At 65.5% G+C, this 115,343-nt stretch carries 88 protein-coding genes and 3 pseudogenes (1 of these 91 running past the window's edge); 46 read left to right on the forward strand and 45 right to left on the reverse strand.

What is annotated here, in order from left to right:
• Positions 1-1,756: 1,756 nt before the first annotated feature.
• Together PV766_RS18055 and PV766_RS18060 are read left to right on the forward strand one after the other, a co-directional pair.
• Positions 1,757-2,392, forward strand: coding sequence for a hypothetical protein (locus PV766_RS18055; RefSeq protein ID WP_129977975.1), 636 nt, complete (start codon positions 1,757-1,759; stop codon positions 2,390-2,392).
• Positions 2,393-4,519: 2,127 nt separating this feature from the next.
• Entirely contained in the window at positions 4,520-4,708 is a 189-nt protein-coding gene (locus PV766_RS18060) for a hypothetical protein (RefSeq protein WP_421097554.1), read from the forward strand.
• A 1,161-nt stretch (positions 4,709-5,869) separates the two neighbouring features.
• On the opposite strand, the gene PV766_RS18065 is transcribed toward PV766_RS18060, so the two are convergent.
• The 4 genes from PV766_RS18065 to PV766_RS18080 are packed head-to-tail and all read right to left on the reverse strand — an operon-like array spanning position 5,870 to position 11,286.
• Complete coding sequence (locus PV766_RS18065) at positions 5,870-7,168, reverse strand: MFS transporter (RefSeq protein WP_421097555.1); 1,299 nt, start codon at positions 7,166-7,168, stop codon at positions 5,870-5,872.
• A 31-nt stretch (positions 7,169-7,199) separates the two neighbouring features.
• Positions 7,200-8,408, reverse strand: coding sequence for a CaiB/BaiF CoA transferase family protein (locus PV766_RS18070; protein WP_421097556.1), 1,209 nt, complete (start codon positions 8,406-8,408; stop codon positions 7,200-7,202).
• A gap of 11 nt (positions 8,409-8,419) precedes the next feature.
• Positions 8,420-9,880: a dihydroorotase gene (locus tag PV766_RS18075; protein WP_421097557.1), complete on the reverse strand. Its 1,461-nt coding sequence runs from the start codon at positions 9,878-9,880 to the stop codon at positions 8,420-8,422.
• Positions 9,881-9,918: 38 nt separating this feature from the next.
• Entirely contained in the window at positions 9,919-11,286 is a 1,368-nt protein-coding gene (locus PV766_RS18080) for an FAD-dependent oxidoreductase (RefSeq protein ID WP_129977972.1), read from the reverse strand.
• Between the two features lie 264 nt (positions 11,287-11,550).
• Between PV766_RS18080 and PV766_RS18085 the strand changes: the two genes are divergently transcribed.
• From PV766_RS18085 to PV766_RS18100, 4 genes are read left to right on the forward strand one after another with little or no spacing between them, the layout of a single operon-like run.
• Positions 11,551-12,345, forward strand: coding sequence for an IclR family transcriptional regulator (locus PV766_RS18085; protein ID WP_016933241.1), 795 nt, complete (start codon positions 11,551-11,553; stop codon positions 12,343-12,345).
• Positions 12,342-13,184 (forward strand): HpcH/HpaI aldolase/citrate lyase family protein, encoded by an 843-nt coding sequence (locus PV766_RS18090; protein ID WP_421097558.1) that lies wholly within the window; start codon positions 12,342-12,344, stop codon positions 13,182-13,184. Before PV766_RS18085 ends, PV766_RS18090 begins: the two co-directional genes overlap by 4 nt.
• Positions 13,181-14,017 carry a cyclase family protein gene (locus PV766_RS18095; protein WP_421097559.1) on the forward strand — a complete coding sequence of 279 codons (837 nt, stop codon included), beginning with the start codon at positions 13,181-13,183 and terminating at the stop codon, positions 14,015-14,017. The genes PV766_RS18090 and PV766_RS18095 overlap by 4 nt, the downstream gene beginning before the upstream one ends.
• Positions 14,014-15,444 (forward strand): MmgE/PrpD family protein, encoded by a 1,431-nt coding sequence (locus PV766_RS18100; protein ID WP_064063712.1) that lies wholly within the window; start codon positions 14,014-14,016, stop codon positions 15,442-15,444. The genes PV766_RS18095 and PV766_RS18100 overlap by 4 nt, the downstream gene beginning before the upstream one ends.
• A 58-nt stretch (positions 15,445-15,502) precedes the next feature.
• On the opposite strand, the gene PV766_RS18105 is transcribed toward PV766_RS18100, so the two are convergent.
• The 3 genes from PV766_RS18105 to PV766_RS18115 all read right to left on the reverse strand — a co-directional run bounded on the left by PV766_RS18105 (position 15,503) and on the right by PV766_RS18115 (position 20,797).
• Positions 15,503-16,702, reverse strand: coding sequence for an amidase (locus PV766_RS18105; protein ID WP_421097560.1), 1,200 nt, complete (start codon positions 16,700-16,702; stop codon positions 15,503-15,505).
• Positions 16,703-16,901: 199 nt separating this feature from the next.
• Positions 16,902-18,719: a hydantoinase B/oxoprolinase family protein gene (locus PV766_RS18110; RefSeq protein ID WP_084421665.1), complete on the reverse strand. Its 1,818-nt coding sequence runs from the start codon at positions 18,717-18,719 to the stop codon at positions 16,902-16,904.
• Positions 18,716-20,797: a hydantoinase/oxoprolinase family protein gene (locus tag PV766_RS18115; RefSeq protein WP_016932723.1), complete on the reverse strand. Its 2,082-nt coding sequence runs from the start codon at positions 20,795-20,797 to the stop codon at positions 18,716-18,718. Before PV766_RS18115 ends, PV766_RS18110 begins: the two co-directional genes overlap by 4 nt.
• A 324-nt stretch (positions 20,798-21,121) precedes the next feature.
• Here PV766_RS18115 and PV766_RS18120 point away from each other — a divergent pair, with 324 nt between their 5' ends.
• The 14 genes from PV766_RS18120 (at position 21,122) to PV766_RS18185 (ending at position 34,707) form a co-directional block, all read left to right on the forward strand.
• Entirely contained in the window at positions 21,122-21,856 is a 735-nt protein-coding gene (locus PV766_RS18120; RefSeq protein WP_016932722.1) for a FadR/GntR family transcriptional regulator, read from the forward strand.
• 137 nt (positions 21,857-21,993) lie between these two features.
• The gene (locus PV766_RS18125) at positions 21,994-22,551 is read left to right on the forward strand and encodes a MaoC family dehydratase (RefSeq protein ID WP_129977968.1); all 558 of its coding nucleotides are present in this window, start codon (positions 21,994-21,996) and stop codon (positions 22,549-22,551) included.
• Entirely contained in the window at positions 22,548-23,762 is a 1,215-nt protein-coding gene (locus PV766_RS18130; protein ID WP_421097561.1) for a CaiB/BaiF CoA transferase family protein, read from the forward strand. The genes PV766_RS18125 and PV766_RS18130 overlap by 4 nt, the downstream gene beginning before the upstream one ends.
• Positions 23,759-25,135, forward strand: coding sequence for an MmgE/PrpD family protein (locus PV766_RS18135; protein WP_421097562.1), 1,377 nt, complete (start codon positions 23,759-23,761; stop codon positions 25,133-25,135). The genes PV766_RS18130 and PV766_RS18135 overlap by 4 nt, the downstream gene beginning before the upstream one ends.
• A 32-nt stretch (positions 25,136-25,167) precedes the next feature.
• Positions 25,168-26,331 (forward strand): acyl-CoA dehydrogenase family protein, encoded by a 1,164-nt coding sequence (locus PV766_RS18140; RefSeq protein ID WP_024100312.1) that lies wholly within the window; start codon positions 25,168-25,170, stop codon positions 26,329-26,331.
• Positions 26,328-27,155, forward strand: coding sequence for an HpcH/HpaI aldolase/citrate lyase family protein (locus tag PV766_RS18145; RefSeq protein WP_064063707.1), 828 nt, complete (start codon positions 26,328-26,330; stop codon positions 27,153-27,155). Before PV766_RS18140 ends, PV766_RS18145 begins: the two co-directional genes overlap by 4 nt.
• A gap of 87 nt (positions 27,156-27,242) precedes the next feature.
• Positions 27,243-27,380 carry a hypothetical protein gene (locus PV766_RS18150; RefSeq protein WP_024100310.1) on the forward strand — a complete coding sequence of 46 codons (138 nt, stop codon included), beginning with the start codon at positions 27,243-27,245 and terminating at the stop codon, positions 27,378-27,380.
• A 117-nt stretch (positions 27,381-27,497) separates the two neighbouring features.
• Positions 27,498-28,526 carry a PDDEXK nuclease domain-containing protein gene (locus PV766_RS18155; protein WP_421097563.1) on the forward strand — a complete coding sequence of 343 codons (1,029 nt, stop codon included), beginning with the start codon at positions 27,498-27,500 and terminating at the stop codon, positions 28,524-28,526.
• 240 nt (positions 28,527-28,766) lie between these two features.
• Positions 28,767-28,973, forward strand: coding sequence for a hypothetical protein (locus PV766_RS18160; RefSeq protein WP_024100308.1), 207 nt, complete (start codon positions 28,767-28,769; stop codon positions 28,971-28,973).
• A 70-nt stretch (positions 28,974-29,043) separates the two neighbouring features.
• The gene (locus PV766_RS18165) at positions 29,044-29,343 is read left to right on the forward strand and encodes an SHOCT domain-containing protein (RefSeq protein WP_421097564.1); all 300 of its coding nucleotides are present in this window, start codon (positions 29,044-29,046) and stop codon (positions 29,341-29,343) included.
• On the forward strand, positions 29,336-30,850 hold the full coding sequence (locus tag PV766_RS18170) for a multicopper oxidase family protein (protein ID WP_421097565.1): 1,515 nt from the start codon (positions 29,336-29,338) through the stop codon (positions 30,848-30,850). The genes PV766_RS18165 and PV766_RS18170 overlap by 8 nt, the downstream gene beginning before the upstream one ends.
• Positions 30,851-30,926: 76 nt before the next feature.
• Complete coding sequence (locus tag PV766_RS18175; RefSeq protein ID WP_421097566.1) at positions 30,927-31,580, forward strand: DUF305 domain-containing protein; 654 nt, start codon at positions 30,927-30,929, stop codon at positions 31,578-31,580.
• Between the two features lie 48 nt (positions 31,581-31,628).
• The gene (locus PV766_RS18180) at positions 31,629-33,818 is read left to right on the forward strand and encodes a heavy metal translocating P-type ATPase (protein ID WP_421097567.1); all 2,190 of its coding nucleotides are present in this window, start codon (positions 31,629-31,631) and stop codon (positions 33,816-33,818) included.
• A gap of 43 nt (positions 33,819-33,861) precedes the next feature.
• On the forward strand, positions 33,862-34,707 hold the full coding sequence (locus tag PV766_RS18185) for a F510_1955 family glycosylhydrolase (protein WP_421097568.1): 846 nt from the start codon (positions 33,862-33,864) through the stop codon (positions 34,705-34,707).
• Between the two features lie 294 nt (positions 34,708-35,001).
• Here the strand turns inward: PV766_RS18185 and PV766_RS18190 are convergent, their stop codons facing one another.
• The 7 genes and pseudogenes from PV766_RS18190 to PV766_RS18220 form a co-directional block, all read right to left on the reverse strand.
• Complete coding sequence (locus PV766_RS18190) at positions 35,002-36,501, reverse strand: flavin-containing monooxygenase (protein ID WP_064063700.1); 1,500 nt, start codon at positions 36,499-36,501, stop codon at positions 35,002-35,004.
• Between the two features lie 271 nt (positions 36,502-36,772).
• Positions 36,773-37,459, reverse strand: a complete 687-nt coding sequence (locus PV766_RS18195; protein ID WP_041804383.1) for a GntR family transcriptional regulator — start codon at positions 37,457-37,459, stop codon at positions 36,773-36,775.
• A 243-nt stretch (positions 37,460-37,702) separates the two neighbouring features.
• Entirely contained in the window at positions 37,703-39,031 is a 1,329-nt protein-coding gene (locus tag PV766_RS18200; protein ID WP_421097622.1) for an MFS transporter, read from the reverse strand.
• A gap of 399 nt (positions 39,032-39,430) precedes the next feature.
• Positions 39,431-39,577: pseudogene (locus tag PV766_RS18205) on the reverse strand (3-oxoacyl-ACP reductase); the annotation flags it as partial.
• A gap of 524 nt (positions 39,578-40,101) precedes the next feature.
• Positions 40,102-41,214: an NDMA-dependent alcohol dehydrogenase gene (locus PV766_RS18210; protein ID WP_016934781.1), complete on the reverse strand. Its 1,113-nt coding sequence runs from the start codon at positions 41,212-41,214 to the stop codon at positions 40,102-40,104.
• Between the two features lie 35 nt (positions 41,215-41,249).
• Positions 41,250-42,749: an aldehyde dehydrogenase family protein gene (locus PV766_RS18215; RefSeq protein ID WP_106201874.1), complete on the reverse strand. Its 1,500-nt coding sequence runs from the start codon at positions 42,747-42,749 to the stop codon at positions 41,250-41,252.
• A 97-nt stretch (positions 42,750-42,846) separates the two neighbouring features.
• Complete coding sequence (locus tag PV766_RS18220) at positions 42,847-44,484, reverse strand: sigma-54-dependent Fis family transcriptional regulator (RefSeq protein ID WP_129977948.1); 1,638 nt, start codon at positions 44,482-44,484, stop codon at positions 42,847-42,849.
• A 765-nt stretch (positions 44,485-45,249) separates the two neighbouring features.
• Between PV766_RS18220 and PV766_RS18225 the strand changes: the two genes are divergently transcribed.
• On the forward strand, positions 45,250-45,822 hold the full coding sequence (locus PV766_RS18225) for a peroxidase-related enzyme (protein WP_064063696.1): 573 nt from the start codon (positions 45,250-45,252) through the stop codon (positions 45,820-45,822).
• A 522-nt stretch (positions 45,823-46,344) separates the two neighbouring features.
• On the opposite strand, the gene PV766_RS18230 is transcribed toward PV766_RS18225, so the two are convergent.
• The 7 genes from PV766_RS18230 to PV766_RS18260 all read right to left on the reverse strand — a co-directional run bounded on the left by PV766_RS18230 (position 46,345) and on the right by PV766_RS18260 (position 57,655).
• Positions 46,345-47,025, reverse strand: coding sequence for a response regulator (locus PV766_RS18230; RefSeq protein WP_016934561.1), 681 nt, complete (start codon positions 47,023-47,025; stop codon positions 46,345-46,347).
• Positions 47,022-49,553 carry a DUF4118 domain-containing protein gene (locus PV766_RS18235; RefSeq protein WP_421097569.1) on the reverse strand — a complete coding sequence of 844 codons (2,532 nt, stop codon included), beginning with the start codon at positions 49,551-49,553 and terminating at the stop codon, positions 47,022-47,024. Before PV766_RS18235 ends, PV766_RS18230 begins: the two co-directional genes overlap by 4 nt.
• Before the next feature lie 7 nt (positions 49,554-49,560).
• Positions 49,561-50,220 carry a potassium-transporting ATPase subunit C gene (locus PV766_RS18240; protein ID WP_421097570.1) on the reverse strand — a complete coding sequence of 220 codons (660 nt, stop codon included), beginning with the start codon at positions 50,218-50,220 and terminating at the stop codon, positions 49,561-49,563.
• A 5-nt stretch (positions 50,221-50,225) separates the two neighbouring features.
• The gene (kdpB, locus tag PV766_RS18245) at positions 50,226-52,322 is read right to left on the reverse strand and encodes a potassium-transporting ATPase subunit KdpB (RefSeq protein WP_421097571.1); all 2,097 of its coding nucleotides are present in this window, start codon (positions 52,320-52,322) and stop codon (positions 50,226-50,228) included.
• Positions 52,319-54,019, reverse strand: a complete 1,701-nt coding sequence (gene kdpA, locus PV766_RS18250; RefSeq protein WP_064063694.1) for a potassium-transporting ATPase subunit KdpA — start codon at positions 54,017-54,019, stop codon at positions 52,319-52,321. The genes kdpB and kdpA overlap by 4 nt, the downstream gene beginning before the upstream one ends.
• Positions 54,020-54,026: 7 nt before the next feature.
• Positions 54,027-54,125: a K(+)-transporting ATPase subunit F gene (gene kdpF / locus PV766_RS18255; RefSeq protein ID WP_016934111.1), complete on the reverse strand. Its 99-nt coding sequence runs from the start codon at positions 54,123-54,125 to the stop codon at positions 54,027-54,029.
• Positions 54,126-54,523: 398 nt separating this feature from the next.
• A complete protein-coding gene (locus PV766_RS18260) occupies positions 54,524-57,655 on the reverse strand; it encodes a bifunctional cytochrome P450/NADPH--P450 reductase (protein WP_242496837.1) in 3,132 nt (1,043 codons plus the stop codon).
• A gap of 79 nt (positions 57,656-57,734) precedes the next feature.
• Here PV766_RS18260 and PV766_RS18265 point away from each other — a divergent pair, with 79 nt between their 5' ends.
• Complete coding sequence (locus PV766_RS18265; protein WP_016933505.1) at positions 57,735-58,295, forward strand: TetR/AcrR family transcriptional regulator; 561 nt, start codon at positions 57,735-57,737, stop codon at positions 58,293-58,295.
• 408 nt (positions 58,296-58,703) lie between these two features.
• Entirely contained in the window at positions 58,704-59,603 is a 900-nt protein-coding gene (locus PV766_RS18270; RefSeq protein ID WP_064063692.1) for an alpha/beta fold hydrolase, read from the forward strand.
• A 45-nt stretch (positions 59,604-59,648) separates the two neighbouring features.
• On the opposite strand, the gene PV766_RS18275 is transcribed toward PV766_RS18270, so the two are convergent.
• The 4 genes from PV766_RS18275 to PV766_RS18290 form a co-directional block, all read right to left on the reverse strand.
• A complete protein-coding gene (locus PV766_RS18275) occupies positions 59,649-60,746 on the reverse strand; it encodes an ABC transporter ATP-binding protein (protein WP_064063691.1) in 1,098 nt (365 codons plus the stop codon).
• Positions 60,743-62,245, reverse strand: coding sequence for an ABC transporter permease (locus PV766_RS18280; RefSeq protein ID WP_421097623.1), 1,503 nt, complete (start codon positions 62,243-62,245; stop codon positions 60,743-60,745). Before PV766_RS18280 ends, PV766_RS18275 begins: the two co-directional genes overlap by 4 nt.
• Positions 62,246-62,328: 83 nt before the next feature.
• Entirely contained in the window at positions 62,329-63,369 is a 1,041-nt protein-coding gene (locus tag PV766_RS18285) for an iron ABC transporter substrate-binding protein (RefSeq protein ID WP_064063689.1), read from the reverse strand.
• Positions 63,370-63,529: 160 nt separating this feature from the next.
• Positions 63,530-66,148 carry an AMP-binding protein gene (locus PV766_RS18290; RefSeq protein ID WP_421097572.1) on the reverse strand — a complete coding sequence of 873 codons (2,619 nt, stop codon included), beginning with the start codon at positions 66,146-66,148 and terminating at the stop codon, positions 63,530-63,532.
• A gap of 338 nt (positions 66,149-66,486) precedes the next feature.
• Here PV766_RS18290 and PV766_RS18295 point away from each other — a divergent pair, with 338 nt between their 5' ends.
• On the forward strand, positions 66,487-67,392 hold the full coding sequence (locus PV766_RS18295) for a formylglycine-generating enzyme family protein (RefSeq protein ID WP_421097624.1): 906 nt from the start codon (positions 66,487-66,489) through the stop codon (positions 67,390-67,392).
• Between the two features lie 73 nt (positions 67,393-67,465).
• On the opposite strand, the gene tauD is transcribed toward PV766_RS18295, so the two are convergent.
• The gene (gene tauD, locus PV766_RS18300; RefSeq protein ID WP_371053974.1) at positions 67,466-68,317 is read right to left on the reverse strand and encodes a taurine dioxygenase; all 852 of its coding nucleotides are present in this window, start codon (positions 68,315-68,317) and stop codon (positions 67,466-67,468) included.
• Positions 68,318-68,351: 34 nt separating this feature from the next.
• Positions 68,352-69,062 carry a TetR/AcrR family transcriptional regulator gene (locus PV766_RS18305; RefSeq protein ID WP_421097573.1) on the reverse strand — a complete coding sequence of 237 codons (711 nt, stop codon included), beginning with the start codon at positions 69,060-69,062 and terminating at the stop codon, positions 68,352-68,354.
• Positions 69,063-69,373: 311 nt separating this feature from the next.
• On the opposite strand from PV766_RS18305, the gene PV766_RS18310 reads away from it, so the two are divergent.
• Positions 69,374-70,870, forward strand: coding sequence for an MFS transporter (locus PV766_RS18310; RefSeq protein WP_064063685.1), 1,497 nt, complete (start codon positions 69,374-69,376; stop codon positions 70,868-70,870).
• A 54-nt stretch (positions 70,871-70,924) separates the two neighbouring features.
• On the forward strand, positions 70,925-73,267 hold the full coding sequence (locus PV766_RS18315) for an arylsulfatase (RefSeq protein WP_421097574.1): 2,343 nt from the start codon (positions 70,925-70,927) through the stop codon (positions 73,265-73,267).
• Between the two features lie 133 nt (positions 73,268-73,400).
• On the opposite strand, the gene PV766_RS18320 is transcribed toward PV766_RS18315, so the two are convergent.
• The 3 genes from PV766_RS18320 to PV766_RS18330 form a co-directional block, all read right to left on the reverse strand.
• On the reverse strand, positions 73,401-74,894 hold the full coding sequence (locus tag PV766_RS18320) for an amino acid permease (protein ID WP_421097625.1): 1,494 nt from the start codon (positions 74,892-74,894) through the stop codon (positions 73,401-73,403).
• Positions 74,895-75,224: 330 nt separating this feature from the next.
• Positions 75,225-77,186, reverse strand: coding sequence for a hydantoinase B/oxoprolinase family protein (locus tag PV766_RS18325; RefSeq protein WP_064063682.1), 1,962 nt, complete (start codon positions 77,184-77,186; stop codon positions 75,225-75,227).
• Entirely contained in the window at positions 77,183-79,246 is a 2,064-nt protein-coding gene (locus PV766_RS18330; protein WP_421097575.1) for a hydantoinase/oxoprolinase family protein, read from the reverse strand. Before PV766_RS18330 ends, PV766_RS18325 begins: the two co-directional genes overlap by 4 nt.
• A gap of 109 nt (positions 79,247-79,355) precedes the next feature.
• Between PV766_RS18330 and PV766_RS18335 the strand changes: the two genes are divergently transcribed.
• Positions 79,356-80,915, forward strand: coding sequence for a PucR family transcriptional regulator (locus tag PV766_RS18335; RefSeq protein WP_421097576.1), 1,560 nt, complete (start codon positions 79,356-79,358; stop codon positions 80,913-80,915).
• A gap of 26 nt (positions 80,916-80,941) precedes the next feature.
• Positions 80,942-82,492 (forward strand): PucR family transcriptional regulator, encoded by a 1,551-nt coding sequence (locus tag PV766_RS18340; RefSeq protein ID WP_421097577.1) that lies wholly within the window; start codon positions 80,942-80,944, stop codon positions 82,490-82,492.
• 103 nt (positions 82,493-82,595) lie between these two features.
• Here PV766_RS18340 and PV766_RS18345 read toward each other — a convergent pair whose 3' ends face one another.
• The 3 genes from PV766_RS18345 to gabT form a co-directional block, all read right to left on the reverse strand.
• Positions 82,596-83,711, reverse strand: a complete 1,116-nt coding sequence (locus PV766_RS18345) for a CaiB/BaiF CoA transferase family protein (RefSeq protein ID WP_421097578.1) — start codon at positions 83,709-83,711, stop codon at positions 82,596-82,598.
• Positions 83,708-85,174 carry an aldehyde dehydrogenase family protein gene (locus PV766_RS18350; protein ID WP_421097579.1) on the reverse strand — a complete coding sequence of 489 codons (1,467 nt, stop codon included), beginning with the start codon at positions 85,172-85,174 and terminating at the stop codon, positions 83,708-83,710. The genes PV766_RS18345 and PV766_RS18350 overlap by 4 nt, the downstream gene beginning before the upstream one ends.
• 112 nt (positions 85,175-85,286) lie before the next feature.
• A complete protein-coding gene (gene gabT / locus PV766_RS18355; protein ID WP_064063677.1) occupies positions 85,287-86,645 on the reverse strand; it encodes a 4-aminobutyrate--2-oxoglutarate transaminase in 1,359 nt (452 codons plus the stop codon).
• A 176-nt stretch (positions 86,646-86,821) separates the two neighbouring features.
• Here gabT and PV766_RS18360 point away from each other — a divergent pair, with 176 nt between their 5' ends.
• On the forward strand, positions 86,822-89,959 hold the full coding sequence (locus PV766_RS18360) for an NAD-glutamate dehydrogenase domain-containing protein (protein ID WP_421097580.1): 3,138 nt from the start codon (positions 86,822-86,824) through the stop codon (positions 89,957-89,959).
• Positions 89,960-90,066: 107 nt separating this feature from the next.
• Here the strand turns inward: PV766_RS18360 and PV766_RS18365 are convergent, their stop codons facing one another.
• The 6 genes from PV766_RS18365 to PV766_RS18390 all read right to left on the reverse strand — a co-directional run bounded on the left by PV766_RS18365 (position 90,067) and on the right by PV766_RS18390 (position 94,985).
• Positions 90,067-90,879 carry a mycofactocin-coupled SDR family oxidoreductase gene (locus tag PV766_RS18365; RefSeq protein ID WP_421097581.1) on the reverse strand — a complete coding sequence of 271 codons (813 nt, stop codon included), beginning with the start codon at positions 90,877-90,879 and terminating at the stop codon, positions 90,067-90,069.
• 192 nt (positions 90,880-91,071) lie between these two features.
• On the reverse strand, positions 91,072-91,383 hold the full coding sequence (locus PV766_RS18370) for a DUF202 domain-containing protein (protein WP_064063674.1): 312 nt from the start codon (positions 91,381-91,383) through the stop codon (positions 91,072-91,074).
• Positions 91,380-91,769 (reverse strand): YidH family protein, encoded by a 390-nt coding sequence (locus PV766_RS18375; protein WP_421097582.1) that lies wholly within the window; start codon positions 91,767-91,769, stop codon positions 91,380-91,382. The genes PV766_RS18370 and PV766_RS18375 overlap by 4 nt, the downstream gene beginning before the upstream one ends.
• A gap of 775 nt (positions 91,770-92,544) precedes the next feature.
• A complete protein-coding gene (locus tag PV766_RS18380; protein WP_421097583.1) occupies positions 92,545-92,823 on the reverse strand; it encodes an Atu4866 domain-containing protein in 279 nt (92 codons plus the stop codon).
• A complete protein-coding gene (locus PV766_RS18385; RefSeq protein ID WP_421097584.1) occupies positions 92,820-94,223 on the reverse strand; it encodes an amidohydrolase family protein in 1,404 nt (467 codons plus the stop codon). The genes PV766_RS18380 and PV766_RS18385 overlap by 4 nt, the downstream gene beginning before the upstream one ends.
• A gap of 27 nt (positions 94,224-94,250) precedes the next feature.
• Positions 94,251-94,985, reverse strand: coding sequence for an Atu4866 domain-containing protein (locus PV766_RS18390; RefSeq protein WP_421097585.1), 735 nt, complete (start codon positions 94,983-94,985; stop codon positions 94,251-94,253).
• Between the two features lie 411 nt (positions 94,986-95,396).
• On the opposite strand from PV766_RS18390, the gene PV766_RS18395 reads away from it, so the two are divergent.
• The 7 genes and pseudogenes from PV766_RS18395 (at position 95,397) to PV766_RS18425 (ending at position 103,496) form a co-directional block, all read left to right on the forward strand.
• Complete coding sequence (locus tag PV766_RS18395) at positions 95,397-96,227, forward strand: helix-turn-helix transcriptional regulator (RefSeq protein ID WP_421097586.1); 831 nt, start codon at positions 95,397-95,399, stop codon at positions 96,225-96,227.
• A 243-nt stretch (positions 96,228-96,470) separates the two neighbouring features.
• The gene (locus tag PV766_RS18400; RefSeq protein ID WP_421097587.1) at positions 96,471-96,857 is read left to right on the forward strand and encodes a hypothetical protein; all 387 of its coding nucleotides are present in this window, start codon (positions 96,471-96,473) and stop codon (positions 96,855-96,857) included.
• A gap of 752 nt (positions 96,858-97,609) precedes the next feature.
• Positions 97,610-100,339, forward strand: a complete 2,730-nt coding sequence (locus tag PV766_RS18405) for a helix-turn-helix transcriptional regulator (protein ID WP_421097588.1) — start codon at positions 97,610-97,612, stop codon at positions 100,337-100,339.
• 159 nt (positions 100,340-100,498) lie between these two features.
• A pseudogene (locus PV766_RS18410) lies at positions 100,499-100,581 on the forward strand (alpha/beta hydrolase); the annotation flags it as partial.
• 287 nt (positions 100,582-100,868) lie between these two features.
• Positions 100,869-101,561: an SDR family NAD(P)-dependent oxidoreductase gene (locus PV766_RS18415; protein ID WP_064063786.1), complete on the forward strand. Its 693-nt coding sequence runs from the start codon at positions 100,869-100,871 to the stop codon at positions 101,559-101,561.
• Entirely contained in the window at positions 101,561-102,745 is a 1,185-nt protein-coding gene (locus tag PV766_RS18420; RefSeq protein WP_421097589.1) for a low temperature requirement protein A, read from the forward strand. Before PV766_RS18415 ends, PV766_RS18420 begins: the two co-directional genes overlap by 1 nt.
• A 127-nt stretch (positions 102,746-102,872) precedes the next feature.
• Positions 102,873-103,496 carry a hypothetical protein gene (locus PV766_RS18425; RefSeq protein WP_421097590.1) on the forward strand — a complete coding sequence of 208 codons (624 nt, stop codon included), beginning with the start codon at positions 102,873-102,875 and terminating at the stop codon, positions 103,494-103,496.
• 272 nt (positions 103,497-103,768) lie between these two features.
• Here the strand turns inward: PV766_RS18425 and PV766_RS18430 are convergent, their stop codons facing one another.
• Positions 103,769-104,374: a helix-turn-helix domain-containing protein gene (locus PV766_RS18430; protein ID WP_129977921.1), complete on the reverse strand. Its 606-nt coding sequence runs from the start codon at positions 104,372-104,374 to the stop codon at positions 103,769-103,771.
• Positions 104,375-104,502: 128 nt separating this feature from the next.
• On the opposite strand from PV766_RS18430, the gene PV766_RS18435 reads away from it, so the two are divergent.
• The 4 genes from PV766_RS18435 (at position 104,503) to PV766_RS18450 (ending at position 107,201) form a co-directional block, all read left to right on the forward strand.
• Positions 104,503-105,291: an aldolase gene (locus PV766_RS18435; protein ID WP_064063662.1), complete on the forward strand. Its 789-nt coding sequence runs from the start codon at positions 104,503-104,505 to the stop codon at positions 105,289-105,291.
• Positions 105,292-105,337: 46 nt separating this feature from the next.
• Positions 105,338-106,252 (forward strand): dihydrodipicolinate synthase family protein, encoded by a 915-nt coding sequence (locus PV766_RS18440; protein ID WP_421097591.1) that lies wholly within the window; start codon positions 105,338-105,340, stop codon positions 106,250-106,252.
• A gap of 33 nt (positions 106,253-106,285) precedes the next feature.
• Positions 106,286-106,513: a hypothetical protein gene (locus PV766_RS18445; protein ID WP_421097592.1), complete on the forward strand. Its 228-nt coding sequence runs from the start codon at positions 106,286-106,288 to the stop codon at positions 106,511-106,513.
• A gap of 331 nt (positions 106,514-106,844) precedes the next feature.
• Complete coding sequence (locus PV766_RS18450) at positions 106,845-107,201, forward strand: hypothetical protein (protein WP_421097593.1); 357 nt, start codon at positions 106,845-106,847, stop codon at positions 107,199-107,201.
• A 1,232-nt stretch (positions 107,202-108,433) separates the two neighbouring features.
• Here PV766_RS18450 and PV766_RS18455 read toward each other — a convergent pair.
• Entirely contained in the window at positions 108,434-109,162 is a 729-nt protein-coding gene (locus PV766_RS18455) for a cold-shock protein (RefSeq protein ID WP_421097594.1), read from the reverse strand.
• Positions 109,163-109,571: 409 nt separating this feature from the next.
• On the opposite strand from PV766_RS18455, the gene PV766_RS18460 reads away from it, so the two are divergent.
• The gene (locus PV766_RS18460) at positions 109,572-110,135 is read left to right on the forward strand and encodes a hypothetical protein (RefSeq protein WP_064063784.1); all 564 of its coding nucleotides are present in this window, start codon (positions 109,572-109,574) and stop codon (positions 110,133-110,135) included.
• 65 nt (positions 110,136-110,200) lie between these two features.
• Complete coding sequence (locus PV766_RS18465) at positions 110,201-110,461, forward strand: hypothetical protein (protein WP_245207816.1); 261 nt, start codon at positions 110,201-110,203, stop codon at positions 110,459-110,461.
• A 243-nt stretch (positions 110,462-110,704) separates the two neighbouring features.
• On the opposite strand, the gene PV766_RS18470 is transcribed toward PV766_RS18465, so the two are convergent.
• The 3 genes and pseudogenes from PV766_RS18470 to PV766_RS18480 form a co-directional block, all read right to left on the reverse strand.
• On the reverse strand, positions 110,705-111,208 hold the full coding sequence (locus PV766_RS18470; RefSeq protein WP_421097595.1) for a hypothetical protein: 504 nt from the start codon (positions 111,206-111,208) through the stop codon (positions 110,705-110,707).
• A 103-nt stretch (positions 111,209-111,311) separates the two neighbouring features.
• Positions 111,312-111,520, reverse strand: a pseudogene (locus PV766_RS18475) (IS5/IS1182 family transposase); the annotation flags it as partial.
• 49 nt (positions 111,521-111,569) lie between these two features.
• The gene (locus PV766_RS18480; protein WP_064063658.1) at positions 111,570-112,142 is read right to left on the reverse strand and encodes a hypothetical protein; all 573 of its coding nucleotides are present in this window, start codon (positions 112,140-112,142) and stop codon (positions 111,570-111,572) included.
• 122 nt (positions 112,143-112,264) lie between these two features.
• Between PV766_RS18480 and PV766_RS18485 the strand changes: the two genes are divergently transcribed.
• Positions 112,265-112,822 (forward strand): hypothetical protein, encoded by a 558-nt coding sequence (locus tag PV766_RS18485; RefSeq protein ID WP_421097596.1) that lies wholly within the window; start codon positions 112,265-112,267, stop codon positions 112,820-112,822.
• Between the two features lie 343 nt (positions 112,823-113,165).
• On the opposite strand, the gene PV766_RS18490 is transcribed toward PV766_RS18485, so the two are convergent.
• Positions 113,166-114,269 carry a hypothetical protein gene (locus PV766_RS18490; protein ID WP_421097597.1) on the reverse strand — a complete coding sequence of 368 codons (1,104 nt, stop codon included), beginning with the start codon at positions 114,267-114,269 and terminating at the stop codon, positions 113,166-113,168.
• A 350-nt stretch (positions 114,270-114,619) separates the two neighbouring features.
• On the opposite strand from PV766_RS18490, the gene PV766_RS18495 reads away from it, so the two are divergent.
• From PV766_RS18495 to PV766_RS18505, 3 genes are all read left to right on the forward strand, one after another.
• The gene (locus PV766_RS18495) at positions 114,620-114,763 is read left to right on the forward strand and encodes a hypothetical protein (RefSeq protein ID WP_165369287.1); all 144 of its coding nucleotides are present in this window, start codon (positions 114,620-114,622) and stop codon (positions 114,761-114,763) included.
• Between the two features lie 221 nt (positions 114,764-114,984).
• Positions 114,985-115,167 carry a hypothetical protein gene (locus PV766_RS18500; protein ID WP_064063656.1) on the forward strand — a complete coding sequence of 61 codons (183 nt, stop codon included), beginning with the start codon at positions 114,985-114,987 and terminating at the stop codon, positions 115,165-115,167.
• A protein-coding gene (locus PV766_RS18505) for an amidase (protein WP_421097598.1) crosses the window boundary here: on the forward strand, positions 115,157-115,343 show its beginning. Its footprint extends 1,226 nt past the window's final position; 187 of the gene's 1,413 nt are visible here — the first part of the coding sequence; it begins with the start codon at positions 115,157-115,159; its stop codon lies off the right edge, out of view. Before PV766_RS18500 ends, PV766_RS18505 begins: the two co-directional genes overlap by 11 nt.

Raw genomic sequence — 115,343 nt, forward strand, 5'->3', positions numbered from 1 at the left:
TGGCTCGGTTTACCGCGGTAAACCGAGCCACCGTCTGCGCCTGCTGAGAACCCCTCCGGACCCCCGACCATACGCCGGCAATAACGAGAAGGATCCGTCGACGGTTTACCGCGGTAAACCGTCGACGGGCAGAACGCTCTATAGACACAACCGTTCATGGACGACTCCGAACCCACCACGTGCTCGATACGCAGCCCCCGGCGTGTGTCTGTGCCTCAACGCTCTTCCCGGTCACTGAGTGCAGTATCTCCGCCCACGATGCCCTCTCTTTGCGAGGACAGTCTTTCGCTGGAGCGAATGCGTGTCCGGACGGAGTGTTCTCATGTTCAGTTCGAGTGAGACCCCCCGCCCGGGGTCCGACGCGCGGTTTACCGCGGTAAACCGCAGCCGGTGCACGACAGGATGAGGCGCCGATCCAACCTTCTCGGACCGTCCCGTCGAGGTGTACTCCGGTTGCTGAGACGGTGGGATCCCTGACCGGATTGATCGGTTTACCGCGGTAAACCAGCGGTCGCGAGGAAGCCCGAGACCGGTGCTTCTTATCGACAGGGCCACTACCGTGCAGCGACCGGCGGCTCGAGCAACTCCATCGTGTCGCGGTTTACCGCGGTAAACCGATGGATACGCGCAGGCCGGGGGAGCCTCGGCCGAGGGCCGACCTACGGTGCGTGGGTTTCGATTGTTCGCGGCTCAGTGGCCGAAGCGGACCAGTGGACACTGTCCTACGCTGGTTTACCGCGGTAAACCAGCGGTCGCGAGGAAGCCCGAGACCGGTGCTTCTTATCGACAGGGCCACTCCGTGCAGCGACCGGCGGCTCGAGCAACTCCATCGTGTCGCGGTTTACCGCGGTAAACCAGCGAGAGACGATGTGGCGAGATTCGGTGCCGCAGTAGGGCAATGTTGAGGGCCCTGTAGTTCATGTGGTTTACCGCGGTAAACCGTCTCTGTGGACACAGCCTGCGCTGCGTGACGCGAGCGCCTACCGACTCCCAATTCTGCTGGCCGTGTCACCATATGACTTTGTGAGGCCGACTACGATCCGGAGACCTTCGACCGTTTCCCCTGCAGCAGCTCACGAATTTGTGTCATGGCGCTCTGCCGTGTCCCCGCGGAAGCGGTCTGGGCATTTCGGTGAGCGAGCACACGGGCAGTTGCGCGGCGTTCGGCGTCGCGGAGATGTTTCGCGGCCTCCGCACGTTCGGTGGGGGAGGGGAGCGACCAGTCGATAGCGGCAAGTCGCCAGCGGAGGTATCGAACCGGATGCTTCAAGGAACCCCGAGACGGCCAGATCCATCCACGTCGTCGAGTGTCCTCGTTGAGCGCAGTCGCAATATCGCGGCCACTCCACCGCTCCGTATCGACGTAATGGTCCCTGAGTGCGTCGCAGACGGATCCGATATGCCCCGCGGCCTCCAGGCAAGGGGTTGCGGCCACTAGCGCTGCAGCGGCCTTCTGAAGGCCGATCGGGCGCGGCTGCGACCGTCCCTTCGGAGAATTCCTGTTCCTGCGCGCGCTCGCGCGCGTTGTCTTGTACTTCTTAACAGAAGTACAAGAACCAAAAGAAAGAGCAACAGATTGGGGGCCACCATCGCTTGTCTGGGGATAACGCGGCGGTGACGATGCGTCGGTGCTGGAGAGCGCTGCGCGGCAGGAGCGTGCCGAAGACTCCGGCCGGCCGGCATCGCAGGGGCTCCGAACGGCCGCCCTGGGGGAGATGAGCGACCAGACGCTGGTGCCCTTGACTTGTCTACGACCGTGGTGAGCCTCAGCGGCCCACTGCTCGAGCGTGCGGAGAAATCGTCCTCGGATCATCTCTCGGGCCAGGCCGAGGTCGGACAGGACTCGTCGCGCACGTTTGAGGACAGTAACGGACACGCCCGCGCGGTCTGCAAGCACGTCGCGGGAGGCCGTCACGCGGCGGCCCGTGCGAAGGTCCGCAAAGGACGCCATCGTTACCGCGACGGCAAAGACCCGCTCGGGATCGGCGTGATGGCGTCGGCAGACATTTCTGCCTTTCTCTTCGTTGAGCAATTCGCGGACCTGCCGTTGCCATTGCATACGTCCCGACCAAATGGGGGTTTTGGACTGCATCGACGGTGGCACGGGAATGGACCATGTGTGGCCACGTTGGTCGCTTTCCTGATTCATTTTCTCGACGCGCTGGATATTCTCTTCAGCGCGGGATATCACGGCAGAGAATTCGATATCTTCGGCATCGAAGCGGGGGGAAGCAATCGATATTTCTTCGGGACGACGAGGTTCCTCACCGGAAGTCGTCGAAAAGGTTGTTTGCTGTTCAGGGCATGGGGTACCCTGAGACGTACCAGGCATGGTAAGTCCCTTCGGGGAGCTGGGGATCTCGGCAAGGAAATCCCTGGTCAGAGCGCATGACGGAGACGAAGCGGCAACTTCGGATCCATAAGGGCACCTAGCGGCGAAGGTGAAAACTAACGCCGTTAGGTGTTCTGAGTCCCGATCGATCTCGGCAAAGTTCGACCCAATGACGAGCCCCCCAAGGGGGTTTCGTCATGTGCTGCGCGAGCGTCATGTAGTTGTTTGCGATCGGTAAGGTTCGATCTCCTTCGGTCCGGTTATATTGCTGGCAGTAATTTCATCACATGATCTCTCTTCTGTCGCGTACCGGCTCGAATTTATTTTCGCGGTTCCGGACGGGGAGGATGCGGAGAGGAAACCGGCCCCGGGACTTAACGGCGAATCATGCCTTCGGCACCGGCGTTTCAGGTTTCTCGGTGAAATCGGGGGAGAAAGAGCATGGTCCGGTTATCTGCCGCACTCGGCGTGCCGTAGGGCCTCTCGGCAGAAGGCCTGCGCGTCCCGATGCTCGAAGACGGACTTCCCGGGCGGTCGGAACGGTTCACCGCGGCCGGGTACCGACCGGCGCCGAGACGGGGCGGATCACACCATCGGGCCGGTTCTCGGCGCGCCTGATCCGGATGCCGACCCCGACGAGGACAGAAACCGGCTCGGAGCATCCGACTGCATAGGACATTGTCGAGCGGAACGGACCGGAGGGCACGCCCTTCTGCGCGACAGAGGTACGCCCGCCCGGTCGCGTGGATCCTCCGCCGGTGTGTCCTGCCTCGTCCGCGGTGATCGGCGTACTCCGCGCATGCAGCACCGTTACACGTCCCGTGGGTGAGACGTTCGACGGTGATGCTCGAAAGGAGCCCACGCGGACCCCTGGCCGGGTGATCTCGAGGAGGGACTCTTCGTCGCTCCGACGACCGGTCGCGGAGGAAGTGTCCGCGACGGCGGATGACGCGACAGCTGGGGTAGGCAGGGCTGGGGTAGGCAGGGCACCGCCTACGGACGATGGTCGGGGCTCGGCTGCCGACGTGCGAACGCAAACTCCGCCACCACGTCGTTCCACCGTCCGAGGCGAGGGTGCCGGTCGTTGCGAGCGACTATCCCTCGGACGCCCGCGACAGTGGTCACCGGATGCAAGCGACCGGATTCCAGGATCGCAGGAACCTCGACGTTTCCGACCGGGACGCTCGGCCGACACAGCTGCAGGTGTCGACACTCCGGCTTCGACCGGTGCTCGACTCTCCCCGCTATCGGGCAGCGCACGATAGCGGAAAATTCCCGGGCACTCGTGCCGAGGACGAGGGGCAGGTGGGGGAGTGGTCGCCCCCTGGACGCACTGGAGTGACGGCAAGTCGCCCGAGGACGAGGGGGTAGTAGACGAGGATGACTGGGGGTGACGGCTACAGGTCTGTTCCGGCCGGTTCGGGATGCGCTGGTGTTCCGGGTTCTGCCCGGTCGAGGATCGGGTCGCGTCGTCGAACGGTTCGTCGGGATGCGGTCCTGCCTGTCGGCTCTCGCCTGCCGCCGTCGGCAGGATCGGGCGGAGACAGGGCGCCGCTCCTGGGGTGCGGGTGTCGTGGATCCTGCGGTGCTGCGCATATCGGTCGGTTCGGAGAGAAACAAGCAGGTGGAAGAGATCAGCTGGGGCGTTGTCTCGTCCCGACAGGGACCCAGCGCATGTGAGGGTTCAGGGATGCGCAGCGGTCGACGAGTCCGCTCGCATGTACTTGCGAGCGAAAATCGGCGAAGAAAGTAGAGCGTGGTGACGAGCGAAGCAACCACGGAGGCCGGTACCCACGAGGCGACCTCGACTTCGAAAACGCCCTGCGGGAGGTCACCGGCACGGATATCGGCCGCGATCAACTCGTGCAGATCCTGAAGGGGCTCCATACGGTGAACCCTGCGGGCCCGCACCGACCGAACACGACGCCCGCCTGCTCACCGAGTCCGGGTTCACGGCAGGCCCACCGAGGCCACGGCTACACGCGTCGACCGAGACATCCGTAGGGCCGGCCTCGTCGCCGGCTCTCTGTCCATCGCCGAGGCGACGGTCCGCCTCGCCGTAACGCCCGCTCGCATCAGGCAACGTATCGCGAACGGTCGCCTGCGGGCATTCGATTCCGGCCGTAACCGCCTGTTGCCCCGGCTCGATTCACCGCCGGTGGGACCGTGCCGCACATCGACGGAGTCATGCCCCACCTCCCGAGGGGCCTGCATCCGCTGACGGTGCAGGCACTGCTGACGCAGCCGCAACCCTCGTCGGTGGTCGACGGCCGGCCGGTGTCGATCGTCGCGTGGTTGACCGGCACCGCCGGTAGGTCGGACGACGTCGAGCATGTCGTCGACGTGCTCATCGCCACCGAATGGGAAGTGGCATAGATGCGGCGATGCTCCCGCTACCGCGCTCATCCCGTACCTTCGTCGGGCAGGACTGTCACCGAAGGAAGTGCTCGAAGGGCAGCCGAACGAGACCGTGTGGCGCGTGCACCGCACCACCGGCCCCATGTACTCGCGTGGAATGCCCTGCGTGAATTCGGACCGATTCTGCGATCGGACCAGCAGCCGCTTCCGCGGGCCGAACATTCCGGTTATGGCGTCGGGTACGGCGCTTCGAGCCCCGGAGGGGCGCCGGCGGAGGCATTTCGGTCGGCACGGGACCGATCGCCACCGCGGTGGCCCGTATCCGACCGGCGTTCGCTTCACCCGCGTCCTGCGGTTGCCCGACGTGTCCGGCATCGGGGGAGGGGTCTGGGCCACCCGGGTGGGCGGCGGCAACCATGCTCTCGATTCGGCGCCGCACCGACTGTCCCAGCAGTGGGCACGCACCATCCATCGCGCCCACACCGATCCCGCAACGTCCTGTGCTGTCGCTACCTCTGTCGCATCCAGGCTTGGCGGATGCCAGCGATACCGCAGCGCACGAACTCGGTTATGTCATCCCGTGATCGGGTGTCGGGCACCGCTTGTCGCTCGTAGAGTGAGCCTCGTGTCCCGGCGGTCGGTTCGGACAGGCGGGAGCATCGTGCCAGGACGCTTCACGAACCGGATAGGTCATGGTCCTCGTCGCTGTCGCGTCCACTCGGCGAGCACGCCGTCCAGTGGAGGTGGATCGGCCGAGTGTCGCTCCCGTTCCTGTATGCGGCGAGCTTCAGGAGGGCAGCGCCCACTTCGGGATGGAACACGTCCTGGCGTTCCGGATGCTGTCCGGAACGCCAGGATTCGGAGGGATCAACTTCGATCCGAACTACGGCCTGGGGACCGTGAATCGTACGGATGGAAAAGATGTAGCGAGCCGTCCGTCGCTGCAGTGGCCTTCCGGGCAGGGCCTCGACCATGTTCCGGGCACGAATGTTCGGTGCCGTGAGAGGCGGGGACCCTGATCGGCATTTTCGCGGGGAGCATCCGCGCGGCGAACCGGGACAAATGAAAACTGTTGCGAGAAGGACAGAGCCGGCCTTTCGGTATCGGACAGAATCCTCACCGGTCGGCGTGCGGAGCGAGTTCGATTGCCTCGCGGTCGGGCATAGCGCAGCCTGCCGTTCAGGCACGCCTCAGTTGTGCAGGGTCGTCGAACTCGCTTGTTGCAGCGTGCGGCCGCTGCGGTTCCTTCGTGAAGAACAGCATGGCCACTGCGCCGACCAGGCACAACGCCGTCATGACGAGGAATCCGCCGTCGTAGGTGCCCGTGCGACTGACGCTGAAGCCCATGACGGACGGGGCGACGATACCGGACAGTGCGAAACAGGCATCGGCGAAGCCGGCGGCGGTCCCGGGCTGGCTGGGGGCGGCATCGATCGACGCGACCCACCAGATGCCGCCGGTGACGAAGCCGAAGCCGACGCCCGCCGAGATGCAGATCAATGCGACGGTGAGGTTGCCGCGGAAGAACAGGATCGGTGCGATCGACGCGCCCGCCAGAAGGAGTGCGACACCGATGATGATGAACCGCGAGCGGATGCTCTGCGTGCGCTTGTACACGCGGTCGACCAGGATTCCGCCGAGCAGCGCACCCAGCACACCGGCTGCCCACGGCGCCACCGAGAACGCGCCGACCTCCTTGATGGACAGGTCGAATTCGTGCTCGAGGTACTGCGGAAGCCAGTACATGAAGGCCCAGAACATGAAGCCCCACGAGAAGTAGCCGAGGCCGACGAGCCAGAGGTTCCGGTTGCGGAGGACCTCGCCCCAGTCGGTGCTCGACTCGTGACCGGTCTCCTCACCGTCCAACTGGCCGGCACGGATGTAGTCCAGCTCTTCCTTCGACACGAACTTCGCCTCGGTCGGCGAGTTCTTCAGTGTCGGATAGGCGATCGCGACCCACACGACCCCGACTATCGCCAGAATCCAGAACATCGCCTTCCAGCCGGTGAGGGCGATCAGCTGGGTGAGGATCGGCCCCCCGACAAGCAGGCTGCCGGAGACCGCCACACCGCCGATCAGCGCGAGCGCCTTGCCTCGCTCCTGTGCCGGTAGCCAGCGGCTGACGAGTCGCGTGGCTGCGGGGAAGCACGGCGCTTCACCGGCTCCGAGGAGGATGCGTAGCAGGATCAGGCCGATGAACCCGCCGGCGAACGGGGTCAGTGCTGTGGCGGCGGCCCAGATGAACATGCCCACGATGAGCACGCGTCGGGAACCGTAGCGGTCGACCAGCGGTCCCGACAGGAGCGCGAAGAGCATGTAGCCGATCGAGAATGCGGAACTGATCACGCCGTACTCGCCGGGAGTGATCCCGAACTCGGATCGCAGGTCGGATGCTGCGAACGAGATGGCACTGCGATCGATGTAGTTGACGATTACCAGGCCCAGAATGATGGCGATGGTCCACCAACGCGATTTCATAGCGAACTCCTCGGATGACGCAGTCGCAGGGTCAGATGACGCCGCGGGCCCGCAATTCGTCGATGTGCTCGGGAGTGCACCCGAGGTGGGAGAGGACCCTGTCGGTATCGGCACCGGCAGGGCGCCCGGCGTGGCGGATCGCACCGGGGGAGCGGCCCATGCGCCACATGACGTTCTGCATGCGTACGGGGCCGAGTTCGTCGTCGTCGACAGTGGTGACCATGTCGGTCGCGACGACTTGGGGGTCGGTCAGCAGGTCGCTGGGTCGGTAGACCGGTGCCACTGCGGCGCCGGCATCCTCGAAAGCCTCGACGACCTCGTCGCGGGTACGGTCGGCGATCCATCCACCGACGTACTCGTCGAGCAGGTCCGCGTGCTCCGCGCGGGTCCGGCCGGTGGCGAACCAGTGCTCGTCGATGACCTCGGGGTGCCCCACCAGACGTAGTACGCGTTCTGCGATCGTCTGGGCGCTCGTGGACACGGCGACCCAATGGTCGTCCTTGGTGCGATAGAGATTCCGGGGGGCGTTGTTCTGCGACCGATTGCCGGTGCGCTGTTGGTCGATGCCCAGTTGATCGGCATAGATCACACCGGGCCCGACCGCGGTCATGATCGGTGTGAGGAGATCGAGGTCGATCTCTTGTCCGGTGCCACCGTTGCGCTCACGTTCGAACAGCGCCATCGAGACTGCGGACGACCCGGCGATACCGGCAATGGAGTCGGCGAGGCCGAATGCAGGCAGTGTGGGAGGTCCGTCGGGGTGGCCGGTGAGATGGGCGAAGCCGCTCATCGATTCCACCAGTGTGCCGAACGCGGGACGCGTCGCATACGGTCCCTGTTGCCCGAAACCGGTGACCCGCAACATGATCAGTGCGGGATTCCGCTCGGTGAGTTCGGCATAGGACAGTCCCCAACGTTCGAACGTGCCGGGCCGGAAGTTCTCCACCACCACATCGGCGTCGGTGGCGAGATCACGGAAGATCTCCTGACCGTCCGGGGTGCTCAGGTTCAGGGTGACGGTCTGCTTGTTGCGGCCGACCATCTTCCACCAGAGCGGGACGCCGTTCTTGTCCAGGCCGTGCCCACGCATGCCGTCCGGCTTGGCCGGATGTTCGATCTTGATGACCTCGGCGCCGAAGTCGCCCAGAATCTGGGCGGCGAGCGGCCCGGCAAGGATGGTGGAGGCGTCGAGGACCTTGATCCCACGCAGGGGTCCGGCAGGAGTCTTGTCGTCGGTCAACTGGTGTCTCCTCAGTACGGACGGGCGAGGTAGCGGCCGGCAGGCGTGCCGGTGACGACTCCGTCGGTCAGAACCCGGTTACCGCGCACGAAGGTGTCGGTCACAGCAGCGGACAGTTCGAATCCCTCGAAAGGCGTGTACTCCTGGGTGGATTCGGAATCCGCTGCATGCACCGTCCAGGTACGGTCGGGATCGACGATCGCGATGTCGGCGTCGGCGCCCTCGGCGAGTCGTCCCTTGCCGGGCAGACCGTAACGGTCGGCCGGGTTGGACGAGAGCAGCTGTGCGATACGGCGCAGCGACAGGCCGCGCTTGCGGCCTTCGCTGATCAGGCCCGGCAGGAGGTATTCCGTGCCGCCGAAACCGGATTTGGCGGCGAACACGTCGTCGCGATCTTCGCCGAATTTCACCTCGTCCTTGCAGCAGGCGTGGTCGGAGACCACCCAGTCGATGTTCCCGGCGAGCAGGTGTTCCCACAGGGCCTCGACATCCTCACGCGGACGGATGGGCGGGTTGACCTTGGCGCCCAATCCGTTGGCGTTGTCGATGTCGGTGAGCAGGTGCCCGATGGTGACCTCGCGGCGGAAGTTCACGTGCGGGAAGGCGTCGGCCATCTTCATGGCCGCCTTCATCGCCTTCGCCGAACTCAGGTGCAGCAGATTGATGTTCGGCAGGCCGGTCTCGTCGGCGAGGAAGGACGCGATCGTCACGGCCAGACCCTCGGAGTGCTGAGGACGGGAAGCGCTGTAGGCGGCGAGGCCGGTGAGTGTGCCTTCCTGTTCCACCAGCTTGGTGTAGGCACTCATGATCTCGGCGGTTTCGCAGTGCAGAGACAGCGAGATGTGCGGGGCGAGTTCGGGGAACTGCTCGCGGGCTTTCTGGACTCCGCGCATGACGAACTCGAAGTGCGCGATGTCGTAGCGTTCGTCCTCGGGAATCATCAGGAAGTCGCTCTGCGATGTGGAGCGCCCGTGCAGACCGTGGCTGCCGTAGAACATGAAGATCTTGAAGGACGTGACGCCCTGGTCCGACGCGAGCGCGGGGATCTCGCCGATGTGCTGCTTGGACATCGGGGCGAGATGGAATGCGTAATCGACGTAGCTGCGACCGGCGGAAGCGTCGAGGACCTCGGGGAAGAAGTCGGCGTAGGCGCCACCCTTGTTCAGGTAGTACTGGCCGGTGCGCATGTACGTCAGGGCGGTGGTGACGCCGCCTTGAGCGCTCGCGCGGGATTCGGTGTGGGTGTCCTCGGACAGCGGGTTGTAGATGCCCCAGTGCTGGTGGGCATCGACGACGCCGGGAAACACCAACTTGTTCGTGGCGTCCACGATTTCGGCGTCGTCGGCCCGGAGGTCGGAGCCGATGGCGGCGATCGTGCCGTCGACGACGAGGACGTCGGCGATCTCGCCTTCCGCGGACGCGGTGTCCTCGGTGCGTACGACGGTGCCGTTCTTGATCAGGTAGGTGGTCATGTCTTCTCCTGGCGAGTATCTGGACAGGTGATGCGTCTTCACGCGGCCACGGTGCTGCTCACGTGTTCGGCGGCGAGAAATGCCAGACCGAGTGCGGTGATCAGGCCGTTGCCGGCGAGGTAGCCGCCGGCTCCGTGGCCGGAGATTCCGACGGCTGCGCCGCCGGATGCGTACAGGCCGGGAATCGGGACTCCGCGAGCGAGTACGCGGGCGTGTTCGTCGACGACGAGTCCACCCTGGGTATGGAACAGTGCCGGTGTGACGGCGATCGCGATGTACGGCGCGGTCAGGGGATGCCGGATGTCGGTGCGGCCTTGCCGATCGGGCTCGAATCCGGTCGCGGCGCGGTGGGCGGCGGTGAGCTCGTCCTCCAGCGCCGGCAGGGGAACACCGATGGTCTCGGCGAGGTCGGTGGCCGTGGCGGCTCGCACGAGCGATCCGCTCTCGGCGACCGTGCGGAAATCGTCGAACACCGAGCACAGTTCTTCGATGTGCTCGTCGATGATGATCCAGCCGGCAGATCCGGGCCGGGCGGCAAGCAGAGTTGCGAATTCCGAGTAACCGGTGGTCTCGGGGGCGAATCGCCGGCCGGTGCTGTCGACGACGATACCGCCGTGGACGACGGTCGCCCAGCCGACGAGCGTCTGGCTGCGAGACGAGAGGGCAGCATGGCCCTGGTAGGCGTCGAGGAAACCCGTGTCGGCTCCGAGTCGCCCACCGATGCGGAGCGCGTCACCGCGGCTGAACCGGCCGCCGTGGTAGTGGGCATCCGCGATCTCGGGCATGTGGGTCCGGACCAGGTCGCGGTCGGCGCCGAAGCCGTTCGTCGCCAGAAGGACGGATCCGGTCGTGAGCTGCTCGGTGTTTCCGTCGGGGGTAGCGATCTCGACCCCGGTTACGCGGCCGTCGATGGTGAGGACCTCGCGGAGACTCATCGGGGCGATCAGCTCGATCCGGGGATGTGCCTGGGCGCGTTGCACCAGGTGACGCAGCAGGTGGGAGCCGTGGCGGCCGGGAATGCTGTGGCAGCGGTCGGCGGTGTGTCCCGGGTATCGGAAGTCGGTGACCAGTTCGAGGTCGAGTCCTTGACTGTCGGCCAACCAGGTGACCAGCGTGCCGCTGGCATCGGTCAGCGCCCGAGCCACCCGCTGGTCTGCCGTCCCTGCGGTTTTGCGGGTGATGTCGTCGAGGAAACGACGGGGACTGTCTCGGATGCCTGCTGCGCGCTGCCAGCGCGTGCCGGCAGCAGGGATCATCGCCGTGCACATCGAGGTGTTGTTGCCGCGCTGGAAGTGCTCGTCGGCGTCGATCACCAGAACGTTCACGCCCGATTCCGCGGCGCGCAGGGCCGCGACGAGTCCGCCGCCCGCGCCGGCAACGACGAGGTCGAATTCCGGATCGGTCACACCGCCTCCTCATATTGTTCCGCTCAGAGAAACGCAAGAAAGTGATCTCCTGCACTATGCGCCCCCTCGAAACAATGCGCAAGTGCCAATTGTGGGAATCATCCCTGATGAACGGGCAGTCACCCCGATGAGTGGGTCTGGACAATTGTTTCGCCAGGCGGTACAAAGTGTTCATGGCCTTGAACGGTCGTATCGCTCCTGCAGCATGTCCAGCAGACCTGTCAACGTGTTCACCACCTGAACCGACCGGGGAACGGAGCCATAATGGAGTCCTCAACTGGCGGCACCACCTCTGCCGCACGAGCCGCAGAAGTGCTGCTCGAGTTCGGTCGCCGATCGAGCGCGCTCGGCGTATCGGAGATCGCCCGCTCCACCGGGATCTCCAAAGCGGTCACGCACCGCATCCTCACGACCTTCGTCGAATGCGGACTGCTGCTCTACGAACCCTCGACCCGCCGTTACCTGCTCGGCCCCGCCGCCGCCACACTCGGCGCTCGTGCACTGGACGTTTCCCCCCTCCGCCGCGCCGCCCGTAGCGCCTTGGAAGACCTCCAACGCGCTACCGGCGAGACCGCGACGGTGACCGGCCGGTTGCCGGGCGGACGCGTCTACCTCGACCAGGTCGAAAGCACCCAGGAAATCAAGATGACCGTCGAACTCGGACGCCGCTTCGAGCTGTACAGCGGGTCGTCGGGTCGCATCATCCTCGCGTACCTGTCGGAGTCCGAGCAGGAGGATGTGCTGTCCCGGCAATTGACGCGCCTGACCGCGAAGACCGTCATCGATCCGGTCGCGTTACGTGCAGTGCTGCACGAGGCGCGTGAACGCGGCGTGTGCCGCTCGACCGGTGAGCGGCAGGAAGGCGCGGCGTCGATCGCCGCACCCGTCTTCGGAGCCGACGGCACGGTGGTCGGCTCCCTGTCGGTCTGTGGACCGAGCTACCGCATGACCGACGAAGCGTTCGACCGATACGAGGACGCACTCGTCGAAGCGGCGCAGAGGGTTTCCCGCGCGCTCGGGTACCGGCAAGTCCACGCTCCGGTGGGAGAGCCCGTATGACACCCCGCAGTTGGCTGTACGTCCCGGGACATCGCGCAGACCGCATCGACAAGGCGCTCGGTAGTGCCGCCGACGCCGTCGTCATCGACCTCGAGGACGCAGTACCGGTCGAGGCGAAGAAACACGCGCTCGCCAATGCGGTGGCCGCCGTGCGCGATGCACCTGCTGATCGCATTGTCTGGTTGCGGCTCAACGCCATCGGATCGCACTGGCTGGACGAGGAGATCGCCGAGTTGTCGCGCGCCGATCGGGCGCCGGCCGGTGTTCGCCTGCCCAAGGCCGACGACCCGGACGCGGTGGCGGCGACGGCGGACCGGCTCGGTTGTCCGGTACATGCGATCGTCGAATCCGCTGCGGGCCTGCTCGCCGCCCCGCAGATCGCGCGATCCCATACCCGGGTGACCGGAATCGCGCTCGGTGAAGCCGATCTCGCAGCCGACCTTCGTGCCGGACACGAGGGACTCGCCTGGGCGCGTGGTTGGATCGTCGCAGCGGCCCGCGCCGCCGGCCTGGCATCGCCCGTTCAAAGTGTCTGGACCGCGGTAGGAGATCTCGAAGGGCTGGCGGAATCGTCCCGAACCGGCCGTGTCCAAGGTTTCTTCGGACGTTCCGTCATCCATCCGAATCAGATCGACATTGTCAACGAGGCCTACACGCCCTCCGCCGATGAGCGGGAGTGGGCGCAGCGAATCGTCGACGACGCGTCCGCGTCGTCGGCAGCGGGGGAGTCCGCGGTTCTCGACGAGAACGGCAGATTCATCGATCCGGCGGTCGTTGCGAACGCTCGCGTCGTTCTCGACCGAGCTCAGGCCATCACAGCACGAGGAGTCACATCATGACCGAACACACCATCGCCGGTCCCGACGCACTGCTGAATGCGGTCGTCGATACCGACGTCGACATCGTCGAGCTCGGGCACCCCCACACGACCGGTATGCCCTGCTCACCGAACCATCCCGGATTCCGGATGACGCTGATCCGTCGGCACGGCGACATGGTCCGGCCCGACGGTGGATCGGCATCCAACGAGATCATCGTGACCGGCGGACACGTCGGCACCCATGTCGACGCGCTCTCCCACGTCAGCCACGAAGGAAAGCTGCACGGGGGTATCGACGCCGAGGAAGCACAGCGTGGTGGGAAGTTCTCGCAGCTGGGCGCCGAATCCATCCCCTTCATGCTTCGTCGCGGACTGCTGCTGGACGTGGCCCGGGTCCGCGGTGTCGATTCGCTCGAAGCAGGGCAGGCGGTCACCGAACAGGACCTGCGCGATGCGGCCGACGCCGCGGAGGTGACGCCGCGACGCGGTGATGTCGTGTTGATCCGTACCGGGTGGGCCCGGCACTTCGACGATCCGCAGCGTTATCTCGGCCAGCAGGACGGCGTCCCCGGTGCCGATGTGGGTGCGGGGCGGTGGCTCGCGGCCGGCGGCATCGCAGCCGCAGGTTCCGACACGACCGCCTTCGAACACATCCCCCCGGGGAAGGGACACAGCGTTCTTCCGGTTCATCGAGTGCTGCTTGTGGAGAACGGAATTCACATCATCGAGCATCTGAACCTCGAAGACGCCAGCGCGCGTGGCCTGACCGAATTCACGTTCGTCATGGCACCGTTGCGCATCACCGGCGGCACCGGATCGCCGGTCCGTCCCGTCGCGGTGGTGGCCTCGTGACCGGCACCGAGACCCGACACGACCTGACCGGAACGGTCGTGGGTCGGCTCGCCGCCCTCGCCGCCGACATCCGCACCACGGGACTGTCCGCAGAACTGCGGAAGGACGTCGCGCGGCGGGTACTCGATCTGCTCGGGAACTCCCTCGCGGCGCACGACCAGCCCTCGGCTCGTGCCGTCATCGAGGTGGCACGCAACTGGGCCGGTGCGGCCGCGGCCACCGGCATCGGCACCGGAGAACGTTTTCCGGCCGCCACTGCCGCGCTGGTGAACGGCACACTCGCCCATTCGATGGACTCCGACGACACCCACCTGCCGTCGGTGTTGCATCCGTCCGCCTCGGTGATCCCGGCGGCACTCGCCGTGGGTGAAGCGGTAGGAGCCTCCGGCGCAGCCGTCCTCGACGCTGCGGGCGTGGGCATCGAGATCGTGGTCCGTCTCGGGATGGGCGGTTACGACGAAGAACTCGGCAACTCCGAGTTCTTCGAACGTGGCCTGCACGCGACATCCATCTGCGGTGCCGTCGGTTCGGCTGCTGCCGCAGCGATGCTGTACGGCCTCGACGCCGAAGGTATCGCAGACGCCATGGGCATCGCCGCGAGCTTCGGCGCCGGATTGCTCGAAGCCAACCGCACCGGCGGCACGGTCAAGCGCGCGCACTGCGGATGGGCGGCACATTCCGGTGTCACCTCGGCAGAATTTGCTCGCGCCGGCCTCACCGGACCGCCCACCGTGATCGAAGGACGTTTCGGTTTCCTGCACGCCTTCTGCGGCGATCGGGCCGACACCGCGAAGGTCCTGGATGGACTGGGCGAACGCTGGGAACTGCCGGGTATCTTCTTCAAGCCGTATCCGTGCAACCACTTCACCCACGCCGGGATCGACGCTGCACGCACGCTCGTCCGCCAGGGGCTCGACCCCGCCCACATCGCGGAGATCGAACTCGGTGTTCCGAAACCGGTCCTGCGCACCATCGCCGAACCTCCCGCCTCGAAAGCGGCCCCCGAATCCGGATATCATGCAGCGTTCTCGGGTCCGTTCACCGTCGCACGAGCGCTGCTCGGTGGATCGGGACTCGGAGTGGGACATGCCGATTTCACCGACGAGGCCGCGAAGGATCCACGCACGCTCGAACTCGCGGGTCTGGTCACCAGCCGCAGCGACGACCGGTGCGACGAGATCTACCCCTATCAGTTCCCGGCAGTGCTGCGGGTACGCACTCGCGATGGTGTCTGGCACGAGGCTCGGGTCGACCACAATCGTGGTGGTCCGGCGAATCCGCTTTCCGACGAGGAACTCACGATGAAGTTCGATCTCAACGTCGAGAACAGGCTGTCGCCGGAGCGTGCAGCAGCGGTGGTCCGAGCTGCACTGGGGCTGCACACCGCAGATTCCCTGGAGGCCCTGATGGTGACCGTGCGCGGCTGATCGGGAACCGGGGCGCACCACTCTGCCTCGACGGGTCTCTGCCCCCTCCGATGGCGGCTCACCGCGTGATGTGTAGCGGCGGTCTCCGGGTATGCCAGTCCGTTGTGCTCTGAAAGTCTTCACCGATCTCGAAGAGCAGCAATTCGTGGTGGGCGGCCGCCGTCAGTTGAGCACCGATCGGCATCCCCGAACGAGGATGGAATCCGACCGGGAGTGCGAGCGTGGGTCCGTCGTGGAGGGACCAGGGATAACTGAACTGTCCGAGTCGGCGTGAGCGTGCGACGACATCGTCGCCACCGGCGATGCGAGGCACATCGACCGGCATGGTCGGGGTCAGTACGGCGTCGACGGTCGTGAACAGTGCACGGAGTCCGCGACGGAACTCCGCTGCGCCGGTTATCGCTGCTGTTCTCTCGGAGTCCGAGATGGACAGACCCAAGGACACGCGTGCGAGGGTGTCGGGATGGAACAGTTCGGGTGAGGAATGCACTCGGTTACGGTGCAGCGCAGCAAGATCCGAATACAACAACGTGTACACGATGTCCTGTGCGCGAGCAGCACCGGGGACGGTGACCGGTATTGTCTCGTAGCCCAGTTCTCCGAGTTGTCGTGCCGCCGCTCGGACTGCGTCGCTGATGGCAGCGTCGACGTCGTCGGTGATGAACACCGACGGCAGCCCTATCCGTCGAGTGGGGGCAGGCGACGGGGCCGGGGCGACACGCAGTACATCGAAGAGGCGGGCAACCTCGGTCACCGACCGTGCCATCGGACCGACGGTGTCGAAGGCGTCGCTGACCGGGAAGACTCCGGCATTGCTGATCGAGCCCCAGGTCGGTCGCAGGCCTGTGATACCGCATGCCGCTGCGGGTAGACGGACGGATCCCCCGGTGTCGGTGCCGAGGGAGGCATCCACCAGTCCTGCAGCGACTGCGACGCCGGAGCCTCCGCTCGAACCGCCGGGGACGCGTGTGGGGTCCCAGGGGTTGCGAACGGGGCCCGCGGCGGAGTTCTGGGAGGTGACTCCGACCGCGAACTCGGCCATGTTGAGTTTCGCGGTGATCTGCGCGCCCGCAGCGAGCAACCTGCCGACGACGTCCGCGTGGGCGGACGCGATGCGGTCGGCGAAGAAGCGGGATGTGCAGGTGGTGGGGACGCCGGCGACGTCGATGTTGTCCTTGACACCGATTCTCATACCCGCCAGTGGCCCGTCGGGTGCGGCACCGCTCGCGGGGTGAATCCAGGTGACGACGCTGCCCAATGTTTCGTCGAGAACACGAGCGGTGGGGGGGGCGCCCCGCGCGGCGGGCCCCCCGCGGGGGTGGCGGCCGGGGGGGGGCCCGGCCGCCCGGGCGGGGGGGGGGGCCCGCCCCCCCGCCCCCCCCCCCCCCCCCCCCTCCCCCCCCCCCCCCCCGCCCGCGCCCCCCCGCCCCGCCCCCCCCCCCGACCTGTGGTGCCGCTCAGGATGGGCTCCCTGCGCGCAGTGCCGCGGTGGCGTCCTCGTCCACGGTCCACGAGTCGGTGTCGACGACGACCCCGTAGTCGCGCCGAGCGTCCTCCGCGGTGAGGTATTCGTCCCAGACGTCGCTGAGGACCTGGAAGGGATCACGGAGGAACGGATTGCCGAATCCACCGCCGGAAGGCAGCTTGATCTCCAAGGTTTCGCCCTCCCGGATGGTTTCCTGGGTGACCTTGGAGAAAAGTACCTCCTCGCGGTCCGTTCCGGCGTTGCGGGTGAATGCACCTGCGACGCCGTCGTGGCCACCGAGCGCTCCGGCGGGCGGGTCGGAGCGGTTGTCGGCTTCGGAGCCGAGGAAGGTATCGGTCTCCATGAGCCATTTGCGGACACTGCCGATGCCGCCTCGCCATTGGCCGGGGGCGGGAGCTTCGTCGCGGAGTTCGTATCGGAGGGCACGCATGGCGTGGTTGAGTTCGAGTTCTTCGATGGGGTTGTTGCGGGTGTTGGCCATGAGCGAGTCGACGGCGTCCATGCCGTCCTTGCCGTTACGTCCGCCGTACGAGCCTTCGTTGATTTCGATGTAGACCCAATAGGATTCGCCGTCTTCGGCGACACCGGAGTAGGCGATGGCGCACAGTGCTGCCGACGACCCGGCGATCGCGTGGTCGGGGAGCACGGGTGCCAGGGCGAGGTTGATGGAGTCGAAGATTCGGTTCACCTGGGAGAACCGCGCGAAACACGATGCCGGGAAGTCCGGGTTGAAGATCGTTCCCTCGGGTGCGTATGCCTTCACCGGGCGGAAGCAACCGTCGTTCTGGGGGACGAATTCCTCGGTCAGGTCTTCGTCGAGCAGGATGGTGCGGATCGCGGCGACTGCGACGGGGAGGACGGATCCTTCGAAAGGCACGTTGAAGGCGGTGGGGACCTGGTCGTTGGAACCGGTGAGGTCGATGAGGATGTCTTCTCCCTCGACCTGCACACGCACGGCGACCTTGAGGGGGACACCGCGGTTCTTTCCGTCGTCGTCCAGATAGCCGACAGGTGCTTCGTAGCTGCCGTCCGGGATCTCGCGGATTCGGCTTCGAAGCATGTTCTCCGAGTAGTCCATCCACCGTTCACTGGCGCTCATGACGGTGTCGAGGCCGTACTTCTCGAGCAGTTCGACGAATCGCTTCTCACCGATGCGCGCGCAGGCGATGAGTGCTTCGAGATCGCCTCGGTTCTGTTCGGGTGTGCGGACATTGTCGAGGATGTGCTGGATGAGATAATCGTTGCGGACTCCGGCGTCATAGATCTTCATCGAATCCATGAGTTTGCCCTCGGCCCAGACGTCGACGACGTCCATGCACAGACCGGGGAAGTTGCCGCCGACGTCGGATACGTGTCCGGTGCATCCGGCGAATCCGATGTGCTCGCCCTCCCAGAAGATCGGGATGATCACGCCGTAATCGGGGGAGTGGGCTGCGCCGTGGTACGGATGGTTGTGCAGGACGACATCGCCGGGCCGGTAGGTGCCGGCGAGTCTGCGGTTGACGCCCCGGATGTAGGCGGGGATCGAACCGCAGTGCATCGGTGTCGAATCCGATTCGCACAGTTCGCGGCCGTTGACGTCGAAGATGCCGGCGCCGAGATCTTCGGATTCGCGGATCAGGCTCGAGTAGGCCATGCGGTAGAGGACCTGCGCCATCTCCTTGGCCATGGACTGCAGTGCACCGCCGATGACGCGCAGGGTGATCGGGTCGACCTCCACGTCGTTCCACGTACGGTGGGATTCGCCCGCGAGCGATACGCCGGTTCTGGGCATCAGGGTCTTGCTCATGCGGGCTTCCTCTCGATGATGATGTGGCCGACCGCGTCGACGGTGGCGTGCTGATTCATGCCGATGATGGTCGTGGAATCGAACTGCTCGACGATGGCGGGGCCTTCGATGGTGTTGCCGGCCAGGAGAAGCGAGCGGTCGTAGACCGGGGTGTCGATCCACTGCGGCGCGGCTGTTTCGTCGCGCCAGAACAATGCGCGGGTCATGGTCTTGATCGCCGCGGAACCGTCGGCGGTGCCCGTGTCGATCTCGGTGATACGGACGTGCGGTACGGCGCCGACACCGGTGACGCGGATGTTGATCAGCTGCACCGGCTTGTCGTCGAAACGTTGGGAGTAGGTCCGCCCGTGTGCCTCGTGAAAGGCCTCGGAGACGGTCTTGACCCAGACGTCGTCGATCTCGCCGTCGGGTGCCGGGACCCGCAGTTCGTAGCCCTGACCGACATAGCGGCAATCCACACTACGTTCGAGCGAGATGTTCTCGGCGGGAACGCCGTCGGCTTCGAGTTGAGCGATGGCCTCGCGGGAGAGCCGGTCCATCTGGGTCCGCAGCAGGTTCAGATCCGCGTCCGCGGAAGACGTCCACACCGTGGTAGGGATTTCGTACCGGATGTCGGTGGTCAGCAGGCCGACCGCAGAGGTGATGCCGGGGTGCCCGGGCACGACGACACGCGGAATACCGAGTTGGTCGGCAATCTGCCACGCGAAGAGGGGACCGGCGCCGCCCTCGGCGATGAGCGAGAAGTCGCGCGGATCGTAGCCTTTGCGTACCGAGTGGAGGCTGATCGCTTCGGTCATCGAGTGGGCGAGGATCTTGAAGATCCCCATCGCGGCTTCGTCCACGCCGGTTCCGAGCTTGTCGGCGATGTGGGTCCGGATCGCGGTGCGGGCCAGCTCGGGTTCGACCTTCATGGTGCCGGACAGGAAACTGTCCTTGCGCAGCCAGCCCATCATGACCATGGCGTCGGTCGAGGTCGGTTCGGTGCCGCCGCGGGCGTAGCAGGCGGGTCCGGGGAATGCGCCGGCGCTTCGGGGTCCGACCCGGAACATGCCGCCTTCGTCGACCATGGCGATGGAACCGCCGCCGGCACCGATCGTGTCGACCTCGGCCATCGGCACCATGGCGTGGTAGTCGCCGATGCGGGTGTCGAGGAGGTGCTTCATTCGGAGAGCGCCGTTCGGTGCCACGCCGATGTCGGCGGAGGTTCCGCCCACGTCGAGTGTGATGACGCTCGGGAATCCGGAGGCCTTGCCGATGGCGCATCCACCCAGCAGTCCGGCGACCACGCCGCTGGTCAGCAGCGAGACCGGCTGTTCGCTGGCGCTGCGCGAGGTGACGAGACCACCGGCGGAGGTCATCAGGTGCACGTCGTCACCGACCTGCGCTGCGGCAGCCTTCTGTGCCAGGCTGGCGATGTAGCGCGAGGTCTTCGGTCCGATGAAGGCGTTGAGTGCCGCGGTGGAGAAGCGTTCGTATTCGCGGTACTGCGGGGCGACCTCGCTGGAGAGCGAGATGAACACCTCGGGGTACTCCTCGAGAATGATGTCCTTGACGCGTTTTTCGTGTGTGGGGTTGCGGTAGGAGTGCAGAAAGGCGACGGCGATGGCGTCGACTCCGCGTTCACGGAGCAGGCGAACTTCTCGGCGCACCGCGTCTTCGTCGAGCGGTGTGAGGACGTTGCCGGCGGCGTCGATCCGCTCGGGCACGACCCGGCGGTTGCGGCGTGGGACCAATTGCCACTTCTGCCAGGGAAGGTCCTGATAGTTCGAGTAGTTGAGGGGGCGCTTCTTGCGGGCGATGTGCAGCAGGTCGCGGAAGCCTTCGGTCGTGATCATGCCGACGTTGCACCCGTTGTGTTCGAGCACGATGTTGGTGGCGACGGTGGTGCCGTGGAAGAACATGTCGATGTCGGATGGGTCGATGCCGGCGCGTTCGGCGAGGACCTCGATGCCGTCCATGGTTCCGATGGACGGGTCGTGGTTCGTCGACGGAGTCTTGTGGACCACTACGGTGCCGTCGTCGTCCCACAGCACGAGGTCGGTGAACGTGCCGCCGACGTCGACTCCAATTCTCTTCATCAGTACTTCCAATCTTTCGGTGCCCGCGAGGAGCGGAGGGGACGACCGAGCCGTACGGCGGTCCGAAGTCTGGGGTGGGGGGTCACCGGGAGGGGTGATGTAGGTCATCGTGCTTGAGGGCGCCCGAGAAATCAATACCTCAGATGTTTTCGGTGCGAATCTGCCTCGAATCCCGGCATGCCCAGGTCAGATCCTTGGAAATTGCGCCTAAAGAGCGGATGATTAGCGGGTATGGGATGGGTGCGTGGTGACCTACCCCGGCCGCAATGTCGGGTTAGGCTCGGGCCGTTCACCGCAGCTTTCGAGAGAGAAGAGTCGACGCTCGTGACCGAATCGACGACCGGGGACGCACCCGTCAAGAACGGACCTGCCTATGCGGTCCTCGCGGAGCATCTGCGCACCCGAATCTTGTCCGGTGAGTTGCAACCCGGTGCCCGGTTGCCCGGGGAAGCCGAGCTGACCGCCGAATTCGGTGTCGGCCGCAGCACGATCCGTGAGGCCCTGCGTTCGCTGGCGAGCCAGAACTTGATCACGACGACCCGCGGTGTCACCGGGGGGAGTTTCGTCGCCGCGCCGAGTGTCGGGCACATCAGTGCGCATCTCGAGACGGGTGTGGCTTTGATGGCGGCAGCGGAAACGGTCACCGTCGCACAGTTGATGGAAGTGCGGAACCTCATGGAGGTGCCGGCGGCGGGCATGGCCGCGTTCCGCCGGACCGACGAGCACCTCGAGCAACTCGAAGCGTCGATCTTCGACCCGCACAGTCTGCAGGGGCCCGAGACGTTCGCGAAGAATCAGCAGTTCCACCTGGTTCTTCTGCGGGCGACCGACAATCCGTTGCTCGAATTGATCACTGCGCCGGTGTTCCGGGTGCTGTCGAGCAGATTCGGGCGCGAGCATGCCCCGGAGGGGTTCTGGCAGTGTGTCGATCACGATCACCGCGCGATCCTCGATGTCGTTGCCGCCGGAGACTCCATGGCGGCGATGGATCTGATGCGTCGGCATCTGGACAACTTGGGTGATTCGTATCGCCGGATGGATCGACGCGGTCCGGACTAGAGATAAAACATCTGCTTTTTAGGCGGATGAAGGTTACAGATTTGACGATAATTGCCTCGCTCTGCCCTATTGACCCTTCAAATGTCTGATGTATTGTTCGAAGGAACGTACTCGCCGAACTGATGTGAGGAGACACGGTGGCAGTGCATCAGGCTGTTCTCGGCCGATTCTTCGAGGACTATGTTGTAGGGGACATCTACCAGCACCCCATCGGGCGCACGATCTCCGAAGCCGACAACACGTGGATCACGTTGCTGTCGATGAACACCAACCAGAACCACTTCAACGCTCATCTCGCCGCGCAGAACCCCATCACCGACGGCAAGGTCATCGTCAATTCCGGCCTGACAGTCGCTGTGGTACTGGGTATTTCGGTGCTCGATATGAGCCAGAACGCCATCTCGAACCTCGCGTTCACCGATATCAAGATGTCGCACCCGGTATACGTAGGGGACACCATCTACGCGGAGAGCATCTGCACAGGACTGCGCCGGTCCGAATCCCGACCCTATGCGGGAATCGTATCCATGATCACCCGCGGACTGAATCAAGATGGCACCGAAGTCATCTCGTGGAAACGGTCGGTCATGGTCGCAACCCGCGAGAGCGGAATCGGCCAGAACTACTTCCCCGAAGCCAAGAGCGGACCGCTGCAACTGCCGGCACCCGCCGACCCGGAAGGGGCGCTGTCGTGAAACCACTCCAGGACGTCCGCATCATCTCGCTCGAGCAGTACGGGGCGGGCCCGTTCGGCAGTGTCCACCTCGCCGACCTCGGTGCCGACGTGATCAAGATCGAAGACCCCAACGTCGGGGGCGACGTCGGACGTTACGTCCCGCCCTACAACGACGGCGAGGACTCACTGTTCTTCGAAACTTTCAACCGCAACAAGCGCAGCCTTTCGCTCGACCTGTCGTCACCGGCCGGTCGCGCAGTGTTCGAAGACCTCGTCCGCACCAGCGACGCCGTCTACTCCAACCTCCGCGGCGATGTACCGGCGAAAATCGGCATCACCTACGACGACCTCAAACACCTCAATCCGGCCATCGTGTGCTGCAGCCTCACCGGCTTCGGCATGACCGGCCCGCGCGCCGAAGAGCCCGGATACGACTACATTCTGCAAGGACTCGCGGGATGGATGAGCGTCACCGGTGACCCCGAAGGACCTCCCACCAAATCCGGGCTCTCGCTCGTGGACTACTCGGGCGGCTTCGTCGCCGCGATCAGCCTGCTGTCCGGACTCCACGCCGCCAAACGGGACGGCATCGGCGGAGACTGCGACGTCTCGCTCTACGACACCGCGATGTCGCTGCTCACCTACCCGGCCACCTGGCATCTGAACGCCGGCTTCGAACCGGTGCGCACCAAGAACTCGGCGCACCCCTCCCTCGTACCGTTCCAGGCATTCGAGGCCAGCGACGGCTGGCTCGTCGTCGGCTGCGCCAAGGAGAAGTTCTGGGAACGCCTCGTCGTCGCGATCGACAGACCCGACCTGGGCGCCGATCCACGCTTCGCGAACTTCGCGCTGCGCGGGGAGAACCAAGACGAACTCCTCCCCATTCTCGAGCAGACCTTCGCTACGCAGCCGGTGGACTACTGGCTCTCGCGCCTGCAGCCGGCCGGTGTGCCGTCGGGCCCGATCAACGACGTCGCCCAAGCTCTCACCGAACCGCACACCCTTGCACGAGGCCTCCTCGTCGAGACCGAACACCCCACCTTCGGTACGGTGCGCCAAGTCGCCTCCCCGGTCCGGTTCGGTTCCGAGCCGACGCAGTACCGGCGTGCTCCGCTACGCAACGAACATTTCGACGAGATCGTCCGCGACCTCGGCTACAGCACCGAACGCGTTGCGGAGCTGACCGGCCAAGGTGCCTTCGGCAAACAAACGAGCGAGGCTCGGGCGTGACGTCGTCGGTCCTCGCCCGATGGGCCCACGGCCTGACCGTCGCGGACCTGTCCGAGAATGTCCGGCACGCTGTCGCGCGACATCTTCTCGACGGGGTCGGTAACGCCGTCGCCGCGCAACGCCTCGGATACGGGCGAGCCGCATGGACGGTCGCCGATGCGCTCGGCGGTCCGGCCGAAGCCAGGCCGCTGACCGGGACGCGGGCGATCTCCGCTCCGGCGGCAGGTATGGCGACCGCGGTGCTGGTGCACGCATTGGACTTCGACGACACTCATGCCGGTGCCCTCGTCCACGCCACTGCGGTGTCCGTTCCTGCAGCATTGGCTGTCGGACAACAGGTTCGAGCCACGGGAGCGGACGTTCTCACCGCTGCTGCGATCGGACTGGAGACGGCGTGCCGGCTCGGGGCCGCCAGTCCTCACGGTTTCCACGGACGTGGCCTCCATGCGACAGCCGTGGTCGGCCCGTTCGCCGCGGCGCTTGTCGCGGGCAAGCTGACCGGGCTGCCGGTTCCGGTGCTGGTGCACGCTCTCGGTGTCGCGGGCTCGTCGAGTGGAGGGTTGCTCGAGTTCCTCGATACCGACGCCGACACCAAGGCTCTGCACCCCGGCTCGGCCACACTGGGCGGGATCCTCGCAGCCCGGTTGGCTGCTGCGGGCGCCAGCGGCCCGGCGTCGGTACTCGAAGGACGCCGGGGTGTGTATGCGTCGATGTCGGAGCGACCCGCCGACCTCACGGTGTTGACGGACGGATTGGGCACCGAGTGGGAAGCGACCCGCATCGGTATCAAGCCCTACCCGAGTTGCCAGCTCATGCATGTCACTCTCGACGCGGTCACGGCGGCTCTGAGCGTTGGGAGTGTGGACCCCGCGCAGGTGGTCGATATCGAGGTGCACGTTCATCCGGATTCCGTGCCGATCGTATGTGGTCCGAACGCCGGTGTGGCCGCACCGCGCAGCACCTACGACGGCAAGTTCGACCTTCCGTGGAGCGTCGCTGCGCTCGTGCACGACGGACGTATCGATGTCGCGACCTACACCGGCGCGTCGATCGCCCGTGACTCGGTGCTCGCGACCGCTCGCACGGTCCGTGTCGTCGAAGCCCCGACCGAGGGTCCGGCGGCGTCGGCATCCGGACATGCGATCGTCACTCTCGACGACGGACGTGTATTCGAGGGACGCGTCGCAGGTAGCCGTGGTACCGCCGCGTTCCCCCTCGACGATCAGCAGTTGCTCGCCAAGTTCATCGCCAACTGCGGTGATCATTCCTGTGCCCCGGAGCTCGCCGACCGAATCTTCGGGCTTGCCGACGAGCCGGATCTGACCGCCGTCCTCGATCTCGCGGCCCGCATCGCGCCCGCACCCCTGCACTGACCACCTGTGCACCGAACATCCCAGGAGCCATCATGGATTTCACCTTCGACGAGCAGCAACTGGCGTTCCGAAAGGCGTTACGTCACTTCGTGGACAAAGAGATCGTTCCCGTCGCCAACGAGTGGGAGAAATCGGGACGGTATCCCACCGAGATCGTCGAACACATGAAGGCCATGGGACTGTTCGGCATCACCACGCCCGAGGAGTACGGCGGTATCGACCTCGACAAGGTGTCGTTCACACTCGTGTACGAGGAACTGGCCCGCGGTTGGATGGGCATCGCCGGCATTCTCGGCAGCCACAATCTGTCCTGCTGGATGATCAACCGCCACGGCACCGAGGAACAGAAGCAGACCCTGCTGCCGAAGCTGGCCACGGGGGAGTGGCGGACCGGGATCGGACTCACCGAGCCCGGCGCGGGCACGGACCTGCAGGGAATCCGAACGACTGCGCGCCGCGACGGCGATCACTACATCGTCAGCGGCGCCAAGACGTGGATCACCAACGCCCGGCACGCGAACGTCCTCCCGGTTCTGGTGAAGACCGACCCGTCCGCGGAACCGGCGCACAAAGGCATGAGCATCCTGCTGATCGACACCACGCTTCCAGGTTTCGAGGTGCAACGGGATCTCGGCAAACTGGGGTACAAGGGCACCGAGTCCTGCGAGATCCTCCTCGACGACATTCGGGTGCCGGCCGACGCATTGCTCGGCGGAACAGAAGGGCGTGGTCTGCAGCAGGCCCTGTCGGGCCTGGAAATCGGTAGGCTCAACATCGCCGGCCGTAGCGTCGGTATCGCCCAGGCCGCCTATGACGCAGCGCTGTCCTACGCGCGAGAGCGCACCGCGTTCGGGCAGCCGATCGCGGACTTCCAGGCGATCCAGCTCAAGCTGGCGGACATCGCCACCCATCTGCAGGCCGCCCGGCTGATGACGTATTGGGCGGCTTCGCAGGCAGACTCGGGTAAGAGAGTCGACATGGAGGCCGGCATGGCGAAGTACTTCGCCTCCGAGACGGCCATCACCGCGAGCCTCGAAGCGATGCGTATCCATGGCGGCTACGGATACTCGACGGAGTTCGTCGTCGAGCGGTTGTACCGCGACGCACCTCTCATGTCGATCGGCGAGGGCACCAACGACATCATGCGGACAGTCATAGCCAAGGCGCTGGTCTCCGGTTCCGGGGTCATCGGATGAGCGTGGCGTTGACCTACCTGTACGTCCCGGGTGATCGTCCGGAGCGTTTCGACAAGGCACTCGCCTCGGGTGCCGACGCGATCGTGCTCGACCTCGAGGACGCGGTCGCCGCTGATCGAAAGGTGCTCGCGCGTGAAACGGTAGCTCGGTGGATCGCCGCGCTCGCCCCCGGTTCCGTGGAGGTATGGGTGCGTGTGAACCCGGGAGCGCTGCAGGAGGCGGACATCCGTGCGGTCGCGCACCCGCGGCTGACGGGGGTGTGGCTGCCGAAGGTGGGATCCGCACACGACGTCGAACAGGTCGATGGCCTCCTGACAGAGCTCTGTCCCGATGCTGCGGTATCCGCGCTGATCGAGACCGCTGCCGGTGTGTTCGCCGCACCGGCCATTGCTCGTGCGCCCCGAATGCGGTTTCTGCAACTCGGAGAAGTCGACCTGGCCGCAGACCTCGGTGTCGAGGTCGACGACGACGGGACGGCGCTGTTGTTCGCACGCAGCCGAGTCATCGCTGCGGGTGTGGCGGCAGGAATCGATCCGCCCCCTGCCGCGGTGTCACGCAATTTCCGTGACAGCGACGCCCTGGAAGCGGATACGCGCGCCCTTGCGCGCCTCGGATTCGTCGGGCGGGCGTGCATTCACCCGGCGCAGCTCGCCCCGGTTCGCCGAGTGTTCACACCGTCCTCGGAGGAGGTATGCAAGGCCCGTGCCGTGCTGGCCGGCCTGGAGGCGGCGGAGTCCGGTGTTGCTGTGGATGAAGCCGGATTCTTGATCGATGAAGCGGTCGCTCGGCAAGCACGCAGGGTGCTGGAGCGAGCGGGACGATGATCGGGCCTGCCTGCCACTACGCCTGAATGTGCGCCTACCGCCGGACCGTTGCAGCGCTCGGCCGAACGACCTCGATCGAGGATCGGTGTGCCGAATACCGCCGACTGCCTCGGTGACGACACGGTCCGAGGCCTACCGTGTCGAGGTCGCGTCACCGGCGCCCCGGCGCTGCGGCAGGTCGACTACGACGAGCTCGCCCACCACATCGGTGCGGTCTCCGAGTAGCCGATGTGCGATATCGCCACGTCGACGACAGCCTCCCCGCCAGGTATCCGGCGACATCTCTGTAGGCGCACCCTCCCAGGAGGACGGAGAGCCGGTTCGGTCCGTTAGCGTCGAGGAATGTCGTCTCCCGTCCCGTCCGAGTACGCCGACACGCTCGAGAGCATCAAACGGCTCGTGCATCGAGCACGCTACGTGGCCCAGCGCCGGGTGAACACCGAACTGCTCCGGCTCTACTGGCAGATCGGTGCGACGATCATCGAGCGACAGAAAACAGCTCCCTGGGGCAGCAAAGTCCTGTCCCGGCTCTCGGAGGATCTGCGCACCGAGTTTCCCGGAGTGAAGGGATTCTCCCCGGCCAACCTCAAGTACATGCGCAGGTTCGCTGAGGCCTGGCCCGACCCGGCGGCAATCGGCCAACGACCCGTTGGCCAATTGCCGTGGGGACATGTCATCGAGTTGCTCGACAAGCTCGAGGACGTCGAGTTACGCGAGTGGTACAGCGCCAAGGACGTCGCACACGGCTGGAGTCGTCCCGTGCTGGCTCACCAGATCAAGACGAACCTGCACGCGCGGGCGGGGGCAGCCCCGTCGAACTTTCCGCGCGCTCTCGAACGCCCCGACTCCGAGCTTGCTCAGCAGATCACCAAGGATCCGTTCACGCTCGAGTTCCTCGCCATCGACGGGGACGCCGCCGAGCGCCAGCTCGAGGATCGGCTCGTCGAGCGCATCATCGACACTCTGCGTGAGCTCGGCCCCGGGTTCGCGTTCGTCGGTCGTCAGGTCCACTTCGATGTCGAGGGCGACGACTTCTTCGTCGATCTGCTGTTCTTCCACGTCGAACAGCTCCGGTATGTGGTCATCGAACTCAAGACCACCAGGTTCGACCCTCGTGATGCCGGCCAACTCGGCTTCTACGTCGCGCTGGTCGAGGATCGGTTGCGCAGACCGCAGCACCAGCCCACCGTCGGGATGCTCCTCGTCGCGGACAAGAACGAGTCCGTCGTCCGGTACGCCCTCGCCGGCACCACGCAGCCGATCGCGGTATCGCGCTACGACCTCTCGCCCGCCGAGCAGGCTGCGCTCCCCGCCGAGGACGCTCTCACACGGGCAGTTGCTCTCGAACTCGACGACCATATGCCGGAGTGACGAGACGCCGTCCATCTTTCTGCTCCTCACCTGAGATGGCGATGCGGAGAGGAAAGCGGACAGGGGCTGCACGGTGTGGCGGAACCGGCACGGAGTGTGACGGGCCCACGAGCGGCCCTCGGTTCCACCGACGGGCGCCGGGCTCACGATCTGCCACTGCGAGTCGCGCGGAGGGTCTCGATGCGCCGGAAAGTCGTGGCGAGGGATGTAGCACGCCGATCCGGCATTGACTTCGGTGTAGTGGAATCCGACGACGCGCAACGAGAAGCGCCCACGAGATTCGCCAAACGCGGTTCGTCCTCGACAATCATCGCCCGCAGACCGGTCGAGGGGCGCACCGGCGTCGTCGGGTCGCTGCCGGATGCGGGTGGGCGAGCGGAAGAGGACGTCACGGTGTCCACCATCGCCGGCACCGTCCAGGAGTCGGCGCCGCGGCGGGCTTCTTGAGCAAATCTTCATACGACCTCCACCGAACCTGTGGGGTGGATGCCCGACGCTGAAGGTACGAAACCGAGGGATGGAGGCGACCATGATGGGCTGGGTCGGTGACATCGGGTGGGCGGGATGGACCGTCATGACAGTGTGCACGCTCGTGTTCTGGGCGGTGGCGATCTATCTGGTGGCTACCCTGTTCCGCACCGATCGAGCAGACGGTCCTGCTCACACCGAGCAGCAGGACGATCCACTGCGGACGCTCGAAAGATGTTTCGCCCGTGGCGATATCACCTCCGATGAATTCGTGTCCCGCCGACGGACGTTGACGCAGCCCGGTGGCGCCGCCTCGACCGGCGAGCAGCAGGAGCAGGCCCGTGGTTAGGGTTCCCCGCCGAGCCTTCCTGATCGGCTCGATGCTGACCGGCGTCGGGGTTCTGGCGGCCTGTTCCCCGTCGGGGGCCGCGACCGGCGTGCCGGTGTCCGCCACGTCACCGGTGGTGCGTCGTCTCGAGCAGCAGCGCCGCTCCCCGGGCCAGCAGGTGGTCTCGGCCCGGTTGGCGCCGCGTCCGGTCGAGGTGGATCTCGGAGGACGCATCGTGTCCACCTGGGCATATGACGACCAGGTGCCGGGGCCGCTGATCCGCGCCCGTGCCGGGGATCTGCTGCGGGTGGAGGTGGACAACCAGCTGCCGGTGGAGACGAGTGCGCACTGGCACGGGTTGGCATTGAGCAACGACATGGACGGGGTTCCCGGGCTGACCCAGGACCCCATCGCCGCCGAAGGGCGGTTCGTCTACGAGTTCACCGTCCCTCATGCGGGCACGTACTTCTATCACTCCCATTCCGGTCTGCAACTCGACCGCGGGCTCTACGGCGCACTGATCGTCGATGATCCGGCCGATCCGGGTGCGTACGAGCACGAGTGGATCGTGGTGCTCGACGACTGGCTCGACGGCACCGGACGTACCCCTGAGGATGTGGCCCGCGAGCTCGGTATCGGTGCCGATACCGGCAACGGTGACACCACCACGGGCGGGATGGACCACGGCGCCATGGACATGGGCGGTATGGACATGGGGGAGGAAACCATGCTCTCGCCGCTGCTCGGGGGTGCCGGGGACGTGAGCTATCCCCATTTCCTCGTCGGTGGGCGTGTACCCGACGATCCGATGGTCCTGACCGCCGCACCCGGACAACGGGCACGGATCCGGTTCGTCAACGCCGGCGCCGACACCGCCTTCCGTGTCGCACTGGGCGGTCACCGGATGACGGTCACCCACACCGACGGTTTCCCGGTCGTACCGCAGGACACCGACGCACTGCTGATCGGCATGGGTGAGCGTTTCGACGTGCTGGTCACCCTCGGCGACGGGGTGTTTCCCCTGTTCGCCCAGGCCGAAGGCAAGACCGGGTACGGACAGGCCGTGGTGCGCACCGCCGCCGGCGAGTTGCCGCCACAACCCCGCCCCGATGAACTGGACCGGCGGGTGCTGCTCGGCACCGACCTTGCGCCCCGGGATCATGTGCGTCTGGCCGAGCGTGATCACGACCTGTATCACAGCGTGGATATGGGCGGGACCATGTCGCCGTACCGGTGGACCCTCAACGGCCGCGCCCACCCCGACGTCCCACCGCTGAACGTCAACCAAGGACAACGGGTGCGCATGCGGATGCGCAACATGTCGGACATGTTCCACCCCATGCACCTGCACGGCCACACCTTCGCGCTCACCGACACCGGACTGCGCAAGGACACCGTCACCATCGGGCCGATGCGCACCGTCGAGATCGAATTCGATACCGACAACCCCGGCCGATGGGCGCTGCACTGCCACAACGCCTATCACCAGGAAGCCGGAATGATGACCACCGTGTCCTATCTGGCGTGATCGCCCCCCGCCGACCGGCGGTACCGAACCGTCCCATCACGATGCCTGTGCTCGTTCGAGAAAGGAACACACCCTGATGAACAAGAGGCCCCTTGCCGCCGGCGCCATGGCCCTGGCGGTGGTGTTCACCGCCGCTGCCTGCAGTGACTCCGACACCGGCACCACCGTCGCTACCTCGACCGCGCCGGCCTCGGCAAGCACGCCCGCAGAACAGGCTGCGGCCCACAACGACGCCGATGTGATGTTCGCGCAGATGATGCTCCCGCACCACAGTCAGGCCATCGAGATGAGCGACATGCTCCTCGCCAAGGAGAACATCCCTGCCGAGGTCATCGCGCTGGCCGAGCAGATCAAGGCCGCGCAGGGACCGGAAATCGAACAGCTCGAGTCCTGGCTCGAACAGTGGGGTGAACCCACCGAAATGCCCGAGACCAGCAACAACGACATGCCGGGCATGGACATGAACGAGGGCATGGACGGTATGGAGGGAATGCAGATGGAAGGGATGATGAGCGAGGAGGACATGCAGGCGTTGGCGGATGCGCAGGGCATCGACGCGGCCCGCTTGTTCCTCGAGCAGATGATCGCCCACCACGAAGGCGCCGTCGACATGGCACAGACCGAGATCGAGGACGGGCAGTTCCCCGATGCGGTGGTCATGGCCCGCACCATCGTCGACACTCAGCAGCAGGAGATCGACACCATGCGTGAGCTGCTGACCACCCTGTAACCGGCCCCGCCCGGTCTTCTCTCGGCCCGCCATCCCAGGAGGCTTTCGATGTCGCACCCGGACCAGGGATACCCCCACCCCGGCCCGGCGCCCGCCCGGCACGAGCACGGCGCCAGCGTTCAGAGTCCGACCCCCGACGAGCACGACGTGCACGGCGAGTACCTCGCCCACGTCGGGCCGGGTGAGCACACCGGGCACGATCGGCACGCCGGGCCGGGTGAGCACACCGGGCACAATCGGCACGCCGGACACGGCGCGCACGGAGAGATGTTCCGACGACGCTTCTGGGTGTCACTGGTCCTGTCGCTACCGGTCGTGGGGTTCAGCCATATGGTCGCCGAGCTGCTCGGCTACACCATGCCGGACTTTCCCGGGACCATGTGGATTCCGCCGGTACTGGGCACGGTGATCTTCGTCTACGGCGGCACCCCGTTCCTCACCGGCGGCTGGGCCGAACTGCGCTCGCGCCGACCGGGGATGATGCTGCTGATCGCGATGGCCATCAGCGTCGCCTTCCTCGCCTCGTGGATCACCACCCTCGGCCTCGGCGGTTTCGACCTGGACTTCTGGTGGGAGCTGGCGCTGTTGATCGTGATCATGCTGCTCGGGCACTGGCTCGAGATGCGCGCTCTCGGGTCGGCGTCGGGCGCACTCGACGCGCTGGCGGCGATGCTGCCCGACACCGCCGAGAAGATCACCGACGACGGCACCGAGGAAGTGTCACTGGCGGACTTGGCACTCGACGACGTAGTGCTCGTGCGAGCCGGGGCCCGGGTGCCCGCCGACGGCACCGTCATCGACGGACGTGCCGAGGTCGACGAATCGATGATCACCGGCGAATCGAAGACCGTCACCCGCGGAAGCGGTGACACCGTCGTCGCCGGCACCGTCGCCACCGACAGCGCCCTGCGCGTGCGGATCACCGCCCTCGGTGAGGACACCGCCCTGGCCGGCATCCGACGCATGGTCGCCGATGCCCAGGCGTCGTCGTCGCGTGCGCAGGCGCTGGCGGACAAGGCCGCAGCGTTTCTGTTCTACTTCGCCGCGATCGCCGGCCTGCTCACCTTCGCGGTGTGGGCGCTGCTCGGCAACATCGACGAAGCGGTGGTGCGGACGGTCACCGTGCTGGTCATCGCCTGCCCCCACGCCCTGGGACTGGCGATCCCGCTGGTGATCGCGATCTCCACCGAACGCGCCGCCGAAGCCGGTGTGCTGGTCAAGGACCGGCTCTCGCTCGAACGCATGCGCACCGTCGAGGTGGTCCTGTTCGACAAGACCGGCACCCTCACCCAGGGGCGGCACCAGGTCACCGATGTCACGACCGCCCACGGAATCGGCGAGTCGTATCTGCTGGCCCGCGCCGCCGCGGTCGAAGCCGACAGCGAACATCCCGTCGCACGCGCGATCGTGGACGCAGCGGACACCCGCGTCCCGACAAACGAGCGGCTCACCGCCACCGACTTCCGGTCCCTGCCCGGCCGCGGTGTTCGGGCGCTCGTCGACGGCACTGCGGTGACCGTCGGCGGCCCCGCCATGCTCACCGACCTGGCGCTGTCGGTACCCGCCGACGTCACCGCGGTCACCGAGGGATGGGTACGGCGCGGAGCCTCGGTGCTGCATATCGCCGAAGGTGATCGGGTGCTCGGTGCAGTCGCACTCGAGGACGCCGTCCGCGAGGAGTCCCGCCAGGCGATCGACGCCCTGCACGCCCGCGGAGTCAAGGTCGCGATGATCACCGGCGATGCCCGGCAGGTCGCCGACACCGTGGCGGCCGATCTCGGCATCGACGAGGTGTTCGCCGAGGTGCTGCCCGAACACAAGGACGCGAAGGTCACCGAACTCCAACAGCGTGGACACACGGTCGCCATGGTCGGTGACGGTGTCAACGACGCCCCGGCCCTGGCCCGGGCCGACGTGGGGGTGGCGATCGGTGCCGGCACCGATGTCGCGATCGAATCCGCCGGGGTGGTGCTGGCGGCGAACGATCCGCGGGCGGTGCTGTCGATCATCGAGCTCTCCCACGCCAGCTACCGGAAGATGTGGCAGAACCTGGTGTGGGCGACCGGCTACAACATCATCGCCGTGCCCCTGGCCGCCGGCGTGCTCGCCTTCGCCGGTGTTGCGATCTCCCCGGCGGTGGCTGCGGTGCTCATGTCGGTCTCGACCATCGTCGTCGCCCTCAACGCCCAGCTACTGCGCCGCCTCGACCTCGACCCCGCCCACCTGACCCGCACCTGACCGGCGCGGCACCCACCCCCTTCGAGAAAGTCTCTCTGTCTCCATGTGGACATCGTTCGCGCGCCCCTACCGGGGTGCGCTCACCGCCGTCGCCGCTCTGACCGTGCTCGTCGGATGCTCGACTCAGCAGCCCGCTACGACACCGACACGATCGGGGACTGTTCCGGTGTCGGAGGTGCCCGCGGTGACGTTGACCCCCGCCCTCGACCACCTGCACGGGCTGCACCGTGGGGCCGACGGCACGATCCTGGCCGGCACCCACACCGGTCTGGTCACCCTCGGCGTCGACGGGCGCACCACCCGGATCGGTACCTCCGACGACGACTTCATGGGACTGACCGGGGTGCCGGGCACCGATCGACTCTTCGCCTCCGGACATCCCGGACCATCGAGTTCCGCTCCGAACCCGCTCGGGCTGATCGACAGCACCGACGGAGGTCACATCTGGACACCGAAATCCCTTGTCGGAGAAGTGGACTTCCACGCTCTGGCCACCGACGGAGAGGTGCTCGTCGGTTTCGACGGCACCACCGGACTGCTGGTGTCCACCGACGCCGGCGTCACCTGGAGTTCCGGAGCCCCCCTGGTCGCCGCAGCCCTGGCCGTCAACGACGATGGCGTCTGGGCGGCCACCGTCGACGGGTTGCAGCACAGTTCGGATTCCGCCCGCACTTTCACCGCCGTTCCCGATGCGCCGAGACTGATGCTGCTCTCTGCCGCCGGCGACGGATCCCTATGGGGTGTCGACACCGAAGGTGTCGCCTGGCGCAGCGACACCGGCCGAACATGGGAACAGAAAGCAGTGGTCGGTCCGGTCGAAGCGTTGCTGGCCGTCGATGTCGACACCGCCTACGCCGCCACCGCGCAACAGCTCTTCACCCTCGAATGACTTCCGGGTCGGGTCCGGACGAAGGTTCACCGCGGACGGCGCACCGGGCATGCCGAGGGATGCCGTCATCAGCAGCCCTCGGTCTCGGCGGGCGCTCCGTGCCCGTGGGCATTTCCTGCAACGAGCAGGCCGCGCTCGAGTGCCTGTATCCGGCCACTCGTGCTCCGGGCCCGACCGGCAACGGCCGCGGGTACCTCGAGGTCGATCAGTGGTGTCCGGCCGCCGCGGTCCGACCGGTCGGTGAGGCCGCATGGACAGTCTGTTGCGGGCAGCTCGTGAGCAAGGAAGGTGAGGTCAGTTTCCGGCTGCGGAGCCGTTCTCATCCCTCTGGCGACCGGGCTCGGCTTGTTCGATGCCGTCGCTGCCCCCTGTGGACGCCCGGATCGATGTGTAGTTGTGGAGATCGAATGCGCGGGTGTGCAACCGGTAGCGCCAGGTGGCTCCCGGCCACAGGGAGCGGTTGATTCCTTCACGGTCGAGATACCAACTGCGGCAGCCGCCTCGGGTCCAGGTCGTTGCAGCCGAGTCGTGGTGGATGCGTGTGGTGGATCGGTGTTGTGCTTGTTCACGTACGACGAGTGCATCGGCACCGGTGCGGTCGGTTTCATCGAGTGCGGCAGCGACGTAACGGAGTTGGCTTTCGAGCATGAAGAGCACCGAGGTGTGTCCCACTCCGGTGTTCGGTCCTCCGAGAATGAACGCGTTGGGTATACCGGCCACGGTGGTGCCCAAGTGCGCTGTGACACCGTCACGAGCCCAGACCTCTTGCAGGCTGACCCCGTTTCGGCCGTGGATGGGCAATCGCATCAAAGCGGCGGAGACGTGGAATCCGGTGGCGTGGACGAGCACGTCGATCTCGTGCCGCCGGCCGTCTGCGGTGCGGACGGCGTCTGCTGCGAGTTCTGTGAGGGGTGACGTCACGAGGGTGGTGGTGGGGTGGCACAGGGCGGGGTAGAGCGTGTCGGAGAAGATGATGCGTTTGCAGCCGATCCGGTACGAGGGCGTCAGCGCTCGACGCAGGACGGGGTCGGCTATCTGGGCGTGGAGGTGACGCAGAGCCCGCGCCTCGAGGGCGGCGCGGCGACGTTTCGAGCCGGTCAGGGCGGGGAGGAGTGTCTCGTTGCGCCAATATTCGACGGTCCGGCGTGCACGGTAGGGCAGCGGCACCCGGGTACGCGCTCGGGGCAGGACCCAGGCGGGGGTGCGTTGAAACACCGTGACCCGGCCGGCGTGGTCGATGAGGGCGGGGACGAGTTGGGCGGCACTGGCGCCGGTGCCGATGACGCCGACGCGGGCGCCACGCAGGTCGAGGTCGTGGTTCCAGCGGGCGGTGTGCAGGACCGGACCGGCGAAGGAGCCGGGTAGGCGTGGGATGCGCGGGACGTTCAGTGCGCCGGTCGCCAGGACGAGGAAGCGGGCGCGGTGGAGTGTTCCGGAGCGGGTGTGGACGTGCCACCGCGCGTCGGTGTCGTTCCAGTGGCAGTCGGTGACCTCGGTGTCGTAGTCGACGCGCGCGGATCGGTGTATCCGGTCTGCGAGGAGTCGGCTGTGGCGGAGTATCTGGTGATGATCGGCCCGTCCGCTGATCCAGCCGGGGAGTCGCGTGAACGAGTAGGAGTACAGGGCGGGGTGGATATCGCACTCGCAACCGGGATAGGTGTTCTCGAGCCAGGTGCCACCGGGGCCGCTGCTGCGTTCGAGGACGTGGACTGTCCGTCCGCGGCGGGTGAGGTAGTGGGCGGCGCCGAGTCCGGCAAGGCCGCCACCGACGATGAGTACTTCGGTGTCGATCACTTGAACAGTGTTCAAGATTAGTGTTGATCAGTCAAAATCGGGTGTCTTTCGACCGGAGTCCACTACGTTCCGGCCCCGCTGGACGGCTACGGTCCGATCCGAGGGATTCGGTGATCGTGTTCGGGGTGCATGCGAGCCCGGGCCGGCGGGTCGAAGGTGCCGATCCAACGGAATACCTGTTCGAAATATCGAATCGGTTTCCGCCCGGTCCTGCCTCTTCAGGCCCCGGAGCGCACCGGTCGGCCGTGTCGAGCTGCGGCTTCCCGCATTTCTACTGGTGGATGGAGGGGGTGAACTCGATCATGTCTCGGCCGACCGCTGCTGCCGGGGCGTTCTCTGCGATGTGACCGCGTAGCGTTCTTGCGAACTCGGCTGCGTTGCCCGCTCGGAGGTGTTCGACGAGTGTGACATGTTCGGCGATGATGTCGGCGCAGCGCGTGAGCAAGTGCTCACCCGATGCGAAGAGCACGAACCGGTGCCGGTCGGAAAGCTGGTCGTAGAGCTCGAGCAGGACGCTGTTGCCTCCTGCCTCCACGAACCCGCGGTGGAACCGGAGCGTGAGGTCGATGAATCGACGAACGTCCTTGCCGGCGAAGGCAGCGCGTTGCTCGTCGATGGAATGTTCGAGGCGTTCTGCCAGGCGCTGACGCAATTCACCGGAGGCTCGATCCACCGCCGTCGTCTCGAGGACGAACCGGGCGTCGGCGAGTTCTGCGACGGTCCGCTCGCTCATTCCCTGCACCAAGGCACCACGTTTGGGGTAGATGGAGATCCACCCCTCGTCCTGAAGGCGCGCAAGTGCGACACGCACAGGTGTACGGCTCACCCCGAGATCGGCCGCCAGCGTGTTCTCACCGAGCATGGTGCCGGGGGCGTGGGTGCCGTCGAGGATGTGATCGCGGATCACCTGATAGGCACGCTCGGAGGCACTGGGGCTCTCGTTCGGGCCGGCGGTCATCGTCGTCTCCTCGTCCTCGACTCGAATCCGAGACGGATTCATCTGGGACTGTCGAGCGTAGCGATCGGAACCATCCGGCTCGGCGATGCATGTGCTGGGAACGGATTCCACAGAGGCCGCGCTCGCGAGGCCGGTAGGGCAGCGCAGATCATGTGCGTGGTGTTCTTCTGATGCCGCTTCCTCGCCCGGGCTCGATGCCCAGCGAAGGTGTGCGGATGGTTGCCGCTCTGTGGGGAAGGAGGTTCACCGCTCTGCACCTTCGAGGTGGTGGTCGTCCGGGGCGGATGGTGTTGCTCGGCCGGGCCACGTCATCAGCGGCACCGCTCTGACCGCGAATGCCAGAGTGATGAGCAGAACTGCGGTAGCCATGAGGTTGATCCACAGGAAGCCGCCTGCCGCCAACACTGTGCCGGCCATGGCAGCCATCAGTGCTCCGCCCAGGTTCATCGCGGAGTCGGAGACGCCCTGCAGCGTGACCTTCGCATGGTGCGGCACCGAAGCCGTCAGCAACGCCGAGCCGCCGATGAGAAACATCGACCATCCCACGCCGAGGAGCAGTAGCGCGGTGGTCAACAACGGCATCGATGACACCGGGGCCAGGGCGTCGACGACGCCGAGCGTGATCGTCGCGATGAAGACGGCGACCCCGGACGCGATCACGGTTCCCGGCCCCCAGCGGTCGGACATCCATCCGAAGATCGGTGAGAGCGCGTACATCCCGGCAATGTGAATGCTCACTACGAGACCGATGGCTCCGAGGTCGAATTCCTGGTGATGCATGTGCACCGGTGTCATCACCATCACGTTCGTCATCATCATCTGACCGGTGACGATCGTGACGATCGCAAACAGCGGAATCGGCTGAACCACAACGAAACGCAGTGCATCCATGAGGCCGAGCGGCGGTGTATCGACGGTCGTGTCGCCGACTGCAGCACCGTCGTGGGCTCCGTCGTCGTCCTTGACGGTCCGGGTCGACTGCATGGTGCTTGCGCGGGGCGCGCTCGTCAGGGTCGATGCGACCAGAGCTGCAAGGGCGAAGGCGGCCATCGAGATCAGGTAGGGCCCTGCCAGCGGGTGCATTCCGAGCGCTTCGCCCAGATGTGCGCCGGGGCCGGTGAAGTTCGGACCCAGCACGGACCCGATGGTCGTTGCCCATACCACCAGGGACATCGCCCGTCCGGTCGCCGCAGGACCGGCGACGTCGACAGCGGCGTACCGCGCCTGCAGCCCGGCTGCAGTCGCCGATCCGCACATCATCATTCCCAGCATGAACAGTGGCAGGAACCCCATCGCCACGCCCGCGAGCACAACCGAGGCGCCGAGGGTGCCGATCCCGAACCCCAGGGTCAGGGCTTTGCGTCGTCCGGTACGTGCCGCGAGCGCCGCCAAAGGGTAGGCGATCAACCCGGCACCGAGGATGACGCTCATCTGCGCGAATCCGGCCATCGCGGTCCGCCCCGTGATCTGTTCGGCGAGCAGGCCACCGACGGCGTAGCCGGATGCGATTCCGGCTCCGGAGAACAGCTGCGCGGTGATCAGCTTGACTTGCGTCACCCCGTGGGGAGGCATCGGCACTGCGTGGTCCTTTCGGGTGCTCGCTGAGGCGGCATGGTTGCCGGAGTGACGTGCTGGGGCGCACGGACCTCTCGAGGTCTTTGTGCGTAGTGTCGTTCTCTCTGCGAGAGCAACTGTGTGCGTGGAGAATCGATCGCTCGCAACTCCGTCGGGTTCGCGACTCTGCGCTCGTGGCAGGGAGGCGCGACATGCTTACGAATGGTCGTCCTGTGTGTCGTTCGGTAGGTCCTGGAGTCCCGCGTTCCTCCACCAGACAAGAATACATCTTGGATACAAGAAGGCAACGCCGCCTCTTGTTCCGGCAGGTGCGTCGCAGACGCCCGTCGCGGACCGGGTCCCCTGTCCCGATTGCGCACGACGGTGCTTCGACCCGGGATGCGAGGAAGAGTGTCGGTACGATGCGCGCCCACCGCTCGCGTCGTACACGGCACCGGTGGAGAAGCTCGGACCGTTCGACGACAGCCAGGCGATCAGCTCGGCGATTTCGTCGGGTCGGTCCATACGTCCCATCGGCGCCAGGCTTCGGGAACGGGCGAGGATTGTCAGCGCTACCAGAAAGATGATTACCCCGAATTCTGGCCGTGTGAGCCGGGTACTGTCCTGGGATGGACAAGCCGGTCCCGGCCTCTGCGCAGATGCGGGTGTCAGTGAAATGTCGGAGAAGGTGCACGTGGCGATCGGCCGGTGTCCGGCGCGGGCAGCTCGCGCGTTGGTCGTTCTCCGTGAGGTAGATCAGGCAAACACGACCCTCGCCGGACGAAGCGCACTGTGTGGGAATCGGCTTCGATGTCGACGAATCTCGGTGTGAGCCTGCACCCCCATCGGTTGCCTGGCCACACCACGCGCTCGATCGTCAAGACCCTCAGTCACACTCACGGGCTTGCGAAGGCGGCCGTCGAGTATCGGGCGTACTGGAAGTAATCGGCCGCGAAGACAACCTGACTCCCGTCATGGGGCGAAATGAGCACGGTTGCTGCGAAGATACCTCCGCCCCGGCCTGCCGGTGAGATCACCGGTGTGCCGGGGCAGAGGGTCCCGCACGTGCGTGCGGGTGGGCAGGTCCGCTACCGCTCGTGCACGATGACGCCGCGAATGTTCCTGCCGGCGCGCAGATCCTCGTACCCCTTGTTGACTTCTTCGAGTGAGTAGCGTGTCGTGACGAGTTCGTCGAGCTTCAACTCGCCCTGGTCGTACATACGCAGCAGTCGGACGATGTCGTATTGCGGGTTGGCCGACCCGAACAGCGTCCCCTTGATTGTCTTCTCGTTCAGCGTCAGATCGGCGCCGGACACGTGCACGGTCAGTTTGGTCGGATCGGCCAAGCCGGTAATGACGACGGTGCCGCCCTTACCGATCACGGCGGTCGCAGCCGCGACCACCTCTTCGTCGACCGTACCTACCAGGATCAGCGCCTGGTCCGCTCCTTGGCCCCAACTCAGCTCGTTCACCTTCGCTGCGGCTTCCTCTGCAGTGGCGAAGGCATGGGTGGCCCCGAATTTCAGCGCGGTTTCCCGTTTGAAGGGGAGTGGATCGACCACGACCACGTACCGTGCTCCGGCTTGCACCGCACCCTGCACCGCGTTGATACCGAGACCGCCGATGCCGTAGACGACAACGATGTCACCGGCCCGGACACCGCCGGCGTACACAGCGGTCCCCCATCCCGAGGGGACGCCGCAGCCGACGAGAACCGCGGTCTCGAGGGGCAGCCAGTCGTCCACCTTGACGACCGAGTGCTGAGATATCGTGGCCCGCTCCGAAAATGTCCCGAGCATGCACATGGCGCCGAATTCCAACTCACCGGAGCGGAATCTGAAGCTTCCATCGGGCATCGATCCCTCCAGGATCGTGGCGCCCATATCGCACAGGTTCTGTCGGCCGGTGGCGCAGTATCGGCAGGTCCCGCAGTTGGGGATGAAACTGCACACCACGTGATCGCCGGGCTTGACCTTCGTGACACCGGGTCCGACTTCCTCGATGATGCCCGAGCCCTCGTGGCCGCCGACGATGGGATAGCGCGGCGGGAGGTCGCCGTCGGTCAGGTGCAGATCGGAATGGCACAGTCCCGCCGCGGTGTACTTGATGAGTACCTCGCCGGGCCCGGGGCCGTCCAGGTCGAGTTCCATGATCTCGAAGGGCTTTCCGGCCTCGAGTAGAACAGCAGCCTTGGTCTTCATATGTGCTCTCCTGTTGAGTGCGGGGTACGGGGATGTCAGAGCGCGACGTTGACGGCTTTGGTCTGGGTGTAGAGGTCGATGGCGGCCCCACCGAGTTCGCGACCCCAGCCGGACTGCTTGTAGCCACCGAACGGCATGGCCGTATCGAAGCCGTTGTACTGGTTGATCCATACCGATCCGGCCTTCAGAAGACGCGCGGTGCGGTGTGCCTTCGAGATGTCACGGGTCCAGATGCCGGCAGCCAAGCCGTAGATCGAGCTGTTGGCGGCGGTGACGATGCCGTCATCGGCATCGAACGGCATCGCGGCGACGACCGGCCCGAAGATCTCCTCCCGCACGACGCTGAACTCCGGCTTCACGTCGACCAAGACGGTGGGCTCGACGAAGTATCCGGTCTCGCCCCAGCGCCGACCACCTGTCAGGGCCCGCGCGCCGTCCGCGAGCCCGTCGCGCAGGTAGCCGGTGACCCGGTCGAGTTGTTCCTGCGACACGAGCGGACCGAGTTCGGTCGTGGGGTCGAGACCCGGACCGATCTTGACTTTGCTCGCGGCCTCGGCGACTGCTTGGGTGAAACGTTCGAAGATGGTGTTCTCGACGTACAGGCGGGTGCCGGCGACGCAGCACTGGCCGTGGTTGAAGAGCCATGCGTTGAGTGAGCCTTGCACGGCTGCATCGAAATCGGCGTCGGCGAAGACGATATTCGGGCTCTTACCGCCGAGTTCGAGGGTGACCTTCTTGAGGTTGCCTCGGGCCGCGTCGACGATCTTCTTTCCGACCTCGGTGGAGCCTGTGAAGGCGATTTTGTCGACGTCTTCGTGCGCTGACAGCGCGGCCCCTGCGTCACCGAAGCCGGGTACCACGTTGACCACGCCGGGCGGGAAGCCTGCCTCCTCGAAGATTTCGGCGAGCATCAGTGCGGTCAGCGGTGTCTGTTCGGCGGGTTTGAGGATTACAGTGTTGCCGGCTGCGAGAGCGGGTGCGAGCTTCCACGACGCCATCAGCAGGGGAAAGTTCCACGGTACGATCAGCCCGCAGACTCCGACCGGCTCCCTCAGCGTGTAAGCGTGAAACTGACCGCCCGGCGCGAACGGCATGGAGACGTTGACCGTACTGCCCTCGATCTTGGTGGCCCAGCCGGCGTAGTACCGGAAGACGTCGGCTGCCCACGCGGTGTCGACAGCCGATGCGATCGCAGCGGATTTGCCGTTGTCGAGAGCCTCGAGCTGGCCGAAATCGGCAGCTCGCTCGGTGAGCAGATCGCCGACCCGCCAGATGAGACGCTCACGTTCGTTCGGCTTCATCGAGGCCCACGGTCCCTCGTCGAATGCGCGGCGTGCGGCCCGGACGGCGCGGTCGATGTCGGCGGCTTCACCGTGGGCGACGTCGGCGAGATGCTCGCCGGTGGCGGGATCGTACGTGACGAACGTGCGACCGGATGCTGCATCGACGAAACGGCCGTCGATGTACAGCAATTTGGTACCGGCGAGGAAATCACGAACTTTCGCTGAAACCGACTGCTCGGCAACACCTGTCATGCCACAACCTCCTGGGGGTGATGCATATGATGTGGAACACGTTCATCGTGCCTCCCGAAGAGGTGGCGGAACTGTTCAAGCATTGGACAGCAATCGGTCACATCTTGATGTCGAGAGCCCGGATCCGGCTGTACAGCGTTGTGCGGCTGATGCCGAGGAGGGCGGACGCATGCACCTTGTTACCGCCGCTTTCCTGCAATGCTTCGATGATCGCTTCCCGCTCGGCGCGTTCGCGGCCGCCCAGACGAGCCACCCGAGCAGGTGCACGATACGGTTCGGGCAGGTCCTCGACCCGGATCATCGCGCCTTCCTTGTCGGAAATGGCGCTGAGGACTGCGCGCAGTTCGACGAGATTGCCCGGCCACGTGTGTTCCGACAGTGCTGCCAATGCACTGGGCCCCAAACGAATCTCCGAACGTCCGAGCTCGGTCGAAAGCGCAGCGACGAGCGCCGGAAGTTCACGGATCCGCTGTCGTAGAGCCGGCACCGTCACGTGCGCGCCGCAACGGGCGAACAGCTCCCGGGCGGCGGGGCGGACGGTGTCGGCGGGATCGGCGGTGAACACGAATCTCGGTCCGTCAACGCGTGAAGCGAGAGACGCCAGCAGCGCGAGGATGGAATCAGGGGCAAGGTCGACGTGTTCGATCAGGACGTGCTCGGGTCCTGTCTCGACGTGCTCGAGCAGCCTCGCAGACCACTTACTCTCGCCTTCGGCCACCACGTGGGCGGCGTCGATGGCCCACATCGGATCCGCCGCACACTCTCGTGCAGCCCAACTCCGCCCGCTTCCTGCCTCGCCGAAAATCACAATCGAGCCGGTACTGGAACGCAATTCGGCCAGGCGGGATCTCAACCGAGAGGTCGCGTCCTGCAACGTAGCCCGCCGACGTACGGGCGCTCGGGTCTCGTCGACATCGAGAAGGAACAGTGCACCGCTTTCGGTGCCGGCCACACGACTGATGCGAAGCTCGGTGTATCCACCGCTGGAGAGCGCGAAGTCGAGTGTGCGCGACTCTCCGGGCGGCACGTCCTCCACAAGTGCGCGCAGCGCCACATGATCACCCGGTTCGAGTAGTTCGACGGCGGCCTTGTTGGTGAGCATGACGTCTTGTCCCATGGCCGCCACGGCCACGCCGCGTTGGCGGGCTGCGATCTGGAATGCGTCGACCACGCGGCGATCCGACTCGCGTGCCCCCTCGAGCAGACGTGCCTCGATGTCCCGGACGGCTCGTGCGAGGAAAGGCACGAAGAGGGGATTGGCCGTCTTCTCGGTCGAAGTGATGTCGAGGATGCCTTCGATTCTGCGCGTGACCGGATGCACGATCGGGTGACCGTAACAACTGAATTGCCTGAACGGTTCGAGGAAATGCTCGTCGCCGTGAACGATGAGGCCTTGACGTACTTCGAGTGGGGTGCCCAGCGCGTTCGTGCCATATGTCTCTTCGGACAGTGCGACGCCTGGTAGTACCCCGACATCCTCCATTGCGGATCTCATGGCGTCCGAGTCGAACATCCGCGAGACGACGCAGCAGTTACGGTCGACGAGGAGGATCCCACATTCCGTACCTGCCAGTTGTACCCGGAGGTCGTCGAGCACCGGTCGGGCGGCCCGTAACAACCGCCCAGCCGAATCCGACGGGTCGAGAAGAGTGGGCTCGGGCACTCGTGCCGGATCGATACCGCTGAGCTGCGAGCGCTTCCAGGACAGTTCGATCTCCGGGCGCAAGGTGTGCATCGCCCTTCTCCTTCCAGTTGCCTCCGGCCGACCGGTTCTGGTGACAGCGCGAGGTACCGAGTGTGCAAATCCTGCTGATTACCGTCACGGGGAGTCCGCCGACCGGACGTCCGGACCGACAGATGTGTGGTCGAATCGGTCGGCGTCGCCCATTCGTCATCGCGTGTCCTCTCCGCGCTCCGGTCCGATGCAGAAGGAAGCGGCCCACGCCGACCCCTCCAACGTACCCACACAGATGTGATGCAGGTAATAGTGGTCGACCCCGGGTTTCGGCAACTGTCCGGATTCTGAACAGTTGAAGCGAACGGTGCGGGGAACGGTGGCCATGTCGGTGCCCCACTCGCCGAGGAGGGGGAAGGCGCACCGACCGCCGCGAACGCGGTGCGTTCGTTCACGTTGCGGGCCGAGGTGTCCGGCAAGTGGAGCGCCGGACGTTCGGGATCAACTGGGTGATGATTCCGAATCGATCTTGGATCGCGTTTCGCCGGTATCACATTCGTTGCACGAGAGAGGTCTTCGGTGCCTGGCTGAGCGGACACACAAACCTGGATCTCGCGGGAGGGCTGCTGCACGGCCGGTCTTCGTGATTCCTACCCGGGTTCGGGTGCGCCGACCCGCCGCTTCCTTCCGCGCAGTTGCCAGGGTGGGCCATGTCGATCCGCGCGTAGTGCCGTCGTGGTTCAGGGTCGGGGTGATGTCCACGCCTGCCCGGATTGCGAAAGGCGACACTTGAAAGTTCGGTTAATTATGATTAACTTTCTGGCTATGAGTGAACGCTACCCGCTACCCGAACTCGCGGATCTGCCCGAGGACATCGTCGAGCGCATCCTCGAGGTACAGGACAAGTCGGGGTTCGTGCCGAACGTGTTCCTGGCTTTCGCGCGTCGTCCCGCCGAGTGGCGAGCGTTCTTCGCGTATCACGACGCGATCATGCTGCGCGAGGAATCGGGACTGACGAAGGGTGATCGCGAGATGATCGTGACGACCATCTCCGCTGCGAACAAATGTCTGTACTGCGTCGTCGCACACGGAGCGATTCTCCGCGTCTACGAGAAGAAACCGACTGTCGCCGAGCAGGTCGCAACGAACTATCTCCTCGCCGACATCACGCCACGTCAACGTGCGATGCTCGATTTCGCTACCAAGGTCAACGCGCGTTCGCACGAGATCTGCGATGACGACTTCGAAGCCCTGCACGCACACGGCCTCACCGATGAGGATGCATGGGACATCACGGCGATCACCGCGTTCTTCGGGTTGAGTAACCGCATGGCGAGCGTGACGGGGATGATGCCCAACGTCGAGTTCTACACGATGGGACGCACACCTCGGGCTTGACGGGCACGCCCGTCGAGGAAGTCCTCGGTTTCGAACTCGGTTCCATGGCAGAAACCGCGCCGACGCGTTGTGTAGGGCCCCTGTCGTATTACTTTGGATGCGAAGGCATTCGGCTCCTCTTTCGAAGAGGGTCCTTTCGACTTCACGGATGCGTGGTGCCAGTGCCGAGTGCGATGCCCGGCCCCGCTCGCTGAGAAGTACCCGCACCTTGCGGCGACCGTGGGGGCATCGCACAGACTATTCGAGACCGCGACCGGAAGCACGACCACCCCCACACACACGGGGTTGTCGGTGTAGGGACCGACGTAGGAGCAGGTGACATCCTGCCCTGCCCTGCGTACCGCTCGACTCTGGGCCGAGGAGTTGTGGCTGCGCCGCTTCGCACTCGGTAGCGGGATGAGAAAGGTCGAGATCAAGGTATATCCCGCACGGCACGTCGCGGCTCCGTCCTTCCAGCAGGACCTGCTCGCCCCCGCGATCGAGGAAAGTGTGGACGAACGCCCAGCAGTGTGGTTACTACGTTCACGGCTCGAAACGGTATCCGCGTCCGGGTTCGGTAAGCAGATAGCGTGGGTGGGCGGGGTCCGGTTCGAGCTTGTGGCGCAGTTGAGCGAGATAGACGCGTAGGTAATGGGTTTGAGTGAGGTAGGACGGTCCCCACAATTCGCTCAGCAGTTCGCGGTGGCTGACGAGTGTGCCGCGGTGAGCGACCAGGATTTCGAGCAGTCCCCATTCGGTGGGGGTGAGGTGGACGTCGGTACCGTCCCGGGTGACTTTCTTCGCCGCCAGGTCGACGGTGAAGGCGTCGGTTTCCACCACGGGGGTGGAAGGAGCCGGGGAGGCGCTGGCCCGTCGGGCGGCAGCTCGGATCCGGGCGAGAAACTCTTCCATCCCGAAAGGCTTGGTGACGTAGTCGTCGGCTCCGGTATCGAGGGCGGCGACCTTGTCGGCGGCGTCGGTACGGGCGGAGAGGACGATGACCGGGGCAGAGCACCAACCGTGGAGACCCGCAAGGACTTCGATGCCGTCGAGATCGGGCAGACCCAGGTCGAGCACGATCACGTCGGGTTGTTGGTGCGCGGCGGCACGAAGAGCGGTACGTCCGTCGGCAGCAGTGTGCACTTCGTATCCGCGGGCAGCGAGGTTGATGCGTAACGCGCGAAGGAGTTGGGGGTCGTCGTCGACGACGAGGATGCGGGTCACGGGCGGACCTCGACCGGTGCGGCGGCGAGGTCGACGACCATGGTGGTGCCGCCGCCGGGCGTGTCGGTGGTAGTGAGATTTCCACCCATGACCTCGACGAATCCGCGGGCGACGGTCAGACCGAGTCCGGCGCCGCCGGTGGCACGGTGATCTCCTGCCCGGGGAAAGGTATCGGTGTCCTTGTGGTGAAGGCCGGGGCCGGTGTCGGCGATGGTGAGGACCGTGCGGCCGTCGGAGGTGATGGATTCGACGCGGATCGGGCCGGTGGGGGCATAGCGCAGTGCGTTGTCGAGAAGGTTGGCCACGACCCGTTCGAGCAGTGCGCCGTCTGCAGCGACCGTGGTCTCACCGACGTCGATGTGAATGCGTTCACGGATTGTGCGGGAGAGCTCCGACTCTCCGTTCGTCAGGGTGAGGAGGGCTCGATGGATCACCTCGTCGAGGTAGACCGGAGCCACCACGGGAGTGATGACTCCGGCTGCGAGCCGGGACGAGTCGAGCAGGTTCGATACCAGAGCGGTGAGCTGATCGGTGGATTCCTCGATGGTCGCGAGCAGCTCCGCGGTGTCCTCGGGGGAGAACTCGATATCGGTGCTGCGCAGGCTGGAGGCCGAGGCTTTGATGGCAGCCAACGGGGTTCGCAGATCGTGGCTCACCGCAGAGAGCAACAATCGCCGTAGACGATCGGTTTCGGCCAGAGACGACGCATGGGAGGCTTCTGCGGCGAGTTCTTGCTGCCGTACCAGTGCGGCGGCCTGTCCGGCCACAGCGGTGAGAATCCGCCGGTCACGCGCACGCAGTTGTGGTCCGGCGAGTAGGAGAGCATAGGCGCTGTCGTCGACCTCGCAGGCGGTGTCGGCGGCGTGCAGGGACATCGGTGGCGCCGCCCCGGCCGTCCCCAGCACCTGGGGTGAATTACGGTCACTGCGAAGGAGACTGACACCGTCCTGGGTGTACGTTTCCCGGACCTTCTCGAGTAACTGGGGAAGATCGGCACCCCGCAGCACGGCGCCGGCGAACGAGGCGAGCAACTCGGCTTCCTGGGAAGCGAGCCGGGCCTCGCGCGCCCGGGCGGAGGCGGCGTCGACCAATGCGGCGACGGCCACGGCAACGACGAGAAGGACAACGGTGGTGACGAAATTGTCCGGCTCGGCGATGGTGAAGCTGTAACGCGGCTCGGTGAAGAAGAAATTGAGCAGCAGTCCCGACAGCAGGGCCGCAACGATGGCCGGGCCGACGCCACCGAACAGTGCGACGACGAGGATGACCACGAAGAACAACGCGTTCTGGCCGGCCACTCCGGACAGTCGGTCCACTCCGGCCATCAGGGCGGTGGCGACAAAGGGGATGAGGACCGCTGCGATCCAGGACTGCAGACGGTGGTCGTGGCGGCCCAGCAGTGCCATCTTCGGTGCGCGGCTCGTGTGTTCGTGGGTGACCATGTGCACGTCGATCCTGCCCGAGTCGCGCACGACCGCCGAGCTGATCCCCTCGTCGAGGATGCGTGCCCATCGCGAGCGGCGGGATGTACCGATCACCAGCTGGGTGGCGTTCACCTCGCGCGCGAAGTCGAGCAGTGTGGTGGGTACGTCGTCGCCGACGACGCTGTGCACGCTCGCTCCCACACTCTCTGCCACAGTTCGGACCTTCGTCATCTGTGGCGCCGAAACACCGGTCAGTCCGTCGCCGCGTACGACGTGCACGACCATCAGTTCGGCGCCGGCCCGGCCGGCGATTCGGCTGGCGCGCCGGACCAGTGTTTCGGATTCGGGTCCGCCGGTGACGGCCGCGACGACCCGTTCGCGGGCCTCCCAGGTGGCGGTGATGGCATGGTCGCCGCGGTACTTGGCCAGAGCGACGTCGACCTGGTCTGCGAGCCAGAGCAGGGCGATTTCGCGCAGGGCGGTCAGGTTGCCCTCGCGGAAGTAGTTGCGCAGGGCGGCATCGATCTTCTCGGCGGCATACACGTTGCCGTGTGCGAGGCGTCGCTGGAGCGCCTGGGGGGTGATGTCGACCAGTTCGACCTGCTCGGCGCGGCGCACCACATCGTCGGGGACGGTCTCGCGCTGGACCACACCGGTGATCTGCTCGACGACGTCGTTGAGGGATTCGAGGTGCTGGATGTTCACGGTGGACAGTACGTCGATGCCTGCGTCGAGCAATTCTTCGACGTCCTGCCATCGCTTCGGGTGACGGCTGCCCGGAGCATTGGTGTGGGCGAGCTCGTCGACCAGGGCGACCGCAGGCCGGCGGGCGAGTACGGCATCGAGGTCGAGCTCTTCGAATTCCGTGCCGCGATAGGTGCGTCGCCGCGGAGGGACGATTTCGAGACCGGCCAGCTGCTCGGCGGTGCGAGCCCGGCCGTGGGTGTCCACGATCGCCACCACCACATCGGTGCCTCGGACCAGTCGCCGATGCGCTTCACCGAGCATCGCGAACGTCTTGCCCGCGCCGGGGGCGGCTCCGAGATAGATTCGCAGCCGTCCCCGCCGCAGCGGTCGCGATGTGTTGGGCGCAGTACTGGTCACGATGCCATCATCCACCCGAGGAAACCTGGTCGCAGTCGGGTGCAGTCAGTCCCAGGGCGACGTTCAACTCGGGTACGTCGACTCGTTCGACCCCGAGAAATCCGAGTTGTCGGCCCTCGGTGTGCGCGGCGACGAGGTCGCGGACCTGTTCTTCGGCGAGGCCGGTGACCCGCGCTACCCGGGGCACTTGCAAGGCCGCATAGCCAGGGGAGATGTGCGGATCGATGCCGGATCCGGAGCCCGTGACCGCGTCGACCGGTATCGAGTGCGGTGTCACGTTCTCCCGCGCTGCGATCACCGCGCGTCGTTCCTCGACGAAGCGGGCGAGGATCTCACTGCTCGGGCCCTGGTTCGACGGGAGCGCAGCGGCCGGGTCGCCCGGGGCGAAGGCGTCATCGGCGGCGACGGATCCCACCGTCCGAAGGTGGAAGAAGGGATCCGGCTCGCCCGCGGGGACCTGTGGGTCCACACCGATCAGCTTGCTGCCGACCACGCACCCGTTCGCATCCGTCAGGGGCGACCCCTCGGCGCTGACGGATCCCAGTCGTCCGAGTGCCCATACTGCGGCCGGGTAGGCCACGCCCACGATCACGCTCAGAGCGACGAGCATCAGCAGTCCCACCCGAGCCGCTCGCACTACGCCTGTGATGAAGCCGAACGATCGCATCACGATCACCCCATTCCCGGAACAAGACGCACCACGAGATCGATCGACCAGATCCCGACGAACGGCGTGATCACCCCGCCGAGACCGTAGATCAGCAGATTGCGGCTGAGCAGCGATGACGCGCTCGCCGGTCGGTAGCGCACCCCCTTCAGGGCAAGAGGGATCAGCGCCACGATCACCAACGCATTGAAGATCACCGCCGAGAGGATCGCGGATTGCGGTGTGGCAAGACCCATGATGTTCAGCCCTGCCAGTTGCGGATAGATCCCGCTGAAGAGGGCCGGCAGGATCGCGAAGTACTTGGCCAGGTCGTTGGCCAGCGAGAAAGTGGTCAGGGCCCCGCGCGTGATGAGCAACTGTTTGCCGATCTCTACGACCTCGATCAACTTCGTCGGGTCGGAGTCGAGATCGACCATGTTCCCGGCTTCCTTGGCTGCCGAGGTTCCGGTATTCATCGCTACCCCCACATCTGCCTGAGCGAGGGCCGGTGCGTCGTTGGTCCCGTCGCCGGTCATCGCGACGAGGCGACCACCCTGCTGCTCCGCTCGGATCAATGCCAGCTTGTCCTCCGGCGTGGCTTCGGCGAGAAAGTCGTCGACCCCGGCCTCGGACGCGATGGCCTTGGCGGTGAGAGGGTTGTCGCCGGTGATCATCACCGTGCGGATGCCCATTGCCCGCAGTTGGGCGAACCGCTGTGCCATGCCGGGTTTGACCACGTCGGTCAATTCGATGACGCCGAGTACCGATGCGCTGCGATCATCGGCTCGGGCGATCACCAGCGGAGTCCCGCCGTCACGGGCGATTCTGTCGACGACGACGGTCACCTCCGGCGGTGTCGACCCACCGTGCTCGTCCACCCAGCGGATGAGGGCGTCGGCGGCGCCTTTGCGGATGCGGACGGGGCTCCCGGCGTCACCGGTCATGTCGAGCCCGCTCATCCGGGTGTGCGCCGTGAATGCGACGAACTCCGCGGACCCCTCGTTGCCGGACGGACTCGGATCGAGGTGGTACCGCTCGGCACACAGTTCGACGATGCTGCGACCCTCGGGTGTGCCGTCGGCCAGACTCGACAGTCGCGCGGCCGAAGCGGCTTCGACGTCCGTGACGCCGGGGGCGGGGTGCAATGCGGTGGCGCGACGGTTGCCGTAGGTGATGGTGCCGGTCTTGTCCAGCAACAGCGTGTCGATGTCCCCGGCGGCTTCGACAGCACGGCCGGACTTGGCCAGGACGTTGCGTTGGACGAGCCGGTCCATCCCGGCGATGCCGATCGCGGACAACAGCGCGCCGATGGTGGTGGGGATCAAGCACACCAGCAGTGCGACCAGTTCGACCGGTCCTTGCTCGACCCCGGCGTACGCACTCATCGGCCCGATCGCGACGACCGCGAGCAAGAACACGATCGTCAACGCGGCGAGCAGGATGTTCAGGGCGATCTCGTTGGGGGTCTTCTGCCGGGCGGCGCCTTCGACGAGAGCGATCATCCGGTCCACGAATGTCTGTCCGGGTGCGGCGGTGATCCGCACGACGATGCGGTCGGAGAGCACGGTGGTACCACCGGTGACCGCGCACCGGTCCCCACCGGATTCCCGGATCACCGGTGCGGATTCCCCGGTGATGGCCGATTCGTCGACTGTGGCGATACCGTCGATCACATCCCCGTCACCGGGAATCGTCTGCCCGCTCTCCACGACGACGAGATCACCCACGTGCAGTTCGGTGGTCGAGACGGATTCCTCGGTGCCGCGACCGGTGAGGCGGCGAGCGATGGTGTCCTGCTTGACTTTTCGGAGGCTCGCTGCTTGTGCCTTGCCCCGCCCTTCGGCGACCGACTCGGCGAGGTTGGCGAACAGCACGGTGAACCACAGCCACGCCGCGATCGACCAGGCGAACAGACTGCCTTCGGCCGCGGCCGCAGCGGTGGCCACCACCGAACCGACCAGTACGACGAACATGACCGGATTGCGCGCCACATGTCGGGGGTCGAGCTTGCGTATCGCGCCGGGCAACGACGTCACCAGCTCGCGGGTGGTGAACACCCCGCTGCCGACACGGTGTGGCCGGGTGGAGGCGGTCTCCCGCTCCGGACGAACATCTACAGTCACTGCAGTGCCTCTGCGATCGGGCCCAGGGCGAGGGCGGGGAAGAAGGTCAAGGCCGCGACAAGCACCGTCGTGCCGGTGAGCAGACCGGCGAATGCGACGCCGGCGGTGGGAAGGGTCCCCGAACCGGACGGGACGCGTCGCTGTGTGGCGAACGACCCGGCCAGGGCGAGGACGAACAGGATCGGCAGGAACCGCCCGAACAGCATGCACATCCCGAGGGAGGATTGAAGCCAGTCGCTCGTCGCGGTGAGGCCACCGAAGGCGCTGCCGTTGTTGTTCGACGCGGACGCGTAGGCATAGAGCACCTCGGTGAAGCCGTGGATCGCGCCGGGTGTGCCCGGGTCACCCGAGTTGCCGAGGTATCCGGTCGTGGACGAGAGGATCACTGTGATCCCGGTGCCGGTGAGCACCAGCGCAGGCATTACCAGCACCGCCAGCGCGGCCAGGGTGATTTCTCGTCTGCGCAGCTTCTTGCCGAGGAACTCGGGGGTACGGCCGACGAGCAGACCGCCGACGAACACGGCGATGACCGACAGGACGAGGATGCCGTACAAGCCGGTTCCCACTCCACCCGGCGCGATCTCGCCGAGCAGCATGTTCAGCAGCACGGCACCGCCGCCGAGCGGGGACATGCTGTCGTGCGCGGAGTTCACCGCGCCCGTGCTCGTTCCTGTGGTCGTCACGGCGAACAGCACCGAACCGGGAATCCCGAAGCGCACCTCCTTGCCCTCCATCATCGCGCCGGCGGCATTCGCAGCCACGCCGCGAGTGCCGGATTCGGCCGCCATCGTCACTGCCAGCACGGTGGTGTAGAGCAGGGCCATCACGGCAAGGACAGTCAGGCCTTGTCGGCGGTTGCCGATCATCGTGCCGAAGGTGCGGGTCAACGCGACCGGAATCAGAAGGATCGCGAGAATCTCGACGATGTTGCTGATCGGGGTGGGGTTTTCGAACGGGTGTGCAGAGTTGGCGGCGAGGATGCCACCGCCGTTGGTGCCCAGTTCCTTGATGGCCTCCTGCGAAGCGACCGGCGCCAGTGCTGTGGTGACCGTGTTCCCGTCCAGGCCGGTGGCGGTGAACCCACTGCGATACGACTGGATTACTCCCTGGGACAACAGGATCAGTGCGATGACGAACGCCAGCGGCAGCAGGATCCGCACGGTCCCACGGGTCAGGTCCACCCAGAAGTTGCCGATCTCACCGCCACCTCCGACACGCACCAGGCCGCGAATCAACGCAACCGCCACGGCCATACCGACGGCTGCGGACACGAAATTCTGTACCGCGAGACCGACAGATTGGGTCATCGGGCTCATCGTCGTCTCGGGAACGTAGGACTGCCAGTTGGTGTTGGTGACGAAGGAGACGGCGGTATTGAATGCGACTGCCGGACTCACCGCTCCCAGACCGTGGTCGAGCGGCAGGACACCTTGAAGGCGCTGCAGCGCGTAGAGGAAGAGCGCACTCGCCAGCGAGAAGCCGAGCACGCTCGCGGCGTATCCGTACCAGGTCTGTTCGGCGCGGGGATCGATCCGGCACAGTCGGTACATCAGGGACTCGACTCGAAAGTCCTTCCATCGCAGGGCGAGATCGGTCGTGTAGACCCTCGCCATATAGTCACCGAGCGGAACATAGGTCAAAGCCAGGACTGCGACGACCAAAGCGATCTGCAGTCCCGCGGCCACAGCAGGATTCATCGGACCGTCAGAACCTCTCCGGATCGAGCAGTGCGCTCAGCAGGTACACCACCAGTGCCGCCGCAAGCACGACGAGCGCGACGCTCCCCATACCCGTCCAGGTCATCTCTCACCGCGCACGTACAGAGCCCGCAGCACCAGGGCGCACACCGAGAACCCCATCAAGATCAGCACCACGTATGCGGTGTCGGTCATATCGTCTTCCCTTGCCGTCGACACGAACAGGCGCCGGTCGGCACCCGCATCACACGCTGGCACCCACCGAACCGGTTCGGCCGGATCCTTACGAAATCCTGATGCTCTCCGGCGATATCCATACGGGATCCTGATATCGGCTCTGCTCCTCCGGGGGAGCGCCGCCCGGGTCGGAGGCAACTGCCCGACCGGTGAACGATCGAATCGGTGCGCGTGCACGGTCCGGTCCGGGAAGACGAGTGAATCGTTCAGCAGTGCAGCCATTGCCGGCGATGTGCAGCTGCCGCCTTCGGTCGATCGCGTGTGGTGTCAGGCAAAGATGTCCTGATGGTAGCGCCCTTCGGTCTCGAGGCGGCGCAGCCGAACTTCTCCGTCGTCGCCCGTCCGGTCGGCGTAGATCTGTGCCAACGCTTGTCGGACAGCCGGTGCCATGCGCAGTCCGTCTCCACAGATATAGATATGTGCCCCTTGTTCGAGTAGGTCCCAGATGCGGTCGGCTTCGGCAGCCACGGCGTGCTGGACGTAACGGATCGGATGGCCGGGCAGCGCGGAGTAGGCCGTGTGCACCCGCACCCGGCCGGCTTCGTGCCAGGTGTCGAGTTCGTCGCCGTAGAGCCGGTCGTGCTTCGGGTGACGGCAACCGGTGAACAGCTCGATCGGTCCTGTCGAGGCGGTGTGGGCGCGCTCTTCCAGGAAACCCCTCAACGGTGCGATACCGGTTCCGGGGCCGATCAGAATCACCGGGGTCGTCGGATCGGCGGGTAAACGGAACGACGGTATGGGCGTGCGGACATGACCGTAGAAGATCTCTCCGGGTGTCAGATCTGCCAGGTAGGCAGAGCACGTGCCTCGGTACCGGCCCGTGCCCGACCACGCGGCACCTTCCACCAGCCCGACGGTGAGCCGGACATGACCCGGCCTCGCCGACGGTGACGACGAGATCGAGTAATAACGCGGACGGATCGGTCCGGTAGTTTCCAGAAAGACCGCCAGCGGCAGCGTGATCGAAGGGAACCATTCCAATAGATCGGTCACGCACACGTGCTTGGCCAGAATCTCCTCGGCGTAGGCGTGGGCGAGTGCCCTCAATTGCCCGCGGGTATGCGGGCAGGAGGTGTAGGCGGTCAGCGTCTCGAGATCGGAGCGTGTGGCAGGCTCCTGCAGTTCGACGAATTCGCTCAACAACAGCCCCACCGTGACCGGCCTGCCTATCGGCAGGTGGGTGGTTCCTCGGGCACGTAACCGCACCACCTGGCCGCGGGGGATACGGAGAACGCGTAGTGCCCGCTGCACCTGTTCGGGATCATTCCGGGCAACGACAGCGAGGTGATCACCTGCGGCATAGGTGACACCGTCGGGAAGTGCGGCAACGATCGAACGCACCCCGGGACGGGGTGCCTCACGCGAGAAGTCCCAGAGCCCGGCAGGATCACCGGTGAGTTCGTGGTTCTCGACCACGGTCAGCGGGACGGACGCCGCGGAGAGCACCTCGGGACGTGTGTCGGATTCTGTGAGAACGTCCACTCGGTAACGGCTACCGCCGGCATCGGCAGCTGTGCCGTACTCGGCGGCCAGCGCTTCCCACAGTGCAGTGGTCCACGCGCTGACACCACCGTCGAAATCACCGGCTGCGTCGGCCTCGCCCCGATCGACCAGAGGCACCGCTCCCGCCGCGGTCAGCTTGGCGTAGGCCCGTCGAGGAAAGGCCTGGTAGGTGGGCCACTGAGTGTCGCCGCAGCCGAGCAACGCGAGCCGTATGTCGTGCAGGGACGGCAGTTCGTCACAGGCATCGAAGAGTTGGGCATTGTCGGGTGCTCGGCCGTTGTAGCTGGCGGCGATCACGGCGAGAATCCCCTCACGGGGCGGTTCGGCAGCAAGTTCGTCGAGGGTGATCACGCGAACGTCGAAACCGGATCGGTCTGCCCGCTCGGCGAGCCGTTCGGAGATATCGGCGCAGGTGCCGAGGTTGGAACCGTACGCGATCGTCAGGACGGTACCGGCGGAGACCGCGTCGATCGGTTCCTCGGGGGTTGTCGCCGCGACAGGCGTGTGCTCGGTGGCCCGTTCATGAGGCCGGCGTTTCCGGACGCGGACGGTGAAACCGTCCGGTTTGAGAGTGAGGGTCTGCTTGAGCTTCATTCGGTAGGCACGCGGATCACCGATCGCGAACTGTTGCAGGATCAGCGCGAGAGCCAGCCTGGCTTCGGTGAGAGCGAACTGGCGTCCTATACAGGCGCGTTCGCCGTTTCCGAACGGTTTGTATGCTGCGGGATGGTGCGCGTTTCTGCGTTCGGGAAGCCACCTGTCGATGTCGAAATCGTCCGGCCTGTCCCACGCCTTCGGGTGGCGGTGCAGGGCCGGCAGCAACACGAAGATCTGTTGACCTTTGCGGATCGGATAGTGGCCGATCTCGGTGTCGGAGAACGGCTCGAGGATGATGCCGGGGATGGGTGACCAGATTCGGAGCGTTTCCTCCAGCACCCGGGGGATCACGTCCAGTTTCATGATCGCTTCGTATGTCGGCGCGGTGCCGTCGGGAAGCAGCCGGTCGACCTCGCGGTACGCCTGGGCGAGCGCATGGGGGTTGCGCAGCAGGTTGTACAGGGCGAAGGAGAGCAGTCCACTGGTCGTCTCGTGTCCGGCAATGAGGAAGGTCAGCACCTGATTGCGGATGTTCTCGTCGGGCAACGCCTGCCCGGTTCGGGGGTCGGTGGCGTCGAGCATCAAACCGAGAAGGTCCGTTCTACCGGCGTGGTCGCGTCCGCGGCGCCGGCGGATGACTTCGTCCACCAGTTCCTGCATGACACGGATGTCGGCTCGGTAGGTCTCGTCGCGTGTGGTGCGCATTCTGGTAACCAGTCGGGGCTGCCGAGCGCGGACCATGGCTTCGGTCAAGGCGTTGCTCATCGCTTGAAGGAAGGGATGAAGTTGTGGGGAGGTGAAGGATTCGAATCGGAAGCCGAAGCCGGTGAGCGCAATGGTGTCCAAGGTCAGACGAGTCATGTCGTCGGCGACGGGCAGGTCTTCGCCTTCCCTCCGAGCCCAGGATGCGGTCAGGGCTTCGGCGACCTCGAGCATCTCCGCGAAGTAGGCCTTCATGGACCGCTGTCCGAATGCGGGCATCAGGATGCGGTGTGCCTGACCCCAAACCGGTTCGTTGCCGCGTGCAGTGAACAATCCGTCGCCGGCGAAGTCGCGCACGAGCGACAGTGGTGGCGCGATGCTCTTGTAGAACCGTGTCTCGTCGCAGACCTCGGCAACGAGGTCGGGATCGTAGACGAACATCGCCCGGTGACCCAGGATGTCCACCTGAAAGATGCCCTCGGGATGCTCCTGGGCCGCTTCTACCAGGAAGTCGGTGGGTACGTCGCCGGCAAGCTGGAGGGCGTTGCCGAGGATGGGCACTCCTCGCAGGCTGGGGACGGAGCGAGTCGCGGACACGGAAGACTCCTCCGGGCCGGGGCGGGTGGCTGTACCACCACCAGCCATACACTGTATGGCGATCGCTAGCATACGGCGTATGGCCGCCAGCGCGCATCGGGGTGCACCCTTGACCCCGGAAGAGATCTATTCGACAGCTCTGCGCCTCATCGATGCGATCGGGGTGGAGGGACTGTCCATGCGCAAGCTGGCGGTCGAACTCGACGTCAACCCGATGTCGCTCTACCACCACGTCGACAACAAGACCGCACTTCTCCGGCGGGTGTGCGCCTTGGTTGCCCTCCAACTGGATGTGCCCGACGATGACGAGGCCCCGTGGACAGAGCAGCTCCGGGCGCTCGGCTATGCGTGTCGCACCAGTGCGCGCCGGCATCCGTCTCTGTGGCTCTACGCGCTGTCGCATCCGGAGGTGACCGGAAGCGATCACCTCCTCTGGAGAGCGCTCGACCGGGTTCTCGCCAACGCCGGTGTCGATGAGGAAGAACAGGTCTACGCCCGCAAGACCCTCTTTGCTCTCCTGGCCGGTTTCATCCTCGGTGAGACGACCGGTGCGCTGAACGAGCAGGGCGGTGCCGCGGACCCCGACAAGACCTTCGAGGCTTTTCTCAACTTTGCGATTTCCGGACTGTCGGCATTCTGAAAGTTGTTCTGCGTCTACACTTTGCGCAAACTCTGCAGTCCCCGGCTGGTAGTGCGGAGTGCAACGATCGATCCGATGGAGCCGATCCCGGTGCGACTCTGTTCGCTTCGATCGGATGGGGTGACCCGATCTCGTGAACGACGGAGGATGCAGTGGAGCAACGCTTGTAGTCGTCATTACCGTGTGCGGACGAGCTTCGCCGGTGTCGTCGGTGAATCGACCGTGCGGATGGTGGCATCCAGGGCGAGAGCCCGTGTCCGAATTCTGTTGTGGCGCTGCCGCCGAGAGAATGGTTCCACGACGTGATCGGAGCTCGGTGGTGAGTAGACCGGTGCGGGTGAATCGCCGTTTACCGCGTAGTGCACCATCGATGTGAATACTCGACTCGACAATGTTGGTGAGGGACTCATGGATCCGATTGCCACCCGGTGTGAATTTCGCGGCCACGGTGTCGTACTTGCCGCGGATCGGTGGGACCCACCCACTGTGAGCGACAACGGATCGGGTATCGACCGCAAGGGTGTGGTGTTGTTGCTGCACGGTGGCGGGCAGACCCGGCACTCCTGGCGAAATACCGGCCGAAGGCTGGCGACGGACGGCTGGTCTGCCATCGCTGTGGACGCCCGTGGCCACGGGGACAGTCGATGGGCACCGGACGGGGACTACGGCATCGATGCTCTGGTCGCCGATCTGACGGCGATCATCGGCGAGCTGGGGGAGAAGCCGGTACTGGTCGGGGCGTCGATGGGCGGTATGACGTCGTTGATCGGGCAGGGCGAGAATCCCGACCTCGCTCGCGGGGTGGTCCTGGTCGATATCGCGCCGAAAGTCGAAACCGAGGGCATCGCCGAGATCGCGGCGTTCATGCGCAGTGGCCTCGAAGGATTCGCCAGCCTGGACGAGGCTGCCGCAGCGATCGCGGCGTACACCCCGAACCGTGCTCGCACGTCCAATCCGCAGGGGTTGCGCAAGAACCTGCGCTTGCGCGACGGCCGCTGGTTCTGGCATTGGGATCCGGCGTTTCTTCGCCACGGTGACGAGCCCACTCGTCAAACCGATTCCCTCATGCGGTACGAACGCGCTCGAGAGGCTGCGGCGGCGATCACGGTGCCCACCATGCTTGTTCGGGGCCGGCAATCGAATGTGGTCAGCGAGGAAGGTGCGAAGGAACTGCTCGACCTGATCCCGACCGCCACGCTGATCGATGTCACGGGCGCCGGCCACATGGTCGCTGGTGACGACAATGACGTTTTCAGTGACGGATTGAAGGAGTTTCTCGACGACCGCGTCGTCACCGCACGGTCTTGAAGCAGGTACGACCTGGAGGTCGCCGACAGGAGCGCTCGAATGTCGTCAGGGCTGTAGGCCGGGAGGCTGCCATTCTCCGGTGACCGGCGCCGACTCGAGAGACCGAACCGGGTATGCCACGCCGGTGCCGAGTACTCGGATGCCGACGCGGTCGCCCGGATCGAGAGTGGTGACACCGAAGCGGCGCACGGTGACGCGTTCGGGGACTGCGCCGTCGGGGGCGTCGAGGCGGATACCGATGAGCATCTCCGATCCGAGATACTCGACATCGACGACCATCCCGGACACATCGGCGCCATCCAGGGTGAGCTCGATCTGCTCGGGCCGCACCATGACCTGGGCGCGTCCGTGGACACCGTTCGCGGACACCGGGATCTCGCCGAGCGCGCAGCGTGCCGTTCCGCCGTCGATGCGAGCCGGCAGGACGACGGCGTCACCGATGAACTGTGCGGTGGTGACGTCGATGGGGGCGGAATAGATCTCGCGGGGGGTGCCGATCTGGGCGAGCCGACCTGCATTCATCACTGCGACCCGGTCGGCGAAGGACAGCGCCTCGGATTGATCGTGGGTCACCAGGATGGTGGTGATCCCGGCCTTGGCGAGAACGTCGGCGACGATCCTGCGAGTGCTCGCCCGCAGGCCGGCGTCCAGCGCGGAGAACGGTTCGTCGAGCAGCATCAGTTCCGGTTCGCGCGCCAGTGCCCGCGCGAGGGCCACTCGTTGCTGCTGCCCGCCCGACAGCTGATCGGGTCGTCGGGACGCGTACGAGGCGTCGAGGGAGACCATCTCGAGCAGTTCGGTGATCTTCGCTGAGGTGCGGGCCCGGCGGGGAAGGCCGAAACCGACGTTCGCTCCCACGGTGGCGTGCGGAAACAGCGCACCGTCCTGGGCGACGTAGCCCACCGAACGCCGGTGCGCGGGCGTCCAACCACCGCCTGCGACGATCCGGCCGGCCAGGGCGATGGTGCCGGAATCCGGTTTCTCGAAACCCGCGATCAGGCGGAGCAGGGTGGTTTTGCCGCAGCCGGACGGGCCCACGATCGCCGTGGTCGAGCCCGCCTTCACGGAGAACCCGACGTGCCGCAGGACCGGCGTGGCGCCGAAGGACTTGTCGAGTGCGGCCACTTCGAGGGCGTAGGTCATAGTCCCGCCACCTTCTTCGACTGAGAGAAAAGCAGGTAGGTCATGGGCAGCGACAGCACGATCATGAGCAGTGCATACGGTGCGGCGCCGGCGTAGTCGATCTCGCTGCTCAGGGACCAGAACTGCATGGAGAGAGTGCGGGTACCGGTCGGAGCCAGCAGCAAGGTGGCGGTCAGTTCGTTGACGATACCCAGGAACACCAGCGCGCCACCGGCGGCCATGGCCGGGGCCGCCAGCCGCAAGGTCACCCGGAAGAACGCCGAGAGTGGGGACAGGCCGAGCGACTGGGCGGCCTCCTCGAGCCCGACAGGGGCCTGGGCGAGTCCCGCCCGCAGATTGACCAGTGCGCGTGGCAGGAACAGTAGCGCGTAGGCGGCGATCACCACGGTCACGCTCTGATAGAGCGGAGGGAGATAACGGATGGTGACCGTGACGAACGCCAGTGCCACGACGATGCCGGGCAGCGAACTGGAAATGTAGGTGCCGCCCTCGAGGATGCGGCTGAACCGACCCCGGTGGCGGATCGAGATCCAGGCGATAGGGAACGCGAGTACACAGGTCACCACGGCGCCGACGATGCCGAACCCGAGGGTCTGCGCCAGCGCGGCGGCCATGGCGTTCCATTCCCAGACGTCGCCGCCACCGATGATGAGCCATCGCAGGACACTGCCGACGGGGACACCGACCGACAACGCGATCAGAACCCCGAGGAACAGCAGTGCGATCGGTGAGTACCACGGGCCGAGCTCGGCAGGCACGGCTCGGCGGGCAGCTCCTGGACCGAGACGGGCGTACCGGGCGCTGCCGCGGACGACCGCTTCGATGATCAGCAGGGACAGGCAGAGCAGGACCAGAACGCCGGCGAGCATGGTCGCTGCGGTTCCGTTGAAGGTCGATTGGTACTGCTCGAAGATCGCCGTGGTGAAAGTGTTGAATCGGATGAAGACGAACGCGCCGTATTCGGCGAGCAGGTGCAGTGCGACCAACAGTGCTCCGCCGGCGATGGCAAGGCGCAGTTGCGGGACGACGACGCGGAAGAACACAGCCCACGGGCCGACGCCGAGGGCTCGCGCCGATTCCTCGACGGCGGGATCGAGCCGACGTAGCGTCGCGGCGGTCGGAATGTAGACGAGCGGGAAGTAGGAGAGGGTGGCGATGAGAACGCCGCCGTGCAGTCCGCCGAGGGAGGGAATCAGCGTCACCCACGAATAGCTGTTGACGAACGCCGGCACGGCGAGCGGTGCCGCGAGGAGCACCGCCCACACCTTCGCTCCCGGTACCCGGGTGCGCTCGACGAGCCAGGCGGCGAGGACACCGACGACGATGCAGAGGGGCACCGTGACGACGACCAATTGCACGGTGTTCGTCAGCAGTTCGCGGACGCGTGGGCGGAACAGCAGCGCGGATGCGGTATCCCAGCCCGTGTCGATGCTCTGCACGACGATGTAGCCGAGTGGGATGAGTGACGCGGCCACCACGATCAGTGCGGCAACCGCCAGGGGGAGCGGCGGGCGCGGCCGAGCGTCCGGGCGACGGGGAGTGTCCGCGTCGCCCGACCGCGTGCGGCCGATCGGTGCGAGTTTCAGAGCAGGCCGGCTTCCGTCATGAGTTCGGTGACCTGCGGGCTGTTGAGCTTCGCGGGGTCGACCTTCGGGGCCTGCAGATCGGCGAGCGGCACCAGTTCCGGATTCGCCGGCACATCGCTGCCGACCGAGTACTCGAAGGACGTCCCGGTCTGCAGAACCTCCTGGCCTTGTTTCCCGGTGACGAACTTCAGGAACCGCTGCGCTGCGTCCTGCTGGGTGCTCGATTTCAGGACGCCGCCGCCCGAGACGCTCACGAACGCGCCCGGATCCTCGTTCTTGAAGTAGTGCAGCGCGACGTTGTTGCTGTTCTCACCGGTCCTGGACTGATCTCCGAACCAGTAGTAGTGGTAGATCACGCCGCCCGGGATCTCCCCGGCGTTGACGGCCTTCATCACCGTGTTGTTCCCCTGGTAGGTGCGCACATTCTCCTTCATCCCGGCCAGCCACTGGCGGGTGGCGTCCTCACCCTTCAGCTCGAGCAGCGCACTGATGATGGCCTGGAAGTCGGCGCCCGACGGCGACGCGGCCCATCGGTCCTTCCAGGCAGGGTCCTGCAGGTCGAGCAGCGACCCGGGAAGCTGGTCCTGGGGCAGGCTGTCCTTGTTGTATGCGAAGACGGTGGAGCGGGCCGCGATGCCGGTCCACTTGCCGCTCGACGGCCGGTACTGGCTCGGGACCTGGTCGAGGACGTCCTGGTCGACGTCGGCGAAGAGTCCGGCGTTCTCCACCAGCGTCATCGCCGGGGAGTTCTCGGTGAGGAAGACGTCGGCCGGCGACTGGTCACCTTCGGCGACGAGGAGGTTGCCGAGTTCGGTGTCGTTGCCGTTGCGTAGTTCTACCTCGATGCCGGTCTCGGCGGTGAAGGCGTCGGCCCATTCCTGGGTCAGTGACTCGTGTTGGGCGTTGTACACGGTGATCTGGTCGGCGGTGTCCGAATCGGCTCCGCCACCCGAACCGGACTCCGAGCACGCCGACAGTGTCAGCACCGCGGCGGTGGCCAGAGCCACTCCCGATATCAGTCCGGTCCGAATCCTCATAGTGTGTCCGTCCTCTTGTGCAGCGGGAAATCTCCCACCCGTGGTCAGGAAAACGATGCTACTCGAAGGATTGGCAAGCCTAATAATCGGAACCGGATTCGCGATCCGGATCGACTCGGTAGCACCTGCTCTCGCTGGTAGCGCTCCCGGAGTCCGAGCCTTACTGCGACCGGCTGCCGGCGGCTGTGTGTGCCTCGGTTGCGGAGGTGCGAGACGAACTATCGGTGGAGACGATCGGATCCCGGTCGTCTCTCGATCGCGGGATGCCGAGCCGTCGGCGCAGGGAGAGGACGGCTGTCACTCCTTGCCAGAAGAGAATGCCGACGAGGATCGACAGAGCGAAGGCCAGCCAAGGACGGTCTTCTCGCAACGGTAGGTACACCTGGAAGTGCGTCAGGTAGATGTAGAGAGATGCGCTTGCCAGCACCCCTGCGATCCTGCTCAGTGCAGGTGGGCAGGGAACGGAGTCGAGCCACACGAGCAGGCACAGCCCACCTATGACGAGGAGCTCTCGCTGGAGGTCGCCGGAGAAGTATCCGGGCACAGTGGCTGCGATCACCGCGGTGACGCCCGCGCGGTGCCAGACGGTCGTCGCCGTGGCGGCGGCCCAACCCAGGGCGAACAGCCAGAAGACCATCGAGGCGCTCAGGATGAGATTGTTGCCGTCGCCGAGCTCGACGATGCCGTAGCGGGGGAGCAGACCCACGCCCACCAATCCGATGGCGAACCAGAACGAGTGTTTGCGCTCGATGCGATCGACGAGCGGGATGGACAACACCGCGATGACGACGAGCAGGATGTAGACGATCGCTTCGATGAACCAGTACCGCCATTCCGGCGTCCACCCGTCGGGTCCGAGAATGCCGTTGAGCAAGAAGGCGCTGGTCACGAGATAGTCGCCGGTCAGTGCGATCACGGCAGCGAGCCACAGCATGCTGGGGACGGCGATTCGGGCCACGCTGCCCAGGACATGGCGTACCCGTTCGGTCCGGGGAGTGGCGAGATGGAAGCGGGCGAAGTTGTAGCCGGCGACCCCGAGGAGCACATGCGCGCCGCCGAGCGCCCCGAACAGCCGAATGTGTGATCCCACGATGAGCACGATCGCGACGGCGCGGAGCAGCACGTTGGTCTCGACCGTCCGCCACCATCGTCGTCGGGGTGCGGGTACGAAATCCTTGATCGCGGTGGTGTGCCAGTTCTCGGGAAGACAGCCGAGCATCCGCTCGAGTCGGAGGGACATCTGCACATAGGACAGGGAATCGCCGCCGAGGCTCACGAACGAGCTGTCGTCGGTGACCTGCGTACTGCGCAACACCTCGGCATACAGGGCCCGCAGGGCGTCCGTGTCCACGACGGTGGTCGTTGTCGTCACCGGAACGGGTGCTGCGTCGTGGACCAGCCCGGCCACCGCCCGAAGGTCGGGTTTGCCCGTGCTGGTCCGTGGAAGTTCGTCGACGAGGCACACCCGCACCGCGGCGACGGGAAGACCGCAGGCCCGTGCGCTCGCGGACCGGACCGCGTCGACATCGCTCGCGCCTTCGACCGCCACGATCATTTCGTCCGTACCACCGACGCAGCAGGCCGTCAGGCCCTCCTGTGCGAGAGTCGACTCGATCTGTTGCAGGTCGAGCCGCAGCCCGAAGAGCTTGACGAATCGGCTGCGCCGGCCCACCACCTCGTACAATCCGCCGTCGATCTGCCGCGCAAGGTCTCCGGTTCGTAGTTCGCCCTCCAGGATGTCCCCGAGACCCAGATCCTCGGGAGTGTGCGCGTAGCCGAGCATCACGTTCGGCCCCGTATAGATCAGTTCACCGGTGCCGTCCGGAGCATCCGGTACCGCCTCGAGGCGGAAGGAGCCCCCGGGTACAGCCCGTCCGATCGACTGCGGATGGTCGGTGGCGAGTTCCGGAGGCAGGTACGCCATCCGTGCGGTTGCCTCCGTCTGTCCGTACATGACGAAGAAGTCCCAGCCCCGCTCACGACCCAGTTGCGCATAGGCGCGGACACGATCCGGTGACAGTCGCCCGCCGGCCTGCGTGATGTAGCGCAGGTCGGGCAGATCCAGTTCGTCGAATCCGAACCGGTCGAGCAGATCGAAGGTATAAGGCACGCCGGCGAAGCTGGTGCCCCCGTGTGCCCGGAACAGCTCCCAGAACGCCGGATCGGTGACCGAGCGGGTCGTGAGCACCACTGCAGCGCCGCGCAGCAGATGGCTGTGGATCACCGACAAGCCGTAGCAGTAATGCATCGGCAATGTCGTCACCGCACGGTCGGTTCCGCGGATGCCGAGGTAGTCCGCGATCGACTCGGCATTGGACTGCACGTTGCGATGCGACAGGCGGACGAGTTTCGGGGAACCGGTCGAGCCGGAGGTGCTCAACAGCAGCGCCAGGTCGGGGTGCAGCACATGTGAGGAACCGTCACCCCGTTCCTCGACAGCCACGGTCCCGTCGATGCTGCGCACCACCACGTCGGGTCGGTACGCGTCGATCAGACCTTCGAGAGCGACGGGGTTGTCGCCCGGCGCCAGCAACACCGGATGTCCGGCGAGCAGAGCCGCGAGGTAGACGATGATCACGTCGATCTCGTTGGCACCTGCGAGCAGCACCAGGCGGCGGGTCTCGCCGAGCCGGGACGTTTCGTGCCGGACCTGCGCGGCCAGTTCGCTGTAGGTGACCGTCCGCTCCGACGTGATCAAGGCAGGGGTGTCGCCGAAGTCTTGCAGCCGACGTACGAAGCGCACGCCGGGACGCTCGTCGAGTATGGGGGAGCTGAACACCGAAAAAGTCTAAGGTATGCCGAACCTAACAGCCGAGGGTAGTGGGGGAAGTTCTCCACGGTGAACGTCTCTCCTGGTCACGGCCAGGGACACCGTTCTCCTGGACGTGGCGGTCATCCGAGATGACAGGTGGCGCGAGCCGGGACAATCCACCAGCGTTCACCGCCACGTGCGGACCTTCGACGCGGTGGCCGACACAGCCTTGACGCGCTGATCGTCCGGCCGGTGCCGGGTCGGTCGGCTATCCGGCCAGTGGGACGACCTCCGAGCAAGATATGCCAGGATGACAAGCTTCCGATATGAGGTCTCCGACGTCGGTGCGTATCCCCCCGAAGAACATGACCTGGATCTCCGGCGGCACGTTCTGGATGGGCTCGGAGGAGTTCTATCCCGAGGAGCGGCCGGTCCATCAGGTGCGTGTCGACGGATTCTTCATCGACACCCATCCGGTGACCGTCGCTGAGTTCCGACGGTTCGTGAAGGCAACCGGATACGTGACGACCGCGGAAACATCACCTCGGGCCGAGGACTATCCCGACGCCGATCCGCATTTGCTCGTGCCGGGTTCGCTGGTGTTCACCGCCCCGTCCGGGCCGGTGCCGCTCGATGACTATCACAGGTGGTGGACGTGGACACCCGGAGCCTCATGGCGCCACCCGGAGGGGCCTGGCAGCGACCTGGTCGGGCGCGAACGTCATCCCGTGACGCATGTGTCGTACTTCGACGCCCGGACCTATGCACAGTGGGCGGGTAAAGAACTGCCCTCGGAGGCGGAGTGGGAGTATGCGGCGCGGGGCGGTCTGGACCGGGCCCGTTTCGTCTGGGGGGACGAATTCACGCCTCGCGGCCGCTATCGTGCGAACACGTGGCAGGGACGTTTCCCGTGGGAGAACACCGCGGAGGACGGATTTGTGGGCACCTCCCCGGTGGGAGCGTACGGACCCAATGGTTACGGGCTCTCGGACATGGCCGGCAACGTCTGGGAGTGGACCGAGGACTTCTTCTTCGCGCGCCACGGTGCGGATGGCCGTGACCTCGAATCGGCACGTGCGTGTTGTATTCCGTCGAATCCGCGCGTAACGACGTCGGATGGGGACGAGCGTTATCCTCGCCGGGTCATCAAGGGTGGATCGCATCTGTGTGCGCCCAACTACTGCTTGCGCTATCGCCCGGCTGCGCGTCAGGGAGAAAGTGTGGAGACGTCCACGTGTCACATCGGATTCCGTTGCGCCATCCGTCCATGATGCTCTGGTCGCCGTGCACTGCCGTCGGCCCGTGCCGGGAGCTTCACGGCTCCGCGGCACCGGCCGAGAGGGCTCAGAACGGGATGTCGCCTTCGATCGAGACTCGTTCCATGACTCGTCGGTGAGGGAAATAGTCGCTGGCGGCGTAGTGTTGGGTGGCTCGGTTGTCCCAGAAGGCAATCGAGTCGGGTGCCCAGCGGAACCGGCACTGGAAGTCGGGAACCTTGGCCTGATCGAACAACTGCTGGAGCAGTCGGTCGCCTTCGACCGGATCGATGTCGGGAATGTGGGTGGTGAACAGACTGTTGACGAACAGGGTCTTACGTCCGGTCTCGGGGTGCGTCCGTACGATGGGGTGCCGTACCGGAGGGTATTGTTCCTTCATCTGTTCGAGTCGCTCCGGAGTCATGCTGCGGCCGAACGACGGAACGAAATCGTGTACTGCTTCGAGTCCGTCGATCCGTTCTTTGATCTCGTCCGGGAGACAGTCGTAGGCATTTCCCATGTCCGCCCACAGCGTGTCGCCACCGGCCGGCGGAACTTCCAGCGCCCGCAGAACGGAGCCGAGCGGAGGTCGTTTCTGCCAGGTGACATCCACATGCCAGATGTTCTCCGTACCCGGATTGTCCTGGCTGCGTTCGAAATGCACCACTTCCGGAACCTCCCCCTGGGGAAGCAGCGGATGCACCTCGAGTTCTCCCCAGTGGCGAGCGAAATCGCGGTGCTGTTCTGCGGTGATGTGCTGATTCCGGAAGAACAGCACCTTCCACTCCAGCAGGGCTCTGCGCAACTCGTCGATCTGTTCGGTTTCCGGGCTGCGCAGATCTATTCCGGACACCACCGCACCGATGTACGGGGTGACAGGTTCCACCTGCACCGTCGTGTACGGAGCGGTCTCGTGCTCCCCCGCCGTGCGACGTAGCAGGCGTGGTCCGAATTCGATTTTGTGCGAGCCTATTTCAACTGTGCGTGAGGAAATCGTGGGGGACACCGGAGCTCCTGTCGGGTGGGTTCGGGCGATCACCGGTTGCGTTGTGTCCGGGATGCCGGTGGGTGGCGTCTGCGAGCAGGGCGGCGACGGTCATGTCGATCAGGTGATCGACGGTCTCGTCGAAGTCTGCTCGCACGGGTATGAATTCGGCGCGACGCTGCTCGTACAGAGCGAGTGCCGACACCGCCATGTTGAACATCAGATCGATGCGTGTCGTGGCGACACGGGCCGGGAGATGCGTCAGAGCGCGGATGAGGCGGCCGATGATCTCCGAGTTGGCGTCCCGGAGGCCGGCGAAATCGGGGGCGGCGAAGTCGACGCTCGGTGATACACGTGCGATGAAGCGGGCATAGTGGCTGCCTTCGGGTGTGGAGGCGAGGAACTCGGTCAGCGGGCGCAGTTCCGCTTCGACCAGGGCGCGTACGTCGTTGCCCAGACCGGCACGGTCGATGTCGTCGAGATGCTGCCGGCGAACCGCGTTGATGGTGGTCATTCGGAACCGAAAGATTTCTCGCAGCAACCCTTCTCGGCTTCCGAAGTGATACTGCACGGCAGAGTTGTTCCGGTGCCCTGCAGTCGTGGCGATGTCGCGCATGGACACTCCCTCGATGCCGTGTACGGCGTACAGGCGTTCGGCAGCTTCGAGGAGCGACTGGCGGGAATCGGCCGATGGCGACATGCGAACACGTTATGTCGACACACCCGCCACGTCAAGACACTGTCTTAAATCGGGGAAATCACTGCAGGAAACCTTTTTTCGTGCTGTGTCGGGTCGGCCATGATCTGTCGCGGCGGCTCGGCTCGCCGGGGTGCATCACAGGTCTCACTCAGCGGGACCGAAGGACGGTGAGGCGAACTTTCGTGATTAGCGTCACGTCGGGTCGAGCTCCGTGGAACGAGCCGACGTCTGCATGTCGCGCCGCCCCCGAGCCGCCGGCGCCCCGCGACCAATTCCACCCTCCTCGGCCCTGCCGACTCGATCTAAGGATCATGCCTGTGCGCGTTCCGACACCCCCCACGACCGGCACCTCGAAACGACGGTTGTTCGCCCTGCTCGCCGTCATCATCCTGTTCTCGGAGATCGCCACCTTCGAGATCCTCATGGTGTATCCGGCTCTGCCCCATATCGCGTCGTCCTTCAACACGTTGAACGTGGCATGGACGATGTCCATCGTCACCCTCGCCGGCGCCACACTGATGCCGATGATCGGTAAGGCCTCGGACAAACTCGGCAAGAAGCGTGTCATTCTCTTTCTCGCCGTCGTGTTCATCGTGGGCAGCGTCATCAGCGCCGCGTCGACCTCCTTCGAGATGATGTTGGTCGGCCGAGCGGCCCAGGGAGCCCTGGTCGGTATCGTCGCGCTGTCCTACAGTCTCGTGCGCGACATCATGCCGCGCGAGTTCGTTCCGATCGCGCTCGGTGTCGTGGCCACGGGCATCGGCATGTCGGCGGTGGCCGGACCGTTCATCGCGGGGTGGCTGATCGACGGTTTCGGATTCCGATCGGTGTTCTGGTTCCTCGCCGTCTACGTGGCCGCGTTGATCCCGCTGTACGCCCTGGTGGTTCCGGAGAGCCCCGTGCGCGCCGACCGGCCCGTCGACTATCTCGGGACCCTGCTTCTCGGTCCGGGTGTCGGTGTGTTGCTGCTCGGCATCACCAAGGGGTCGGCGTGGGGATGGTCGACCGGCCGGACAGTGGCGCTACTGGTGATCGGTTCGGTGATGTTGGCACTGTTCGTCGTGCGACAGCGCACCACCGAGCATCCCCTCATCGATTTCGCCATCCTGTTCGGGCGCCGGTTCGGTCCCACCGTTCTCGCCGTGGCGTGTGTCGGCTACATGATGAACGCACACGCGTTCATGATGCCGATCCTGTTGCAGACGCCGGGTGGTGTCCCGGGCATCTCGTACGGGGCGGGGCTGAGTGCCACGGCCTACGCGCTGTGGACCTGTGCGCTGGGCATCGGCGCGATGGTCGCCGGACCCCTCGGCGGGTTCTGCGCGAAGAAGTTCGGCCCGCGACAGGTGCTGATCGTCGCTGCCGCCCTGTTCATCTTCGTGATGTTCCTCGGATCCCGTCTTCCCCAGACTCTGGCCGAAGCGATCACCATCAGCGCGGCAGCCGGATTCGCGGTCGGTTTCCTGCACTCCTCCAACGCGAACCTGGTTCAGGACTCGTTGCCGGCCGAGCAGAGCGGGGTGGGCACCACGATCGCCGGAGTGGGTATGCAGCTGACATCGGCGGTCGCCGTGACGGTCACCGGTGTGATCATGGCGAACCATGTGGCCGGTGCACGCCCCGGCGGTAAGGCCGTGCTCTATGCCGACTCGGCTTTCGTGCAGGGATTCGGTGCTGCTGCTGTGGTCGGCGCGGTGGGCATCGTCATCGCGCTGGTGATGAAACACGGACGTGCACCTGCTCAGGGTGGACTTGCCACGCCCGCGCCCGCGCCCGCGACATCGACGGCCCCCCGCGAACACGTCTGACCCCCGTCGACGCCCTCTGCCCCGCACCCACCACGTCCAGTCAGGAGCATCTCGATGGATCGCCATGCCTTGCCGATCGTGACTTCGAGCCCTCAGCCTTCGGCCGCCGTCGACTACCGCAGTCAAACCCGCCCGTTCCGCCGGGACGAACCCGTCCGTCCTCCCGCAGGCGCACCGAACGTGCTTCTCGTGATGATCGACGACGTCGGATTCGGCGCAGCGTCCGCGTTCGGTGGCCCCTGCCGCACGCCGACCGCCGAACGGCTCGCCGAAGACGGCTTGAAGTACACCCGATTCCACACCACCGCGTTGTGCTCACCGACCCGCGCCGCGACCCTGACCGGGCGTAACCACCACTCGGTCGGAATGGGCGTCATCTCCGAGATGGCGGGCGCGGCACCCGGATACAACGGAACACGTCCCGCCTCGGCTGCCACCGTGGCGCGCATCCTGCAGGGAAACGGGTACACCACGGGAGCGTTCGGCAAGATGCACCAGACTCCGACCTGGGAGATGACTCCGGCCGGACCGTTCGACAGATGGCCTTGCCGTGAGGGATTCGACAAGTTCTACGGATTCCTCGGCGCCGAATCGGATCAGTTCAACCCGGTGTTGTACGAGGACTTCACGGTGGTCGCACCGCCGAGAACACCGGAAGAGGGTTACCACCTCTCCGAAGATCTGGTGGATCGCGCTCTGGCCTGGATCGAGGGTGTGAACGCCGTCGACGAGAACAAGCCCTGGTTCTGTTATCTGCCGTTCGGTGCCTGTCATGCACCGCTGCAGGTACCGGACGAATATCTCGACAAGTACCGGCACGAGTTCGATCACGGCTGGGACCGGCAACGTGAGATCACCCTGGAACGTCAGAAGCGCCTGGGTGTCGTGCCCGAGGACACCGTCCTCGCGCCGTGGGCCCCGGGACTTCCCCACTGGGACTCACTGGACGACGACGCGAAGAAGGCGTCTGCGCGCTTGATGGAACTGTACGCGGCCTTCCTCGAACATACCGATGATCAGGTCGGCCGCCTCGTCGACCGACTGCAGGAGACCGGGGCGCTGGACAACACGCTCATCCTGTACATGCTCGGCGACAACGGAGCCTCCGCGGAAGGAGGCCTGGAAGGTTCGTTCAACTATCTGGCGGAATTGAACGGCTACCGGAGCACTACGCGGGACGTGCTCGACCGGTTCGACGAACTCGGCACACCCACCAGCTACCCGCATTACCCGGCTTCGTGGGCTCTTGCACTCGACACCCCCTATCAGTGGGCCAAGCAGGTCGCTTCACATTACGGCGGCACCCGTAACGGGCTGATCGTGCACTGGCCTGCCGGCATTGCCGCCACAGGTGGCCTGCGCCATCAATGGCACCATTGCGTCGATATCACCCCGACCATCCTCGAGGCGGCGGGCGTTCCGGCGCCGCACACGGTCGACGGTGTCGCCCAGATGCCCATGGAAGGTGTCGCGATGAACTACACGTTCGACGACCCGGCGGCCGAGGAACGTCACGTCACCCAGTACTTCGAGATCTTCGGTAACAGAGGTATCTATCACGAGGGGTGGACGGCGGTGACGGCACACCGCGCGCCCTGGCACATGGCGACCTACGGTCTCGAACTGTCCGGCCTCGACGAGGACCGCTGGGAGTTGTACGACACCACCACCGATTGGTCCCAGGCCCGCGATCTGGCGGACGAACATCCGGACGCCCTCGAGCGCTTGAAACAGCTCTTTCTCACCGAAGCCGCCCGATATCGGGTGCTTCCGCTCGACGACCGCACCGTCGGCCGAGGATCGGATCCGAGCTCCCGGCCGCCGCACCCGTTCGCGGGCCGACGCACCGTGACGCTGTATCCGCACATGCAGGGACTGGTCGAGAAGGCTGCACCCTCGTTCTTCAACCGTTCCTTCTCGCTGACCGCCCGGATCGACACTCGGGGGTCATCGTGCGAAGGAATGCTGGTCGGTATCGGGGGGCGTTTCGGCGGATTCGGGTTCTATGTGCTCGAGTCGCGGCCGGTGTTCTGCTACAACTTCAACGGAAAAGAGCACACTTTTGTTCGAGGACCGGCACTCTCGGAAGACGTGCGCGAGGTGTCGGTGCATTTCGAGTACGACGGTGGAGGCATCGGTAAGGGTGGCCGAGTGACACTGCTGGTCGACGGTGTCGCCGTTGCCGATGGGCGCGTCGAACGCACTGCGCGGGCGATCTTCTCGATGAACGAACAGCTCGATATCGGTATCGATCGCGGTAGCCCGGTGGCCGAGGAGATCGCTCGCCGAGACCGTTTCGCATTCTCCGGCACTGTGCATCACGTCAGAATCGACTTCGGTTCGGGTGGGGGAGTCCCGGTGGACGAGCAGCGGCGGATAGCGCTGGCAACCCACTGACCGGAGGTCGATGATCGCTGTCGACCGCGGCCCGGGAAGTCCGTCGAGGGACTTCCCGGGCCGCGCTGCCCGGGTGGTTCGAATGTGTCTGTGCGGGATGACCGACCTGTTTCGGAAATGGGTTGCCGGCGAGTCACTTCACGATGTTGTTCGGTGGCATGTCGAGCTCGTACTCCGAGGATTCACGATCAGGGCCGGAAGATTCTTCTCCGGAATCGGCTTCGAATCGGGCCCTGATGGGGTGTGTTCGCGGGTCTCGGAGCGTCGGGGCGACATGCATCGCGCGGGCCCAGGAGGCTTCTCCGGGTGAGGGATCTCGTGCAGAATCCCGTCGACGCCGGTACCTGGTCTTGAGATGATATGCAGCGATGATCACGGCGAACGCGATCAGCGACTGCACCAGTTCCGGACGGGCACCGGTAAACCACATTCCCACGAGGATCGCAGCGATGGCGACGGTGACCACGATGGGCAGGACGGGATAGAGCCACACCCGGAACTGCAGGATCTCCGGAGATGTGCGTTCCCACCGGCGGCGTAATACCAGCTCGGACAGGCAGATCAGGATGTAGACGAACAGGCAGATCGCGCCCGACGAGGTGACCAGATACAGGAAGATCGTCTCGGGCCAGAGGTAGGCGGCAGCGATACATATATAACCGATGAAGGTGCACGACAGCACCCCCTTCAGTGGCACGCCGCGGGAATTGACGGATGTCATCCAGGCAGGAGCGTCACCGTGGGCGCCGAGTACGAACAACATTCGCGAGGCCGTGTAGAGCCCGGAGTTCAAGCAGGAGAGCACGGCGACGAGAACGACGAAGTTGAGTATTTCGGCTGCGCCGGGGACACCCAGTACATCGAGGGCGGAGACGAACGGGGATTCTCCGACGACGTAGCTGTCCCACGGCAGCATGGTGACGAGCAAGAATGTGGCGCCGACGAAGAACGCCAGGATCCGGAACACCACCGTGCTGGTAGCGCGGCGGATCGCCGCGGCAGGTTCCTTCGATTCGGCTGCGGCGATCGTCACCAGCTCTGCTCCCGTCATCGAGAAGATGACGGCGACGACACCGACGAGGACAGGAGTGAAACCGTTCGGCAGGAAACCGCCGTGGGCAGTCAGATTCTCGAAGGACGGATCGGCTCCCGGCCAGACACCCGACACGTAGAGGCCGGCCAGGACGAGAAACGCGATGATGACCGCGACCTTGATCCCGGCGAACCAGTACTCCGCCTCACCGAAGTTGCCGACCGACAACAGGTTCACCACGGTCATCAGCAACAGTAGGCCGGCCGCCATCAGCCACAACGGAACGCCGGGGAACCAGCGACCGAGCAAGGTGGCTCCGACCACCGCCTCGATCCCGACAACGACCACCCAGAAGTACCAGAACAGCCAGCCCGTTGCGAAGCCCGCCCAATTGCCCATGGCGTCGCGGGCGTATTCGGTGAACGACCCGGTGCACGGCTTGGCGACGGCCATCTCACCGAGCATCCGCATGACCAGGAAGACGATGAGTCCACAGATCAGGCAGGTGAGGATGGCCCCGGGGCCCGCTTGGCCGATGATGGCGCTGATGCCGACGAAGAATCCCGCCCCGATCACCCCGCCCATCGACAACATGGTGAGATGACGTCTCTTCAAAGCGTGACCGAGGGTATCGGACCTATCGGCCGATGAATCGGTGTGCACGGCACTCCCTTCGAAGCCTGGTGTACGGCGCAATCGGGTTACCGGTTCCGGTGTGCCGGCAGCGCTCACGTTCGATTGGGAGAACACTACGAACACGATGTGATCTGCGACATGTCCATGCTGTACAACCGATCGATGTCGCCTGGCCGTAGGGGCGATTGCTCGCCCGATGCGCCACGCCTCGTCCGGAGACATCGCCGCATCTGCGCCTGTCCGGACTCGGGACGGGGCGGGCCGGATCACCGGTCCGCCCCGTCCTCGTCAGGACCAGTGCGCGACAGAACGAGTTCGGAGCAGGTCGCGGAACTGTGTGGTGGTGGTGGGCAGCAGCTCACCGGTTCCCCAGTCGACGATCACGCCGTAACGCCGTACGAGGTCGAGCATGGACAACTCACCGCTGCGGTAGCGTGCGGCGACGGACTCGGGTTCTTCGTCCAGCCAACCCTCGCGCGACCGGCGGATCGCCGTGCGGGTTCGTTCGGTGGCGTCCCGGTCGAGTTCGTAACGGTCGATCTCGGGGTCCACCGGCACGACGACGACGCCGTAGTCGAGGGCGGCGCGCTCGAGGGAGACGTATCCGTCGATCACGTCTTCGAGCACGGACTCCGGATCCCGTCGCAGGGGATCCCCGTATCCGCCTCCGCCGGCCGACGGCCTGTCGAACGAATCACCGGACTGCACAGGAACGTTCGAGAACACGGATCCGAGGAAGCGTTCCTCGGGTGTGCCCCGGTTGAGCCAGACCCCATGGGGAATGGACGGTAGGCCCCCTTCGATTCCCCAGGTGACCGAGCGGGAGCGGTCGCAGCAGTAGGACATCACGCTGTTGTCGCTGTCGGTGAGGACACCGCCCTTGGACAGGCCGCATCCGCCGCGGTACTCGCCCGGTCCGCCGGAGTCGGTGATGATGGCGTGCTCGGTGGTGAGCACGGGGGTGAGGCGTTCTTGTCCTTCGCACGGCTGGACGGCAAGACCGATGCCGAACACCGGTGCGGTGGCGCTCGATCCGTCCTTCGAGTTTCGGCCACCCCAGCCGCCGGCCATCCAGTCGTACCACATGAAGAAGGGGCGCTCCTCGGTTCGGGCGTCGCGCCCACCGACGAGGAGGTACTCGAGGTTGAACGAACAGGCGATGCCCCGGGAGGGCACGACTTTCGACCACAGTTCGAAGATCGCGTTCATGATCTTCTCGTAGGGGCCGGAACAGAACCCGGTCACCGCATGCGGCCAGCCTGCGTTGACGACGGTGCCCTCGGGCCCGAGTTCGGTGTGAATCGCGTTGTACAGTCCCGAATTCAACGGGACATCGGGGAAGAACGACTTGGTGCCCGCCATGATTCCGGAGAATGCGGTGCCGTAACCGCTGTTGAGGAAGCTCGCGACGGCAGGTGCGCTACCCGTCAGGTCGTAGCTGAGTTGATCTCCCTCGATGGTCATGGTGACCCGGATCGGGACGAGGCCCTCGGGACGCGCGGGATCGGAGTCGAGGTAGTCCTCGGTGGTCCAGGTGCCGTCGGGGAGATCGGCGACCCGGCTGCGGACGATGCGTTCGACGTAGTTCTGGACCTCATGCATGGCCTCGGTGACGGTGCCGCGACCGTATTTGTCCACAAGGCGAAGGATCTCGCGTTCGCATATCCCCGTCGCCTCGGCCTGGGCGTGCAGATCGCCCATGCTGATCTCCGGCGACCGCGTGTTCGCGACGAGGAGCTTCGCGACGTCGGCGAGGAACCGGCCCTCGTGCCACACCCGCACCGGGGTGATCCGCAGACCTTCACCGAAGTGTTCGGTGGCAGTGACGTCGAAGGATCCCGGCACACTGCCGCCGATATCGGCCCAGTGCCCTTTGTTCTGAGCGAAGGCGATGAGGACATCGTCCGCGAAGATGGGCCGGATGAAGCTGACGTCGTTGAGGTGGGTGCCGCCGCGATAGGGGTCGTTGACCATGAAGATGTCGCCGGGGTTGATGTCGGAGCCGAATTCGTCCAGTACGGCCTTGCACTGGAAGTGGAGCGTGCCGACGTGAACGGCGATGTCCTGGCTGCCCTGCATGACGGTGTTGCCCTCGGCGTCGCAGAGCGCGGAGGAGAAGTCCCGCGAATAGATGACGAACGAGTAGCAGGTGCGCAGGATCTGCTCGGACATCAGATCGACCGAGGTGGCGAACGCGTTCTTGAGGACCTCGAAGGTGACCGGATCGAGGGTGGTGGACGGGGTGGTCATCGGGACTCCTGGATGTCGATGCGGATGTTCGCCCACTCGTCGATGGTGGCGGTGGTCCCGGGTGGGACAACGGTGGTGGAGTCGAGCTGGGTGATCACGGCGGGGCCCGGAATGCGCGTACCGAACCCGAGCGTGTCACGGTCGAAGACGGGCGTGTCGAGCCGGCGCTGTGCTTCGTCGAAATAGACGCTGCGCCGTTCCACCGCTACCGGTTCGGCCGTGGTGGGCTCGCCGGCATGCGGGAACTTCGGCTTCGGTGTGGTGCCCACTGCGCGCAGGCCGATCTGGTAGATCTCCACCGGGGTGTCGTCGCGCCGGAACGAGTAGTCCCGTTCGTGTTCCTCGTGGAATCGTTCGACGGCCTCGTCGAGGAAGCCGGGACCGTTGCCGGCGGCGACGGTCAGCGATCGCCACTGACCGGCGTAGCGCATGCTGATGTGACGGTCGAGAACCATGCGTTCGGGTGCGACGCCCTCGTGGCGCAGTCGTTGCGTGCCTTCCTGTTCGAGGCGCAGGAACTCGCGTTCGAGCGCTGTCGTGTCGATGTCGTCCACGCGGCCCTGGAACATCGCCGACAGATCGTGCCGGATGTCGACGAGCAGGCACCCTTGCGCCGAGATGATGCCCGGGTGCGGCGGCACCACGACGGTCGGAATGGACAGTTCCTTCGCGAGGGCCGCGCCGTGCAGGGCGCCTGCGCCGCCGCAGACGACGAGAACGAAGTCGCGGGGATCGTATCCTCGACGAATCGACAACAGCCGCACGGCATCTGCCATGTTCGCATTGGCGACCTGGATGATGTTGCTCGCCGCGGTGTCCGCGTCGAGACCGAGCGGTCCTGCCACGGTCTGTTTGATCGCGTTCTCCGCTGCCGCCACGTCGAGGCTGAGTCCACCGCCGATGAGGGCGGTGCCCAGTCGGCCGAGCAGCACGTTGGCGTCGGTGTTGGTCGGTTCGGTGCCGCCGCGCAGATAGCAGGCCGGGCCGGGGGAGGCGCCGGCGGACTGCGGGCCGTTGCGCAACGAACCCGCTTCGTCGAGCCAGGCCAACGATCCACCACCGGCACCGATCGTGAGCACCTCGATGCTGGGGAAGGAGATGGGGAAGCCGTACTCGACCTGCCACTGTTTGGTGGTGCGGACCTCGCCGTCGTAGACGAGGGAGATGTCGGTACTGGTGCCACCCATGTCCAGGCCGATCGCGTTGGGGTACCCGCAGCGCGTCGCGATGTCGGCCACGGCGATCGCGCCGGCGGCGATACCCGAGGCTGCGAGCCGAACCGGATACTTCTCCACCATCGCAGGGGTCATGGAACCGCCGCCCGAGTGGAGCAGCAGCAGATCACCCTCGTATCCGTCGGTGCGCAGCTGCGCTTCCAAACGGTTGACGTATCCGCTGACCAGCGGGGCGAGCACGGCGTTGGCGACGGTGGTCGAGGCGCGGTCGTATTCGAAGATCTCGGGGAGGATCTCGCTGGAGGTCGAGACGGTGACGTCGGGCAGTTCGGCTTCGAGCAGGGCTCGTACGCGCTGTTCGTGATCACTGTTGACGTAGCTGTTGATCAGGCACACCGCCACGGTCTTGATGTCCTTGCGGCGCAGGATGCGGGCGATCTCGCGGACTTCTGCTTCGTCGAGTGGGGTGACGACCTCGCCGGCGTAGTCGATGCGTTCGGTGACTTCGTAACGGTCACGGCGGCGGATGTAAGGGGGGCCGACATCGACGTACGTGTCCCACAGCTCGTCCTTGGTGCCGTCGCGGATTTCGAGTACGTCGCGGAATCCGCGGGTGGTGACGAGGGCGGCCGGCGGGAAGTTGCGGGTGATGAGCGCGTTGGTGGCAACGGTGGTGCCGTGCGAGAACAGGGTCACCTCGCTCAGGTCGACGCCCGCGGCACGCACACCGTCGACGACGGCACGCATGGGATCGTCCGGGGTGGAAGGGACCTTCGCGATCCGTGTGGTCGATGCTTTCTCGTCGAAGATGCACACGTCCGTGAAAGTGCCGCCGACGTCCACGGCGACGCGCAGGTAAGGATTGCGAGATGTGATCATCGTCATACTCCTGGTTGGGGTGGACCCAGTATTCGACCTGGTCGACAACCCATCAATTGGAAGAAGTGAATCGAGCTCCCCGATTCATTGGAGATTTTCACAGTACGGGGAGAAGATGACGGACATGCTTCCCGACCGTTTCCGGCTCGTCGACCTCCTGCTCGAACCCGATCTCGGGCTCCGGCTGGTCACCGATGCCGACCCGAATGTCGGAATCACCGGGGCACACCCGATCGAGATCGAGAACCCGACCCGATGGCTGCAACCGGGTTCGATGATGCTCACCACCGGTTCACGCTTTCCGGTCCTCGAGCACCCACAGCCGGCCTACCGCGAACTGATCCGCGAACTCGTCGGGGCGGGCATCACCGCACTGGGGTACGGGGTAGGAGTGATCACCGAGGACATTCCGCGGTCCCTGCTCGACGAGGCCGAGCGCCATCGATTCGCCGTCGTGGCGATTCCGTCGGAACTGCCGTTCATGGAGGTGGTCGGGCGCGTCGGAGCGGCGGTGCAAGCGCAGGACTCGATGCTGCTACGACGCACGCTGCAGATTCAGAACCACCTGCTCGAGGCGATGACCGCCGAGGCTCCCGAGGCCGACCTCGTCGCCCGACTCGCCGGTCTGCTCCGCAGCAGCGTGATCCTCTACAACGAGGTCGGGGATGTCGTCGCCTCGGCCGGCGGCGCGCCGGTGCACCTGATCCGCAATCAACTTCGCGGCCGGGAGGGGCGGTTGCTGTTCCGGGTGGGCCGATGGGCGGTGAGTGCTCACTCCATCTCACCCGGCGACCAGTACTACTGGTTGGCTCTCGCCTCCAAGACGAACGAACTCAGCGACCCCCTCACCGACCCTGCCGTCGAAGTGTCGCTGAGGCTGCTCAACACCATCGAGCGCACCCGTCAGCGAGCTACCGTGGAGAACCGCGCGCGCCACACCGCACTGGTGCGTGCGCTCGTCTCGGGCGACCCGGCCCACGCCGATACCGTCCTGGAACAGTTGGAGATGCTGCGGTTCGGCCCGGATCCCGACGTGCGCCTACTGGTTCTGTCCGCTGCTCCGGAGTACGAGAACCGTCGATGGGTGTTCCGGGCGAACTCCCTGCTCGAGGCCGTCGAGGCGGACGTGTCCGGTCTGGCTCGCGATCTGGGGCTCACGCTGCTGCTCGCCCGGAGCGAGGGGGGTCTCGTCGGTGTGGTCCCTGCTGGAGCGGAGGCCTTCGAATCGTGGTCCGCCAACCTTCCGCAGGGATTGAGATGTGGATCGAGCGAACCGTTCACCGACCCCACGCGTGGTCCCGAGAAGTTGCGTGAGGCACGCTGGGCGTGGCGGGCCGCCGAGCGCCGCGGACGTGCCGCCCAACGCTTCGAGGACGTCGGTCTCGCCGACTGGCTGCTGGCGGCTCGCGATCCGGAAGCGGCGCTCACACGAGCTACCGCCGTTCTGGCACCGTTGCTCGACGGACACGAGGACCTGATGGACTTTCTCGTGCTTCACCTGGCACGCGAACTGGACGTGGGGCGCACTGCTCGGGAGCTGAATCTGCACCCGAACACCGTGCGGCACCGCGTGAAACGAGTCGAAGAGCTGTTGGGTTGTTCGTTGCGTTCCCCCCGGGACGTCGCCGACGTGCATCTGGCTCTCGAGGTTCTCGCCGAGCGTCGCACCGCATAGCGGTCGCTCTGAGGAAGGATTGGGTTATGGCCATCACCGTGCGTCGGCTTGCGACAGTGCCGGAACTCGGGCTCACTCTCGTGGCAGGTCGCGAGGGAGCCGATCGCATCATCGAATGGGCGCATCCGATCGAACTTCCGGACCCCACTCCGTGGCTTTCGGGAGGCGAGCTCGTGATGACCACGGGACTGGAGATCGGCGCCGGCGCCGACGAACAGTTCGCGTACCTCCAGGGCCTGGCAGGGGCCGGTTGCGTGGCCTTGGCGTTCGACACGGGCACCCGGTTCGACCGCGTGCCCGACAGTCTTCGTACCGCAGGTGATGCACTCGGGTTCCCGGTCCTGGCCGTGCCCGCATCGACGCCGTTCATTGCCATCACCCGAGCGGTCATCGACGAGTTGACCGCCGATCAGGTCCGGGCGGTGCAGCGGGTCGTCGATCAACAGGAGCGGTTGGTCCGGGCCACACTGCGCGGCGGGGTCCCGGCGGTCGTGACCGCGCTCGGTCAGGCTCTCGCGGGAGCGGCTGCCGTCGTCGACGTCGACGATCGCGTGCTCGCCGAGTACGGGTCCGACACGACCCGGGTGGTCCGGCAAGCCCGCGGAGTGTCGGAGTCGGCGACGCGATCGCCGCGGCGCCGGCAGATGAGCAAGGTGTCGGCCGATGCAGACGGGCACTACACCGTCCAGAGCATCGCGACCGCCCAGGATCTCCACGGATACCTGGCAGTCGGCACCGCGGAACCGCTCCGTCCGGCCGACCGATTGCTCCTCGCCCACGCGGTGTCCCTGATCTCCATCGAGCTCGGTAAGCCCGCGAAGGTGCAGAGCGCAGAACAGCGGCTGCGTGCGGTGGTCACCCGGACGCTCGTCGACGCCCCCGACCGCATGGACGCCGGGTTGCTCCGGTACTTCGGATTCGAACCGACCGATACCGTCGCGGTCGCCGTGTTCACCGACATCGGGCCACTGTTGGCCGCGGAACGGCAGATCGGTGCTGCCCTGGCGGCCGAGGGGATTCCCTATCTGTCTGCCCCTGCCGATGCGGATGTGATGGTCGTTCTCCCGGCAGATCGGGCACGTGAGATCGCCACTCGGGTGCAGGAGCGGGTGTGTGCGCAGCTCGGCCGGCCGGTCCGGTGTGGGTTGGGCGGGGCATGTGATGTCGCGGATGTGAGCAGTAGTGTTCGGCAGTCTTTTTCGGCTGTTCGGGCAGTGCGGGGCGACAGTCGGGGTCCGGTGGTATTCGCCGAACTGGGTACGTTCTCGGTGTTGCTCGGCATGCAGGATCCGGATGCATTGCGCGCCATCGCCTATACCGGCCTGGAGGCGCTCGATGCCTACGACGCCGAGCACGGATCGGGTGGGCGCCTGATCGAGACCCTCGCCGTGTACCTCGAGCACAACGGCCAGGCCGAGAGCGCCGCAGCGGCACTCGGTATCCACCGGCACACGCTGCGCAACCGCCTTACGCGCATCACCGAACTCACCCGTCGTGACCTCGAATCCGTTCACACCCGCACGGAGTGGTGGCTGGCCGTCAAAGCCAGAGAGATGCTGGATGGCGCGTCGAGCTGAGCGAACCCCGGCCACCTTGCGCACTGTCGTGCTGCAGGATCGTTCGACGGGGACCGCCCCGCTGCCGGACGGCAGCGGGGCGGCGATCTCCAGTCCTTCGCGGTCAGTCCGCGACTCCGCCCAGGGGTGGTGGAGCCGAGCGGTACCGGACCGGGGTCCTGGAGAAACTCAACGGGTTTGCGATCTGAGGAGTGGCGCTACCCGGCACCGCTACCACGGCCCCGAGACCGAGTCGCCGGGCGAACTCGAAGGCTTCGGCGACATCGTTGATGGGTCCGGCCGGAACACCCACGCGGGACAGTTCGTCGTACCAGAAATCTGCTCCGGCCGTGGTGAGGACCGAGGTGATCTCCACGCACAACTCCTCACGGTGCGCCACGCGTTGCGGGTTGCTGTGAAAACGCGGATCGGTGGCGAGTTCCGGCACACCGAGAGTCTCGGAAAGTCGCACGAACTGCTTGTCGTTGCCCACCGCCAGCGCCAGCGGACGGTCCTTCGTCGCGAACACCTCGTAAGGGGCGATGCTCGGGTGCCGATTGCCGAGAATTCCCGGCACCACTCCGGCTCCCAGATACGCGGAACCCTGGTTGACGAGCGACGAGAGCAGTGCAGAAAGAAGATTGGTGTCGACGCGCTGCCCCTCGCCGGTGCGCTCGCGGTGATGCAGTGCAGCCAGAATCCCGGCGAGGGCGTGCAGGCCCGTGAGCACGTCGACGACCGCGACTCCCACCCTCGTCGGCGTGCCGGCCTCGGGTCCGGTGATGCTCATGAGCCCACCGACGGCCTGCACGAGCAGGTCGTAACCCGGCAGGGCTGCTCCGTCTCCACTTCCGAACCCGGTGACAGAGCAATAGATCAATTGCGGATTGACGGTGAGCAGGTCGTCGTAGCCGAGACCGAGCCGCTCCATGGTACCTGCGCGGAAATTCTCGACCACGATGTCTGCACGCGCCACGAGGCGGAGAGCCTCGGCTCGGCCTTGCTCCGACGCGAGGTCGAGGACCACGGAAGTCTTGTTGCGGTTCACCGAGTCGAAGTACGTGGTCGAGCCGGCATCGTCGTAAAGGGGTCCCCAAGACCGGGTATCGTCACCGGTCCCGGGACGCTCGATCTTGACGACTTCGGCGCCCATGTCCGCGAGCATCATGGTGGCGTAGGGACCGGCGAGGACCCGGGTGAAATCGGCGACGACGATACCGTCGAGTGCGCCCCCGCTCATGTGATCGACCTTCCACCGCGCAGGTAGACGGTCGTCGTATGTGTGAAGAACTCCCTGGCGGCGCGGCCCTGTTCCTTCGGGCCGTAGCCACTTTTCTTGGCTCCACCGAACGGAACGTGCGGGTCGGCGCCCGCGGATTCCGAGTTGATGTGCAGGATGCCCACGTCCAGATCCTCGAGCGCCCCGAGCGCGCGTGTGAGGTCTTGGGTGAACACCGCCGCCGACAAGCCGTAGTCGCTGTCGTCGGCGAGTGCGAATGCTGCCTCGGCGTCCGCTGCGCGGCACACGGCGAGGACGGGCCCGAACAACTCTTCCCGCCACACGTCGAGTCCGGTATCGGGCAGTTCGAGCACAGTGGGCGGTACGTAGAACCCGGTCGCGAGTTCACCGTCCTCGTACGATCGCTGCCCGCACAACGCCCGCGCACCCTGCCGGATCGCCTCGTCGACCCCTGCCCGGATCGACGTCTGCGCTGCAGCATCGATCACCGGACCCATGTCGACCTGCTCGTCCAAGGGATTGCCTACGGTCCACTTCCCGATCCGCGCAACAAGTTCACGGACGAACTCGTCGGCAACATCCTCGGTGACGATCAGCCGTGAGGTCGCCGTGCATTTCTGCCCCGATGAGCGGAACGCTCCGGCCAGGACCTGCTCGGCGGCGAGATCGAGGTCCGCGTCGCCGAGCACGACAGCCGCGTTCTTGCCCCCCATCTCCGCCTGCACCGGCACGCCCCGCGCGGCTCCCGCCGCCGCGAGGCTGCGGCCCACCGCCGTCGAACCGGTGAACGTCAGGGCGTCGATCCCCGGATGGTCGGCGATACCGGCGCCGATGGCTCGTCCGCCCATGACGAGGTTGAGCACCCCCGGCGGCAGCCCGGCGTCGTGGAGGGCTTGCGCAAGTCGCATCGCCAGCAGTGGCACGGTGCCTGCCGGCTTCCACACCACGGTGTTGCCGTAGGTCAGGGCCGGGGCGATCTTCCAGGCGGGTATGGCAATGGGGAAATTGAAGGGCGTGATGACACCTACCACGCCGATCGGCTTGCGCGCGACCATGATGCGTTCCCCGCGTCGCGGGGAAGCGAACATCTCGCCGGCTTCCCGGTCGCCCTCACCACCGTAGAAACGCATGATCTGCGCGGCGCGGAGCACCTCGGCGACGCCCTCGCCGCGCGTCTTGCCCTCTTCGCGGGCAAGCTCCGCACCCCATCGAGGGGCAGACGATTCGATGATGGCGGCGGCCCGTACCAGGACGGTGCCGCGCTCGTGCGCCGGGGTTTTCGCCCACTGCCGGGCTGCCGCACGCGCGGCAGCGACAGCCCGGTCGACGGCGTCGACGGTGGCCGCGCGGCCGTGCGCGACGGTGACGTCCGGTTCTGCGGGACTGATGCTCACCAGGGCATCGGCGTCACCGTCGAACCATTCACCGTCGATGTAGTGCTGCAGCAGAACGGGTGTCGTCATCGTCTGTCCCTTCGACGCGTGGGGTGCGGATCAACGGAATGCGGGGTGACCGGTCGATGCGCGGCCGGTCGAGAGCAGGCGCACCTCGCTGACGGTGGTGGCGGTGTCGTGCTCAGAGGGTGGCGAATGCGTCGCGGAGAACCGAAAACGCCTCGGCGAGCAGCTCATCCGAGATCGACAACGGAGGCAGGAAGCGCAGTACGTTCCCGAAGGTGCCGGCTGTGAGGGTGAGGACTCCGTGGTTCTGGCAATACCGGGCGATCTTCGCGACGGCCTCCCGGTTGGGGGTGGTCGTGCCGGGTTCGACGAGTTCGACGGCGATCATGGCTCCGCGGCCACGGACCTCACCCACGACGGGGTTACGGGTGCCGATCTCGCGCAACTCCCGCAGCATCAGCGTGCCGATCTCCTGGGCGCGTTCGAGCAGGTGTTCGGCTTCGATCGTCTCGAGGACGCCGAGCGCTGCGGCGCATGCGGCGGGGTTACCGCTGTAGGTCCCGCCGATGCCGCCCGGATGGGCGCGGTCCATGATCTCTGCTCGGCCGGTGACGGCCGCCAACGGGAATCCGCCGGCGAGTCCCTTTGCCGTGACGATCAGATCCGGGACAAGGCCCTCGTGCTCACACGCGAACCATGCTCCGGTACGGCCGATTCCGGTCTGTACTTCGTCGGCGACGACGAGGATGCCCCTGTCCCGGCAGAAGTCGGCGATGCGTCGCAGGAAGCCGTCGGCCGGGACGATGAATCCGCCTTCGCCCTGGATGGGTTCGACGACGACACAGGCCACCTGGTCCGCGCCGACCTGGGCATCGATGAGCAGACGGAACTGTTCGAATGCCTCGTCCGCGGCGCGGTCGGCTCCGCTCGGCCATCGATAGGGATACGCCATCGGGGCGCGGTAGACCTCGGGGGCGAACGGACCGAAAGAGTGCTTGTAGGGCTGGTTCTTCGCGGTCATGGTCATCGTCATGAGCGTCCGGCCGTGGAAGGCATGATCGAAGGTGACCACTGCCGACCGGCCGGTCGCTGCACGGGCGTACTTCACGGCGTTCTCGACGGCTTCGCTGCCGGTGTTGAACAGGGCCGTGCGCTTCGCGTGCGTGCCCGGGGTCAATCGATTCAGAGCCTCGGCGACTTCGATGTACGGCTCATAGGGGGTGGCGAGAAAACAAGTATGGGTGAAGTGCTGCAGTTGTGCGGTGGCGCGTTCGACGACCCGGGGCGCGGAGTTGCCGACGGTGGTGACGGCGATTCCGGAACCGAGGTCGATGAAGGAGTTCCCGTCCACGTCCACGAGCACCCCTCCGCCCCCTGCCGCTGCGTAGATCTCGGCGCCACTGGTCAGACCTGCGGGTAGCGCATCGGTGCGACGGCGCGCCAGCTCGCGGGATCGAGGGCCCGGAATTTCGGTCACGACGCGACGGACTTGCTCCAGCGCGGGTCCGCCGAGCGTGAGTTCAGCTGCAGTCATGGTCTTCTCCCTTCAGCGGTTTCCTCGAACCTTAGGAGTGAGAACGCCGGAACGACATGGACATCAAGTCGAAAATCAGGCCTGTGGATGGACGCTGCGTACATATGTGTGCCGGGCCGCCGACCGCAGACTGACGGCACATCCCGGCCCTATGGGGTGAGCGAAAGGACACGGAGATGACCAGCTCTCTCACGCACTCGTACGAACCGACAACCGCGAACGTCGCGGCGGTTGCTCGACAGCTCGTGCAGTCTCCGGCCGACGGGCCGGCCCTGCTGTTCGTAGAGGACTCGTTACCCGCCGGCACCGCGTGCGCCGTCGTGCGATGGCCCGATCGGGAACTGTTGCTCGCCGACGCCGTGCACACGTTCGAACACTTCGGCCTGCGTATCGGCGATCACTGCGCCCTGACCACGGAGGAGACGAACCAGCAGGCACATCGATTCGTGTTCGTCACACCACAGGAGTGGACCGCGGACTCACCGCGCCGGGTCGAAGCCGTCTTCGATGCATACGTACAGAACCGCACTGTCGTCGACGGATACTCCCGCCTTGCGGTGGTCGCCGAGGTGACCGTACGAGATATCGCCCTCGTCCGGGCCGCTGCGCGTTTCGCTCGCCAGGCAGGCCTGGCGATGTCGGAACGGTACGTCGTCGACACACTCTGCCGGCATGCGGAATTCATCGAAGCTCTCGTCACCTGCTTCGATACACGTTTCCGGCCGGACACGACCGACCGTGACGTCGCCGCCGAACAACTACTCGCCGAACGACGCAGTGCAGCGGACAACCTCGACGACGACCGCATCATGCGCAGCCTGGAATCGTTCGTCACCGCGACCCTGCGTACCAATTGGTACCAGCGTGACGCCGACGGTGAACCGAAACCGTACGGCGCGTTCATGCTCAACTCTGCTCGCTTCGCCGCCCCAGGACCGGTCGTTCCGTACCGCGAGATCTTCGTTCATTCGGACGAGATGGAAGGCATCCATGTAAGGAGCGACGGTGTCGCCCGCGGCGGAATCCGCTTCTCGGACCGTCCGGAGGACTATCGCACCGAGGTACTCGGTCTGATGAAGACACAGGTGGTCAAGAATGCACTTGTCGTCCCGGGTGGAGCCAAGGGCGCATTCGTACGGAAAACGTCGAACATCTCTCCCGGTCGAGCGTATTCCACCTTTGTCCGGGGAATGCTCGACCTCGTCGACAACATCGTCGACGGCCGAGTCGTGCACCCCGAAAGCACCGCCGTCCACGGCGGGGACGACACCTACCTCGTGGTGGCCGCAGACAAGGGCACCGCCCGGTTCTCGGACCTGGCCAACTCCATCGCTGCCGAGTACGACTACTGGCTCGGTGACGCCTTCGCATCCGGGGGTTCGAGCGGATACGACCACAAGGAGATGGGGATAACCGCGCGCGGTGCGTGGGTCGCCGTTCGTGAGCATTTCGTCGATCTCGGCACCGACGTGGACACCACGGAAGTGACCGTGGTCGGCATCGGGGACATGTCGGGTGACGTCTTCGGCAACGGCATGTTGCTTTCCCCCCATCTGCGACTCGTCGGCGCGTTCGATCACCGGCACATCTTCCTCGACCCCGAACCGGACGTGGTCCGCGCTTATGCGGAGCGGCGTCGGTTGTTCGAGCTTCCGGGCTCGAGTTGGGACGATTTCGACCGCAAGGTGCTTTCTTCCGGAGGGGGAGTGTGGTCGCGTTCCGCGAAATCCATCACCGTTCCGGAAGCAGCCCGACGCCTGCTCGGATTGTCCGATGCGACGATCACCCCGAACGAGTTGATCAAGACGCTTCTGACGGCGCCGGTGGATCTGCTCTGGAACGGAGGAGTAGGCACCTATGTCAAGGCATCCTCCGAAAGCCACACCGATGCAGCAGATCCGGCCAATGACGACGTACGGGTCGATGCCTCCCGACTACGGTGCCGAGTCGTCGGCGAGGGAGGCAATCTCGGTTTCACGCAGCGGGCACGCATCGAGTTCGCCGCAGCAGGCGGGCGTATCAACGCGGACTTCATCGACAATGCCGCGGGCGTGACGACCTCCGACGCCGAGGTGAACCTGAAGATCGCGCTCGAATGTGCCAGGCGTGCCGGAACCCTGACGACGAACGACCGAGATCGACTGCTCGACGACGCCCGCCACGAGGTGGCGCGAACGGTGCTGCGGATGAGCAGGGACCAGTCGGTGGCACTCGGTCTCGCAGTTTCCCGCGCAACCCGGCTGCTCGGTAGGCACGAGCGCCTCATCGATCACCTCGAGAGCGGGGGTGGGTTCCGGCGCAGCACCGAGGTGTTGCCGAGTGTGCAGGAACTGGCTGCGCGAGCCGACTCCGGTCGCGGGTTGACCAGACCGGAGATCGCGGTACTGCTTGCACGATCGAAGAACATCGTGTGCCGGGATCTCCTCGACTCGGACGTACCGGATGATCCCTTCTTTGCCGACGTCGCCGTGGCGTACTTCCCCGAGTCCATGCGTCACGCGGTGCAGGACGAAATCCGACATCACCCCCTGCGCCGTGAGATCATCGCGACCCGTATCGCCTCCGAACTGGTGGACCGCATCGGTCCCGGAACGATCTACCAGTTCGAGGAGCGCCTCGGTGTGCGCACACCGGAGGTTGCCCGGGCATACGCTGTGGTTCGGGCAGTGTTCGATACCGACCGATTGTGGGCCGACGCGCAAGAACAGGTGGCCCCGAGCGGCGACCGTTGGGAACGTCTCGGAGCCGTGCAGAATTTCATCGAGCACACGGCCTCGTGGCTCCTGCGGATGCGGTCGCTGTCCGAGGTGACCTCCGAAATCGTGCGGCTGCGTGCCGGAGTCGGGGAGCTGCTCGTCGGCGCCGAGCTGGGTGAGGCACCGGATTTCCGGCTTCTGGGAGAGTGTCTGGCCCTGGCGGATACCGCGTCCACGCTGGGCTGCCGGACCCGAACGGTCGCCGGTATGTATGCCGCGACGGGAACCCTTCTCGGACTGGACGGTATTTCTTTCGATCCGGACGCTGGGTCGGCGACCCGTACGTGGTGGGACAGTATGGCGGCAGCCTCGGTGCGTGATGACCTCGCCGGGCTTCGGCACGAACTCGTCACCGCGATCCTGCGCGGTGACCGCGATCCGGAGAACTCCGACGTCGTCGACGAAACCATGGGTCGGTGGCAGCGTCGAGTTCCGGATTCGATTGCTCGGGTGAAACGAGTGACGGGGGAACTGTGCGGGAGCGGGTCGATCGATCTGCCGCGGGCGTGCACACTCGGCGCGGAACTGCGCTTGCTCGTACGCGCTACGGAGCGATGATCGAGCGACGAACCGGGCCCGCTCCGATGCCCCGCGTCGGGGCGGGCCTTCGACGGTGACGGGATGAGCGCATCCGTTCGACCGACATCGCGGTCCGGCGTGGAGGGTCAGATCGTGGTGATTCCCAGGTCCAGTACCATCTGCGAGCCGGTAATCGCTCGCGCCCGGTCGCTCGCGAGATACAGCACGGCGTCTGTGACATCGTCCACGCTGCACTTGTTCAAGCCTGCCAAGGGCCACTTGTAACTGTCGACGTAGCGTGGGTGTCGCGCAAGCAACCGGCCGACGTTCGCATCCTGCCCCATCGGGGTGTCCACCGCGCCGGGGTGAACCGAGTTGACTCGAATGCCGAACTCTCCCAGTTCGATCGCCGCGGTTTTCGTCAGGCCCACAAGACCGTGCTTGGCGGATGTGTAATGGGATGCGCCCGGTCCGGCCTTGATGCCGGCGGCGGAACTGACGACGATGATCGATCCGCCGCGTCCACCTTGGATCATGGCGGGTACCGAGGCCGAGAGGGTGCGCCACACCCCGTTGAGATTGATATCGATCATGGTGATCCACTGCTCTTCGGGCATCTCCCAGAAGCGATTCCATGTCGAGATACCGGCATTGGCTACCACGACGTCGAGACGGCCGAAGCGTTCGACTCCCGCGTCGACGGCGGCCTGCAGTGCGGCCAGTTCTCGCACGTCACCGACGACAGTGAGGATGTCGCGACCTTCGGCACGGACCAGACGCGCGGTCTCCGCGAGGTCCTCGGGGGTGGAAGGGGAGTAACCGACATCGTCGGATACCGAGGCGCAGAGGTCGAACGCGATGATATCGGCGCCCTGCTGCGCGAAGCGCACGGCATGATTGCGTCCCTGACCGCGTGCAGCACCGGTGACGAACGCGACCTTGTTCTCGAGCAGTGCCATCCGAATCCTTCCGTATCATCCGATGTCCACGCAGGGTAGACAGGTTTCCTGTGAACTTGTCGCTCGGTTCCGATGACCGGACTGCATCGGTCCCGGTGCGACCGGCCATGATGGTCAGGTCGGATGCTCGCGGCGGGGACGAGGATCGTTCACCTGGTGTGGATTTGCTGGTGAGGGTAGGGCTGCGTCGGGCTATCGCCCGAATGCCGACCAGGCGGCGAGCGTCGAACCGATGACCGCGGCGATCACCGCAAAGGTCGTAGTAGCAACCAGCACGGGCCACACCTGCAGTGTTTCGACCGTGCGGTCTCGGCCCGTCGGGAAGCGACGAGCGGCAAGACCGAGAAACGCTGTGCCGATAAGTAGAACGACCATTGCAAGCGGAACAGCGAGATGTCGAATGATGGCAAGAACGAGAATCGTGTAGGTTACTCCCACCGCCAGTCCGGTGCGTTGCCATGCCAATGCGGTGCGTTGAGGCTGGAGTCCGGGATCGCCCGTCATAACGAGAGCGCGAGTGCCGTCACGGCGAACACGGTCAATCCCACGGATACGATGGCGATTGCCGTGACCAGCCAGGGAAGCGACAGCGGGGCAGGCAGGGGGAGATTCATCCTCAGCGCGCGTTCGTTGCGACGCCACGACACCAGTGCCAGCAGTGCGAGTAGGCCCCCTGCGACGCACGCGACGAGCGACAGGCCGTAGATGACCAGCGGGAATGGTGTCAGCCCGGCCACTGTCGTCAAGGTGACTCCTCCGGCGATCAGGGCCAGAGCGGTGCGAACCCATGCCAGGGCGGTGCGTTCGTTGGCAAGAGAGAACCGGACATCCGGTTCGATGCCGACCGAGTACACCGCACGAGGTCGTCGTTGCGGAAAAGCGTTGCGCATGTCGTTGTCCTGCGAGAATTCGATACCCTGCCCAGGTATTCGGTGATCCGATGCGGATAGTGCTGTGGCGAAACTACATTACCTTGATCATCGAACCCGTCGGTCGGCCCGGCGGGGAAGCGCGGGGGACGGTGCGACGAGCATGCCTGGTAGACCCATGTTCGAGTTGTGACCGTTCCTTGCGGATCTCCCTGGTTCCGCGCGAAACCGCGACTGCGGAATTCGGTCCGGTGGCAGGGACGCCACGACGCGGATCGAGTGCGGAGCCAGTTCCATTGTGAGTGTGCGCATCAGGACGATCACGCCGTGTTCCGACGCGACGTCGTGGCCGAACCGTGCGAAACTCTCGGCGAAAAGTACATCGGCCCGCTCCCGACCCACAAGCAGACCCTCGATGTGGGTCGAATCCTGAACCATCAGGCTTCGGGACCGCTGTCCGCTGGGCGGTTCAACGGCGGTTTCTGGTGGGGAGTTTCCGCGGCCTGAGCTGCGGCCGGTCTCTCCATTGCCTCGGCGCGGAGCGACTTCGAGGTCGGCCGGTGGCACAGCGCTACACCTACACCATTGCGGGGATTCGACCTGCTCGACTGCTGTCCGGAACTCGGAGGACCTGAGAGAACATCCTCCGTACAAGGCCTTTCGTACAAGGCCGGTCGATACGCTTCCGTATCGATCAGACGAGCGGTGTTCCGTTGTCGGGGCGAGGAGACTTGCACCCGGCACATTCGAGTGCAAGCCTCCTGTGCGGGTTACCGGTGTCAGTTCGACGAGTGCTTCACCCGATCGGGTCTCGGTGCATGACCATTCCCGCGTGGTACAGGACGTCGTTACGGAACTCGCCGTCGGCGGAGAACCCGGTGTCGTCGCGGTAGTAGATCATCGTGCCGTCGACCCGGTAGTCACCGGTGTAGGCGGCCTCCCGGTTGCCGCGGGCCTCGACGTATCGGCCATCCGGGAGGAGACGTTGGCGAATGTTCCCATCGGCGGTCACCCATAATCCGACGAACGGGTGCTGAGCTTGTTTCCTGCCCTTCGCTTCCTTCACGGTCTTCACAGTGCTGCCGCCACCCGTCGGGTGATGTGGTCGCGAGAGCGGATCACGTCCTCGCGGAGGGCGTCGATGTCCTCACCTACCAGCGAACCCGCCCATTTGCGTGGGTTTCCGGCGACGAGGACGGTGTCGATGTTGCGTGCGTCGGAGCCGAGCACAAGGGTGCCGACGGCGTCGTTGAGAGGCATGTTGTTGACGTCGTCGGCACGGACGATGAGCAGGTCGGCGTCCTTCCCTGGTGTCAGGGAGCCGGTGACGTGATCGAGCGCGTTGGCGTGCGCGCCCTGCAGGGTGGCGAAGTCGAGGACGTCGCGAGTGGTGATCCGGTTGCGGGTCTCCTCCGTTCCGTAGGTGGCGTTCGTGGCACGCATGCGCTGGATCGCGTGCAGCGTGCGCATCTGGGTGAACATGTCGCTCGCGAGCGCGACCTCCACGTCGATGCTCAGACCCGGCCGGATCCCGACGGCGAGGGCCTCGTCCACAGCGGGCACCGCCGTGTCGAGGCCGATCTGGGCGTCGGAGGTCGGGGCGAGCGAGACCGTGACACCGGCATCTCCCATCGCCGACCATGCCTCGGGGGTCAGGCCGGTCGCATGGATCAAGGTGAGGGTCGGAACGAGGATTCCCTGCTGCGCCCAGCGCAGGATCGCCTCCGACGAGGGCACTCCGAAGACGGCATCGATACTCGTCCACACGTCGAGATCGCGAGCGAGAGCGGCGAGTTCGGGCCCGTAGGAGATGGCGGGTCCTGCGATCTCGTCGGTGGAGAGGGCAGCCAGTCGCACCGTGACGAGACCGTTTGCGACGCCGTGGAAGTCGCTCACCAGTCGGTGTATATCGGCGGGCCATTGGCCGTCCCACCGACCGAAGTGCGGGCCCATCGAGGCATGCACTCCTCGGATTCCGGTGTCGACGAGGGCGTTGAGTGCGGCGTCCGAATGGGCGGTGCTGCGTGAATTGTGGGAGAAGTCGAGCATGGTGGTGATGCCCGAGTCGAGTGCGGTCAGTGCGGCGAGGCGCGTCCCGATGTACATGTCCTCCGGCGCATAGTTCGGCGCGATGCCGGCCAGGGTCGACAGGACGTATTCACCGAGGTCGGTGACGTCGGGGATGCTGCGGCGCAGCTGCGCCTCCCAGGCATGGCGGTGCGTGTCGACGAAGCCGGGGCCGACGATCGCGCCGCGGGTGTCGACGACGAGCGCCGAGGCGGCTGCGGCCCCGTGCTCGGGATCGGAGCGCAGGTCGGGCCCGATCGCGACGATCCGGGAGCCGACGAGCAGGACGTCGCCGGTGTCGAGGTCCGGGATGGTGGGATCCATGGTGACGACGGCGCCGCCGGTCAGCAGGATCGGGCGGCCACTGTCGCGGGCCGCGGTGAACTCGGTGAGGGAATTCTTCGGCATGGTGTGCTTTCGGGGGTTGGTGGCAGGTCAGGAGCGGTGGAAGGTGTAACCGGCGTGATGCAATACGCCGTCGGCGAATTCGCCGAAGGCCCAGAATCCGAGATCGTCGCGGTAGTCGATGCGGTCGCCGGTGATCCAGTACGAGCCCTGGTAGGCGTGCGGGCGTCCACCGCGGGTTTCGTCGTAGCGACCGTCCGCGGTCAGGTGCTGATGCACGAAATCGTTCTCGTCGATCCACGTGCCGAGATAACGGTCCGCGGAGGCGGTGTGGGCAACCTCGATATCTGCTGCACGGCCGGCGTCGACCGGGTGTCCGTCCCACCGGACGATCTCACCGTCGACGACGAGCACGAGCGAAATGTCGGGGGCGGCGAGGAATCGACGCAGCGCGGCGGACCCCGATTCTCCGGATACGGCGGACAGGATCGCGAAACCGGCCGGATTGCCGGGTGCGATCGCGGTCGGTGACCGGAACGATCTCGGACTCAGACCGCACAGCTGAGTGGTGTCGACGATTGCCGGCACGATGACGTACCCGGCACAGTCGATGACGATCGCGCCGTCATCATCTGCTGCGGTCAGCAGACCCGGACCGATGCCGACCACGCGAGAACCACCGAGAAGAACATCGCCGCAGTCGAAGTCGCCGATCAATGAATCGACGGTGATGATCCGGGCATTGGCGAACAGCAGCGGACGATGCCCGCCGGTGCGGTTGGTGGTGATGAGTTCGAGCAGTTCGGGAGTGAAAGCGGTGATCATGTGTGCTCCAGAATGGGGAGTGGGGTCGCCGGGTGGTCCCGACGAAATCCACTATCGGGGCGGGGGGATCCCCGGACCAGGCCGGTGTGTGCCCGGGCGCACCAGAGCCTGGTTCGGACTGAACTCGAGCACGAGGCTCGAGCCCTGCCGCTCCAAGGCATCTCGGGAAAGGAATCTCATGGCCTATCGAACCGCAAGCGACGTAACGGGCACGTTCGATTGCCACGTGCGGTTTGTCGCGGAGGCGAGCGTAGAGAACATCCACACGCCGACAAGCCAGGCGCAGGGTGGCTTGGACGGGACGTTGCCTTCGCCGCGTTGGCGCTAGTGGTGAGGCCTTACGGCCAAGCAATCCCAACCAGGGTGCGACACGGCCTGTCAGCCGCGACGCGGTGAGGCTAGCGTCGTCTCATGAGCTCCACCGAACTGGGAACATTCCTCAAAGCGCGACGCAGCCACGTGCAGCCCACGGATGTCGGCATCACAGCGCAGTCGGGGCGGCGGGTTTCCGGCCTTCGCCGTGAAGAAGTCGCCATGCTCGCCGGCGTCAGCGTCGACTACTACACCCGACTCGAGCAGGGCCGCGAGCGACACCCCTCCCCAGCGGTTCTCAACGCGCTCGCCGGTGCACTCGACCTCGACACCGATCTGCGCGAACACCTGTTCCGCCTCGCCGGCCTGGCCCCGACACCGCGCGCCCCGGTAAGGACAACCGTCGACGATTCGCTCCGGCAACTGCTCGCATCCTGGTCGCACACCCCCGCGCTCATCATCAACCGTCAATTGGACGTTCTCGCCTACAACGACCTGGCTGGAGCTCTGTACAGCGGATTCGAACGCATCGACAACATTGCGCGGATGGTCTTCCTCGACCCCTTCGGACGCAGTTTCTTCACCGACCGGGACCGCGCAACCACCTCCTGTGTCGCGAACCTTCGGCTTGCTCTCGGTCACACAGGTTCGGCAGATGACGTCCGCGCTCTCGTTCTCCAGGCGCACGCTGCAAGCGCCGAGTTCCGAGAACTGTGGAGTCGGCACGACGTCCGAGGAAAAACTCACGAGGCCAAAGAATTTCGCCATCCTGCCGTAGGGGATCTTCTCCTCGAGTACAACGCTTTCGACGTCCGCAGCGCACCCGGCCACCAATTGATCGTCTACCAAGCTCCCGTCGGCTCGCCCAGCGCCGACAAGCTCCGACTGCTGGGATCCCTCGCGGCGACAACCAGTTCCGACATCCCGTAGATCTGTCGTGCAGTCAGGGAGGAACTGTCCACTCATCACGGTATTCGGACTGTGAACCTTTTCCGAATGGGCGGCAGCGTGTCGCCAGGTGGGGTCATCTGTCGCAGCAGTGGTCAGGTGTGCGGCGACGTTCGTTGTCGTACTCGACGGCGGGTGCAGAGGTGACGCCGCAGCAACAGGCATGGGAGCATCGGTCGTGATCTCTTCGGGTTTTGAGCCCGGTCGGCGGCGACGGGAGGCCGGATGAGTTGGCGGGGTGTGTTGTCGTGGCTGGATGTGTGGGGGCCGTTTGTAGTCCTAGTTGCGTGGGTTGTTCTGGGTGGGCTGGTTTTTGTGCCGGATGCCTTCATTGAGCCGTCGGGCTGGCACTGGTTCCGGTTCGGGTTGTGGGTGTTCGTCGTGGTGGGTGCTGGTTGGGGGTGGGTCCGGAAGCGTCGTGGTGGTGTGTCGGCGAGAATGGTGGCGCCGGAGGATGTTCCGGGGGTGGATGTGGAGGCTGCGGTGGCGTCGTCGTCGGATCGGGTTTCTGCGGTCAGGGTGTTGCGGGAGCGGCATCCGGATCTGGGGTTGAAGGCCGCTGTGGATCTGGTCGATGGGGTGCTCCGCAGAGATTCGCTCCGAGGCGGGTGACTCGGTCCCTGCGTCTGGTCTCGGGCGGGGGCAGGGCTCCGAAAAAGTTGCATAGTTGCATGCCAGATGCGGTTCCGCTTCGCTGGCGGGGGCCGGTGTCGACCGCGTCCTGAACGACACCGGCCGGAAGGGCGCGTGACATGAGTGTCATGAACACGGCCCAGGACACGGCGCGGTTGCCCGAAGAGCCGACCTACATCGACGGCGAGTTCAGCGACGGTTCGGGCGAGACGTTCTCCGTCGTCTCCTCGTCGACGACAGCGTCCTCGGCGGCCCGCGCGCTACCGGGCCGAGCAGATCGCCGTCGCCACTGCCCAACTGACGTCTCTGCGGATCGAGCACTGTGCGCCGGATGTAGTTCACCACCCGTCGGATGCGTCTCGCGCATGTTCCGCACCGCCTCGTCTCGGGCGGCGTCGACCTGGGCGGAGTGCCCACATTCGGCACTGAGCCGATCACCGGAGCGTAGTGGTCGACGACCGGTTGTCCGGCGGCGCGTAACCCGTCGTCGGTCTCGTAGCGTGTCGCACCAATCCCACGGCAACCCCGGCCGGGTCGGCGACGGCACGCATCGAGACGCGGTCCTCGCCGTGTGTTGTCCGACAGTCCCGGATCGGTCGAAGGGGTGCTGTCAGTGAGATACTTTCTTCTCGACCGCGTGGCTGGTCGTACTGCTGTTCCAACCATCAGGGCCACGATGAGTACGAGGCGGGACAACATTGGCGAGGGTAGGGGTCGATCCGACCGCACTGGTGGGGAGAGACCGCGAACTTGCCGAGCTCACGAAGTTCGTGGGTAGAGCGGCGACGGATGGAGCCGCAGCCCTCCTCACCGGAGATCCGGGAGTGGGGAAGACCGCGCTCCTGGACGCGACCGCCGACCTTGCGCTCACGAAGAAGATGCGGGTCATCCGCGGCAGTGGCGTCGAGTATGAAACGGACATCAGCTTCTCGGGTCTCCACGAACTCGTGGCCTCGCTCCCTCGCGAGATCAACGGTTTGCCCGATGCCCCGCGAGAGGCCCTCGAGGTCGCGATCGGCCTTGGCACCGGCCCCACACCCGACCGGATCGCCGTACTGAACGCGGCGCTGGTGCTGTTCAGCGAGGCCGCGAAGGAACAACCACTCCTGGTCGTCGTCGACGACCTCCACGCTCTCGACGACGCGAGCCGATCCACGTTGTCATTCGTCGCCAGAAGGCTCGCGGGCCGCCGAATCGGACTTCTCGGAGCCTGGCGCACCGAGACCGACGAAGTGTTCCGGTCGATCGGCTTCACCGAGCTCGCGATCGCGCCTCTCGACGACGCGGGCGCACTGCGGTTGCTCTCCACAAGTTTTGATCATCTACCTCCCCGGGTTCTGCAGACGGTGGCACGAGAAGCTCAGGGCAACCCACTCGCTCTGCTCGAGTTCGCCGGCGCCACCAGCGTGTCCGGGGATACGGATCTGCGTGGATCGTGTTGGACGAGCGGGCAAGGGCGAGATGTCCGCGCTCTGTACGCAGCCCGCATCGAGCAACTACCGCAGAGAACCCGCGACCTACTCCTGCTCGCGGCACTCGAGAGCTCCGGCGACCTCGGGCTCCTCGAAGTGGCTGGTGGACCGAGCACACTCGACGGGCTCGCTCCTGCAGAACGCGACCACCTGCTCGAGGTCGCCGAGAACGGTCGCGCCATTCGCTTCCGACACCCGCTGGTCAGGTCCGCGGTGGTCGACGGCGCCACAGGAGAACAGCGTCGCAGTGCGCACCACCGCTTGGCCGAGGCGCTCCTCGACCAGCCGGAACGCCGCGGTGACCATCTCGCGCGAGCCACGACGGTGCCCGACGAAGTGGTGGCCTCGGTCGTCGAGACCGCGGCGCAGAGCAGTCTGCGGCGCGGTGACGCTGCCGGCGCCGTCGCTCGTCTGCGTCGCGCCGCCCAACTGACTCCAGACTCGGGGAACCGAACACGCCGCCTCTCCCGAGCGGCGTACATCGCCGCATGGGTGGCCGGCCGACTGGACACCTCGCACGAGATCATGCGTGAGATGCACGGGAACCCGCCGGAGGCGCTGGCCACGGCCGCGGCCGCTGCCCTTCTGGTGCTCGTCACCGAGGGGGATGCAGATACCGCCCACGCGTTGTTGATGAAGCTGATCGAGGAGAACCTGGACCCCTCCGAGCTGCCACGTGGCGAACTCGAGACTGCGCTCTTCACCCTGACCCTCGCCAGCCACTACTCGGGACGCGACGAGCATTGGCAGCCCCTGATCGGCATCCTCGGCCCGCTTCCCGAGGATTCGCCCGCGGCAGCAGTGTCCATGGGCCGCGTCCACTACGCCCCAGGGTCCGTCACGGACGACATGCTTCGTCGACTGGATGACGAGATCTCCCACCTCGAAGACCAGACCGACGCCGACATCGTCGTTCGCACTGCCCTGGCCGCCTCGTACCTCGACCGGCTTTCAGGCTGCCGTGAGGCTGTTTCTCGCATCGTCGGCGATGACGGCGCGGTCGGCGCGAGCATGCCGGGGCTCATGTTCGTCGCTCTGGACGACCTGCACAGCGGCAGGTGGCAGTCATCGGCCGACGCTGCCGCCGAGCTCATCGCGTTGTGTGAGGAGACCGGCTACCACCTGTTCGGCCAGGTCGGTCGCTACATCGCGGCGATGGTCGAAGCTCAGCGCGGCGACCTCGATGCGTGCCGTGCCCACTGTCAGCACATCTGGAGCTGGTCGGAGCCCAGAAGGTTACGGCGGTTGGAGAACTGCGCCCACCAGGCAGCCGCCCGCGCGGCCATCGGCGCCGCCGACTTCGACACAGCCTTCCAGCACGCTACGGCGATCTGCCCGCCCGGCGTGTTACCACCCTTCAACCCCGAAGCGCTCTGGTCCGCACCGGACCTCGTCGAGTCGGCACTACGCACCGGGCGCGGTGCGGAGGCGCGGCGGCACGCCGACGCGCTGCGTGCGGCGGGTGTCGACCGCCTGTCACCACGATGGGCGCTGAGCGTGGCGACAGTCACCGCAATGACGTCGGAACCCGACGACAGGGTCCGACGATTCGAGGAGGCGCTCGCGCTCCCGGCCATCGAGCACTGGCCCTTCGAGGTAGGCCGCGCACATCTGGCGTACGGCGAAGAACTGCGCAGACGAGGACGCACCCGTGACGCGCGGGTGGAGCTGAACGCTGCCTGTGCCCAGTTCGAGCGGGTCGGGGCCCGGACCTGGGAGGCCCGGGCGAAGGTTGAGCTTCGCGGCACGGGAATGACGCGCGCTTCCCGGGGCAATGTCGGCACCAGGCTCACGCCACAGGAGCTGGAGGTCGCCAGGCTCGCAGCAACGGGGCTGTCGAACCCGCAGATCGCCTCGCGACTCTTCCTGTCACCGCGGACCGTCTCGTCACATCTTTATCGGTTGTTTCCGAAGCTGGGGATCACATCCCGTGCCGCTCTCCGAGACGCTCTCGACGCTCTGCCTCCCGAAGCGCCGACCACCCGGTAAGTGGGGTCCGCGAGCCGGGTGCCGTGCTGTAGAGGACCCGACTCGAGTAGACGGCCATGACATGGCAGTCAACTGACGGAGGCTGCTATCACCGCGCGGAGCGACGCTGGTGGAGTCAACAATTCACCCGGCACCCGGGCCGAATGCGAGGAGTCCACCATGCCCTTCCTCACAACCGATGACGGGTCGAGATCTTCTACAAGGGTTGGGGCGCCGGCCGGCCGATCATGTTTCACCACGGCATGGACCGCCCGAATCGAACCCAGGAGGATTGCCGATGGAGAACGCATCGTCGAGGGCGTATCCGGTCCTGCCTCACGGAATGTGCACGGTGAACGCCGAGACCATCAACGCCGACAAACGTCGGCAGAACCGTGAGTTGCTCGAGCCATCCGAGCGCACCGCGAATGCGGGACCTCGTCCCCCAGATGCTCGAACTGGTCGAAGGTTCCATCACGAACGTTGCCGATTCTCCACGCACTTCTTCACGCGCGGCACCGGCACCACCACATGCCACGAAAGAGGAAACATGACAACCACATTGATCACCGGCGGCAACAGGGGTCTCGGCTACGAAGTGGCCCGCCGCCTCATCCAGGCCGGCCAGACCGTCTGGATCGGCGCCCGCGACGCCGAGAACGGCCGCGCGTCCGCCGACCGGCTCGGTGCCCACTTCGTCCAACTGGACGTGACCGACGATGCGTCGGTCGACGCTGCAGTCGAGACACTGCGCGGGCAGGTCGGCCACCTCGACATCCTCGTCAACAATGCCGGGATCCTCGGGGAAGTCACCCCACCCGAGGACATGACGGCCGACCAGATCCGCCTCGTCTACGAAACCAATGTCTTCGGTCTGGTGCGTGTCACGCACGCATTCCTGCCCCTGTTGCGGGCTGCGACCGCCCCTTCGGTCGTCAATGTCACCAGCGGACTCGGATCGTTCACGATGACCCAGGACCCGGAACGAGTCGAGTCGCAGTACCCGCTCGCCGCCTACGGCTCATCGAAGAGCGCGGTCACGATGCTGACAATGCAATACGCCAAGACCACCCCCGACGTTCGCTTCAACGCGGTGGACCCCGGCCGGACTGCAACCGAATTCACCGGCCGGGTCGGACACAGCGTCGAGGACGGCGCCGAGGCAGCGGTGCGCATCGCCACCCTGGGAGCCGACACGCCCACCGGCACGGTCACCGACCGCGCCGGGGTGCTCCCCTGGTGATGCGACAGGCTCAACGCGGCGACTCCGAGGAAAAACGGGCGGCACCGCTGGAGTTGTTCTACGACCTCGTGTTCGTCTTCGCCATCAGTCAGGTCTCACACCTGCTGCTGGAGCACCTTACCTGGGCCGGCGCAGGCCGAGCGGTGCTGATCCTCCTCGCGGTCTGGTGGTCGTGGAACTACACCACGTGGGCCACCAACGAGCTCGACCCGGAAACCAACGCCGTGCGCATCCTGCTGATCGCTCTGATGCTCGCAAGTCTGCTCATGGCGATCGCAGCACCGGAGGCCTTCGGCAGCAAAGGACTGCTGTTCGCTGCCGCTTACGTCTCGATCCAGGTGGGCCGTCATCTCTTTCTGACGTTCGTCGTCGCCGCGAAAGGCACGATCGAACGCGAACGGGCCGGCCGGATCCTCATCTGGTTGACCGTCGCCGGCATGTTCTGGATCGCCGGCGGTTTCGCGAGTGATGAAGCACGCGTGGGTGTGTGGATCGTCGCGCTGGCGCTCGACTACTGCGCGCCGCTCTTCTACTTCCGTGTCCCGGGCCGGCCTCGGTTGGCCGGCGGGACATGGGATCTGGCCACCGACCACTTCGTCGAACGGTTCGGGCTCTTCGTCATCGCCGCACTCGGAGAGACAATCGTCATCACCGGTACGACCGTGGTCGATCTTCGGCTCGATGTGATGACTGTGACCGCGTTCGGCGGAGCGTTTGTCGGGACGGCGGCCTTGTGGTGGCTGTACTTCACCTCGACCCGAGAGCTTGCTCACAACGCCCTCGCTCGATCATCTTCTCGAACACAGTCGGCCCGCGACTCCTACACCTACGGGCATGTCCTGATCATCGCGGGCATCATTCTGACGGCAGTCGGCGACGAGTTGGTCATCACGCACCCTACCGACCGCTTGTCGTCCGCACAGATGAGTGCGGTCATCGGCGGACCCACCCTCTACCTCGTTGCCCAAACTGTGCTTCGGCTACGGGCCACACGAACCATCAGCGCTCCACTGGTGGGTGGAACGCTCGCGTGTCTCGCCATCGGGATCGTCGGCGCGGCTCTGCCGGGTGTAGCTGTCAGCGCGCTTCTTGTTACCGCCTTGGTTGTTGTCGTTCTCGTTCAGGAAGTGCAACGAAGAAGGGCCACAAAGGAGTTCCGATATCGGTCTCCTTCTGGAGTGTGACGTCGGTCGGGTCGTTCCGCGAACCGATCACCGATGTGCCGGGACGAGCGGTGATCGTGGCTGTCCGTGCCTGTAGCAGTGCCGCCACGCACGACGCAGAGGCGTATGGGGATTCGGGAGGACGTCGATGAGCGGTGACCGTGAGGCGGTGTGGGCGTCGCTGTTGGTGGCTGCAGCGCTCAGCGGCGTCGTCGGCGGTGGGCTCGGAGTCGTGGCAGCGATAGTGGTGGTGGAGGTCTTGCAGGCGCGCCGGGTCGGGTGCTTCCTCACCCGGATCGATGGGCAGGGCAGTTGGAGCTGCCCGGACGGAATCGCTTATGTCGTTCCGGTCCTGGCTACCGTCTCGGTGATCTGGATGATCGCAATGCTGTTCTTCGTGTACCGGGAGTTTCGTGGTGCAGGCGCCGAGAGCCCCTTCCGCGCGGCGACCATCTCGAGCACCGTCGCCGCGGTTCCTCTGATCATCCAAGTGGCGGCGACGGTGCCGGCCGGTGTGGCCGGTGGTGTCGATCCGGGCCTGGTCTCGCTGGGAACCGTGATGTGCGTTGCGGGGATTGCGGTGTTGATATTTCGGCGCCGCAGCCGGACGGGCTTCGTGGTGTCGTGCGCGGTGTCGGCGGTGTCGGCCCTGGTGGTGGCGCCGTCTGTGGTTCTGCTCGCTCCGGTCCTTGTCGCCGTGGCGGGAGCGTTGGTGGCGGCAATCGTGCTCACTGTGACGGGGACACGATCAGGTGATCCGCTGCCGCACTGAGCGGGCGGAACGCGCTGGGTGGGTGCTTGTCGTCCAGCGCGGTCGATTCGTGGTGGACCAGCGCGCGGTTCGGAGGTGATGGCTCCGACCGTCGTCAAGCGCCGCCTCGCCGACGTGCGCCGCCCGGTGTAGCTGTCGGTCGGCGAGTCTCGGGTGCGGAGGCGTGCGTGGGGTGCCTGGGATCGGAGGTTCCCTCGGCCTGCGCCACCGTCGACCGAACCCCGCGCGATCACACTCGGCACCTGATCCGGTTCGGTGCGCGACGTCCGGTCTCAGGCACCCTGAGCGGGGCCGCACCGCCGCCGACTCGGCGATGATGTCGTGTCGGGCGATCGATCACCGCCATGGTCGTGTACCACGACGAGAAGTACCGCACGATCGTCGGAAACCGACCGTATGCGATGTGGTGTATTCGAGTCGAAGTACATGCTGTCGCCTTGCTCCAGAACGATCACCCGGTTCGGGATCGTCACCTCCACGACTCCACTCTGGACGAAGATGAACTCCTCTCCCGCATGCTCCATGTACTCGGAGCCGGCTTCGGTGGTCGGATGAACGATGAACGGCTGCATCGACTTCCTGACCATCCGCGTGGCCATCGCGTCGTAGACGGCAGCACTGGTCGAGGCGTCTTCCGGTATCTGCACACGCTCGTTGTGCCGTTCCACTGTCATCACCGTCTCGTCGGGATTCTCGGAGAACAATTGGCCCACATCAGTATCGAGTGCACGAGCGATCTTGAGTGCAACCGCGATCGATGGCGTGCTCAACCCCCGTTCGACCTTCGACAGGTAGCTCTTGGTGAGCCCCGTGCTGCTGGCCAGAGCATCAAGCGTCAAACCCGCTCTGCGCCGATGCGACCTGAGAAACGCTGTCACGTTTCGTCCCTCCTCCTGTACCTCGTGGTCCTGGACAAATCTACTCAAACCCTTCGACGGTTGCATGCAGGACACTTTGTGTCCTAACGTCTACTTAGTGTCTTCGTGTCTACGGAAAGGGCGCTCGGATGTCTACGACGATGAACCTCGGTAAGGCCGAGTTGATGGATACCGCCAAGAAGGCGATGCTCACCCAAATCCCCAAAGCTCAATGGACCGATCGTCAGAAGATCGCACTGACCTGCCGGGCGCTGTATGACGCCGGCCACGACTCCGGCCTTGCGGGACAGATCTCGGCGCGCGGAGAGGAGCCGGGCACGTTCCTGACGCAGCGGCTCGGGCTCGGCTTCGACGAAATCACGGAGGGGAATCTCCTTCTCGTGGACGAGGACCTCAATGTTCTCGACGGTGACGGTATGGCCAACCCTGCCAATCGTTTTCACAGCTGGGTGTATCGCGCGCGTCCGGATGTCAACTGCATCGTGCATACGCATCCACTTCATGTGGCGGCGCTGTCCATGCTCGAGGTTCCCCTGCAGATCTCGCAGATGGACATGGCGCCGCTCTACGACGACTGCGCCTTCCTGCCTGATTGGCCCGGGGTGCCGGTCGGCAACGAGGAAGGTGAGATCATTTCTGCGGCACTAGGGGACAAGCGGGCGATTCTGCTTGCACATCACGGACAGCTCGTGGCGGGCTCCACGATCGAAGAAGCGTGCTCCCTCGCGCACCTGATCGAGCGGGCGGCGCGACTGCAATTGCTCGCGATGGCCGCCGGCGACATTCAGCCGCTGCCGCCTCGCCTCGCAAAGGAGGCTCACGATTGGACGCTCACCCCGCGACGCAGTGATGCGAATTTCGCCTACTACGCCCGCAAAGCACTGCGCTCACATCCGGATGTGATCGAGAACAAGTAATTCCACCACGTTCAGTACGCACCCGCACAACACACTTGGAGCATCAATGACCAGTACCGTCTCCGGAATCGTCGCCTATCCCGTGACACCGTTCGAAACCGCTGACAACGATGTGATCAATGTGGAGATTCTCCGCCTGCTGATCGACCGGATGATCGATGCCGGTGTCGACGCCATTGCGCCTCTCGGTAGCACCGGGGAAGCGGCTTACCTCGATCACAGCGAATGGATAACTGTGGCAACCGAATCCATCCAGACCGCCGAAGGGCGTGTAGCGACGATCGTCGGGGTCTCCGACCTGACCACAGCAGGTACGGTGCGACGCGCGAAGATCGCCGAGCGTCTCGGGGCGACGGCAGTGATGGCTTTGCCGACGTCGTACTGGCGCCTCACCGAGGAGGAAGTGCGAACCCACTTCACCACCCTTGCCGATTCCATCGGAATCCCCGTCATGGTGTACAACAACCCAGCCACGACCGGCATCGACATGCAGCCCGAACTTTTGTTCGATCTGTTCAGCAATGTCGAGAACATCACGATGGTCAAGGAATCGACCGGAGACGTGACGCGCATGCACCGCCTCCGCGAGCTCAGCGGTGGGGAGCTTCCATTCTTCAATGGAAGCAACCCGCTGGCCCTGGAAGCGCTGCGCGCGGGGGCCACAGGCTGGTGCACGGCTGCGCCGTGCTTGATCCCTCACGAGATTGTCGACTTCTACCGCGTGGTCGCTACAGGAGATGCCGAACAAGCGGACACCATCTTCCGCCGCCTCCGTCCCTTCCTCGACATGATCGTCAGTCGGGGGCTGCCCACCACGATCAAGTCCGGCCTGAAGGGCCTCGGAATCGACGCCGGCCTCCCTCGCAGGCCGCTGCTTCCCCTCGGTGATCCCGAGGCGGGCAGGCTCCGCGGCCTCATTGGCGAATGTGTATCGCATGCAGATGTCCCACGCGGCAACTGACAGGGACTTACGCTACCTTGCCGTTCGCTCCGCGTGCTGACCGAACTGCAAGCGTGGACGGCCGGTGCGATCGTCATCGGCGTGTTTACCTCTTCGGATCTCGGACGTGGGTGGCTGCCGCTGGCCGAGACCGGCACCTACCATCTGGTCCCGGCCTTGGCCACCGCGCTCGTCGGCCTGGGCGCTGCGGCGGCCGGGGTGGGACTGCTGCTACGCCGCCGCCAGGACACACATGGCCCGGCGCGGCTCAGTGCTCGGTGACCGCCGCGCAGGTGATCACCCCCGCACGGTCAGCGGCGCCGGATCGATATCGACTCCGGATCCGGTCGCGATCAGCGCGAACACCACCTGCCGGCCCTCGTCGCGCACCTCGAGGTCGATGCCGTCGGTGCTGTGAAACTGCGGTCATCACGACACCAGACATTCACGTCTTCGATAGCAGCCCGATGGCCCGCGGTCTGCCGGTCGGCAGGTAGGGCGCCATCCCCGTGGGGATAAGTTGGATGCGATCGGTGCGCTCCCGATGTCGCGAGAGGATCCATTGGCATTCAGAAGGATTCAACGAGGGAGCCATAGTTCGAGGGCCTATCGTGTGGTCGCGCTGATCGGCGTCGCTGTCGGTGCGGTGGTATATGGCGCGGCGTTCTTCGTCAACGCGCCGATCGAGGTCTGCATTGATCAGGCGACACCAGGTGCAGCAGAGGCCGGTTCGCGGGAGGCGACAGCGGCGAGCTTCAGCAAGACGTGGGTAGGTATCGTCGGGTCTCGTTGCGAGCTGGCGTTCACGTCGGGCGTTCATGTCGATGACCTCGTCGTGGAGTGGGGCCCGTCAGGTATCGCGATCGTTGGTCTTGTCGTTGTCGTGGTCTCACTGTGGATCTGGTTCCGTTTACGCGGCGGACGTCGACGAGCGAGGGGTGATCGGCTCTCTCATCAGTGGTTTCCGTGAAGCAGCCCGAGGAAGCCCGAGCTTCCGGATGTCCACCGAAGGTTCGACATGCCTGGTGTGGCGATGACCGCCGGAAGCCACCGAACGTCGAACGAAACGGTCGTTACCATAGGAGGTATGGAGCGCTCTGTTCGATCGAACCCATCCTTTGATGAGGGAAGCACCGAAGGACCGAAGACCCGGTCACGAATCGGCCGGCTGTTCCGATGGCTGAGTTTTCGCCTTCGCCACCTCATGGATGATCGAAAGCCCAGTGGATATTCGAGCCTCGCGCCGCGGCGTCCGGACGGCACCCGTGGACCGATCTTTCCCTTCAATTCGAGTGGCGGCGGCGCCGGATCCGGTGGGGCGTAGACCAATGCTCGGGGTTCGTTGCGGGCGGGTGTAGCTGCATGTCACTGCGTCGGGGTCCTCCGGTACGAGGCCCGGACGCAGCGACCGGCTGATCCGAGCGAAAAGTCGTTTCAGTGCAGCGTAAGTCGTTGATCGGAGCCGTCGGCGAAGCCCGGTGCAGTTCCACGATCCAGCGATCGGACTTGACGTCGCCGTTTCGGACGGGGGTCCTCGCGAGCGTATTCGCCGCGCGCTCTCGATCGCCCGAATGGCGAAAAGGATTACCGATCGCGGACGATCGTCGAAGAATCGGCCCCGCAGAACACGTCCTGTACTGGCCGGTCGAACACGGCACTGACATGCATTGCCAGGTCCGAACTCGGCCGCTGGTCTCCCCGCTCGAGTGCGCCCGATCGTCTGTGCGTGCGCCCCGCTCAGTGCCGCCGGTTGTCGGTGGGACAGTCCGTGCTTGCGCCGTAATTCCCGAACACTGTTGCCGAGGCGACGTGTTGTCCCGTTCCGAGGCATGCGTCCATTTCAGAAAAACCAACGAAAAACAATGTTCTGAAACTGAATGATGGGTTGGCCCGGGACTCAACTCAGGTCGTGTCGGATCCCGGGACCGACCGTAAGTTCCCCCGGCCGAGGGAACTGTCGACCTGCGCGCTACGCCTTTTCCTATCAGCTGCCGCACGTTCATTGCCGCGTCGTCAAGCCTGCCGCGAGGCCGGCAACCCCTCGCGACCGGCCTCGTCCATGTGGTGAACCTTGGCCGACACGGTCGGAGCTTTGCGACCTTGACGTCTCCGGTCATCGGGTGGCTGCCAGCCGATTGTGCGTCGTAGCGGATTCCCCACCCGCCCATGTTGGGGATCTCGTGTCGATCATCCGGTCCGGTTTCAGCCAGGTTGCTCTATCCGGGTGGCCCGATAATGGTAGCCGTCCTGATCGGTGACCTGTTCCCAATCGAGGACCACGGTGGCTCCGACGGCTACGGTACGAAAGCCCTCGCCGATGATGGTGCTGTAATGCGCCCAGCATCCGCCGGGGGTCTGGTCGGAATCGATCACTCCCCAGCCCTGTTCGTCGTTCCACGCCCGGACCGTGCCGACAGTTTGACCGGTCACCCGAGACGAGTCGGGGACAGGGGCGGAGGGTTCGTCGGTGAAGTGATCTTCCTCGATGCGGCCGTCGGGATGAACCGACCACACCCGCGCCCCGAATCCGGCAGGACGACGGACCGGTTGTTCTCCGGCCGGCCATGCCCGCACACACTCGAATTCGAATTCGACACCCGCCGCCGGGTTCTCGGCGCGAACCCATTCGAACTCCACCTCGTGGCCCGACGTCAGAGCGGGAAACCCGTCCACCGCCACGGCCGCGAAGTCGATATGACATCCCCCGGGAACCTCATCGCCGTCGATCACACCCTGCATGCGCTCGAGATCCCAGCTGCGAACCACACCTCGACTCGACACCGCGCCGTGATCTCCCGCCCCGGTTTCCTCGACACTGTCGCCGGCTGCAACCCCATCGGGGCCGGATACAGCACCGACGGTCCATATCCCCACTGCTGCGACCGCAGTCAGCATCACCGCGGCAGTGACGGCCCGTACCGCTGTGCGCACCACGTCTCCTTCCGCCTCGGTGATCCCCGCATTCCGACACTGGCGACGACTGCGGTGCGGAAAGTCCGGGTGTGCACCACCGGACTTCCCGTCGGCCCACGCACAACGGGGAGGAATGCGCGGACCGAGCGGCCCCGTCGCTCCGAGGAGGGAGAAGGAGCGGGGACCACCGATAACCACATATGGACTTTCGCCTCCAGCGTCACATTTCGGCCACACGCCCCCACGAGGGTGGTGTTTACCCGTGTCGTGGGTACCTGGTGGCGCGACACCGGCAGTGCGCGGCACATCAACGGCGCTGGACCGGAGGGGAACCTGCGGTGATCCCTACCGGTGGTTGGTGAGATGCGGCTGCGATCATCGATGCGGGCCCGCAGAGGTGTCGGGTAGGCGTGTCAAGATCACCGCCATGAACACACAGACGAGCCCGATCCTGGAGTCGACGGTGGTGCTGGCGATGGATTACGGGCAGTTCTGTCTCGACGGCGGACTCGGGGACATCGACAACGAGCTCGAGCTGCTCGAGCAGGCCCAAGCGGAGCAGCCCAGCGCCGGCGACGGCACCATGGTCGTGGTGTTGTGCCCGCATCAGAACAACTTCGAGATGATCGTGGAGGTGCAGGTCTTCGACCGCCGCCCCGCCGCCGATCGCTCGGAGTGGCAGCAGGTCAGCGAAGACCGCCTCGCAGTCGATGCGCCCGGGATATTGAGTCTGTCGTCCCCGACCACCGAGCCGGTCACCGTGGCGGTGCCGCCCGGCCAGTACGTGGTGCAGGTGTCCGGGCGTGGTTTCGTCAACTACGGCTGGCCCGGTTCGACTACCCCTGGGGATGTGTGGCGGCTGCGGTTGTGGCCCGACGACGGTAGCGTCCTCGAACCCGCACAACTGTGGGAGATGCCCGGATACGGCATCCCGGAGAACGTCCCGCCTTCGACGGACGGATCAGGCGGCTCAGAGACGGACGGATCATGAAGCCGCAGCCGCAGCCGCAGCCGCAGCCGCAGCCGCAGCCGCAACCGCAGCCGAGGTCGGTGGTCGTGACTGTGCTGGTGTTCACCGGGTTCGGTGTGGTGTGCGGGATAGCCGGCGCTGCGGTGTTGTGGTGGTTCGCCTCGCAGCCGTTCGATTTCTACACCGCCGGCTATCAGCCGCTGGACTTCGCGTCGGCCCGCATCGATGCGCCCTCGCCGTACGGGTACATGGCTGCACTGGTCCTCGGTGGTGGCGTGTTGGGAGCGCTGGTCGGTGCACTCGTTCACTGCGTCGGGTGGAGTCTTGCGCGGCGTGCACCCGAGTAGGAAGCACCGCGTAGGCGCGGGCATGCAAAAGCGTCAGAGGAAGGCAGTGGGGGACAGGACGGTCTATTCCCCGATATTGCCGGGTTCGCCGCCGCGCCGTAATTCGTCGATGTGTAGTGGCGTGTGCTGCGGGTCTTCGCTGCATCTCGCGATAGGTTCTCGACCGGTGTCTTCGTCAGTGGTGTCTGCCGCGGATGGCCCAGCGATGCATCAACATTGCAGCGAGAACGACTACCGCAATGATCAGCAGGGATTTCTGCCACAGGGGCGGATGTCGTCGATGCCGATCGGCCGTGTCTGCGGATCGGGCTGGTGAGGTGGTCCGTACACGGTGTGCGCCGCGTCTCGGGTGTATGCGTTGGTCGATGCGGTTGTCGCAGAACATGCTTCGACCGACCAGGGTGCGTTCTTCGTTTCATGGGTCGAGACGAATGCGAGATACTCGATGCCGAGGGTGAATCCACGTCCGCACGCGGAACCTTGGGTGCTCGACGACACGACGGTGGTGGATCCGACATCCCCGGTAAAGACGCTGTGAACGTCGAACTCGTAGTAGACGGTATCCCCGTCGGTGCGTTCTCTGGTGGCGGTGCCGGTGAAGGCGGCGGCAGCGCGGGAGATCTGTTCGGTGATGTACGGTCCGTTCGGCTCGTATGCGCATGAACAGGCATGTGCGGTGGCCGGGGCGGACAGCGGTAGTGCTGCGGCCATACCGACCGTGAGGACGAAAGACAGCAACCACCGCATTGTGGACTCCGTTCCCCCGGGCCGATGACCGTCGGGTTTACGGCTAGATCCTAGCGAGAGGGCTCTGCGTGGTCTTCTCATGCCCATGGCTGCACGTCGCATGGTACCGACCCAGCCGGTTGTTGCGCTCGATCCCGCGCCGGGCGATGCGACGCCCGCAGCCACCGCCGGTGCACGAGATGGTCGTAGCCCTTGTCCGCCCGAACCCGGCCGGACTCGCGGCGGGGCGGCCCCCGATGCGAGCGCACCACCTTCGATCGCGGTGACCATCGGCAGCAACATCACACTGCCGTGGGTGTTCGCGCAGGTCACTGTCGACGTCGATAGAGGTGAAGTTCTTCTTGCCTGACATGAACTTCAATCATGAAATGGAGACCGGTCCGGTTGTGCCGGTCACGGTCCACTGCCCGTCGACCTGGTCGAGGACGTAGGTGAGGCCGAGTCCGCAGTCGATGCCGCACCAGAGTCCCGCGCCGATGTGGACTGTTCCGTCGTCCTGCGGCCAGGTGGGGGACAGGCCGACGATGACGCCGTCGTGTGCAACCCCGGTCAGGCCCTGCCGTGCGGGATCTGCGTACTGCTGTGGATCGGCGGTGAACTCGACCGGCGGTAGATCCGCGGATTGTGCGCTGATCTCGTTCTTCAGTTCCGTGTCGAACGGTGGCCCGTCGGCGACGGTGAACATGTGTGCGCTGCGTGAGGCAGGGCCGTCGACGATGTAGACGGATCCGATCGGGGTCGGTGCTGTCGCGAAGGGATTGTCGACGAGGATGAGGTGGTGCAGGGCGGTGGCATAGAGCTGTGACTGCTCGCTGGGTGGCGGGGGACTCGTGGGCGGGTCGAGTTGATCGGTGCCCGCGTGGGTGTCTGTGCTCGCGCAGCCGGCCAGGATGGCAGCAAGGATCCCCGAGAAGGTCGCCGCTCGAACGCTCACGGTTCGGATGGTACCGATTGCCGGATCGATGTTGGCTTTTCGTGGATCCGCTGGAGGGGTCCGCTCGCCCGACACAGCCCGGCGGTTGCGCTCTGGTGCGAGGGTTCGTGCGAAGGTGAGTCATGACTGTCGCTGGGCGTCCGGCTCGTTGGTGGATCGTGCTGTCGGGGGTGACCGCGGTCCTTGTCGGGTTGGTGTGCGGGGTGATCGTATGGACGTTCGTCCCGCCGGTGGTGTTCTTTCCGTGGTTTGCTCTGGCGTCCTGGGTTCTTCTGATCCTGGGTGCGGTGTGGTTGGTGGTCGGGTTGGTCGGCTGGTTCAAGTTTCGCGCTCTGCGCGTGACCGCGATCGCGCCGGCGTTGGTGCTTGCCACCGCGGTGCTGGTGGTGTTGTCGGTTCCGTCGACGGTGGCGTTTGCGGTGTCGAAGGGGTCTTTGGTCGCAGCGTCGGCGCAATGTGCGCCGTCCTGGGACGGTCGGCGGATCGGGGTGTATCAGGTGCGGCGGATTCAACCCGTCGACAGTGGGTGTCTGTTCTACATCGAAGGTGGGCTGATCGACCCGATCGGACTTGCGTATCTGCCCGGTGGCGCGCCGTATCTGGGTAAGCCCCGCCACGACGGCGACATCGGGTACGAGCAGTACAGCGGCGACTGGTATCGATTCGTGGAACGTTTCTGAGCTCTGCCCGCAGGTACGGCGGTAGCGCTGAGTTGATTGCTGGACGGCGACCCCTGAGGCCGACCGGTCTGTCGGCGGTTCGTATCGCGATCCTGTAGCGCTGCGAAGGCGATCACCGTGATAATCAGGATGGATGTGTGCGATCGGGTGCGGTCGCGCTGTCGTTCGACCGACAGCCCACGGGGCTATCGCCACGAGCGCGACCAACCCGATTGCCAACGGCGTCATACCGATGAGACTGCCCGAAAGACCGTGCCCCGGTGCGCAAGACGTCGGCGAACCTGCGGACGCCGGTATCGCGCGAACGTGTCGGTTTCCGGTGCCACTGTCGTAGAGCGGGCGGTCAGGCTTCGGACCAGGTTTCGGTGTTGGTATCACGCACCCAGTCGACGATGTCGCCGTCGGCGTGGACGTCGTCGGTGAGCCAGAATGTTTCGTCGGGTGCCCAGCCCGCGATCACCGACGCCGTGTCACCGTCGACGTCGATGGCAGCGCCCGCAGCGGCGAGATAACCGGCCACGGTCAGGTGCACTCCTCCGTACACCTCGGCGACGGCCCGCCAGTCGGGCAGAACCCACTTTCCGTCGCGGCCGGTGGTGCGGTACCAGTCGTGACGTTTCTGGGCGGTGACCTCGAGTGGAAACCGCCGGCAGAGTTGCGCCCAGTCGTCGAGGCCGTAGATTTCGAATACGTCGACGGTGTCGGGAACGATGTGTCGCCGTGCCCCGGTATGGTTCTCGCCTCCGGAGTCTTCGACGAACCACAGGCATGCGGGTGAGCCGTCGTCCAGTGCTCGTGTGGAGCACGGGACGCCGAGCGGCGTCGACCACCACACCCCGGACCAGTTGGCCGTCGGGTTGGTGGGGCGTTCCCGTGCTGCTCGTTTCTCCTCGGTGACGACCTTCTCGCGCCAGGTGGCGAGCGCGTGCCCGACCCGAGGAACATTGGCGTGTGGTTCGACCCAGCCCAGTGACCACTGCTCGTCCCGCACGATGCCGGTGGTCCACCACCGGGTGCGCTCCGATGCGGTGAGGTGCTCGGCGATGCGTCGCAGTTGCGGGCGCACCGGCTCCGTCGCAGCGAGAATGTCGTCGCCGTCGGGTTCTTGCCAGTATCGGGCGGAGTCGGTGGTGGCGGCGAGCACGGTGCGCAGGTCCTTTTCCGTCACGTCCGGCAGCGGCACGTTCGCCAACCGTCGCGCTACGTCGCCGGGGGAGATGTTCGGGAGGGGTCGGTCGGCGCCGGGCCCGTAGAGGACGCCTGCGGTTCCGCGTGCCATATCGATGCGGTAGGTGGCGTAGAAGACGCCCGACGAGAACGAGTCCTGGCTATACCCGTCGCGGGTACGGCTGTCGGCGATCTGCGCGTATTCGAGGAGAAGACGGCGACCGCGCGGACCGGCCGGCAGTGCCTCGGTCAGGTTCGCCGGAGTGTCCCGTGCCGTCATGGCGTCCAGTAGATCATTACCACCGCGACCGTGACGGGCGGAAGATTCTGACGCCGCGGCGCGCGGCGTCAGGTCACCGACCCGATGTGTGTTCGACCTGTCGCGGGGCTCCCACGCTCGTCGCCCGCCACATCTGAATCAGGTAATCCTCGACGGGGTCGCCGTCGAGACAGCCGTCGAAGCGAGTATCTGTGCCTCGGACGCAGATACGGACTCGGTATCGGTGGTTGCCGGGCTCGGTGATGTCGGAACTGCCATTCGGAATCCACCGCAGCCGATCAGGCTCCCCACCACTGCGCCGGTGCCGGCCGCCATCGAGCAACCCCGCCCCACGAAGGAGAACTGAGTCGATGTCGCGAAGCGTAATCGAAGACCAACTGCTCGCCGAGGTGGTCATGGGGCTGCCGCTGCCGGGCATGGCTCTGGAAGCTGTGGCGGCGGCATCCCACTGCCGACGGGTGGGAACACCGGAGCAGCAAGTGGGCTCCTGGTAGGGGCAGGGACGTAAGCACTCGCCGACCTACCAGGAGTTCACCCGTATTCGGGCCGCCACACGCCGACGCTCACCGAGTTTTCGGATGCGCCGAGTCGTTGACATTGTGCTGCGCCTCACATACGGTCTCCGCAACACATTCAAGTGAAAATATTTCATTTGAATTTGTTCCTCCGGGGCGTCCACCCCAGAGCGTCACCCTTCTACAAGGAGCGTGTCGTCATGGCACTGTCGGTACAGGAACTTCTGGCGAACAAGGGCATATGCCCGCCGCGGGATCGGATCGCCGCGCTCGAGTCCAAGTGGGCCGAGATCGTGCAGCGACGCGGTGACCTCGGGGCCGTGGCAGTCGACGACGCGGACATTTCTGTTCGCAATATCCCGGGAGGCGACCATGTCCGCTGACGAACTCGTCACCAAGTCGGTGACCGAACTCGCGCCCCTGATCGAGAGCAAGCAGGTGTCCCCGGTCGAGGTCACCACGGCGCTACTCGATCACGCCAAGGCGCTGAATCCGGAGATCAACGCCTACATCAGTTTCCGCGAGCACGCCCTCGACGATGCCCGACGTGCCGAGGAAG

Source organism: Rhodococcus sp. As11 (genome assembly GCF_048957735.1).
Classification (GTDB): Bacteria; Actinomycetota; Actinomycetes; order Mycobacteriales; family Mycobacteriaceae; genus Rhodococcus; species Rhodococcus gordoniae.

Excerpts from the sequence above, each read along its gene's own strand:
- PV766_RS18060 (WP_421097554.1), top strand. The coding sequence starts at position 4,520 with ATGCCCCACCTCCCGAGGGGCCTGCATCCGCTGACGGTGCAGGCACTG.
- PV766_RS18065 (WP_421097555.1), bottom strand. The coding sequence starts at position 7,168 with ATGAAATCGCGTTGGTGGACCATCGCCATCATTCTGGGCCTGGTAATC.
- PV766_RS18075 (WP_421097557.1), bottom strand. The coding sequence starts at position 9,880 with ATGACCACCTACCTGATCAAGAACGGCACCGTCGTACGCACCGAGGAC.
- PV766_RS18085 (WP_016933241.1), top strand. The coding sequence starts at position 11,551 with ATGGAGTCCTCAACTGGCGGCACCACCTCTGCCGCACGAGCCGCAGAA.
- PV766_RS18090 (WP_421097558.1), top strand. The coding sequence starts at position 12,342 with ATGACACCCCGCAGTTGGCTGTACGTCCCGGGACATCGCGCAGACCGC.
- PV766_RS18095 (WP_421097559.1), top strand. The coding sequence starts at position 13,181 with ATGACCGAACACACCATCGCCGGTCCCGACGCACTGCTGAATGCGGTC.
- PV766_RS18110 (WP_084421665.1), bottom strand. The coding sequence starts at position 18,719 with ATGAGCAAGACCCTGATGCCCAGAACCGGCGTATCGCTCGCGGGCGAA.
- PV766_RS18115 (WP_016932723.1), bottom strand. The coding sequence starts at position 20,797 with ATGAAGAGAATTGGAGTCGACGTCGGCGGCACGTTCACCGACCTCGTG.
- PV766_RS18140 (WP_024100312.1), top strand. The coding sequence starts at position 25,168 with ATGGATTTCACCTTCGACGAGCAGCAACTGGCGTTCCGAAAGGCGTTA.
- PV766_RS18145 (WP_064063707.1), top strand. The coding sequence starts at position 26,328 with ATGAGCGTGGCGTTGACCTACCTGTACGTCCCGGGTGATCGTCCGGAG.
- PV766_RS18155 (WP_421097563.1), top strand. The coding sequence starts at position 27,498 with ATGTCGTCTCCCGTCCCGTCCGAGTACGCCGACACGCTCGAGAGCATC.
- PV766_RS18165 (WP_421097564.1), top strand. The coding sequence starts at position 29,044 with ATGGAGGCGACCATGATGGGCTGGGTCGGTGACATCGGGTGGGCGGGA.
- PV766_RS18175 (WP_421097566.1), top strand. The coding sequence starts at position 30,927 with ATGAACAAGAGGCCCCTTGCCGCCGGCGCCATGGCCCTGGCGGTGGTG.
- PV766_RS18180 (WP_421097567.1), top strand. The coding sequence starts at position 31,629 with ATGTCGCACCCGGACCAGGGATACCCCCACCCCGGCCCGGCGCCCGCC.
- PV766_RS18185 (WP_421097568.1), top strand. The coding sequence starts at position 33,862 with ATGTGGACATCGTTCGCGCGCCCCTACCGGGGTGCGCTCACCGCCGTC.
- PV766_RS18195 (WP_041804383.1), bottom strand. The coding sequence starts at position 37,459 with ATGACCGCCGGCCCGAACGAGAGCCCCAGTGCCTCCGAGCGTGCCTAT.
- PV766_RS18200 (WP_421097622.1), bottom strand. The coding sequence starts at position 39,031 with ATGCCTCCCCACGGGGTGACGCAAGTCAAGCTGATCACCGCGCAGCTG.
- PV766_RS18210 (WP_016934781.1), bottom strand. The coding sequence starts at position 41,214 with ATGAAGACCAAGGCTGCTGTTCTACTCGAGGCCGGAAAGCCCTTCGAG.
- PV766_RS18215 (WP_106201874.1), bottom strand. The coding sequence starts at position 42,749 with ATGACAGGTGTTGCCGAGCAGTCGGTTTCAGCGAAAGTTCGTGATTTC.
- PV766_RS18220 (WP_129977948.1), bottom strand. The coding sequence starts at position 44,484 with ATGCACACCTTGCGCCCGGAGATCGAACTGTCCTGGAAGCGCTCGCAG.
- PV766_RS18225 (WP_064063696.1), top strand. The coding sequence starts at position 45,250 with ATGAGTGAACGCTACCCGCTACCCGAACTCGCGGATCTGCCCGAGGAC.
- PV766_RS18240 (WP_421097570.1), bottom strand. The coding sequence starts at position 50,220 with ATGCGATCGTTCGGCTTCATCACAGGCGTAGTGCGAGCGGCTCGGGTG.
- kdpA (WP_064063694.1), bottom strand. The coding sequence starts at position 54,019 with ATGAATCCTGCTGTGGCCGCGGGACTGCAGATCGCTTTGGTCGTCGCA.
- kdpF (WP_016934111.1), bottom strand. The coding sequence starts at position 54,125 with ATGACCTGGACGGGTATGGGGAGCGTCGCGCTCGTCGTGCTTGCGGCG.
- PV766_RS18265 (WP_016933505.1), top strand. The coding sequence starts at position 57,735 with ATGGCCGCCAGCGCGCATCGGGGTGCACCCTTGACCCCGGAAGAGATC.
- PV766_RS18270 (WP_064063692.1), top strand. The coding sequence starts at position 58,704 with ATGGATCCGATTGCCACCCGGTGTGAATTTCGCGGCCACGGTGTCGTA.
- PV766_RS18275 (WP_064063691.1), bottom strand. The coding sequence starts at position 60,746 with ATGACCTACGCCCTCGAAGTGGCCGCACTCGACAAGTCCTTCGGCGCC.
- PV766_RS18285 (WP_064063689.1), bottom strand. The coding sequence starts at position 63,369 with ATGAGGATTCGGACCGGACTGATATCGGGAGTGGCTCTGGCCACCGCC.
- PV766_RS18295 (WP_421097624.1), top strand. The coding sequence starts at position 66,487 with ATGACCTGGATCTCCGGCGGCACGTTCTGGATGGGCTCGGAGGAGTTC.
- PV766_RS18305 (WP_421097573.1), bottom strand. The coding sequence starts at position 69,062 with ATGTCGCCATCGGCCGATTCCCGCCAGTCGCTCCTCGAAGCTGCCGAA.
- PV766_RS18310 (WP_064063685.1), top strand. The coding sequence starts at position 69,374 with ATGCCTGTGCGCGTTCCGACACCCCCCACGACCGGCACCTCGAAACGA.
- PV766_RS18315 (WP_421097574.1), top strand. The coding sequence starts at position 70,925 with ATGGATCGCCATGCCTTGCCGATCGTGACTTCGAGCCCTCAGCCTTCG.
- PV766_RS18320 (WP_421097625.1), bottom strand. The coding sequence starts at position 74,894 with ATGTTGTCGATGGGCGGGGTGATCGGGGCGGGATTCTTCGTCGGCATC.
- PV766_RS18325 (WP_064063682.1), bottom strand. The coding sequence starts at position 77,186 with ATGACCACCCCGTCCACCACCCTCGATCCGGTCACCTTCGAGGTCCTC.
- PV766_RS18330 (WP_421097575.1), bottom strand. The coding sequence starts at position 79,246 with ATGACGATGATCACATCTCGCAATCCTTACCTGCGCGTCGCCGTGGAC.
- PV766_RS18335 (WP_421097576.1), top strand. The coding sequence starts at position 79,356 with ATGACGGACATGCTTCCCGACCGTTTCCGGCTCGTCGACCTCCTGCTC.
- PV766_RS18340 (WP_421097577.1), top strand. The coding sequence starts at position 80,942 with ATGGCCATCACCGTGCGTCGGCTTGCGACAGTGCCGGAACTCGGGCTC.
- PV766_RS18345 (WP_421097578.1), bottom strand. The coding sequence starts at position 83,711 with ATGAGCGGGGGCGCACTCGACGGTATCGTCGTCGCCGATTTCACCCGG.
- PV766_RS18350 (WP_421097579.1), bottom strand. The coding sequence starts at position 85,174 with ATGACGACACCCGTTCTGCTGCAGCACTACATCGACGGTGAATGGTTC.
- gabT (WP_064063677.1), bottom strand. The coding sequence starts at position 86,645 with ATGACTGCAGCTGAACTCACGCTCGGCGGACCCGCGCTGGAGCAAGTC.
- PV766_RS18360 (WP_421097580.1), top strand. The coding sequence starts at position 86,822 with ATGACCAGCTCTCTCACGCACTCGTACGAACCGACAACCGCGAACGTC.
- PV766_RS18365 (WP_421097581.1), bottom strand. The coding sequence starts at position 90,879 with ATGGCACTGCTCGAGAACAAGGTCGCGTTCGTCACCGGTGCTGCACGC.
- PV766_RS18370 (WP_064063674.1), bottom strand. The coding sequence starts at position 91,383 with ATGACGGGCGATCCCGGACTCCAGCCTCAACGCACCGCATTGGCATGG.
- PV766_RS18375 (WP_421097582.1), bottom strand. The coding sequence starts at position 91,769 with ATGCGCAACGCTTTTCCGCAACGACGACCTCGTGCGGTGTACTCGGTC.
- PV766_RS18385 (WP_421097584.1), bottom strand. The coding sequence starts at position 94,223 with ATGCCGAAGAATTCCCTCACCGAGTTCACCGCGGCCCGCGACAGTGGC.
- PV766_RS18390 (WP_421097585.1), bottom strand. The coding sequence starts at position 94,985 with ATGATCACCGCTTTCACTCCCGAACTGCTCGAACTCATCACCACCAAC.
- PV766_RS18395 (WP_421097586.1), top strand. The coding sequence starts at position 95,397 with ATGAGCTCCACCGAACTGGGAACATTCCTCAAAGCGCGACGCAGCCAC.
- PV766_RS18400 (WP_421097587.1), top strand. The coding sequence starts at position 96,471 with ATGAGTTGGCGGGGTGTGTTGTCGTGGCTGGATGTGTGGGGGCCGTTT.
- PV766_RS18415 (WP_064063786.1), top strand. The coding sequence starts at position 100,869 with ATGACAACCACATTGATCACCGGCGGCAACAGGGGTCTCGGCTACGAA.
- PV766_RS18420 (WP_421097589.1), top strand. The coding sequence starts at position 101,561 with ATGCGACAGGCTCAACGCGGCGACTCCGAGGAAAAACGGGCGGCACCG.
- PV766_RS18425 (WP_421097590.1), top strand. The coding sequence starts at position 102,873 with ATGAGCGGTGACCGTGAGGCGGTGTGGGCGTCGCTGTTGGTGGCTGCA.
- PV766_RS18435 (WP_064063662.1), top strand. The coding sequence starts at position 104,503 with ATGTCTACGACGATGAACCTCGGTAAGGCCGAGTTGATGGATACCGCC.
- PV766_RS18440 (WP_421097591.1), top strand. The coding sequence starts at position 105,338 with ATGACCAGTACCGTCTCCGGAATCGTCGCCTATCCCGTGACACCGTTC.
- PV766_RS18460 (WP_064063784.1), top strand. The coding sequence starts at position 109,572 with ATGAACACACAGACGAGCCCGATCCTGGAGTCGACGGTGGTGCTGGCG.
- PV766_RS18470 (WP_421097595.1), bottom strand. The coding sequence starts at position 111,208 with ATGCGGTGGTTGCTGTCTTTCGTCCTCACGGTCGGTATGGCCGCAGCA.
- PV766_RS18485 (WP_421097596.1), top strand. The coding sequence starts at position 112,265 with ATGACTGTCGCTGGGCGTCCGGCTCGTTGGTGGATCGTGCTGTCGGGG.
- PV766_RS18490 (WP_421097597.1), bottom strand. The coding sequence starts at position 114,269 with ATGACGGCACGGGACACTCCGGCGAACCTGACCGAGGCACTGCCGGCC.
- PV766_RS18495 (WP_165369287.1), top strand. The coding sequence starts at position 114,620 with ATGTCGCGAAGCGTAATCGAAGACCAACTGCTCGCCGAGGTGGTCATG.
- PV766_RS18500 (WP_064063656.1), top strand. The coding sequence starts at position 114,985 with ATGGCACTGTCGGTACAGGAACTTCTGGCGAACAAGGGCATATGCCCG.